General features: G+C 56.5%; 111 protein-coding genes, 1 tRNA gene and 3 pseudogenes (1 of these 115 only partly in view). 57 read left to right on the top strand and 58 right to left on the bottom strand.

Translation table 11 applies throughout. The features are described from left to right. From RLO149_RS07030 to RLO149_RS07015, 4 genes are all read right to left on the bottom strand, one after another. Positions 1 to 590, bottom strand: the 5' end (the start) of a protein-coding gene (locus RLO149_RS07030; protein WP_013961388.1) for a xanthine dehydrogenase family protein molybdopterin-binding subunit. It extends 1783 nt beyond the left edge of the window; 590 of the gene's 2373 nt are visible here — the first part of the coding sequence; the start codon lies at positions 588 to 590; its stop codon lies off the left edge, out of view. A 104-nt stretch (positions 591 to 694) separates the two neighbouring features. Beyond that, positions 695 to 1180 carry a (2Fe-2S)-binding protein gene (locus tag RLO149_RS07025; RefSeq protein WP_013961387.1) on the bottom strand — a complete coding sequence of 162 codons (486 nt, stop codon included), beginning with the start codon at positions 1178 to 1180 and terminating at the stop codon, positions 695 to 697. Positions 1181 to 1287: 107 nt separating this feature from the next. Next, positions 1288 to 2301, bottom strand: coding sequence for a molybdopterin-binding protein (locus RLO149_RS07020; protein ID WP_013961386.1), 1014 nt, complete (start codon positions 2299 to 2301; stop codon positions 1288 to 1290). Continuing rightward, on the bottom strand, positions 2298 to 3266 hold the full coding sequence (locus RLO149_RS07015; protein WP_013961385.1) for an XdhC family protein: 969 nt from the start codon (positions 3264 to 3266) through the stop codon (positions 2298 to 2300). The genes RLO149_RS07020 and RLO149_RS07015 overlap by 4 nt, the downstream gene beginning before the upstream one ends. A gap of 153 nt (positions 3267 to 3419) precedes the next feature. Between RLO149_RS07015 and RLO149_RS07010 the strand changes: the two genes are divergently transcribed. Genes RLO149_RS07010 through grxD form a run of 3 tightly spaced genes read left to right on the top strand, consistent with a single transcriptional unit; the run spans position 3420 to position 4336 of the window. After that, entirely contained in the window at positions 3420 to 3656 is a 237-nt protein-coding gene (locus RLO149_RS07010) for a BolA/IbaG family iron-sulfur metabolism protein (RefSeq protein WP_013961384.1), read from the top strand. Positions 3657 to 3659: 3 nt separating this feature from the next. After that, entirely contained in the window at positions 3660 to 3977 is a 318-nt protein-coding gene (locus tag RLO149_RS07005; RefSeq protein ID WP_013961383.1) for a hypothetical protein, read from the top strand. Beyond that, positions 3974 to 4336 (top strand): Grx4 family monothiol glutaredoxin, encoded by a 363-nt coding sequence (gene grxD / locus RLO149_RS07000; protein ID WP_013961382.1) that lies wholly within the window; start codon positions 3974 to 3976, stop codon positions 4334 to 4336. The genes RLO149_RS07005 and grxD overlap by 4 nt, the downstream gene beginning before the upstream one ends. A 53-nt stretch (positions 4337 to 4389) precedes the next feature. Here the strand turns inward: grxD and RLO149_RS06995 are convergent, their stop codons facing one another. After that, positions 4390 to 4782: a cell division protein ZapA gene (locus RLO149_RS06995; protein WP_011569116.1), complete on the bottom strand. Its 393-nt coding sequence runs from the start codon at positions 4780 to 4782 to the stop codon at positions 4390 to 4392. After that, positions 4782 to 5273, bottom strand: coding sequence for a hypothetical protein (locus RLO149_RS06990; RefSeq protein WP_013961381.1), 492 nt, complete (start codon positions 5271 to 5273; stop codon positions 4782 to 4784). Before RLO149_RS06990 ends, RLO149_RS06995 begins: the two co-directional genes overlap by 1 nt. 274 nt (positions 5274 to 5547) lie before the next feature. Between RLO149_RS06990 and tkt the strand changes: the two genes are divergently transcribed. Then, positions 5548 to 7593 carry a transketolase gene (tkt, locus tag RLO149_RS06985; protein WP_013961380.1) on the top strand — a complete coding sequence of 682 codons (2046 nt, stop codon included), beginning with the start codon at positions 5548 to 5550 and terminating at the stop codon, positions 7591 to 7593. Between the two features lie 210 nt (positions 7594 to 7803). Here the strand turns inward: tkt and RLO149_RS06980 are convergent, their stop codons facing one another. Continuing rightward, positions 7804 to 8793: a DUF808 domain-containing protein gene (locus RLO149_RS06980; protein WP_013961379.1), complete on the bottom strand. Its 990-nt coding sequence runs from the start codon at positions 8791 to 8793 to the stop codon at positions 7804 to 7806. Positions 8794 to 9016: 223 nt separating this feature from the next. Here RLO149_RS06980 and gap point away from each other — a divergent pair, with 223 nt between their 5' ends. Continuing rightward, the gene (gene gap, locus RLO149_RS06975) at positions 9017 to 10015 is read left to right on the top strand and encodes a type I glyceraldehyde-3-phosphate dehydrogenase (RefSeq protein WP_013961378.1); all 999 of its coding nucleotides are present in this window, start codon (positions 9017 to 9019) and stop codon (positions 10013 to 10015) included. A 175-nt stretch (positions 10016 to 10190) separates the two neighbouring features. Here gap and coaD read toward each other — a convergent pair whose 3' ends face one another. The 3 genes from coaD to RLO149_RS06960 form a co-directional block, all read right to left on the bottom strand. Further along, positions 10191 to 10691, bottom strand: coding sequence for a pantetheine-phosphate adenylyltransferase (coaD, locus tag RLO149_RS06970; protein WP_013961377.1), 501 nt, complete (start codon positions 10689 to 10691; stop codon positions 10191 to 10193). Positions 10692 to 10776: 85 nt separating this feature from the next. Then, the gene (locus RLO149_RS06965; protein WP_013961376.1) at positions 10777 to 11211 is read right to left on the bottom strand and encodes a CBS domain-containing protein; all 435 of its coding nucleotides are present in this window, start codon (positions 11209 to 11211) and stop codon (positions 10777 to 10779) included. Between the two features lie 60 nt (positions 11212 to 11271). Then, positions 11272 to 12168 (bottom strand): LysR family transcriptional regulator, encoded by an 897-nt coding sequence (locus tag RLO149_RS06960; RefSeq protein WP_013961375.1) that lies wholly within the window; start codon positions 12166 to 12168, stop codon positions 11272 to 11274. Positions 12169 to 12300: 132 nt separating this feature from the next. Here RLO149_RS06960 and RLO149_RS06955 point away from each other — a divergent pair, with 132 nt between their 5' ends. The 4 genes and pseudogenes from RLO149_RS06955 to RLO149_RS06945 all read left to right on the top strand — a co-directional run bounded on the left by RLO149_RS06955 (position 12301) and on the right by RLO149_RS06945 (position 17270). After that, complete coding sequence (locus RLO149_RS06955) at positions 12301 to 13800, top strand: CoA-acylating methylmalonate-semialdehyde dehydrogenase (RefSeq protein ID WP_013961374.1); 1500 nt, start codon at positions 12301 to 12303, stop codon at positions 13798 to 13800. Between the two features lie 143 nt (positions 13801 to 13943). After that, positions 13944 to 14951, top strand: a pseudogene (locus RLO149_RS24415) (enoyl-CoA hydratase/isomerase family protein); the annotation flags it as partial. Positions 14952 to 14984: 33 nt separating this feature from the next. Further along, positions 14985 to 15866 carry a 3-hydroxyisobutyrate dehydrogenase gene (mmsB, locus tag RLO149_RS24410; protein ID WP_308443339.1) on the top strand — a complete coding sequence of 294 codons (882 nt, stop codon included), beginning with the start codon at positions 14985 to 14987 and terminating at the stop codon, positions 15864 to 15866. Between the two features lie 69 nt (positions 15867 to 15935). Then, a complete protein-coding gene (locus RLO149_RS06945; protein WP_013961372.1) occupies positions 15936 to 17270 on the top strand; it encodes an MmgE/PrpD family protein in 1335 nt (444 codons plus the stop codon). Positions 17271 to 17346: 76 nt separating this feature from the next. Here RLO149_RS06945 and uvrA read toward each other — a convergent pair whose 3' ends face one another. Next, positions 17347 to 20208 (bottom strand): excinuclease ABC subunit UvrA, encoded by a 2862-nt coding sequence (uvrA, locus tag RLO149_RS06940; RefSeq protein ID WP_044025566.1) that lies wholly within the window; start codon positions 20206 to 20208, stop codon positions 17347 to 17349. Between the two features lie 363 nt (positions 20209 to 20571). On the opposite strand from uvrA, the gene RLO149_RS06935 reads away from it, so the two are divergent. After that, positions 20572 to 21234: a VPLPA-CTERM sorting domain-containing protein gene (locus RLO149_RS06935; protein ID WP_013961370.1), complete on the top strand. Its 663-nt coding sequence runs from the start codon at positions 20572 to 20574 to the stop codon at positions 21232 to 21234. Positions 21235 to 21315: 81 nt separating this feature from the next. On the opposite strand, the gene lpdA is transcribed toward RLO149_RS06935, so the two are convergent. The 5 genes from lpdA to RLO149_RS06910 form a co-directional block, all read right to left on the bottom strand. After that, positions 21316 to 22710 carry a dihydrolipoyl dehydrogenase gene (gene lpdA / locus RLO149_RS06930; RefSeq protein ID WP_013961369.1) on the bottom strand — a complete coding sequence of 465 codons (1395 nt, stop codon included), beginning with the start codon at positions 22708 to 22710 and terminating at the stop codon, positions 21316 to 21318. 122 nt (positions 22711 to 22832) lie between these two features. Next, positions 22833 to 23417, bottom strand: a complete 585-nt coding sequence (locus RLO149_RS06925; RefSeq protein WP_013961368.1) for a DUF924 family protein — start codon at positions 23415 to 23417, stop codon at positions 22833 to 22835. A 92-nt stretch (positions 23418 to 23509) separates the two neighbouring features. Beyond that, the gene (locus RLO149_RS06920; RefSeq protein ID WP_013961367.1) at positions 23510 to 24775 is read right to left on the bottom strand and encodes an MFS transporter; all 1266 of its coding nucleotides are present in this window, start codon (positions 24773 to 24775) and stop codon (positions 23510 to 23512) included. A 103-nt stretch (positions 24776 to 24878) separates the two neighbouring features. Next, entirely contained in the window at positions 24879 to 25934 is a 1056-nt protein-coding gene (queA, locus tag RLO149_RS06915) for a tRNA preQ1(34) S-adenosylmethionine ribosyltransferase-isomerase QueA (protein WP_013961366.1), read from the bottom strand. Between the two features lie 10 nt (positions 25935 to 25944). Continuing rightward, on the bottom strand, positions 25945 to 29241 hold the full coding sequence (locus RLO149_RS06910; RefSeq protein WP_245538135.1) for a YhdP family protein: 3297 nt from the start codon (positions 29239 to 29241) through the stop codon (positions 25945 to 25947). Between the two features lie 189 nt (positions 29242 to 29430). On the opposite strand from RLO149_RS06910, the gene RLO149_RS06905 reads away from it, so the two are divergent. From RLO149_RS06905 to RLO149_RS06885, 5 genes are all read left to right on the top strand, one after another. Beyond that, positions 29431 to 29892, top strand: coding sequence for a peroxiredoxin (locus tag RLO149_RS06905; protein ID WP_013961364.1), 462 nt, complete (start codon positions 29431 to 29433; stop codon positions 29890 to 29892). Next, positions 29889 to 30698 carry a ferritin-like domain-containing protein gene (locus tag RLO149_RS06900; RefSeq protein ID WP_013961363.1) on the top strand — a complete coding sequence of 270 codons (810 nt, stop codon included), beginning with the start codon at positions 29889 to 29891 and terminating at the stop codon, positions 30696 to 30698. The genes RLO149_RS06905 and RLO149_RS06900 overlap by 4 nt, the downstream gene beginning before the upstream one ends. Positions 30699 to 30864: 166 nt before the next feature. Continuing rightward, positions 30865 to 32199, top strand: coding sequence for a M23 family metallopeptidase (locus RLO149_RS06895; RefSeq protein ID WP_013961362.1), 1335 nt, complete (start codon positions 30865 to 30867; stop codon positions 32197 to 32199). Next, the gene (locus tag RLO149_RS06890) at positions 32189 to 32683 is read left to right on the top strand and encodes a bactofilin family protein (protein ID WP_013961361.1); all 495 of its coding nucleotides are present in this window, start codon (positions 32189 to 32191) and stop codon (positions 32681 to 32683) included. Before RLO149_RS06895 ends, RLO149_RS06890 begins: the two co-directional genes overlap by 11 nt. 238 nt (positions 32684 to 32921) lie before the next feature. After that, positions 32922 to 33539, top strand: a complete 618-nt coding sequence (locus tag RLO149_RS06885) for a VPLPA-CTERM sorting domain-containing protein (RefSeq protein ID WP_013961359.1) — start codon at positions 32922 to 32924, stop codon at positions 33537 to 33539. 271 nt (positions 33540 to 33810) lie between these two features. Here RLO149_RS06885 and RLO149_RS06880 read toward each other — a convergent pair whose 3' ends face one another. Beyond that, the gene (locus tag RLO149_RS06880) at positions 33811 to 34359 is read right to left on the bottom strand and encodes a peptidylprolyl isomerase (RefSeq protein WP_013961358.1); all 549 of its coding nucleotides are present in this window, start codon (positions 34357 to 34359) and stop codon (positions 33811 to 33813) included. Next, positions 34352 to 34858, bottom strand: a complete 507-nt coding sequence (locus tag RLO149_RS06875; RefSeq protein ID WP_013961357.1) for a peptidylprolyl isomerase — start codon at positions 34856 to 34858, stop codon at positions 34352 to 34354. Before RLO149_RS06875 ends, RLO149_RS06880 begins: the two co-directional genes overlap by 8 nt. 129 nt (positions 34859 to 34987) lie before the next feature. Here RLO149_RS06875 and RLO149_RS06870 point away from each other — a divergent pair, with 129 nt between their 5' ends. The 5 genes from RLO149_RS06870 (at position 34988) to RLO149_RS06850 (ending at position 40427) form a co-directional block, all read left to right on the top strand. Beyond that, entirely contained in the window at positions 34988 to 36184 is a 1197-nt protein-coding gene (locus RLO149_RS06870) for a phosphoglycerate kinase (protein ID WP_013961356.1), read from the top strand. A gap of 113 nt (positions 36185 to 36297) precedes the next feature. Then, entirely contained in the window at positions 36298 to 36597 is a 300-nt protein-coding gene (locus RLO149_RS06865; RefSeq protein WP_013961355.1) for an FtsB family cell division protein, read from the top strand. Positions 36598 to 36732: 135 nt separating this feature from the next. After that, positions 36733 to 37743 carry a pyruvate dehydrogenase (acetyl-transferring) E1 component subunit alpha gene (pdhA, locus tag RLO149_RS06860; protein WP_013961354.1) on the top strand — a complete coding sequence of 337 codons (1011 nt, stop codon included), beginning with the start codon at positions 36733 to 36735 and terminating at the stop codon, positions 37741 to 37743. A gap of 3 nt (positions 37744 to 37746) precedes the next feature. Next, on the top strand, positions 37747 to 39126 hold the full coding sequence (locus RLO149_RS06855) for a pyruvate dehydrogenase complex E1 component subunit beta (RefSeq protein ID WP_013961353.1): 1380 nt from the start codon (positions 37747 to 37749) through the stop codon (positions 39124 to 39126). A gap of 11 nt (positions 39127 to 39137) precedes the next feature. Beyond that, a complete protein-coding gene (locus tag RLO149_RS06850) occupies positions 39138 to 40427 on the top strand; it encodes a pyruvate dehydrogenase complex dihydrolipoamide acetyltransferase (protein ID WP_013961352.1) in 1290 nt (429 codons plus the stop codon). A gap of 182 nt (positions 40428 to 40609) precedes the next feature. On the opposite strand, the gene cysE is transcribed toward RLO149_RS06850, so the two are convergent. From cysE to fabD, 24 genes and pseudogenes are all read right to left on the bottom strand, one after another. Then, positions 40610 to 41422, bottom strand: coding sequence for a serine O-acetyltransferase (cysE, locus tag RLO149_RS06845; protein WP_013961351.1), 813 nt, complete (start codon positions 41420 to 41422; stop codon positions 40610 to 40612). A 113-nt stretch (positions 41423 to 41535) separates the two neighbouring features. Beyond that, positions 41536 to 45480 (bottom strand): baseplate multidomain protein megatron, encoded by a 3945-nt coding sequence (locus tag RLO149_RS06840; RefSeq protein WP_013961350.1) that lies wholly within the window; start codon positions 45478 to 45480, stop codon positions 41536 to 41538. Next, complete coding sequence (locus RLO149_RS06835) at positions 45480 to 45926, bottom strand: C40 family peptidase (protein ID WP_013961349.1); 447 nt, start codon at positions 45924 to 45926, stop codon at positions 45480 to 45482. The genes RLO149_RS06840 and RLO149_RS06835 overlap by 1 nt, the downstream gene beginning before the upstream one ends. Continuing rightward, positions 45923 to 46810 carry a DUF2163 domain-containing protein gene (locus RLO149_RS06830; RefSeq protein WP_013961348.1) on the bottom strand — a complete coding sequence of 296 codons (888 nt, stop codon included), beginning with the start codon at positions 46808 to 46810 and terminating at the stop codon, positions 45923 to 45925. The genes RLO149_RS06835 and RLO149_RS06830 overlap by 4 nt, the downstream gene beginning before the upstream one ends. Further along, positions 46807 to 47442 (bottom strand): DUF2460 domain-containing protein, encoded by a 636-nt coding sequence (locus RLO149_RS06825; RefSeq protein ID WP_013961347.1) that lies wholly within the window; start codon positions 47440 to 47442, stop codon positions 46807 to 46809. Before RLO149_RS06825 ends, RLO149_RS06830 begins: the two co-directional genes overlap by 4 nt. Positions 47443 to 47459: 17 nt before the next feature. Then, positions 47460 to 48122 (bottom strand): phage tail tape measure protein, encoded by a 663-nt coding sequence (locus tag RLO149_RS06820; RefSeq protein WP_013961346.1) that lies wholly within the window; start codon positions 48120 to 48122, stop codon positions 47460 to 47462. Between the two features lie 12 nt (positions 48123 to 48134). Further along, positions 48135 to 48320, bottom strand: coding sequence for a rcc01693 family protein (locus RLO149_RS23095; RefSeq protein ID WP_148264319.1), 186 nt, complete (start codon positions 48318 to 48320; stop codon positions 48135 to 48137). Beyond that, on the bottom strand, positions 48317 to 48634 hold the full coding sequence (locus RLO149_RS06815; RefSeq protein WP_013961344.1) for a gene transfer agent family protein: 318 nt from the start codon (positions 48632 to 48634) through the stop codon (positions 48317 to 48319). Before RLO149_RS06815 ends, RLO149_RS23095 begins: the two co-directional genes overlap by 4 nt. 1 nt (position 48635) lies before the next feature. Continuing rightward, a complete protein-coding gene (locus RLO149_RS06810) occupies positions 48636 to 49049 on the bottom strand; it encodes a phage major tail protein, TP901-1 family (protein ID WP_013961343.1) in 414 nt (137 codons plus the stop codon). A gap of 28 nt (positions 49050 to 49077) precedes the next feature. Continuing rightward, positions 49078 to 49488 carry a DUF3168 domain-containing protein gene (locus tag RLO149_RS06805; RefSeq protein ID WP_013961342.1) on the bottom strand — a complete coding sequence of 137 codons (411 nt, stop codon included), beginning with the start codon at positions 49486 to 49488 and terminating at the stop codon, positions 49078 to 49080. Further along, entirely contained in the window at positions 49485 to 49823 is a 339-nt protein-coding gene (locus tag RLO149_RS06800; RefSeq protein ID WP_013961341.1) for a phage head closure protein, read from the bottom strand. Before RLO149_RS06800 ends, RLO149_RS06805 begins: the two co-directional genes overlap by 4 nt. Further along, a complete protein-coding gene (locus tag RLO149_RS06795; RefSeq protein WP_013961340.1) occupies positions 49820 to 50413 on the bottom strand; it encodes a head-tail connector protein in 594 nt (197 codons plus the stop codon). The genes RLO149_RS06800 and RLO149_RS06795 overlap by 4 nt, the downstream gene beginning before the upstream one ends. Positions 50414 to 50571: 158 nt before the next feature. Beyond that, positions 50572 to 51750 (bottom strand): phage major capsid protein, encoded by a 1179-nt coding sequence (locus tag RLO149_RS06790; RefSeq protein ID WP_013961339.1) that lies wholly within the window; start codon positions 51748 to 51750, stop codon positions 50572 to 50574. 66 nt (positions 51751 to 51816) lie between these two features. Beyond that, positions 51817 to 52374, bottom strand: coding sequence for an HK97 family phage prohead protease (locus RLO149_RS06785; RefSeq protein WP_013961338.1), 558 nt, complete (start codon positions 52372 to 52374; stop codon positions 51817 to 51819). Positions 52375 to 52408: 34 nt separating this feature from the next. After that, complete coding sequence (locus RLO149_RS06780; RefSeq protein WP_013961337.1) at positions 52409 to 52630, bottom strand: GTA head formation protein, RCAP_rcc01685 family; 222 nt, start codon at positions 52628 to 52630, stop codon at positions 52409 to 52411. Then, positions 52623 to 53801, bottom strand: coding sequence for a phage portal protein (locus RLO149_RS06775; RefSeq protein ID WP_013961336.1), 1179 nt, complete (start codon positions 53799 to 53801; stop codon positions 52623 to 52625). Before RLO149_RS06775 ends, RLO149_RS06780 begins: the two co-directional genes overlap by 8 nt. A 148-nt stretch (positions 53802 to 53949) precedes the next feature. Then, positions 53950 to 55320, bottom strand: a pseudogene (locus RLO149_RS06770) (DNA-packaging protein). Then, positions 55229 to 55489 carry a hypothetical protein gene (locus RLO149_RS06765; RefSeq protein ID WP_052304789.1) on the bottom strand — a complete coding sequence of 87 codons (261 nt, stop codon included), beginning with the start codon at positions 55487 to 55489 and terminating at the stop codon, positions 55229 to 55231. Before RLO149_RS06765 ends, RLO149_RS06770 begins: the two are co-directional and overlap by 92 nt. A gap of 351 nt (positions 55490 to 55840) precedes the next feature. Beyond that, entirely contained in the window at positions 55841 to 57007 is a 1167-nt protein-coding gene (gene mltG / locus RLO149_RS06760) for an endolytic transglycosylase MltG (RefSeq protein ID WP_013961334.1), read from the bottom strand. After that, positions 57007 to 58266, bottom strand: coding sequence for a beta-ketoacyl-ACP synthase II (gene fabF, locus RLO149_RS06755; protein ID WP_013961333.1), 1260 nt, complete (start codon positions 58264 to 58266; stop codon positions 57007 to 57009). Before fabF ends, mltG begins: the two co-directional genes overlap by 1 nt. Positions 58267 to 58357: 91 nt before the next feature. Further along, entirely contained in the window at positions 58358 to 58891 is a 534-nt protein-coding gene (locus RLO149_RS06750) for a GNAT family N-acetyltransferase (RefSeq protein ID WP_013961332.1), read from the bottom strand. A 171-nt stretch (positions 58892 to 59062) separates the two neighbouring features. Beyond that, positions 59063 to 59296, bottom strand: a complete 234-nt coding sequence (locus tag RLO149_RS06745) for an acyl carrier protein (RefSeq protein ID WP_013961331.1) — start codon at positions 59294 to 59296, stop codon at positions 59063 to 59065. A 251-nt stretch (positions 59297 to 59547) separates the two neighbouring features. Next, complete coding sequence (gene fabG, locus RLO149_RS06740; protein ID WP_013961330.1) at positions 59548 to 60285, bottom strand: 3-oxoacyl-[acyl-carrier-protein] reductase; 738 nt, start codon at positions 60283 to 60285, stop codon at positions 59548 to 59550. A 14-nt stretch (positions 60286 to 60299) separates the two neighbouring features. Then, positions 60300 to 61232: an ACP S-malonyltransferase gene (fabD, locus tag RLO149_RS06735; RefSeq protein ID WP_013961329.1), complete on the bottom strand. Its 933-nt coding sequence runs from the start codon at positions 61230 to 61232 to the stop codon at positions 60300 to 60302. A gap of 190 nt (positions 61233 to 61422) precedes the next feature. Between fabD and RLO149_RS06730 the strand changes: the two genes are divergently transcribed. Then, positions 61423 to 62622, top strand: coding sequence for a cytochrome b/b6 domain-containing protein (locus RLO149_RS06730; RefSeq protein ID WP_013961328.1), 1200 nt, complete (start codon positions 61423 to 61425; stop codon positions 62620 to 62622). A 59-nt stretch (positions 62623 to 62681) separates the two neighbouring features. Here the strand turns inward: RLO149_RS06730 and RLO149_RS06725 are convergent, their stop codons facing one another. Beyond that, positions 62682 to 63260 (bottom strand): YceI family protein, encoded by a 579-nt coding sequence (locus RLO149_RS06725; RefSeq protein WP_013961327.1) that lies wholly within the window; start codon positions 63258 to 63260, stop codon positions 62682 to 62684. A 331-nt stretch (positions 63261 to 63591) separates the two neighbouring features. On the opposite strand from RLO149_RS06725, the gene rpsF reads away from it, so the two are divergent. From rpsF to RLO149_RS06705, 4 genes are all read left to right on the top strand, one after another. Then, the gene (rpsF, locus tag RLO149_RS06720; RefSeq protein WP_013961326.1) at positions 63592 to 63945 is read left to right on the top strand and encodes a 30S ribosomal protein S6; all 354 of its coding nucleotides are present in this window, start codon (positions 63592 to 63594) and stop codon (positions 63943 to 63945) included. 26 nt (positions 63946 to 63971) lie between these two features. Further along, positions 63972 to 64199, top strand: coding sequence for a 30S ribosomal protein S18 (gene rpsR, locus RLO149_RS06715; RefSeq protein ID WP_013961325.1), 228 nt, complete (start codon positions 63972 to 63974; stop codon positions 64197 to 64199). Positions 64200 to 64209: 10 nt separating this feature from the next. Then, positions 64210 to 64845 (top strand): 50S ribosomal protein L9, encoded by a 636-nt coding sequence (gene rplI, locus RLO149_RS06710; RefSeq protein ID WP_013961324.1) that lies wholly within the window; start codon positions 64210 to 64212, stop codon positions 64843 to 64845. 253 nt (positions 64846 to 65098) lie between these two features. After that, entirely contained in the window at positions 65099 to 65740 is a 642-nt protein-coding gene (locus RLO149_RS06705) for an alternative oxidase (protein WP_013961323.1), read from the top strand. 56 nt (positions 65741 to 65796) lie between these two features. On the opposite strand, the gene aqpZ is transcribed toward RLO149_RS06705, so the two are convergent. The 6 genes from aqpZ to RLO149_RS06670 all read right to left on the bottom strand — a co-directional run bounded on the left by aqpZ (position 65797) and on the right by RLO149_RS06670 (position 74132). Next, positions 65797 to 66486: an aquaporin Z gene (aqpZ, locus tag RLO149_RS06700; RefSeq protein ID WP_013961322.1), complete on the bottom strand. Its 690-nt coding sequence runs from the start codon at positions 66484 to 66486 to the stop codon at positions 65797 to 65799. Between the two features lie 134 nt (positions 66487 to 66620). After that, positions 66621 to 67952, bottom strand: a complete 1332-nt coding sequence (gene tig / locus RLO149_RS06695; protein WP_013961321.1) for a trigger factor — start codon at positions 67950 to 67952, stop codon at positions 66621 to 66623. 238 nt (positions 67953 to 68190) lie between these two features. Further along, the gene (locus RLO149_RS06690; RefSeq protein ID WP_013961320.1) at positions 68191 to 71220 is read right to left on the bottom strand and encodes a cyclic nucleotide-binding domain-containing protein; all 3030 of its coding nucleotides are present in this window, start codon (positions 71218 to 71220) and stop codon (positions 68191 to 68193) included. Between the two features lie 408 nt (positions 71221 to 71628). Beyond that, positions 71629 to 72201 carry a hypothetical protein gene (locus RLO149_RS06680; protein WP_013961318.1) on the bottom strand — a complete coding sequence of 191 codons (573 nt, stop codon included), beginning with the start codon at positions 72199 to 72201 and terminating at the stop codon, positions 71629 to 71631. A gap of 93 nt (positions 72202 to 72294) precedes the next feature. Then, positions 72295 to 73017, bottom strand: coding sequence for an RlmE family RNA methyltransferase (locus RLO149_RS06675; protein ID WP_013961317.1), 723 nt, complete (start codon positions 73015 to 73017; stop codon positions 72295 to 72297). Then, positions 73017 to 74132, bottom strand: a complete 1116-nt coding sequence (locus RLO149_RS06670; RefSeq protein WP_013961316.1) for a Ppx/GppA phosphatase family protein — start codon at positions 74130 to 74132, stop codon at positions 73017 to 73019. The genes RLO149_RS06675 and RLO149_RS06670 overlap by 1 nt, the downstream gene beginning before the upstream one ends. 263 nt (positions 74133 to 74395) lie before the next feature. On the opposite strand from RLO149_RS06670, the gene RLO149_RS06665 reads away from it, so the two are divergent. The 10 genes from RLO149_RS06665 (at position 74396) to RLO149_RS06620 (ending at position 81976) form a co-directional block, all read left to right on the top strand. After that, positions 74396 to 74692, top strand: coding sequence for a virulence factor (locus RLO149_RS06665; RefSeq protein WP_013961315.1), 297 nt, complete (start codon positions 74396 to 74398; stop codon positions 74690 to 74692). Between the two features lie 47 nt (positions 74693 to 74739). Next, on the top strand, positions 74740 to 75666 hold the full coding sequence (locus RLO149_RS06660) for a methylenetetrahydrofolate reductase (protein WP_013961314.1): 927 nt from the start codon (positions 74740 to 74742) through the stop codon (positions 75664 to 75666). 18 nt (positions 75667 to 75684) lie between these two features. Beyond that, on the top strand, positions 75685 to 76767 hold the full coding sequence (locus RLO149_RS06655) for a methyltetrahydrofolate cobalamin methyltransferase (RefSeq protein WP_013961313.1): 1083 nt from the start codon (positions 75685 to 75687) through the stop codon (positions 76765 to 76767). 238 nt (positions 76768 to 77005) lie between these two features. Next, positions 77006 to 77281, top strand: coding sequence for an STAS domain-containing protein (locus tag RLO149_RS06650; RefSeq protein ID WP_013961312.1), 276 nt, complete (start codon positions 77006 to 77008; stop codon positions 77279 to 77281). Continuing rightward, positions 77278 to 77643 carry a response regulator gene (locus RLO149_RS06645; protein WP_011569186.1) on the top strand — a complete coding sequence of 122 codons (366 nt, stop codon included), beginning with the start codon at positions 77278 to 77280 and terminating at the stop codon, positions 77641 to 77643. The genes RLO149_RS06650 and RLO149_RS06645 overlap by 4 nt, the downstream gene beginning before the upstream one ends. Before the next feature lie 10 nt (positions 77644 to 77653). Then, complete coding sequence (locus RLO149_RS06640; RefSeq protein ID WP_013961311.1) at positions 77654 to 79894, top strand: chemotaxis protein CheA; 2241 nt, start codon at positions 77654 to 77656, stop codon at positions 79892 to 79894. Continuing rightward, on the top strand, positions 79891 to 80349 hold the full coding sequence (locus RLO149_RS06635; RefSeq protein ID WP_013961310.1) for a chemotaxis protein CheW: 459 nt from the start codon (positions 79891 to 79893) through the stop codon (positions 80347 to 80349). The genes RLO149_RS06640 and RLO149_RS06635 overlap by 4 nt, the downstream gene beginning before the upstream one ends. Next, complete coding sequence (locus tag RLO149_RS06630; RefSeq protein ID WP_013961309.1) at positions 80349 to 81233, top strand: CheR family methyltransferase; 885 nt, start codon at positions 80349 to 80351, stop codon at positions 81231 to 81233. Before RLO149_RS06635 ends, RLO149_RS06630 begins: the two co-directional genes overlap by 1 nt. Next, positions 81224 to 81610 carry a response regulator gene (locus tag RLO149_RS06625; RefSeq protein ID WP_013961308.1) on the top strand — a complete coding sequence of 129 codons (387 nt, stop codon included), beginning with the start codon at positions 81224 to 81226 and terminating at the stop codon, positions 81608 to 81610. Before RLO149_RS06630 ends, RLO149_RS06625 begins: the two co-directional genes overlap by 10 nt. Beyond that, entirely contained in the window at positions 81611 to 81976 is a 366-nt protein-coding gene (locus tag RLO149_RS06620) for a hypothetical protein (protein WP_013961307.1), read from the top strand. Here the strand turns inward: RLO149_RS06620 and RLO149_RS24405 are convergent. Continuing rightward, on the bottom strand, positions 81881 to 82216 hold the full coding sequence (locus RLO149_RS24405; RefSeq protein ID WP_342626654.1) for an Arm DNA-binding domain-containing protein: 336 nt from the start codon (positions 82214 to 82216) through the stop codon (positions 81881 to 81883). The two genes, RLO149_RS06620 and RLO149_RS24405, sit on opposite strands and share 96 nt — an antisense overlap. A gap of 299 nt (positions 82217 to 82515) precedes the next feature. Between RLO149_RS24405 and RLO149_RS06610 the strand changes: the two are divergent. Continuing rightward, positions 82516 to 83700, top strand: a pseudogene (locus RLO149_RS06610) (tyrosine-type recombinase/integrase). Between the two features lie 29 nt (positions 83701 to 83729). On the opposite strand, the gene RLO149_RS06605 reads toward RLO149_RS06610, so the two are convergent. Continuing rightward, entirely contained in the window at positions 83730 to 83975 is a 246-nt protein-coding gene (locus tag RLO149_RS06605) for a conjugal transfer protein TraD (RefSeq protein WP_013961306.1), read from the bottom strand. A 1-nt stretch (position 83976) separates the two neighbouring features. Beyond that, positions 83977 to 84303: a conjugal transfer protein TraD gene (locus RLO149_RS06600; protein WP_013961305.1), complete on the bottom strand. Its 327-nt coding sequence runs from the start codon at positions 84301 to 84303 to the stop codon at positions 83977 to 83979. 172 nt (positions 84304 to 84475) lie between these two features. On the opposite strand from RLO149_RS06600, the gene RLO149_RS06595 reads away from it, so the two are divergent. The 4 genes from RLO149_RS06595 (at position 84476) to RLO149_RS24005 (ending at position 86485) form a co-directional block, all read left to right on the top strand. Then, positions 84476 to 84829 (top strand): MobA/MobL family protein, encoded by a 354-nt coding sequence (locus tag RLO149_RS06595; protein WP_013961304.1) that lies wholly within the window; start codon positions 84476 to 84478, stop codon positions 84827 to 84829. Between the two features lie 4 nt (positions 84830 to 84833). After that, positions 84834 to 85013: a hypothetical protein gene (locus RLO149_RS06590; protein ID WP_013961303.1), complete on the top strand. Its 180-nt coding sequence runs from the start codon at positions 84834 to 84836 to the stop codon at positions 85011 to 85013. 241 nt (positions 85014 to 85254) lie between these two features. After that, entirely contained in the window at positions 85255 to 85776 is a 522-nt protein-coding gene (locus RLO149_RS06585) for a hypothetical protein (protein ID WP_083825444.1), read from the top strand. 34 nt (positions 85777 to 85810) lie between these two features. Beyond that, on the top strand, positions 85811 to 86485 hold the full coding sequence (locus RLO149_RS24005) for a hypothetical protein (RefSeq protein ID WP_245538134.1): 675 nt from the start codon (positions 85811 to 85813) through the stop codon (positions 86483 to 86485). Positions 86486 to 86502: 17 nt separating this feature from the next. Here RLO149_RS24005 and RLO149_RS06575 read toward each other — a convergent pair whose 3' ends face one another. After that, positions 86503 to 86892, bottom strand: a complete 390-nt coding sequence (locus tag RLO149_RS06575; protein ID WP_013961300.1) for a hypothetical protein — start codon at positions 86890 to 86892, stop codon at positions 86503 to 86505. A gap of 118 nt (positions 86893 to 87010) precedes the next feature. Here RLO149_RS06575 and RLO149_RS06570 point away from each other — a divergent pair, with 118 nt between their 5' ends. Then, positions 87011 to 87280 carry an ACT domain-containing protein gene (locus RLO149_RS06570; protein WP_013961299.1) on the top strand — a complete coding sequence of 90 codons (270 nt, stop codon included), beginning with the start codon at positions 87011 to 87013 and terminating at the stop codon, positions 87278 to 87280. Between the two features lie 126 nt (positions 87281 to 87406). Here RLO149_RS06570 and RLO149_RS06565 read toward each other — a convergent pair. After that, positions 87407 to 87482, bottom strand: a tRNA-Thr gene (locus RLO149_RS06565). Positions 87483 to 88081: 599 nt separating this feature from the next. Here RLO149_RS06565 and RLO149_RS06560 point away from each other — a divergent pair. From RLO149_RS06560 to RLO149_RS06520, 9 genes are all read left to right on the top strand, one after another. Then, positions 88082 to 89662: an ABC transporter substrate-binding protein gene (locus tag RLO149_RS06560; RefSeq protein WP_013961298.1), complete on the top strand. Its 1581-nt coding sequence runs from the start codon at positions 88082 to 88084 to the stop codon at positions 89660 to 89662. An 87-nt stretch (positions 89663 to 89749) separates the two neighbouring features. Continuing rightward, positions 89750 to 91315 carry an ABC transporter substrate-binding protein gene (locus tag RLO149_RS06555; RefSeq protein ID WP_013961297.1) on the top strand — a complete coding sequence of 522 codons (1566 nt, stop codon included), beginning with the start codon at positions 89750 to 89752 and terminating at the stop codon, positions 91313 to 91315. Positions 91316 to 91365: 50 nt separating this feature from the next. Further along, positions 91366 to 92346, top strand: coding sequence for an ABC transporter permease (locus RLO149_RS06550; RefSeq protein ID WP_013961296.1), 981 nt, complete (start codon positions 91366 to 91368; stop codon positions 92344 to 92346). Continuing rightward, on the top strand, positions 92346 to 93290 hold the full coding sequence (locus RLO149_RS06545; protein WP_013961295.1) for an ABC transporter permease: 945 nt from the start codon (positions 92346 to 92348) through the stop codon (positions 93288 to 93290). Before RLO149_RS06550 ends, RLO149_RS06545 begins: the two co-directional genes overlap by 1 nt. Then, positions 93290 to 94264: an ABC transporter ATP-binding protein gene (locus RLO149_RS06540; RefSeq protein ID WP_013961294.1), complete on the top strand. Its 975-nt coding sequence runs from the start codon at positions 93290 to 93292 to the stop codon at positions 94262 to 94264. The genes RLO149_RS06545 and RLO149_RS06540 overlap by 1 nt, the downstream gene beginning before the upstream one ends. Next, positions 94264 to 95226 (top strand): ABC transporter ATP-binding protein, encoded by a 963-nt coding sequence (locus RLO149_RS06535; protein WP_013961293.1) that lies wholly within the window; start codon positions 94264 to 94266, stop codon positions 95224 to 95226. Before RLO149_RS06540 ends, RLO149_RS06535 begins: the two co-directional genes overlap by 1 nt. A gap of 248 nt (positions 95227 to 95474) precedes the next feature. Beyond that, positions 95475 to 95861, top strand: a complete 387-nt coding sequence (locus RLO149_RS06530) for a DUF6481 family protein (RefSeq protein ID WP_013961292.1) — start codon at positions 95475 to 95477, stop codon at positions 95859 to 95861. A 417-nt stretch (positions 95862 to 96278) separates the two neighbouring features. Next, positions 96279 to 98513 carry a putative bifunctional diguanylate cyclase/phosphodiesterase gene (locus RLO149_RS06525; protein ID WP_013961291.1) on the top strand — a complete coding sequence of 745 codons (2235 nt, stop codon included), beginning with the start codon at positions 96279 to 96281 and terminating at the stop codon, positions 98511 to 98513. 842 nt (positions 98514 to 99355) lie between these two features. Next, the gene (locus RLO149_RS06520; RefSeq protein WP_148264317.1) at positions 99356 to 100150 is read left to right on the top strand and encodes a choice-of-anchor K domain-containing protein; all 795 of its coding nucleotides are present in this window, start codon (positions 99356 to 99358) and stop codon (positions 100148 to 100150) included. A gap of 630 nt (positions 100151 to 100780) precedes the next feature. Here the strand turns inward: RLO149_RS06520 and RLO149_RS06515 are convergent. Next, on the bottom strand, positions 100781 to 101488 hold the full coding sequence (locus RLO149_RS06515; RefSeq protein WP_245538133.1) for a transglutaminase-like cysteine peptidase: 708 nt from the start codon (positions 101486 to 101488) through the stop codon (positions 100781 to 100783). A gap of 169 nt (positions 101489 to 101657) precedes the next feature. Continuing rightward, positions 101658 to 102866, bottom strand: coding sequence for an ROK family transcriptional regulator (locus RLO149_RS06510; RefSeq protein WP_013961286.1), 1209 nt, complete (start codon positions 102864 to 102866; stop codon positions 101658 to 101660). A gap of 149 nt (positions 102867 to 103015) precedes the next feature. Here RLO149_RS06510 and RLO149_RS06505 point away from each other — a divergent pair, with 149 nt between their 5' ends. The 4 genes from RLO149_RS06505 to RLO149_RS06490 all read left to right on the top strand — a co-directional run bounded on the left by RLO149_RS06505 (position 103016) and on the right by RLO149_RS06490 (position 106595). Continuing rightward, the gene (locus RLO149_RS06505; RefSeq protein WP_013961285.1) at positions 103016 to 104035 is read left to right on the top strand and encodes a sugar ABC transporter substrate-binding protein; all 1020 of its coding nucleotides are present in this window, start codon (positions 103016 to 103018) and stop codon (positions 104033 to 104035) included. 109 nt (positions 104036 to 104144) lie between these two features. Then, positions 104145 to 105206, top strand: coding sequence for an ABC transporter permease (locus RLO149_RS06500; RefSeq protein ID WP_013961284.1), 1062 nt, complete (start codon positions 104145 to 104147; stop codon positions 105204 to 105206). Further along, positions 105206 to 105979: an ATP-binding cassette domain-containing protein gene (locus RLO149_RS06495; RefSeq protein WP_013961283.1), complete on the top strand. Its 774-nt coding sequence runs from the start codon at positions 105206 to 105208 to the stop codon at positions 105977 to 105979. Before RLO149_RS06500 ends, RLO149_RS06495 begins: the two co-directional genes overlap by 1 nt. Continuing rightward, positions 105969 to 106595 carry an AAA family ATPase gene (locus RLO149_RS06490; RefSeq protein WP_013961282.1) on the top strand — a complete coding sequence of 209 codons (627 nt, stop codon included), beginning with the start codon at positions 105969 to 105971 and terminating at the stop codon, positions 106593 to 106595. Before RLO149_RS06495 ends, RLO149_RS06490 begins: the two co-directional genes overlap by 11 nt. 22 nt (positions 106596 to 106617) lie before the next feature. Here RLO149_RS06490 and RLO149_RS06485 read toward each other — a convergent pair whose 3' ends face one another. Together RLO149_RS06485 and RLO149_RS06480 are read right to left on the bottom strand one after the other, a co-directional pair. Continuing rightward, a complete protein-coding gene (locus tag RLO149_RS06485) occupies positions 106618 to 107397 on the bottom strand; it encodes an inositol monophosphatase family protein (RefSeq protein ID WP_013961281.1) in 780 nt (259 codons plus the stop codon). A 132-nt stretch (positions 107398 to 107529) separates the two neighbouring features. After that, on the bottom strand, positions 107530 to 108150 hold the full coding sequence (locus RLO149_RS06480; RefSeq protein ID WP_013961280.1) for a TetR/AcrR family transcriptional regulator: 621 nt from the start codon (positions 108148 to 108150) through the stop codon (positions 107530 to 107532). 87 nt (positions 108151 to 108237) lie between these two features. Between RLO149_RS06480 and RLO149_RS06475 the strand changes: the two genes are divergently transcribed. From RLO149_RS06475 to RLO149_RS06465, 3 genes are all read left to right on the top strand, one after another. Beyond that, a complete protein-coding gene (locus RLO149_RS06475; protein WP_013961279.1) occupies positions 108238 to 109377 on the top strand; it encodes an efflux RND transporter periplasmic adaptor subunit in 1140 nt (379 codons plus the stop codon). 3 nt (positions 109378 to 109380) lie between these two features. Then, a complete protein-coding gene (locus RLO149_RS06470; protein WP_013961278.1) occupies positions 109381 to 112506 on the top strand; it encodes an efflux RND transporter permease subunit in 3126 nt (1041 codons plus the stop codon). Between the two features lie 181 nt (positions 112507 to 112687). Further along, positions 112688 to 114910: an NADP-dependent isocitrate dehydrogenase gene (locus RLO149_RS06465; RefSeq protein WP_044025562.1), complete on the top strand. Its 2223-nt coding sequence runs from the start codon at positions 112688 to 112690 to the stop codon at positions 114908 to 114910. The last annotated feature ends 39 nt before the right edge of the window (positions 114911 to 114949 follow it).

Genomic DNA, 114949 nt, shown 5'->3' with positions numbered 1-114949 from the left:
AGCCGGTTGTTGATCAGTTCCAGCGTGGTGACATGGGCCGCCTTTTCAAATGCCTCATCCGTTGCCGCCTTGTTCTCCTCAACAAAACCCCAGTCATAACAAAGGTTTGACGTCAGATCATCATGCACTTTGGGCGAGGCATCCGTGACCGCCACCTTCATATCCATCACTGCGGGCAGTTCGGAGATGTCGAGTTCAATCGCCTCTGCTGCATCCCGCGCCTGCTCCAGCGTGTCAGCAACCACCGCCGCGATTGGTTCACCCACGTGGCGCACTTTGCCATGGGCAAGCACCGGGTGCTTTGGCTCCAGCATCGGCTGCCCGTGTTTATCGGTGATTTGCCAACCACAGGGCATGCCGCCCACGGCTTCAAAATCCGCGCCGGTAAACACCCGGACCACGCCCGGCATCCCTTCGGCGGCGGCGGTATCGACCTTGTTCAGTGTGCCATGCGCCACGTCAGAGCGCAGGAAAAACACATGTGCCTGCCCCCGGATGTTGATGTCGTCTGTGTAATTCCCTGCTCCGGTCAGAAACCGGACGTCTTCGCGGCGCTTTGAACTGGCACCAATGCCTCCATCTTTTGGCATAATACTTCTCCCTTAACTTGCGGTAAGCTTGCCCTCACCCGGCTGGCGCGGCATGGGTACGCAGCGGCACGGGGGCCACCGACGCACGGCACGCGCATGAATGCTTATTCGGCAGCGATACTGTCGACGTTCTGACCGGATGCCGCCATGATCGCCTTGACGATATTATGATAGCCCGTGCAGCGGCAGATATTGCCTTCGAGGTAGTCGCGCACCTCGGCTTCGGTTGGCTTGGGGTTTTCCTTGAGCAAGGCCGCCGCCGACATGACCATGCCCGGCGTGCAAAACCCGCACTGCAACCCATGGTGATCCTGAAACGCCTGTTGCAGCACATTCAAAGACCCGTCTGCGTTCGCCGCACCTTCGATGGTTGCAACCTCTGCCCCCTGCGCTTCGGCGGCCAGCATCGTGCAGGCTTTGACCGCTTCGCCATTCACATGAACGACACAGGCGCCACACTGGCTTGTGTCGCAGCCCACATGCGTGCCGGTGAGATTGAGTTGATCGCGTAAAAATGATGACAGCAGCGTGCGTCCTTCGACTTCACCGGACGCGGCTTTGCCGTTCACAGTCATTGAGACCTGTGCCATGGCTTCCTCCCTAGTAGCTTGGTTATTTGTTTGGCGTGAGTTAAGCACGACGATGGCGCTATGAGAACCACTAATTTCATCGACTTAAGTCGCATGAGCGAAAATTTTCAATCCACTGGTTTCAAAGCGGCGGCGCGGCGCGGGAGCGGGCGTGTCGGGATTTCTTTAAGCAGCCCCCCGACACCCATCCCGGATATGTCGTCATCCGTCACCGCAACACCGCAGATCATCCGCGCCATGACCCAATCCGCGCCGTTCAGTGCCGGGGATCGCGCGCATCCCGGCAAGCCAATGATAGCCCGTTTACCCAACGTTCCGATAAACAACAGGTTGCCCGGATCGACCGGCATGCCAAAGCGACCGACCGTGCCCCCCGCTTCCCGAACCGCCTGCGGGGCAACGTCGTCGATATCTGACGTGGCCGATCCCGTCAGGATCAGGGTCAGATCGCTTGCTTCGGCAATCAGCGCCTTGGCCAGCGCGCGAACAGAATGGGGCACGACAACGGGGCGCGGCAATTCGAGACCAAAAGCGGCCACACGCTGCGCGATGGCGCGCCAACCTTTGTCCCCCGCCCCCCCTTCAATATCACTGACCAAGAGGCGCACATTTTGCACCTGCGGCGCGATCAGGCGGATGGCAGCCTTTGCCTGCGCGCAGGCCGCTTCAAGCGCCGCGCGCGGCACGGCGTATGAGATGATTTTGATGGTGGCGACCATCCCGCCGCCCTGCATTTGCTGAAAGGGCGGCACCGTCGCGATCGTGATCATCGGGTGTATCCTGTTCACAGCCTCAATCGCGGCCACGTCAAGCTGCACAACGCCCGGGCCCTTTGCCAGCAGGTTCACCCGACCGGTGAATGCTTGCGTCAACTCCAACCCCTGCGCCGCGGAATTTGGCACGAAAGCCTCGGCAAGCGCTTGTGCCGCCGGGTTTTCATGCACGTCCTCCGGGTCCAGCTTGGCGACGATCACCTCTGTGAGGCCGGTAGCCTCAAGCGCCCTGATGTCGCCTTCATCAAGGCTTCGTCCTTTGCGCAGACGTTTTTTGCCATTCAGCCCAACCGAATGCGCCAGAACGGCCCCTTCGGCGTCACTTAAGGGGACAGGCCCGAACTTCACGCGCCGCGCCTTAGTTTTTGCGTCATTTCAGCCAGAATGGACACGGCAATTTCCGGCGGACCTGATGCGCCGATATCCAGCCCGATAGGTCCATGAATGCGCGCGATCTCTGGCTGAGTGAACCCAGCGTCCTGCAACCGCCCGACCCGAGCCGCGTGGGTGCGTTTCGATCCCAGCGCGCCAATGTAGAAACACGGAGATTTCAGCGCCAGATGCAACGCGGGATCGTCCAGTTTCGGATCATGGGTCAGCAAAACCAGCGCTGTGCGCGCATCCAGTCCAACCTCAGCCAAGGCTTCATCGGGCCAGTCCGCGAGAATCTTCTCACCCGGGAAACGCGCTTGCGAGCCGAATGCACCACGCGGATCGATGATCACCGGGTCATATCCGGCAATGCGCGCCATCGGCACCAGCGCCTGCGCAATATGCACAGCCCCCACGATGGCAAGGCGCAAAGGCGGGTTGTGAATAGCCACAAAAACCGCGCCTTCTGCCTCGAACCCGGACTGGTCCCGCGCGAACCGCTCCGGGTAGGCGTCCTGCACCAGACGGCGCGCTCCGGTATTTATGTTGACCTCATAGGCGGCAACGTGACGTGCGGCGCGTGACGCGACCAACGCCGCCAGAATATCCGCCGGGAAAACTGATCCGACAGGTTCCACCAACACGCGGATCGTGCCGCCGCACGCCAGCCCAACCGCGAACGCATCCCCGTCGCTGACGCCATATTCCAGCAAGCGCTGCTCGCCTTTCTCCAGCGCCTCCATAGCCTCAAGTACAACGGCCCCCTCGACACAGCCGCCTGAGACGGAGCCTTGCATTTCCCCATCCCCCGCGATCACCAACTGCGCGCCCGTGCGGCGTGGCGCAGAGCCCCATGTCTCAACCACAGTGGCCAAAACGGCACCCCGCCCCGCCTGATGCCAGGCCAGCGCCTGTTCCGGTGCGTTTTCAAAAACATCCATCTTGCTTCTCCCCCGACCCGGCTTTTGTGCAGCATGTGGCACGCAAACGCATGGTTCCGTCTCGAAATATGCACCCTGTCGGTCAAATTGACATCTTGTTCCGACGCGCGCCTCCGACTACATCTAACCTGCAAAACGAAAGGGAGCCAGACCATGCCCATGCAAGCCCACGAGATCGAAGAGCTTTTGCGCCAGAGCTTTCCCGATGCGACCATTCAGGTTGACGGGGATGACGGCGTGCATATGGCCGCAATGGTCGTAGACGAGAGCTTTCGCGGCAAGAACCGGGTGCAACAACAGCGCGCGGTTTATGCGGCCCTCAAAGGGAAAATGGACGGCTCACAGGGTGAGTTGCACGCGCTTGCGCTGACAACAAAGGCGCCGGACTGACCCATGACCCTGTGGCACTGGCTGACATATCCGTTCAGACCCGGCCAGCGGCGGCCCCTGTCCTATCGTCAACCGCAACCGATTGGCGATCAGACGGGCCAAACGCCCTTGGGGCTTGAAGCGATTGATATGTCTGTCATCGACTCCGTAAACCGGCGAAATGCATCACTGGAGCGGGTGAACGCACCGATCGTTCGAGCCAAAGACACATCGGGATTTTTCAAGATCGCGGACACCCCGGTGGCCCCGCTGAAAGATGATGAAACTTACGCAGCGCGGTATCATCGCGCGTACAACCAGAAAAAAGGCACCTCAAAATGACCGAGACAACAAGCAAAATCCAGGAAGCCATCAGCGCCAAAGATGTCGTGCTCTTTATGAAGGGCACAAAAGAGATGCCGCAATGCGGGTTTTCAAGCCGCGTCGCGGGTGTGCTGAACTACATGGGAGTTGATTTTTCCGACGTAAACGTGCTGTCAGATGAGACGATCCGCCAGGGCATCAAGGAATTTTCCGACTGGCCGACGATCCCGCAGCTCTATGTAAAAGGCGAATTTGTTGGCGGCTGCGACATCATCACCGAAATGACACTGTCGGGCGAATTGGACACGCTTTTTGCCGAAAACGGTGTGGAGTTTGACAAGGATGCCGCGGATAAAATCCGCGAGGCCAACGGCTAAAATAACCGCTGTAATCTTACAAAGCGCTGCCTCCCCGGCAGCGCTATTGTTATCTAACCCGCGACTTTTTCGTCAACCGACGCGGCCAGTGCTTCGGCCCGTGCCGCCAGTTCGGCCAGCGTGTCCGACACGGATTGCGGCACAACCGGAACTTCGATCTTTTCGGGTTCGGCGCGCTGCTGTTTGAGCGCGGAAAGCTCGGCCTCCGTTTCATCCAGCTGCGCCTGAATTTCGGCCGCACGGTCTTCGACGCTCGCGGTTTTATCCGCCAGCATCAGACCGGCCATCAACAACATGCGCGCTTCGGGCAAACGTCCGACCTGCTGTGCCAGCACCTGCGCCTCATCATCCAGCATCTTGGCGGCGGTATGCAGGTAATGCTCTTCGCCCTCCTGACACGCGACCTCGAATTCACGCCCGCCGATGGAAACTTGTACCTCAGGCATCAGTGCGCCTCCTCTGTGTCTTGTGATGTGGCACTTGCGGCCAACAGCGGCGTCAGGGCTGAAAGTATCTGATCGGCTTCCAGAACCTCGGCACTGCGCATGGCGCGGATGGCGTCCAACTCAGCCTCCATTGCCTTGTTGATCAGGGTCGCGTCCCCCACGCCCTCTGCATTGGCCTCGCGCAAGGCACCGCAAGCATCAGACAAGAGCCCATTCGCTTTCTTGAGTTTTTGCAGTTCTTCATCCAGCGCGGCAACCCGCGATGTGGCCTCTTCGGCCTTGGTTTCCAAAGCACCAATTGCCTGATCCTGACGCTCCGCCAGCACCCGAACGCGCTCGGACAGTTGCGCATTCACCTGCTTTTCTTCGTCCAGCGCCTGCTGCAAGGCCTGCATCTGGCCCGTGTCGTTTTTGCCAAGCGCATCAACACCCTGCGCCACACGGTCCATGGCAGCCATAATTCGGCCATTCAACTCTTCAATATCACTCATTCCCACCTCATGTGTCTTCTGTTCATCAGCTCCATCACCCTGCCCGATTTGGCGAATCGACAACTGTTTGGGTAATCGTACCCCTATCGCAACCACACAACAAATGCGCTTTTCAATTGCTTCAACGGGTTGCGCCTATCTCTTCAAGTGAGCAGCTTGGTTTGGCCCGTCCAGCACTTGATCTTTGCGGGCGGACTGGTATGCAGCGGCTCAACATCGCCCTGAATAAAAACGCCCGGTACTGCGGGTTTACAGCCGACAAAGGAACCTCTTCGTGGATCTCAAAGCACGCGCCGCGGCGCACCCGGACCACTGGTCCAAAGCAAATGCAATTCGCGCTTTGGCCCTTGATGCCGTAGCTGCCGCAAACTCGGGCCACTCGGGCATGCCCATCGGGATGGCAGATGCGGCAACGGTGCTCTTTGAAAAGCACATGAACTTTGACCCCTCCGCGCCAAACTGGCCGGACCGCGACCGTTTTGTTTTGTCGGCAGGCCATGGCTCCATGCTACTTTACGCGCTGCTGCATCTGACGGGCTACAAAGACATGACGCTGGAGCAGATCAAGAATTTCCGCCAGTGGGGCGCGATCACGGCGGGTCATCCGGAATATGGCCATGCAACCGGCATCGAGACGACGACCGGGCCCTTGGGTCAGGGTATTTCCAACGCCGTGGGCTTTGCCATGGCCGAAGAGATCCAGCGCGCGCATTATGGCAAAAAGGTCGTGGATCACTACACCTATGTCATCGCGGGTGACGGCTGCCTGATGGAAGGTGTCAGCCAGGAGGCGATCACCCTTGCCGGGCGCCATCAGTTGTCCAAGCTGGTTGTGCTCTGGGACAATAACAACATCACGATCGACGGCCCCGTCAGCCTGTCGGACCGCACGGATCAGGTCGGACGTTTCGTTTCTGCCGGTTGGGATGTGATCGAAATTGATGGCCATGACCCCAAGGAAATCGACGCAGCCCTTACCCAAGCGAAGAAGAATCAGAAACCAACGATGATTGCCTGCAAAACGCATATCGCGCTGGGGCACGCCGCGCAGGATACCTCAAAGGGGCATGGCGCGCTGACCAATGATGAGCAGAACGCCGCAGCGAAGGCCGCATGGGGTTGGACAACCGGTCCGTTTGAAGTGCCCGATGCCGTTATGGACGGCTGGCGCGCCATCGGTGCGCGGGGCAAATCGACCCGCGAGGCGTGGGAAGCCCGCTTTGACACCCTGCCCCGCGGCAAGCGCGAGACGTTCAATCGTGCCTATGCCCTGGATGTGCCCAAAAAGCTGAGCGCAACCATCAAGGCGTTCAAAAAACAGATGTCAGAGGGCGCGCCCAAACTGGCCACCCGCGCAAGTTCCGAAAAAGTCTTGGAAGTCATCAACCCGATCATGCCCGAAACTGTTGGCGGATCGGCTGATCTGACCGGGTCAAACAACACCAAGACCAGCGATCTGGGCGTCTTTGACACCGATAATCGCGGCGGGCGTTATGTCTATTGGGGCATCCGCGAACACGGTATGGCAGCCGCCATGAACGGCATGGCCCTGCACGGCGGGCTGCGGCCCTATGGCGGTACGTTCATGTGTTTCACGGACTACGCGCGTCCGGCCATGCGTCTGGCGGCACTGATGAAAATCCCGACGGTCTTTGTGATGACCCACGACAGCATCGGACTGGGCGAGGACGGACCTACCCACCAACCGGTTGAACATCTTGCGATCAGCCGCGCGACACCCAACACTTATGTCTTCCGTCCCGCAGATACGATTGAGACTGCAGAAGCTTGGGAGCTGGCACTATCAAGCAAAAGCACGCCATCCGTTTTGTCGCTGACACGTCAGGGCCTGCCGACGGTCCGCACCGAGCACAAGACCAAGAACATGGTTGCCCAAGGGGGCTATGTGCTGGCAGACGCCATCGGCAAACGTCAGGCGATCCTGATGGCAACCGGATCGGAAGTGTCACTGGCCATGCAAGCGCGCGATATTCTGCACGCCGAAGGGATCGGCACGCGGGTTGTGTCCATGCCTTGCTGGGAACTCTTTGAAGAGCAGGACGAAGCCTTGCGCAAACGTGTCCTGCCCGGCGGCCCGGTCCGTGTGGCGATCGAGGCGGGCATCCGCATGGGCTGGGACCGCTGGCTCTTTGGGGAACGGGGAAAGCGCGAGAAATCGGGTTTCATCGGCATGCACGACTTCGGCGCCTCCGCGCCCGCGGATGTTCTGTTCAAGGAACTGGGCATCACCGCAGAGGCCACAGCGCAGAAAGTCCGCGATCTGGTGGCGGGCAACTGGAAACCAGATACGCGCATCTAGCCGGTTACTTTCGGGGATCATGATCAAAACGCCGCGATATCCCATCGCGGCGTTTTTGTATCGCGCGTCTCAATGAGTGATATAGCACCCAATATTGGGCGGCCGTGGCCTGATACAGACCATCATGCTTTTCCCGGTGACTGTAGATGCCTGCGGGACATTACGTCGCTTCAGGACCCGCACCCAAACATTGCGCACAAGGCACAACCGTCAATGAGAAGCGCCTGCCTTGCCCCTGCTGAAGACCGCGCGCCACAGCGGCGTGACGAGTTTTTCCCCCACAGGGATCAGCGCAAGACCCAGCATCAACCCCAGAATACCATCCAACAGCGCCGTCGTGGCCCATTCACCGATGCCGATAAACCGGTCCGGCAGACTGTGCCCGACCGCATAGGCCAGATCGTGAATGACGTGATACGGCCACCCTGCCCCCAACGCCTCCAGCCCATGCACGACGATGTTTCCGCCGACCCACAGCATTGCAGCTGTCCCGATGATCGTGAGCGCTTTCATCACATGCGGCATGGCGCGTACAATGCCACGCCCCAGAACCTGCAGCACGGCATTGCGGCCCTTGGCGGCCATGGCCAGCCCCACGTCGTCCGCCTTTACGATGATGGCCACGGCACCATAAACCGCAACTGTGATCATGACAGCCACCGTGGCGAGTGTCGCCGCTTCCATCCAGAAATTGCTTTCGGGGATCGCGGCCAGTGAAATGGTCATGATTTCTGCCGAGAGGATGAAATCGGTTTTGATGGCGCCTTTGGCTTTTTCCTCTTCGAGGTGCGCCATATCTTCGACCTCGTCAGCGGCCTGCGGGTAGTCCAGATGCCCATGCCCGCCGATCCCAAGGGCATGGGCGACTTTCTCCGCCCCCTCAAAACACAGATAGCCCCCACCCAGCATCAGCAGTGGCACAATCGCCCATGGGGCAAAATGATTGAGCGCCAGACCGACGGGCAACAGGTAGACAAGTTTGTTGATCATCGACCCTTTTGCAATGCGCCAGATGATCGGCAACTCACGCTCGGCAGAAAAACCCTGCACATATTTCGGCGAAACGGCAGCATCATCAATCACGGCACCCGCCGCCTTGGACCCGGCCTTGGCCGCCTGCCCGATCACATCATCCACCGAGGCGGCGGCGACTTTTGCGATGCCAGCAACATCATCCAGTAATGCCAAAAGTCCGCTCATTGATATGCCCGCACGGATGCGACTCCCTGTTTCCAACCCTGTGTTAGACTGTCGCTGTATCAAAGACAATTTACCACCTTCGCTTTTTGTTGGCGCAAACATGGGGTGAGGCGACAGCAGGTTTAACGCTAACACACGGAAAACACGTCGATTTAGTCATTCCCCGAAGGCCACAGGGGCGTTATACAGCCCCCTGATGAGGCGTGATGTGGAGACAGGTGAAATGACGATCAAAGTAGGTATCAATGGGTTTGGCCGTATCGGTCGCTGTACGCTGGCCCATATTGTGAGTTCCGGGCGCAACGACATCGACGTGGTCGCCGTCAACGCCACCGGGCCGCTGGCCACCGCCGCGCATCTTTTAAAATACGATAGCGTGCACGGTCGCTTTCCGGGCGAAATCGTGACCGGCGCCAATACGATGGACCTCGGGCGCGGACCCATTCGCATGATGTCCAGCTACGATATGAACGAGCTGAACTGGGAAGGTGTTGATGTGGTGTTGGAATGCACCGGGCAGCACAATGACGGTGACAAAGCCAAAACACACATCGAACGGGGTGCCGGGCGGGTGCTGATCTCCGCCCCTGCCAAGAACGTCGACCGCACGGTCGTCTTTGGTGTGAATCACCGCGACATGATCTCAAAGGACGCGGTTGTCTCGAACGGCTCCTGCACAACGAACTGTCTTGCCCCGCTAGCTAAGGTTCTTGATGAAGCCTTCGGCATTGAACGCGGTGTGATGACCACGATTCACTCTTATACCGGGGATCAACCAACGTTGGACCGGCGCCATGATGATCTATACCGCGCACGTGCGGCGGCCATGTCCATCATCCCGACCTCGACCGGTGCCGCAAAGGCCCTCGGAGAAGTCCTGCCCAACCTCGCGGGCAAGCTGGATGGCACGGCTCTGCGTGTGCCAACCCCTAACGTCTCGGCGGTCGATCTGACCTTCGAAGCCGGGCGCGACGTCACCGTCGACGAAGTCAACGCAGCGCTGCAGGATGCGGCTTTGGGGCATATGTCCCGTGTGCTCGCCTATGACGATGAGGCCAAAGTGTCGGTGGATTTCAACCATACAGAACACAGCTGCATTTTCGCACCGGATCAGACCAAAGTGGTCGGCGGGCGCACCGTGCGTGTCATGGCGTGGTATGACAACGAATGGGCGTTCTCCGCGCGGATGGCCGACGTTGCGGTGGCGATGGGTCGCCTGTAACACGCAGGGCCTTTGGCTAATACAATTCTCTGATAATTGCCGCGTCTCGTCAGGCGCGGCAATTACTGTTTTGCTGGCTCAGAATACCAGTTCGACACGCGCCACTCAGCCAGTATTTAAAGAACGTATTTCATGATAAAATCAGATATTTGCGACGTGTTTCTCAGGTGATAGATCAACTATCCCTACCGAACTTTTTCAGAAGGGCTGCGTTCACTTCGGGTGTGACGAATTTTTCAACGCCACCGCCCAGGCGTGCGATCTCCTTGACCAGCTTACTCGCGATGGCCTGATGCTCTGCCTCGGCCATGAGAAACACCGTCTCGATGGTATCATCAAGCTGCCGGTTCATGCCCACCATTTGATATTCATATTCAAAATCCGCCACCGCGCGCAGCCCCCGCACAATGACCGTCGCTCCGACGTCGCTCGCACAATCAATAAGCAGGTTCTCGAAGGGGTGTGTCACAATCTCAAGTCCGGTCAGGGCCGCAATCTTGATGGATTCGGCCTCCACCATGGCCACCCGTTCTTCAAGACTGAAGAGTGGTCCCTTGTCACGATTGATCGCAACACCGATCACCAATTTGTCGAGCAGCCCGCTCGCGCGTCGAATAATGTCGATATGTCCCAGCGTTATGGGATCAAAGGTACCGGGATATAGGCCAACGCGCATCAGGCCCTCCTGTCGTTTAAATACGGGCCAGACGACCACTGTTAGCTGCTATTTGCAAGTACTTGTAAGTGAGTTTGCAAAGGCCTCAATGGCCCATGATCATGCCTTCGAGCGCATCTTTTTCCATCGCCAGTTCCATCAGGCGTGCTTTGACCACATCCCCAAGAGAGATCAGCCCCTGCAAAGCGCCTTCTTCTACAACTGGCATATGGCGAAACCGGCCTTCCGTCATTTGTTTGAGGATTGCGTCAGCCTCATCGTCTTTTTTGCAGGTCACGATTTTGGAAGTCATCAGGCTCGCGACAGTATGAGACAGGCAACCCGCGCCCCGCGCCCCGATTTCGCGCACAATATCACGTTCTGATAAAATGCCGTCGACCACTTTGCCATTGCTCGACACGACGACTGTGCCGATCCCCTTGTCAGAGAGAATACGCGCGGCCTCCGAGATATTCATCGTCGGGGGCACGGTCACAACATCATGTTGTTGTTTGGATTTCAGGATTTGAGAAACAAGCATGATGTACCCCTTGGCTAAATGGCTATGACCTCTCAAACGTCACCGCAAAGCGCAAACAAGTCAAGTAAGCGCTTCAAGGCGCGCGACTTCTGCCCGCAGACCGTTGCACAACCTGTCGGCAAACCGGCGCAGTCGCGCATTTCGCCGGTCGTCTTCGTGGCGGATCAGGTAGAAGGCCCGCGTCAGGCTGACATCCTCTGTAAGAATACGCGAAACCTCAGGTGCTGAGGGCAAGGCGAAGTCATGCACGACCCCGACGCCACCCCCTTGCCGGATGAGATTGAGCTGCACCGAGACCGAGTTTGACGCCAATGGCACCTTGGTCAGACCTATTTCTTCAAGATAGTCCAGTTCACGGTCGAAAATCATATCGGCGATGTAGCCGACGACATTGTGCCGCGCGAGATCTGCAACGGATTGAATCGCCCCGTTTTCACGAATGTACTCTTGTGACGCCGCAAGATGCAGCTTGTAGTCCGTAATTTTCTGCACGATCAACCGACCAGCAGTGGGAGCGCTGACGGCAATGGCCATATCAGCCTCGCGGCGCGACAGATTGAAAACCCGCGGCAAGGCGACGATTTGCACCTCCAAATCCGGGTTCTCACGCAAGATCGCAGCACAGACCTGCGGCAAAAGATAATTCGCGGCACCATCCGGCGCCCCGATGCGGATTTGTCCGCTGAGGCGGTCGGATTGCTCTGGCAGTTCCGCCACAGCCGCGCGCATCGCTGTTTCTGCCTGTTCAGCCCGTGCCAAAAGGGCCTGACCTGTTTCGGTCAACGCATAGCCTTGCGGTGATTTCGTGAACAGAACAGTTTGCAAAGACGTTTCCAGCTTTTGAATACGCCTGCCGACCGTCGCAGGATCAAGACGCAAACGCTTGCCCGCGCCAGACAGGCTGTTGTCCCGCGCGACGGCGAGAAATATTCTAAGGTCATCCCAGTTCGTCTGCATTACCTCACCTATCTTGCATTTATGCAAAATGAATTTGTCACAAAGACCCTTTATAGATAATTTTTGCAAGGCTATGGGTGTGGTCAACGCGCTGGTATCGGCGCAAACTTAGGATAACTTAGGGAGAGACCAATGCAGGACCTGACGCATTACATTAACGGCGAACACGTAGCGGGCACCTCGGGACGTTTTGCCGACGTGATGAACCCGGCAACCGGTGAAGTGCAGGCGCGGGTTCCGCTGGCCTCAAGCGCTGAAATTGATCGGGCCGTGGAAATTGCAGCCACGGTGCAACCGGCATGGGCCGCCGTCAACCCGCAGCGCCGCGCGCGCGTCTTGATGAAATTCGTCGATCTGTTGAACCGCGACATGGACAAACTGGCTGAAGCACTCAGCCGCGAGCATGGCAAAACACTGCCCGATGCTGCGGGGGATGTGCAGCGCGGTCTCGAGGTCGTGGAATACTGCATCGGCACGCCGCATCTGCTTAAGGGCGAGTACACCGACAGCGCGGGCCCCGGCATCGACATGTATTCCATGCGCCAAGCCCTTGGTGTGACGGCAGGCATAACCCCGTTCAACTTCCCCGCCATGATCCCGATGTGGATGTTTGCCCCGGCAATCGCCTGCGGCAATGCCTTTATCCTAAAACCATCAGAACGTGACCCTTCTGTCCCTCTGATGCTGGCGGAACTGTTCGAAGAAGCCGGCCTGCCCAAAGGTGTCCTGCAGGTCGTCAATGGTGACAAAGAGGCGGTTGACGCGATTTTGCACCACGATGTGATCCAATCCATCGGCTTTGTCGGCTCGACGCCAATCGCCGAATACATCTATGGAACGGGTTGCGCCAACGGCAAGCGTGTGCAGTGTTTTGGCGGTGCCAAAAACCATATGATCATCATGCCCGATGCCGATTTGGATCAGGCCGCAGACGCCTTGATCGGCGCAGGCTACGGGGCGGCCGGGGAACGCTGCATGGCGATTTCCGTGGCAGTTCCCGTAGGCGATGAGACGGCAGACCGGCTGATTGAAAAGCTCGTGCCCCGGATCGAAAAGCTCAAAGTCGGCCCCTACACGTCGGGCAATGATGTGGATTACGGCCCGGTGGTGACCGCTGCCGCCAAAGCCAACATCGAACGTTTGGTTGAGACCGGCGTGGCGCAGGGCGCGAAACTCGTTGTGGATGGCAGAAACTTTAACCTGCAAGGCTATGAAGACGGCTTTTTCATCGGGCCCCACCTGTTTGATCACGTCACCAAGGATATGGATATCTATAAGCAGGAAATTTTCGGCCCCGTTCTGTCCACCGTCCGCGCCCAGTCCTACGAAGAGGCGCTGAGCCTTGCGATGGATCACGAATACGGCAACGGCACAGCTATTTTCACGCGCGATGGCGACGCCGCACGTGACTTTGCAAACCGGGTAAATGTCGGGATGGTCGGGATCAACGTGCCGATCCCGGTGCCGCTGGCCTATCACACTTTTGGCGGGTGGAAAAAATCGGTTTTTGGCGACCTAAATCAGCATGGCCCGGACGCATTCAAGTTCTACACGCGCACCAAGACCGTGACATCACGCTGGCCGTCAGGGATCAAAGAAGGTGGCGAATTCTCCATCCCGGTCATGGAGTAAACGTATATGCTGCGCGGGGGTTTGCTCTGCGCAGCATAGGTTTTGCCTGCCGATGCCCCAAGGCGCGAGTAGGCTCAACACCACAGCTTGCCCCCCCGCGGGCGGGCAATAAACAGCGTAAACCTGAGCCAGAGAGTGCCCCCATGCCAGATATTGTGATCCGCCAAACAGCGCATGCCGGGCGCATCACCCTCGCCCGTCCAGATGCGCTCAATGCCATGACGTATGACATGTGCCTGCAGATCGAAGCGGCACTGGACAGCTGGGCGAAAGACGATGATGTCCAGCACGTTGTCCTTGACGCACAAGGTGACAAAGCCTTTTGCGCAGGTGGGGATATCGCGCAACTCTACGACACTGGCATGGCGGGAGATTTCGCTTTTGGGCAGCAATTCTGGGCCGATGAATATCGCCTGAATGCAAAGATATTCAATTATCCCAAACCGGTGATCTCGTTTTTGCAAGGGTTCACCATGGGCGGCGGCGTTGGCTTGGGGTGTCATGGCACCCACCGAGTCGTCGGAGAAACCAGCAGGATCGCCATGCCGGAATGCGGCATTGGACTGATCCCCGACGTCGGTGGAACACTGATACTGGCCCTCGCACCCGGTCGTATTGGTGAGTACCTTGGCACCACGGGCTATCGGATGGCCGCCGCTGATGCTATTTTTGCGGGCTTTGCGGATCTCTTCGTACCACAAGATCAATGGTTCGACCTGATCCAGCAGCTTGAAGACGGGGCATCCCCCGACATTTTAGCTCAAGCAGCACAAGCCCCGGGCGACGGCCTATTGTCTGCTCTTCAACCTGACATCGACAAATACTTCGCAGGGGAACGCCTGGGAGATATCATCACGACTTTGCAACAGGTTGATAGTGACTTTGCAAAGGACACGCTGAAGCTGCTGCAACGCAACAGCCCGCTGGCCATGGCGAGCACGATTGAGGTGCTGCACAGACTACGCGGCCCAACGCTCAGCATGGCCAAGGCGCTGGATCACGAATACCGCTTTACCTATCGCGCGATGGAACATGGTGATTTGCTGGAAGGCATCCGCGCCGCTATCATCGACAAGGACCGTCGGCCAAAGTGGCAATATGCAGATCTGCGCGTTCCTGCGATTGCCGTCAGCAAGATGTTGATGCCGCTTGGGAAAAATGCGCTTACGTTGGAGGATGTCAGAATGACTAAAACGACCGTTTGCTTTATCGGGCTGGGAAATATGGGCGCGCCGATGGCGGCTAATCTGGCCAAAGCAGGCCTGCATGTGATCGGGTATGACACCGCGGGCACGACGGCGGAAGGTGTGACACCTGCGCAAAGCGCGACAGATGCCGCGCAGGGGGCTGATATCGTGCTGAGCATGCTGCCAAACGGCGCGATACTGCGCGACGTGGCAGCTGCGGTTTTGCCAGTGATGAAACCCGGTGCCTTGTTTCTCGACTGTTCTACAGTGGATGTGGACAGTGCACGGGCGGTGGCGCGCGATGCGCAGGACGCTGGGCTTCTGTTTGTCGACGCCCCGGTCTCCGGCGGGATCGGTGGGGCGGCCGCAGGCACGCTGACCTTTATGGCGGGCGGAAGCGCTGCGGCATTTGAAACAGCCCAGCCACTGTTTGATATCATGGGCCAAAAGGCGGTGCATTGCGGGGACGCAGGCGCGGGTCAGGCGGCCAAAATCTGCAATAACATGATCCTCGGCGCGACGATGATCGCCACCTGCGAAGCCTTTGCGCTGGCAGACAAGCTGGGGTTGGATCGCCAAAAGATGTTCGACGTCGTCAGCACATCCTCAGGGTATAGCTGGTCGATGAATGCCTATTGCCCCGCACCGAATGTCGGCCCGCAAAGCCCCGCTGACAATGACTATACACCAGGATTTGCCGCTGAGTTGATGCTCAAGGACCTCGGCTTGTCGCAGCAGGCGGCCGAAGCTGTCAACGCCGATACCCCAATGGGCGCGCTCGCGCTCGCGCAGTATCGCGCTTTTGTTGAGGATGAGGACGGGTTGGGCAAAGACTTTTCAGCCATGCTGCCGCGATTTACGTCACGAGGGCGCATCTAAGAGGTCGCAAACGAACGATCCGGCACGCTTGCCTTCGTTAGACTGAAACGAACAAGCGCCGGAGACATCATGCCGCTCGCCTTTCACGATTTCGCCCATGATTTGGAATACGACCAGTTGCCCGAACAGGTACTGACCGTTTTGCGACGGTCTTTTCTGGACACGATGGGCGTCGCGGCTATCGGATCGACAACCGAAATGGCAGCGATTGCCCGTCAGGGTGCCACAGCACTTTTTGGGGCTGGGTCTGCCGGGGCCGCGCGCGTTCTCATGGATGGGACCCCCCTCAGCCCCGCAGGGGCGACAATGGCCGGAGCGTTCACCATCGACAGCGTGGACGCCCATGACGGCACCTCGCCCTGCAAAGGGCATGCCGGATCGGCCGTCTTCCCCGCCCTTTTGGCTTTCGCCGATACACGCCAAGACATGCGCGGGTCTGATTTCGCACTCCTTCTGGCCATCGCCTATGAGGTCAGCTACCGCGCAGGGCTCGCCCAGCACGCAAGCTGTGCGGACTACCATACCTCAGGGGCATGGACTGCCGTCGGCGTTGCAACCGCTTTGGCGCGCGGGCTGGATGCGTCGGCGGATGCCATCAGACAGGCCGCTGGCATCGCCGAATATCATGGGCCGCGCAGTCAGATGATGCGGTGCATTGAGCACCCGACCATGCTGCGCGACGGCGTGGGTTGGGGCGCGCCCACAGGTGTGACCGCCGCCTATCTTGCGCAAGCGGGTTTTACCGGTGCCCCTGCCCTGACCTGCGAAGATGCGCCAGCGTATTGGAACGATCTGGGCACGCGCTGGCGACTGGTCGAAGACACACACTACAAACCCTATCCCTGTTGTCGCTGGGCACATCCGTCCATTGATGCCGCCCGCGATCTGATGCGCACGAACAACCTGACCCACGGTGATATCGCCAAGGTAGATATAAAAACGTTCCACTATGCCACGCAGCTTGCAGGGCACAGGCCAAGGACCCCGGATGAATTCGCTTATTCGATCGCCTTTCCAGTCGCTGCAATGATTGTGCGGGGGCAATTGGGCGCGGCGGAGCTGACAAACGACACGCTAAATGACCCCGATATTCTGAGGATCAGCCACGCCACCACATTGATTGACGATGCACATCTGACAAAGATCAGTGCGGGCAAACGCTGGGCGCAAGTGACGCTTACGACGACAGATGGCACGGTTTATGCTTCCGCGCCGCGCACCCCGCGCGGTGATGCCGACGACCCGCTGAGCGATACGGAGATTTCAGACAAATTCCACCTGTTCACCGACCCTGTGAAGGGCCACGACCAAGCGCACCGGACTGAACAGCTGTGCATACGGTTTGACAGCCTGAATGCGGAGGCGTTTTCTGAATTACTGGACTTACTGCTCTCGCCCCCATGATGCGCCGTTGGTGCTTGACCGGGGCAATCCCGACCGAAAACGCGCAAAGTCCGTCGTAAGACAGGGGGGGTCACATCTACTCTGCGGCCACTTTTCGGCGGTGCTCCAGCATCGGTTTCAGATATTTGCCAGTGTAACTGCCGGGCGCTTCGGCCACTTGTTCAGGCGTGCCGGTTGCCACGACTTCACCACCGCCGTCGCCGCCTTCGGGTCCGATGTCAATGATATGGTCCGCGGTTTTCACCACGTCCAGATTGTGTTCAATCACAATCACCGAATTGCCCTGGTCGACCAATTCATGCAACACATCCAGCAGTTTGCGCACATCTTCAAAGTGCAGCCCTGTTGTAGGTTCATCCAGGATGTAGAGCGTGCGCCCGGTGGAGCGCTTGCTGAGTTCCTTGGAGAGTTTTACGCGCTGCGCTTCACCGCCGGACAGGGTCGTCGCCTGCTGGCCCACCTTGATGTAGCCCAGACCCACGCGCATCAACGCATCCATTTTCTCGCGAATTGTCGGCACCGCCTTAAAGAACTCCTGCGCGTCCTCCACCGTCATATCGAGGACATCCGCGATGCTCTTGCCTTTGAAGGTCACCTCAAGCGTTTCACGGTTGTAACGTTTGCCTTTGCAGGTTTCACATTCCACGTAGACGTCGGGCAGAAAATGCATCTCGATCTTGATGACACCATCGCCCTGACAGGCTTCGCAACGACCGCCCTTGACGTTGAAACTGAACCGCCCCGGCTTGTAGCCACGGGTTTTCGCCTCGGGCAATCCGGCAAACCAATCACGGATCGGCGTGAACGCGCCCGTATAAGTCGCCGGGTTTGAGCGCGGCGTGCGGCCAATGGGCCGTTGGTCAATATCGATGACCTTGTCGAGATGCTCCAACCCCTTGATGGTCTCGCAGGGCGCTGGCGTCTGGCGCGCCCCGTTCAACTGCATGGAGGCTGTTTTGAACAGGGTTTCGATGGTCAGGGTCGATTTTCCACCCCCAGACACACCGGTGACGCAGACAAATTTGCCCAGCGGGTAATCGACGGTGACATTTTTCAGGTTGTTGCCCGTCGCCTTGACCACCTGAAGCTTTTTCTTGTTACCCTTACGCCGCGTCGCCGGAACCGCAATTTCCCGCGTGCCCATCAGATATTGACCGGTGATCGAATTTTCATCGGCCGCGACTACTTCTGGTGTGCCATGGCTGACAACCTGCCCCCCGTGCACCCCGGCACCGGGGCCGATGTCAAACACGTAATCCGCCTCGCGGATTGCCTCTTCGTCGTGTTCAACAACAATGACCGTGTTGCCCTGATCCCGCAGGTTCTTGAGCGTCAGCAACAAGCGATCATTGTCGCGCTGATGCAGGCCAATCGACGGCTCATCCAGAACATAAAGAACGCCGGTCAATCCCGAACCGATCTGGCTGGCCAAGCGAATGCGCTGGCTTTCACCGCCCGACAGCGTGCCAGCATTGCGGCTCAGTGTCAGATATTCGAGGCCCACATTGTTCAGAAACCCCAGACGTTCACGGATCTCTTTCAAAATGGCGCGCGCGATCTCGTTTCTTTGTGCGGTCAGATGTTCCGGCACGGTTTCGCACCATTCAAAAGCATCCCGGATCGACATCTGCACGACTTCACCTGCGTGCAAACCGGCAATCTTTACCGCAAGCGCCTCAGGACGCAGCCGATATCCGTTACAGGTCCCACAGGATCTGTTGTTTTGATAGCGTTCGAACTCTTCGCGGATCCAATTACTGTCTGTCTCGCGGTAGCGGCGCTCCATATTCGGAATGACGCCTTCAAACACCCGCGTGACCTGATAGACCCGCCCGCCTTCATCATAGCGGAACTGGATCTCTTCCTCGCCCGACCCATAGAGAAAGACCTGCTGCACCTTTGTCGGCAGGTCCTTCCATTTGGTCGATTGTTTGAATTGGTAGTGTTTCGCAATCGCTTCGATGGTCTGCAAAAAATAGGGCGACTTGCCTTTGCGCCAGGGCGCCAGAGCTCCATCTGCGATCTTGAGGTTCTGATCCGGCACCACAAGCCGCTCGTCAAAAAAGAGCTCAACACCAAGGCCATCGCACTCTGGACAGGCTCCGAAAGGCGCATTGAATGAGAACAGCCGCGGTTCGATTTCCGGAATGGTGAAACCGCTTACGGGGCAGGCAAATTTTTCCGAAAACGTCGTGCGTTCCGGATCTCCCTCAGCGGGGGCCGTTTCAAGGATCGCGATACCATCCGCGAGGTCGAGCGCCGTGCGCAGACTGTCGGCGAGCCGTGTTTCCAAACCCTCGCGCACGACAATCCGGTCCACCACCACGTCAATGTCATGGCGGAACTTTTTATCCAGCGTCGGCGGCTCGTCCAGCTCGTAAAATGCGCCATCCACCTTGACCCGCTGAAAGCCCTGCTTGCGCAGTTCCAGAAACTCTTTGCGATATTCGCCTTTGCGGTCGCGGATGATCGGGGCCAGCAGATAGGCGCGCGTCCCCTCCTCCATGGTCATCACGCGGTCCACCATGTCCTGCACCTGCTGCGCTTCAATCGGCTTGCCCGTTGCGGGGCTGTAGGGGGTGCCGACGCGCGCGAAAAGCAGGCGCATATAGTCATAAATCTCGGTGACGGTGCCCACGGTCGAGCGCGGATTCTTTGACGTGGTTTTCTGTTCGATGGAAATCGCAGGGCTGAGGCCGGAAATATGATCCACATCCGGTTTCTGCATCATATCGAGGAATTGCCGCGCGTAGGCAGACAGCGATTCGACATAGCGGCGCTGCCCTTCTGCATAGACCGTATCAAACGCCAGCGACGACTTGCCCGATCCCGAAAGGCCAGTGATCACAACCAGTTGGTCGCGGGGAATGTCCACGTCAATATTTTTCAGATTGTGCTCACGCGCACCGCGCACTTCGATGTTTTTCAATTCAGCCATCATGAGCCCCCATTTCCTTACAAAGGACATAGGCGTTTGATGCCGCTTCGCCAATCAAAAAAAGAGAACAGATAAGGAACAGGCACTATTACCCTGTGGATAGGTTGCGCCCCAAGTGCCATGTTCGCTTTTGACTTAACCCATAACAATGTGCGCATCGCGCGAGGTAAAAGTAAGCGCGATATTTACACCTCTGAACAGAACGTAAACATTAAGGTCGCAACCGTCACGGGAAAACGTCCGGAAAACATGGTTAAGGCCGTGAAATTGCTTTCCAAATAGTAAATATTGTTTTAATCGTCGACGTGTTCTGACAGTTGGGCGCTTTTGTTTTTCTGTCTGTCACTAGTACGGGGATATAGTATGAAACTGAAACTTCTGGCGCTGAGCGCCGCAACCGCAACCGTTTTGACCGCCGGGTCTGCATTCGCAGCCGTAGTCGGCGTTCAATCCTCTTGTGGTGGCACAAGCGCGTTGTATGGCAGTACCAATTCAGCCATCGCGGCCGGCGACTTGTCCGGTCTGACGGCGACCTGCGGAGACGCGTCCCGCTCGAACCTTGGCAACATCGAGGTTTCGGACGATGGCACGCCCATCAGCGGCGATGACGATTTCTATTCACTGGGCCTGGGCGGGGCGCTGGTGATTGAATTCAACCCGGTCTACACAGGGCCAACAATGGTGATTGAGATCACCAATAATCGCGCATCGTCCAGCCACAAGGAAGCCGTCGAAATCCTTGGATCCAACGACGGTTCGGTCTTTACCTCGCTGGGGTTCGCAACCAATCAGACTGGTACGAATGACGGCACGCGCGGCACCAAGAGCACCGTGTCGTTCACAGGTACCTATGCCTTTCTCGGCTTTCGCGACGTGACGCAGAGCACATTCGCAAACTCGCAATCAACCGATGGATTTGACATCGACGCGGTTTCGGTCGCACCCGTGCCCCTGCCTGCATCTGCGCTTTTGCTGCTGGCTGGTGTTGGCGGTTTGGGTGCGCTGCGCGCACGTCGCAAAGGTTAATCCAGACTTAGACGCTTCAACAGAAATACAAAACATAAAAAAGCGGGGTTTCATCCCCGCTTTTTTTGTGCCTATGCGATCCTACATATGTATCACGCGGTCATAGGCGTCCAGCACGCTTTCATGCATCATTTCCGACAGCGTCGGATGCGGGAAGACCGTGTTCATCAAGTCTTCTTCCGTCGTTTCCAACTGACGCCCGACCACATAGCCCTGGATCAGTTCGGTGACTTCGGCACCAACCATATGCGCGCCAAGCAGCTCACCTGTTTTGGCGTCAAAGATGGTCTTGATCATGCCTTCCGGCTCGCCAAGTGCGATGGCTTTGCCGTTGCCGATAAATGGGAAGCGTCCGACCTTGATGTCGTACCCCAGTTCCTTGGCTTTTGCCTCTGTATATCCCACCGATGCGACCTGCGGATGGCAATAGGTGCAGCCTGCGATGGTTTCGGGTTTGACCGGATGGGCGTGCTTGCCTGCGATAAGATCAGCGACCATGACCCCTTCATGGCTCGCCTTATGCGCAAGCCAGGGCGCGCCGGCCACATCGCCGATGGCGTACAGCCCCTCAACCCCGGTACGACAGAATTCATCCGTCACAACATGGCTTCGGTCCAGTTTGACGCCTAATTTCTCAAGGCCGAGCCCTTCGACGTTGCCGACGATCCCGACCGCTGAGATGACAGTGTCGAACTCATGCTTTTCCACTTTGCCACCCACTTCAATATGCGCGGTGACTTTGCCCTTGGCCCGGTCCAATTGCTTTACCATGGCTTTCTGCATGATTTTCATGCCCTGCTTTTCAAAGGCTTTCTTGGCAAAGGCGGAAATCTCTGCGTCTTCGACAGGCAAGACGCGGTCCATGACTTCGACGACCGTCGTATCCGCCCCCAGAGTGTTGTAAAAGCTGGCAAACTCAATACCGATGGCACCTGAACCGATCACCAGCAGCTTTTTGGGCATGTGCTTTGGCTCAAGCGCGTGTTTGTAGGTCCAGACCAGATCGCCATCCGCCTCAAGACCCGGTAGTGTGCGGGCGCGCGCGCCGGTTGCGAGCACGATGTTCTTGGCGGTGAGGTCTTCGGCCCCCTTGTCGGTCTTGACGCTGACTTTACCCTTACCCGCCAGCTTGGCCTCGCCCATGAAGACAGTGACTTTGTTCTTTTTCATGAGGTGACCGATGCCACCAGACAATTGACCCGCAACCTTGCGGGAGCGCTTGACCACCGCGTCGAGGTCATAATCAACATTGTCAGCCTTTAGGCCGAATTCCTTGGCGCGCTGCATCAAATGAAACACCTCGGACGACCGCAGCATCGCTTTGGTCGGAATGCATCCCCAATTCAGGCAAATGCCGCCAAGGTGCTCGCGCTCGATAATGGCCACCGACATGCCCAATTGGGCCCCGCGTATCGCCGCGACATAGCCGCCCGGGCCTGCCCCAATCACGATAAGATCAAAGGATTTCGATGCCATGCTGTGCCCTCACGCCTAGATAATCAAATATAGTTTACCGTTAAACTATATAGACTTTCACAGCAACATGATGCAGCGCGCGACATATGCGCACTGTCTGGCACGCAAAACTGATATGCTGGTTACGCAGCCTTTGCCGCTTGCAGGTCCCGGACCGTCGCGCCGTATCCGCCGTTGTTGACGTAATCCGCTTCAGCTTGGGTTGAAACGCGTTTCAAAGCCGTATTGCGCGCCGGGAAGCGACCAAACTGACGGATCACGGCACGATGGGCGCGCGCATGAAGCAGGTTATCCGCCCCGTGCTTTGGCATCCGCTCGCAGATCAGACGCACGCAGCGATCTTGATCACACAGGTTTTCAGAGTGCATCAGGGGCAGGTAAAAGAACTGTCGCGCCGGTTCGTCAATCTTGAGGTCCCAGCCTTTGCCGATGGCCGATTTCGCCGCAGCAAGTGCGATGCGGTCGGTCGCAAATGATTTGCCCGATCCGCGGTACATGTTGCGCGAAAACTGATCTGTCAGAAGGATGTACGCCAGCGCACCGGATGGATAGGTCAGCCAGAGCGAATATCGCCCCTCGCTTGCCCCGGTCAAGGTCGATGAAAACCGCTCAGATATCTCTGCATCAAGCTGATCAGATGCTTCGAACCAATTCTGCGGACCCACATCGTCCAGCCAAAACTTCAGTATCTCTTCAGGGCCAGTCATACCGTCTCTCTCTACTCATAAAGTGCCACTTGTTGATGTTAGTCACGTTTTACAAGATTAACCTATTCACATTTTACGTCACCACGACACAATCATTTGTCGTTTGCGACCAAATCGTCCTCTTTTTCGGTCTCAATGGCGTATTCTTGTGCATATTCAAGCGCCACCGACGTATAGCTCGGGGTGACAGCCACATAGGCACCTGTGTCCTCCACGGCGATGGTACGCCCCCGTGTCGAGCGGTAGCCCGCATAAGCCACCAGCGCCACGAACAATATCCCAGTAAAGAGATAGAAGCCCGGTGGCCCTACAATATCCATCAGTGACCCTGTGATCAGCGGCCCTGCAATCGCGCCAAGCCCGTTGATGAAAATCAACCCGCCCGAGGCGGCGGCCATGTCTTCGTGTTGCAGAAAATCATTCGTATGGGCAATCAGCAGCGAATAAAGCGGGTTGGACATGCCACCCACGATAAAGGCGGACACCAGCAAAAACGCGAAATCATGCCCCAGCACCATGCCCAGCGCAGACCCACCGGCCCCTATCGCCGCAACGATCAGGATCAGAAACCGCCGGTCCATCCGGTCCGAAATCCACCCGATGGGATATTGCAACAATACGGACCCGACGAAAAACATCGCCACGAACATGGATATCTGGGCGACGGACAACCCGGCCTTTGCGCCATAGACCGAAGCCATACCGAATTGAGCTGAGAATATACCGCCCAGCAGGAACATGCCGACACAGCCCAAGGGCGAGAAACCTGCCAACTCCTTCAGGCTCATCGGTTTGGTCATGTCAAAGGCGGGCGTCGGGCTGATCGATAGCAAAATGGGCGTCACGGCGATGGACACCAGTACCGATGGGATCACGAAAAGCACGTAGCCCGACGGGTCCGCCGTCAACAACAGCGCCTGACTGATCACGATGCCTGCGGTCTGCACAATCATATAAAGGGACAGCGTCTGGCCCCTGTTTTCGTTGGTGGCTGCGTTGTTCAGCCAGCTTTCAGCGGTGACATAGACAGCCGAAAAGCAAAATCCGATCAACACCCGGCCCAGCGTCCAGAGCCACACTTCGGCAAAGGTGGGATAAAGGATCATCACTGCGGATATAAGCGAGGCCAATGCCGCAAAGACCCGCACGTGACCAACACGCCGGATCATCCCCGGCGCCATGCGCGAGCCCCCCAGAAAACCAACGAAATAAGCGGACATGACGATGGACATCTCAAGGGTCGAGAACCCTTCGATCTCGCCTCTGATACCCAGAAGCGTGCCTTGCATGCCATTGCCGACCATCAACAGGCACATGCCCAACAAAAGCGCCCACGCGCTGGTTAATACCTGAAACATGCCTACTCCAACGTGCGCGGCGGAAATTCTCGTAGTGCCGTGGTGCAGTATCGCGCCGAGCGATTCCCGCTCAGCTACGACGCAAATGGGTCGTAATGTGACGTCAGTCCGTTTTCGGAATCAAAAGTGATGCGTCGCCATAGGAAAAAAACCGGTATTTTTCGGCAATTGCGTGATTATAGATCGTGCGCACCTCGTCATATCCCATCAGCGCGGACACCAGCATCATCAATGTGGATTTGGGCAAATGAAAGTTCGTCATCAAGGCATCCGCGACGTTAAAGCGAAAGCCGGGGTAGATGAAAATATCGGTATCGCCTTCCCATGCTGTGATCTGACCCTCGCGCCCTGCGGTTTCAATCAGGCGCAGCGCCGTTGTGCCCACCGGGATTACGCGTTTGCCCGCCTGTTTCGTCGCATTGATCTCTGCCGCGGCCACAGCGCTCACCTGTCCCCATTCTGCGTGCATCTTATGGGTTGTCACGTCCTCGACCTTGACCGGCAGAAATGTGCCCGCCCCAACATGCAAGGTCACATAGCTGAACAAAACGCCACGCGCTGCCAGTTCTGACAGCAAGGCCTCGTCAAAATGCAGCGACGCAGTGGGCGCAGCCACGGCCCCGTTGTTTTGTGCGAACACAGTCTGGTAGTCGGATTTGTCCCGCTCATCTGCCGGTCGCCGGGTGGCGATGTAGGGTGGCAGCGGCATTGCACCGGCTGCATTCAGCGCAGCGTCGAAGTCATCGCCCTCAAGGTTAAACTTCAAAAACCCCTGCCCGTCTGTGACCGATTGCAATGTCGCGCGCAGCACATCCGAAAAGATGATCTCCTCACCGATTTTTACCTTTTTGAGCGGCTTGATCAAAGCCGACCAATCGCCCCGCGCATCCGGTTCGAGCAAAGTGACCTCGATGCGGGCCTGCATTGGTCCCTGTGCGGTATCCCGGTGCCGCGCGCCGGTCAGTCGTGCCGGGATCACGCGCGTGTCATTCAACACCAGCCGGTCGCCCGGCGACAGCCAGTTGGGCAAGTCGGAGACGATTGAATCGCTGATCTGCTGACCTTTCGCCACAAGAAGACGCGCAGAGGTGCGCGGCACCGCGGGGCGGGTCGCGATCAGGTCTTCGGGCAGATCGAAATCAAAGTCACTGAGCTTCATGAGCGCCCGTTTAGCGGTCTTCGCCCCGCGTCACAACCGGGATGCGGCGCGGTTCGGGCACCGGTACGGGTTCGCCTGCCTCAAGGGGTGCCTTGGCGCGCGATCCGCGAAACAGGTTGCGTAAAATGCCCGGTGCCAGAGCGGTCAGCGGATTGACGAAAACATCCGGTGACTGCGCCGTGCCCGTGATCGAATAGTTGAACCCGAACAGCCCTTCGCCCGGTCTGGACAAGACACTGCCAATAGCGTTGAGCATATAGACAGGAGAGATCACCCCCTCCATATCAATTTGGCCCGATGCGGGGTAAAAGACGCCGTCCATCGACAACCCGATCGAGGCGCCGGTGGCACTGGCCTGTCGCAACGTGATGCGCGAGGGCGCAAGCCTGAAGTCTGCACTGACATCCGAAAAATAAATTCCGTCCCCGTTCAGTTGATTGATCAGCCCCACGATGCTGATCGAATTGAGCAATGCAGCCATTGTCGGCGCATCCCTGACGGTGATGTTCTGGACATTGAGCTTGCCATCAAACGCACCACCAGTGCCCACCGGCACCAACGAAAGCTGTAACGCACCTCCGCGGACCTGCTTGACCAGCCCCGACGCCGCAAGAGCACGACCGGCGTTTTCAGCACTCAGTTGCAGTGAAGGCCTGCCATTTTGTGGCGAGACCTTCCCCACCACGCGCGCCGCGCCGTTTATCTGCCCGTCAAAATTGCCCGCCAGCCCCCCCGATGTCTGAAACGCACCGCGCATATCGGTGATGGCAATTGTATCGCTGACGGTCAACCGGTCCAGCGCCACCGTGAGTGGCCCACTGTTTCCGTCAGGCTGTGCTCCGGAAGGCAAGTCGGCGCGGCGCAGATCGACCGTGCCCCCACGCAGCACAATGCCCGGCGGCAAATCTGCGCCCCGTCCCACGATATCAACCGGCGCGTTGAGCCAGTTGCCCAAGCGCACCTCGCTCAAGCGCATCCGCTCCAACTGCTGCTGCGGTGTCAGGGTAATGTCGCCCACGGCATATAGCCCCGGAGCGTCCAGCAAGATCCGGTCCACTTTGGCATTTTCCCCAAGTGTCATATCAACCGCCAAGGTTCCCGGAACGGAAGCCCGTTTCGACCACCCCAAGGGCGTCAGTGCCATGTCGAGGCCCACAAGATCAGATGTCAGCGAAAACTGCGGCGGCGTCCCTTTGAGCAAATCCAGCGCGATGTCCGCTGACCCCCTGCCCCGCACCATGTCTTCGGGCAGAGCAATTCCGAACGCTGCCAGCGCTGCGCGGTCAATCTGGACGCGCCCTGTCACCCGGCCCGGCGTTGGTTGATCCGGCGCGCCGATGGCTTGGGTCCAGACGATGTCCAGCGGCACATCGTCAATTGTGCCGCTACCTGCGACCTCTATCTCTGTCTCAGAGGCTGTCAGGGCAAGTGTGGCGGCAGCCAAGGTGCGGTCTTTCAGCAAGGTGTCGCTATGGGCCTGCATCACGTTGCCGGTCACGTCAAACGTCACATCGTCAACTTTTGTGCCCTTCTTAAGCGGCAAGGACAGCGTGCCGGTGAAATCCAACTGCCCCTCGGCCACATCCACGGGCACATCCGCCTTTTGCATCACCTGCAAAGGCGGCTGGTCCAGCAGCGACAAGGCCGCCGTTACGCTGGATTGTCCGCTCAGGCGCACGACACCGGGCGGGTCGGGCTTGGCCTTGACGTCGGGGACGATGAATGAGGATCCTGCGACCTCAACCCGGCCTCCCTGCGGGGCAGTTACCGCCCCCTCATCAATGGCAATGGCAAAGCGGTTCTTAAAAAGGGACGCATGCCCTCTACCCCCGCTGATCGGCGGCATCTCCTTGATGAAGGTGAAATCCGCATCGTGAAAATCAAAACCAAGGTATGTTTCGGGTGCCCCGCCTTGGGTAATCCTGAGCGACGCTGCCGCGTCACTTATGTGCCCCGCCTTGATATTCTCGGATATCCAGTTGCGTGTTTTAGGCACGAGCGCTTCCGGCCAAAGCGCCAACAGCCGTTCCGATGACAAAGCGTCCAAATTGGCGTCAACTGAGACATTCCAGCCCTGTTGCCCGGCGGTTAATTCCCCACGCGCCGACAGGTTATTGCCCTGATCACTGACATCCAACCGACCCAGCGTCAGCGAAAACGGCGCGAGCTTCAGGCGAAAATCCAACTCAGTTGCCTCAATCTGCACGGGCGCGTCATAAAGCCCTGCTGGATTGACCCTTAGTTCAGACAGGCGGAACTGCCCCACAAGAGAGCCGATCCGTCCGTTTTCAACGGATTCAAGCACGGCTTGCCCCTCAAGACTACCCTGACCCCATTTGCTGTCGATGGCAAAGGCATCAAAACGCAGCGTTTGTTCCTGCGGCAGATAAGTGAAATAGCTGCTGGCCCCATCAATCGGGATTGGCTGTGCCTCTGGTGTGGGCTGGATGACGCCTGCGCCAATTTGCAGCGCAACATTCAGCGGATCCAGACCGCCATCATCGCGCGTGGTGCCACGCAGGGTCGCCGAGATCGGCGCATCCAGAACGCCGAGCCATGAAACCGCCGCCCCCTGAGAGGCCACATCACCGGCATCTATGTTTTCGAGCGACAATCCGAAACTGGCCGCGGCCGCGCCAATCGTGCCTGCGTAATCTGCCGACAATGTGGCCACATCCGCACCGCCCCCCAAAACCGCAAGGTCCACGTTGATTTCAAGTGCGTCCGCGTTTCGGCGCAACTGCATCATGCCCCCATCTACCGTCCACGCACGGTCAGCACGCGCATCCTCATACCGCAGGGTAATTGCGCGCATTTCAAACAGCGACAAATCCCTCAAGACCGGACGAAGCAACAATTCATCTAACTCGGTAACAAGCTGCACGAGTGTCGGCGCTTGCTGACTGACAACCCGCGTATCTGCGCTTGTGGACAGCGACAATGCACCTTCCGGCGACCGCCTCAGCGTGACAAAGACACCGTTTACTTGCAGGTTCCCAAGACTGAACCGCCAATCCAGAAGCGCCGGAATGCTCAGCCCGCCGCTCACATCGGAAAAGCCGACGATTTCGTCCCCCTGAGCATTGGCAAGGTGGACATCCCGGACTGAAAACCGGGGGCGCCAATCCTCGTCGACCACGACGACAACATCCCCAAAGGCAACCTCGACGTCCGGGATCGCCTGACCCAGTTGCGCCTGAATCCTGTCGCGCAGCCAAGGGGGCGCCAGCAGTTCGCGCCCCTGCAGCCAAACCGCACTGAAAGAGGCACCAACAAGAAGAAGCGCAAAAATAACGCCTGTCCACATCAGGGTCCGCCTGCGGCGCATCGCCCGCCGGGTCTTTGCTGTTTTTTTGTCGTTGTCTTGCAAAACGAAATCAGGCCTTGTCGGCGATTAGCTGGATTGGGCGCGACACGGCGGGATGACCCCTTGGCACAGCGCGGCACAGCGCTACTATGTCATCCCAGTTCAATCCTGAAAAGCCACGAGAGTGTTATGCCCGAAATATCCCAAAAAGCGCCCGACTTCACCCTTCCAGGCACAGGCGGAGCCGATGTGACGCTCAGCGCATTGGCCGGACAGCCTGTCGTTCTGTTTTTCTATCCCCGCGACGACACCCCCGGATGCACAAAGGAAAGCATCGGCTTTTCCGAAAGCCGCGCGGCTTTTGCCGCAGCGCGTGCCAGCGTCTTTGGTATTTCTAAGGACAGTATGAGCAGCCATGAAAAATTCGCCAAGAAGCGTGAACTAGAAATCCCTCTTTTGTCCGACGAGCATGGCACCACCTGCGAAGACTATGGCGTCTGGAAAGAAAAGAACATGTATGGCAAGAAATACATGGGGATTGAGCGCACGACCTTTCTGATCGCAGCGGATGGCACGATTGCGAAAATCTGGAACAAGGTCAAAGTGCCCGGCCATGTTGAGGCTGTCCTCGAGGAAGTGCGCGCCCTGTGATCCCACTGGCCCAGATGGCAGAGGCGGTCTTACGCACCGCTGATGGCCGCGAAAAGACAGCCCTGTCGCGCAAGCTCGCCAAGGAATGGCAGACCGCGCGCGACGCAGGCGAGACGCCTGAAATTGGCAGGGCCGACCCGCCCATGCATCCGGCGCGACCACAAAGCCCGGAGTTGCTGAGCCCGCGCGATGTGCCCCACCGCAAACCGGGGTCACCCGAAGGCCGTATCGCGCTGTTACATGCTGTTGCCCACATTGAGCTCAATGCGGTTGATCTGCATTGGGACATCATTGCGCGGTTTGCGCATGTGAAAATGCCGATGGGGTTTTATGACGATTGGGTAAAGGCGGCTGACGAGGAATCCAAACACTTCAACCTGATGTGCGACTGCCTTGAAGACTTCGGCAGCCATTACGGCGCTTTGCCTGCACATGCTGGAATGTGGCGTGCGGCAGAAGATACGGTTGATGATTTCATGGGCCGCCTTGCGGTGGTGCCGATGGTGCTTGAAGCGCGCGGCCTTGATGTCACCCCCGGCATGATCGAGGTTTTCCGCCGCGCCAAGGCAAAGAACGCAGTCGAAGCGCTGGAATTGATCTACAGCGAGGAAGTGGCCCATGTCGCCTATGGCTCAAAGTGGTTTCACTTTCTATGTGGCCGCAACGATGAAGACCCGAAAGAGCGCTTTCACGAATTGGTGCGTCAGTATTTTCACGGCCCCCTGAAACCGCCCTTCAACGAAGAGAAACGCGCCGAAGCCGGGATACCTCCGGACTTTTACTGGCCGCTTACAGCGAAGGTTTAGCGCGTGAAACCGCCGTAAACAGGCGGTTTTTTGCCCAATTACCACAATTCAACTTTAAGTGGTGCGCGATATTGCAAAGAGGGTTGCCCCTTTGAATCCCACTGTCTAATCACGAGGCGAAACTCTGCGCTCGACCGCAGAGACAGGGCAACACACGAGGCTTTTAGTGCGGACACGTCTGGGGATCAGCATTCACGGTTTTCTGGAACGGCTTTTTCCGGAGCGCCGTGTGTTTCTGAAATCAGACACCGATACGCGCTTTGTGAGACTGCGTCCGGGGACACAGCTGGTTGCGGTAGGTGGCGTTGCGATTGTGGTCGGCTGGTCCATCGTGGTGACATCGATGCTCTTCATGAATAGCATCGGGGCGGGAAATTTCCGCGAGCAGGCGAAACGCGATCAAACAACCTATCAGACGCGCCTGAATGATCTGGCCGAACAGCGAGACCGCCGCGCCGCAGAAGCGCTGGCTGCGCAACATCGCTTCAATGCCGCGCTTGAACAGATATCTACCATGCAGTCCGAGTTGTTGCTCTCCGAGACACGGCGACACGAACTGGAAACGGGCATTGAAGTCATTCAGAGCAATCTGCGGCGGACAATGAAGGAACGCGAAGTCGCCCGCACGAACCTTGCGGCACTCAGGGACCTTGACACGCAGGACGGTGACAAGCGCACGATGATGGCGCAAATCGGGAACTCTGCTCCGGTTGATATCCTTGCCGACGCGCTGGCCCGGACTGCTGAGGAGCGCGACGAGGTTGTCGAAGACGCGCAGGTTGCGCTGGAACAGGCCGACCGTCTGGCGCTTGAGATCGCGCTGATGAAAGAAGACAACGACCAGATTTTCCGCCAGCTCGAAGAGGCCATGACGATCTCCGTTGCGCCACTGGACAAGATGTTTCGCGAGGCGGGTCTGCCGACGGAACGCATTCTGGATCAAATCCGTCGCGGCTATTCCGGCCAGGGTGGCCCCCTGACCCCCCTCTCCTTTTCAAGCCGAGGCGAAGAACCCAGCGCGGATATGGAGCGGGCGAACCGTCTGCTTGGGCATATGGACACGCTGAACCTTTACCGGATTGCCGCCGAAAAAGCGCCCTTTGCATTGCCGGTCAAACAGGCTTTCCGGTTTACCAGCGATTATGGGTTTCGGCGCGATCCGAAAACCGGGGGACGGCGGATGCACAAAGGTGTCGATTTCGCCGCATCGCTGGGCACCGATCTGCATGCGACCGCCGATGGCGTCGTAACTGAGGCGGGCTGGTCATCGGGCTATGGACGTCTTATTAAAATACAACATGAGTTCGGGATTGAGACCCGCTATGCGCATTTGTCAAAAATTCGCGTCAAAGTAGGGCAAAGGGTCTCGCGTGGCGATCATATTGGTGATATGGGAGCATCCGGACGGGTAACCGGCGTACATCTGCACTATGAGGTGCGTGTCGGCGGTAAGGCTGTAAACCCAATGATCTTTATCAAGGCTGCACAAGATGTTTTCTAAAAGCAAAATGAACGAACCGGCAAGCAAACCAACTCAGTCAGATGCGCCTGCTGCGGCGACATCGGCTCCTGCGACGCCGAAACAAACCGACTTCAAGGCGGCGGCCCCAAAGGCCAAGCCACCCGCGTCTGTGCTGTCCGCGGATTTGCACGTGACTGGAAACATGAAGACAACCGGCGATATTCAGGTGGAAGGCACGGTTGAAGGCGACATTCGCGCCCATCTTCTGACCATCGGCGAAAGCGCCACAATCAAGGGTGAAGTGGTTGCGGATGATGTGGTCATCAATGGCCGTATCGTTGGCCGTGTACGCGGCCTGAAGGTGCGCCTGACGTCGACTGCACGGGTCGAAGGCGACATTATCCACAAAACCATCGCAATCGAAAGCGGTGCGCATTTTGAGGGTTCTGTCCAGCGCCAGGACGATCCGTTGAACCCCGGCGCAAAAACCGCCCCGGCAAGCAAACCAAACCCTGCTTCCTAAACGTCGGTTTTAGAACCAGCACGGAAGGCGTCGCCATAATAGGGGGCGCCTTTTGTGATTCTGTGCCATGCGGATGACAAAGCAATCATTCAGGCGCATCACGGACCTCCCCCACAGACGCGCGTTGTGTACCTTAAAGTACAAAAATACCTGCCGAATTTTAATCAACTGTTTCAATTTGAGCTGTATGTCAAAGTCAGGCTCACTGGTGTTTCGGTAAATAACGAAGGGTATTTAAGTGCTTAAAGAGTTCAGTTTCGCGGCGGCGCTTGCCATATCGGCCTGTGCGTCGACATCCGTTTTCGCGTCGACGATACTTACGATAGACAATGTCTCCGGCGTCTATGACGAAAGCGGCAAAGCGGGCAGCAATGCGCCCGCGTCAGGCGTAAGGAACATACGAGACTTTGACGAGACGGTTGGGAACCCTGTCCTGAACGTCGTGGATAGCACCCATATATTTGGATTTGTGGCGCACAGGGCAAAGCACTCGGGATCGCTTTACACCGACAAATGGGCGATGGACTTTGGGACAGACACTTACGACGTCGTCTTTCGGTGGCAGGCCTTTGCCGACGAGAGCCCCATCGAATTTGACGGGCGCTTTGGCGTAGACGGCCTGTACATCATATTGGGAACAGGCGGTGAGCTCAGGCTCGGCAATCTGACGGGCTTTGTTCAGTTTGACCTCGACCCGATCTTTGGCAATTTCACAACGAACAATGATGAAAAAGCGCTTTGGGATCTGGAAGCGGTAAAGATATCTGCTGTACCGCTGCCTGCAGGCGCAATTCTGCTCTTGTCCGGCATCGCTGGAGCCGCGGCTTTGCGGCGCCGAAAGCAAATCGAAACCTGATAACGGCTATATTTTTGAATTCTCACGCGCCGTTTTGCGTTGCCAATCAATCAAGGACATACTGCAAGCCTGTATTTCATTTCAGGTGTGAACGTAATGTCGATACCATATTGTCCGATGCAGGGCCGAGACCTGCGCGTTTCCGCAGCATGCAATTTTTTTTCGACCGCGCAACATACATCGCACACTGCGCGGTCCATCGCTTTTATTAAGCCCATACCACCGACGCCATTTTACCAATGGTGTTTGATCGCACTGCAACGATCCGGAGCTATTCCGTCACGGTAACTGACTGCATCACGTCAGGCTGGCCGGTAACGGCGCCGTTGCCGCCCTGCCCGCGCTTGATCGCATCCAGCACCTCAAGCCCTTCGGTCACACGCCCCACCACAGTGTATTGGCCATTCAGAAAATAGCCTTCGCTGAACATGATGAAAAACTGGCTGTTGGCACTGTCCGGGTTTTGCGAACGCGCCATGCCCACGACACCCCGGTCAAAGGGCACATCCGAGAATTCCTGAGGCAAATCGGGCTGGTCGGACCCGCCCATGCCAGCGCGGCGCATATCGCCGCCCATTTTACCAAATTCAACGTCGCCGGTTTGCGCCATGAAGCCATCGATGACGCGGTGAAAAACCACGCCATCATAGGCACCGCTGGCCGCGAGCGTGGTGATCCGCTCCACATGGCCGGGGGCCACATCCTCAAGCAGATCAATCGTGATTGTTCCGTTGGCCTCACCCGCGACCTCAATCGCAATCCCAGTTGCCAAAGCGGGGCCCGCGGCCAATGATGCCAGCAGTACAACAGCCTTATACATCAGCAGCGACCTTTACCGAGATCATGCGATCCGGTTCCGCAGGCGGCTCACCTCGGGCAATGGCATCCACATGTTCCATACCTTCAATCACCTGACCGTAGACAGTGTATTGTCCGTTCAGGAAATCATTGTCCTTGAAGTTGATAAAGAACTGACTGTTGGCGCTGTCCGGGTTGGACGAACGCGCAGCGCCAAGAGATCCGCGTGCGTGTGGCAGTTTGGAAAATTCTGCTGGCAAATCCGGCAGGTCGGAACCGCCCGTTCCGGCCATGCGCAGATTGAAGCCGTCTTCCATGTCGCCGTGCTGCACATCTCCGGTCTGCGCCATGAAGCCGTCGATGACGCGGTGAAATGCGACATTGTCGTAGTGCCCGGCGCGTGCCAGTTCCTTCATCCGCTCAGCGTGTTTCGGCGCGACATCGGCCAACAGCTGGATCGTTACGGTCCCGCCTTTGAGTTCCATCAAAATCGTGTTTTCGGGGTCGGTAATTTCGGCCATCTGGGCACTCCTGTTGAAAACTTTGCGAATTACCTACGCGCTGTGATCAGGAATGCCAAGCCGCTCGGTTGACCTCAGCGACGATAAGCGCAAAACACACATACAGGCGAGGTAGATGGAGAGATCGGTATGAGCTGGAAGACACTGGATGATATGGACTTGGCGGGCAAACGGGTCTTGGTGCGTGTCGACATTAATGTGCCGGTCGAAAACGGTCAGGTCACGGATACGACGCGGATCGACCGTATCATTCCAACGCTGAAAGACATTCTGGACAAGGGAGGCATGCCGATCATGCTGGCGCATTTTGGCCGCCCCAAGGGAAAAGTCGTGCCGGAGATGTCGCTGCGGGTCACCCTGCCCGCCCTTGAAGCCGCGCTGGGACAAAAGGTTACATTTGTCGAAAAGCCCGACGTGACAACACTATCCAGTCTGGAAGCGGGCAGTGTTGTTTTAATCGAAAACACCCGGTTTGCAGCGGGCGAAGAGGCCAATGACCCTCACATGGCGCAGTTTCTGGCCACTCTGGGCGATGTCTTTTGCAACGACGCCTTTTCAGCCGCACATCGCGCCCATGCGTCAACAACGGGCATCGCGCATTTGATGCCCTCCTGCGCCGGCCGGTTGATGCAGGCGGAGCTTTCTGCGCTTGAGGCTGCTCTGTCGACGCCCCAGCGCCCGGTGGGTGCGGTTGTGGGGGGGGCCAAGGTCTCGACCAAGATTGCGCTGCTTGAAAATCTGGTAAACCGCCTTGATGTGCTTGTGATCGGGGGCGGTATGGCAAATACGTTTCTGGCCGCGCAAGGCGCAAAACTCGGCGCGTCGCTGATGGAACCCGATTATATTGAAACCGCTCTGGCCATCATGCGATCTGCTGAGAGCGCGGGATGCAAAGTGCTGCTTCCGGTTGACGGCCTCGTGGCGCGGGAATTCAAAGCAGGTGCGGCATTTGACGTGATCCCGCTGAGCAAGGATACAGTGCTGGACGATGATCAGATGGTCCTTGATGCTGGCCCCCATGCCGTGGCGGCGGTTGTGGCGGCGTTCGGGACGCTCAAGACACTGATCTGGAATGGCCCACTGGGCGCTTTTGAAATTGCCCCCTTCAATCAGGCGACGAATGCAGCAGCGCTTGAGGCGGGGCGCTTGACGAAAGAGGGCGCATTGATTTCTGTTGTAGGCGGCGGTGATACGGTCGCTGCCCTTAATCAGGCGGGTGCCGCAGCGGATTTCACATATATCTCCACCGCCGGTGGGGCATTTCTGGAGTGGATGGAAGGCAAAACCCTTCCCGGGGTCGCGGCACTAAAGGGTCAATCGACGTAAATAGCCAAAAAGCAACAGATTTCCGGGTTTTTTGGGAAATGGGATTCACAGGTGAGCGGGCTTGTGTCATAATACCTGCACGCCCGAAAAGAGGCGACCCAGAGGCAGTACACATGAACCGCAGCACACGTCCCGCATTTGGTACATTCATATTCTTTGCGCTTGCGCTGGGGCTGGGCACGTATTTCACCTTTGCCGCAGTGCAGGGTGATTTCGGCGTTTTCAAACGGGCGGAAATCACCGCCGAGGCAAGTATGTTGCGTCAGCAATTGCACGCCGTGAAGGCGGATGTGGACGAAATGGAAAACCTGACGCTGCGTCTGTCTGACGACTACCTCGATCTTGACCTGCTGGACGAGCAGGTACGGCGTGTACTTGGTATGATCCGCGCGGATGAGATCGTCATTCGCTAGCACCGGCACTGCTTCTTTGCGGCAAAATGGCCCGAGGTTGCATTCAGTCTCGCAATACGTCACCGAATCCGATATTGGATAGTTTAATGCTAAACTATCTACCCCACGGGGGGTTTCGGAAAGGAAGTGTGACCGATGGCAGCGCGAAAAGCGGCAAAAAAATCCAACGTCTCAGCCGAAGAACTGACGGCCTATTACAAAGACATGCTCTTGATCCGGCGGTTCGAGGAAAAAGCTGGCCAGCTTTATGGTATGGGTCTGATCGGCGGTTTTTGCCATCTGTACATAGGTCAGGAAGCGGTTGTTGTCGGCCTTGAGGCGGCTGCCGAAGAAGGCGACAAACGCATCACCTCCTACCGGGATCACGGACATATGCTGGCCTGCGGAATGGACCCCAACGGCGTCATGGCCGAACTGACCGGACGCGAGGGCGGCTATTCCAAGGGCAAAGGCGGCTCCATGCACATGTTCTCAAAAGAGAAGCATTTCTATGGGGGACACGGGATCGTGGCGGCACAGGTGCCCTTGGGCGCCGGGCTGGCTTTTGCGGACAAATACCTCGACAACAAGCGCGTGACCTTCACCTATTTCGGCGATGGTGCGGCCAATCAGGGGCAAGTCTATGAGGCGTTCAACATGGCCGCTTTGTGGGACCTGCCCTGCGTCTTTGTGATTGAAAACAATCAATACGCTATGGGCACATCGCAACAACGCTCCACCTCTTCGGATGAGATCTACGAGCGCGGGCGTGCCTTTGGGATCCCTGGCGAAGCCGTTGACGGCATGGACGTCATCGCGGTGAAAGCCGCAGGAGATACAGCAGTTGCGCATTGCCGCTCCGGCAAGGGTCCTTACATTCTGGAAATCAAGACATACCGCTATCGCGGCCACTCCATGTCTGATCCGGCGAAATACCGGACCCGCGAAGAAGTGCAGAAAATGCGCGACGAACGCGACCCGATTGAGCAAGTCCGCTCCATGTTGCTGACAGGCAAGCACGCGACCGAAGAAGACCTGAAAGCCATCGACAAGGAAATCAAGGCCATCGTGAACGAGAGCGCTGAATTTGCCAAAACATCCCCGGAGCCCGACTTGGAAGAGCTTTGGACCGATATTTACGCCACAGAAGTTCCGCAGGAGGCTTGATAAATGGCTACTGAAATACTCATGCCCGCCCTATCGCCCACCATGGAAGAAGGCACATTGGCCAAATGGATGGTCAAAGAAGGTGACACGGTCTCCTCCGGTGACATTATGGCCGAGATTGAAACCGACAAGGCAACGATGGAATTCGAAGCCGTTGACGAGGGTATCATCGGCAAGATCCTGATCGAAGAAGGCACCGAAGGCGTGAAAGTGAACACCGCCATCGCCATTCTTGTCGAGGAAGGCGAGGACGTGCCCGAAGCTGGTGCCGGCGCGGCAGAAGCCCCGATGCCTGCGGCCCTCAAGAGCGAGGAAGGCAAGCCGCCCGCTACCGCGCCAACCGCCGCCACGCCTGCAGCACCCGAAACGGATTCAACGCCCGACTGGCCCGAAGGCACACCCCTTAAGGAGCAGACCGTGCGCGAAGCTTTGCGCGACGGCATGTCCGAGGAAATGCGCCGCGACGACACCGTGTTCCTTATCGGCGAAGAAGTCGCCGAGTATCAGGGGGCGTACAAGATCTCCCAAGGGATGCTGGATGAGTTTGGTGCCAAACGCGTAATTGACACGCCGATTACGGAACATGGGTTTGCCGGAATTGCGACTGGTGCCGCCTTTGGTGGTTTGCGTCCGATTGTGGAATTCATGACATTCAACTTCGCCATGCAAGCGATTGACCACATCATCAACTCTGCGGCCAAAACACTGTACATGTCGGGCGGCCAGATGGGCGCGCCTATGGTGTTCCGCGGACCGAATGGTGCGGCGGCCCGCGTCGGGGCGCAACACAGTCAGGATTATGCCGCATGGTACATGCAGGTGCCTGGCCTGAAGGTTGCGATGCCCTACTCCGCCTCCGATTACAAAGGTCTGATGAAAACTGCGATCCGCGATCCAAACCCGGTTATTTTCCTTGAGAATGAAATCGCATACGGGCGCACTTTTGATGTTCCCGACATCGAGGATTATACCGTACCGTTTGGTAAGGCCCGCATTTGGCGCGAAGGGTCCGATGTGACCATCGTGAGCTTCGGGATCGGTATGCAATATGCTTTGGAAGCCGCTGAAAAGCTTGCCGAAGAAGGCATTTCAGCCGAAGTTGTCGATCTGCGCACCCTGCGCCCGATGGACACCGCCAGCATCATAAAATCCGTGATGAAGACCAACCGCTGCGTCACCGTAGAGGAAGGTTGGCCGCAAGGGTCTGTGGGCAGCTATATCAGCTCTGTTATCATGCAAGAGGCGTTTGATTATCTGGATGCCCCGGTTATCAACTGCACAGGCAAGGACGTGCCCATGCCTTATGCAGCAAATCTTGAAAAACACGCGCTGGTGACCACCGATGAAGTGATCGCTGCCGTGAAACAAGTCACCTACAAATAAGGAGCGCGCAGATGCCTACCGAAATACTCATGCCCGCCCTGAGCCCAACCATGGAAGAAGGCACATTGGCCAAATGGCTGGTGAAAGAGGGCGATGTGGTTGCCTCTGGCGATATCATGGCCGAGATCGAAACCGACAAGGCAACAATGGAATTCGAAGCCGTCGACGAAGGAACGATTGGCAAAATCCTGATCGAAGAAGGCAGCGAAGGGGTGAAAGTGAACACGCCGATTGCGGTACTTCTGGAAGACGGTGAAAGCGCGGACGATATCTCTTCAGCACCGGCTGCAACACCCGCCGCTGCTGAAGCGCCTGCACCTGCGGCCGATCCGGCACCGGCTGCAACGCCTGCGCCAGCGGCACCGCAATCTTCAGATGGGTCGCGGATTTTCGCGTCTCCCTTGGCGCGTAGGATCGCAGCAAACAATGGCGTTGATCTGGCCACGGTCAATGGGTCCGGCCCACATGGACGGATCGTCAAGGCAGATGTCGAAGGTCTCAGCGCGAGTGCTGCGGCCCCTGCTAAGGCCGCGCCCGCCCCAGCGGCGGCAGCGCCCGTGGTAGCATCGGGTCCCGCCGCCGAAGCGGTGATGGCGATGTATGAAGGACGCGCCTATGAGGAGATCAGCCTGAACGGGATGCGCAAGACAATTGCCGCGCGTCTGACCGAAGCCAAACAATCGATTCCGCATTTCTATCTGCGGCGCGACATTGAACTTGATGCGCTGTTGGCGTTCCGGGGGCAGTTGAACAAACAGTTGGAAAGCCGTGGCGTGAAACTGTCGGTCAATGATTTTATCATCAAGGCCTGCGCCTTGGCCCTGCAAACCGTGCCAGACGCGAACGCAGTGTGGGCCGGGGACCGGATGCTGAAACTCACACCTTCCGACGTGGCAGTTGCCGTTGCTATCGAGGGCGGCTTGTTCACGCCGGTTCTCAAGGACGCCGAGATGAAATCACTCTCAGCACTGTCCGCAGAGATGAAAGACCTCGCGGCGCGCGCGCGGGACCGCAAGCTCGCACCTCATGAATATCAGGGCGGCAGCTTTGCAATTTCCAACCTTGGCATGTTCGGCATCGACAATTTCGATGCTGTGATCAACCCACCCCATGGCGCGATCCTCGCGGTCGGTGCTGGCGTGAAAAAACCTATCGTTGGGAAAGATGGTGAACTTGGCGTTGCAACCGTGATGTCCGTCACATTGTCAGTGGATCACAGGGTGATTGACGGTGCTTTGGGCGCGCAACTCATCACGGCAATCAAGGAGAACCTTGAGAATCCGATGACAATGTTGGCCTGATTTCCGGGCACAAAAACGATCGGAACGTACGTCTGGCACGTTCCGCGTCGTCTCACATGACTTGGCCCGCAATTATCAAAATTGCGGGCCATTTGCGTTTTTTGCTGATTGCCTACTTCAAGTGAACAGCCTGCCGGTACTGGTATTGCAGTCCTCCGAAAAGGCACCGCGTGCTCTGCGGCTCAGACCGCGTCAGGCCCCAGCATATGGTTCATTGAAACAGAAGGTTGGTCGCACCCCGCCTCACCGACGATACGCGCGGGGATTCCGGCGACCGTCTTGCACTCGGGCACTTCTTCCAGAACAACGGACCCGGCTGCAATTCGGCTGCAATTTCCGACCTTGATATTCCCAAGCACCTTTGCACCTGCCCCGATAAGAACCCCATCACCGATCTTTGGGTGACGGTCTTCTTCTTCTTTTCCCGTTCCTCCGAGGGTCACGGAATGCAGCATCGACACATTGTCACCAACCACAGCAGTTTCGCCGATAACGATAGAATGCGCATGGTCAATCATGATGCCTTTTCCAATCCGCGCGGCGGGATGGACATCGACACCAAAGATTTCGGAAACACGCATCTGCACGAAATACGCCAGATCGCGATGGCCCATTTTCCAAAGATGGTGGCCGACGCGATAGGATTGCATCGCCTGATAGCCTTTGAAATACAGGATCGGCTGCAAAAGACGGTGGCAGGCCGGGTCGCGCTCGAAAATCGCAACCAAGTCAGCGCGCGCCGCCTCAATCAGTGTCGGATCCGCAGCATATGCGTCCTCGACCATTTCTCGTACAACGACCATCGACATTTCGTTGGATGCCAGCTTCGCAGCAATGCGATAGGACAGCGCTTTTTCGATACTCTTGTGATGCAAAACGCAGGCATGCAAGAAGCCACCAATGAGAGGTTCATCCTGTGCCGCTTGACGCGCTTCCGCAGTGATCTGATTCCACACAGGATCAACAGAAGCTAATTTCGGTTTGAGTTCAGCCATAAACAGCCTCCTTTCACACCTTATCCTATAGGTTCAGGTCAAGAAGGCCAAACGCAAAGCTGTGATGAGTTCAATTCAAGATTGGAATGAACCCATCACAGCCTGAAGGACGCTTAAACGGCTAACGACAAAATGGCCGCCGGTCCCGCACCGAAAGTCGCCGAAACTTGTGATACCCTGATGTCATATGCGCCAGTCAACCCATCAGCAGCCTGCTCGGACAGCGGGTAAATCCAGATTGGTTGTTGCGTAGTCGTTTCTCTCAAGACGACATCATCCTTGACGATCTGTATCAGATAGGTCTCGGCCTCCTCACCCAAGGGCACCTCAGGCGCGTCCCACCCATCGCCATCAATACGTGTTCTGCGTATCCAGCCAAATTCTTTGGCACCGGATTGCGTCGTTTTCGCCGTCAGATGCACGGGTGCGTATGGACGAAGCCCATTGCCCGCAAAGGCTTCAGCATGATCAACGAACGAAGGATCATCCACTGCGCGTCGCGCAGGTCCAATACGATAATTCTGTGTAACAAGCCGCAGATTACGAGACAAATCAATCTGTTCGGGCAAGCCATTCAACAAGACAAACCATGATCCCTCTGGCCAAGGTCCATCTACGAGCCCATCACTGCCGAACTGTCCCCGCAACCTCTTGCGGAGTTCGTATGTATCGACATCGACCAAATTCGCTTCAGCGAATTGGAAAAGCTCCCACTTTCCGGAACTGCCATCACCAATGGCTGCAAGATTGGCGCCTGACAGCAACGCAGCTTCTTCAACTGAGCTTAATGCACCGCTCAAAAGTTTGACGCGCAGGGGCGCACCGAAGTCATATTGCCCTGATTGTGCAACCTGCATCACTGTTTCGGTTTGTCCGATGACAGAGCGTGCATCGATGACATCCAGCAATTGATAGTCACTCTCGCTTGGGGATTGATAAACGGCGACTGAGCCCGGCCACGGCTGGGCTGTGATTGCGATATGCGGTGCATGCGGGATTTCGCCCCCGGTGATCAACGGCAAGTCCAAAAATAGCGGGAACACCGGGACAGATGGCACGAACGGCTTGGGGCTTTCCACCTCATCCACAAGATCGGAGGGCGTATACACCTCCGGGTCGATGCGGACGGCTTCGGCAATTTGCAACGCGCCCTGTTCGACGCGGTCAATCCGATAGAGCGCCTGACCTTCTTGTTGCTCGCCATCCAAAGCGATAACATCGCCTGCCCCGAGCGACAGCATTGACGGCGGCAATGCAAATCTGATGGTATCCCGGGCCACGCGGGATTCAGTCAACCAACGCTCAACGACTTGCCGACCCTCGACTCTCGTGAGGGCTATCGGCACTTCGGATGTGGCCACAGCATGCGTCTTTTCGTCCGCCAGAACGGCTTCTTCAGCCAGGGCGTCGAAATTGGCATCTGCCTGCATAAAACGTAACCGGACGCGTCCTGAAACCTCGGCATCCGCCTTACGTGTCTGTTCAACAGTCGCGTCCAGATCAGTTGCCAAAGCGAGATTTTCACGCTCAAGCGTAATGGCCCCGCGTCCGTTCCGCATGCGGAATACCAAGACGCCGTCACGTTCCACCGCATCAAACGAATGGCGCAGCATCAGGGGCTGCAAAGACGCGCGGGCCTCAGATACATCACTCACGATATAGCCCCGCACCGTGCCGTAAAGTCGGGATGCATCAAAGGATGTGACGCCAGCTTTCAGGCAGATCTCCGATACCACTGACGCCAAAGAGCGCGCGGATGTACGTCCATTTATCCAATGGCCCCGCCCATAGTTTTCCGAGTCACTCCATAACTCCAGGTTGTTTGGGAAATACGGATAGGGTCGCGCGTCCCACGCCCAGACAAATGCCCGGTCCATATTGACCATTTTCAACCCATCCAAAGCTGAACTTGGATTGTTAGCTGGATCATCCCAAAAGGATACCATAGCGCGCAGATATTGGGCTTGGATCAAGTCATCGCGTGCACCATTTGAAAAATGTGGCAAACTGCTTTCGGATGATTTGGCATCAACAAATTTGTTGGGTTGATTTGTGCCCTTGTCTACGGCAGCACAGCCCAGTTCAGTGAACCAGAAGGGTTTTGACTGCGGGACCCATGCTGTTGGCGTGGCAGCGCGCACACCACCGATCCGCTCGAAATGCGTGTTTTCCCACCAGTTGCGCAGATCTTTGTAGCGAAACACCCATGGCTCGCCATGCGCGCCGTCATTGATCGGTGAGCGTACCTGCTGATCGCGATCCTCTTGGGAGGCGTAAAACCAATCATAGCCTTCGCCGCCCATGATGTTACCACGCAGGTACTCCAGATCATAAACCGTTTCGAAACCTGCATCGGAATGGCTGTCGCCATCCCGCCAATCGGATAATGGCATATAATTGTCTATGCCGATAAAATCGATATTGTCATCCGCCCAGAGCGGGTCCAGATGGAAAAAGCGATCGTTTGATCCATCTTGCGGCTGATACCCGAAATACTCGCTCCAATCAGACGCGTAGCTGATTTTTGTCTCAGCGCCCAGTATCTGGCGTACCTGTGCCGCAAGAGTACGAAAACGCTCGACCGCGACAAAACGGTTATTTTCGCCGCGAATTTGCGTCAGCCCGCGCATTTCGGACCCGATGCAAAAGGCTTCCACACCGCCCGCAGCCTTGCACAGGGCGGCGTAGTGCAACACAAACCTGTTCAATCCCCATTCGTTTGGTCCCGAATAAATAACTGAATTGCCGGAAACAGCGAAATCCGACGCTCTGGCTGCGCCAAAGAAAGCTGCGACTTCACTTTCGGCAACGGCTGTTTTGTCCGGGGAGCCAGTAACGCCGGGCGCTGCCGATAGTGTGATCCGACCGCGCCAGGGCAAACGTGGCTGAAAAGTCGCTGGATCATAAGGATTGCTCAGCGTGTTATCCGCCAGCTGATCCATCAGAATAAAGGGGTAAAACATGACCTCTTTACCGGTGTTATGAGCGGCCCGAATGGCCTGAATGACGGATAGATCGGTTGGCGTACCGCCATAAATGGGGCGGCCGTCCTGCAGCGCCATTTCATCCGCTGTTCTGCGGTTCAGGCCCGAAACGGACCACGGCATATTTTCACCTTCGTATGCCTTCTTCTCGACCTTAGGCTTCACCTCGCAGCTTCCACAGCGAAGGTCATTGCCAAACCAAGACACAACAAGAGATGTCGCTTCGCAATTTGGCAGTTCTTCACCCAAGGTCTCCAACGAAACCAAGAAATCGGTTTTATCGGTAGGAGAATTAACGTTGGCACTCCAACGGCTTCCCGGACCACTGGAATAGTACACCGGTCTTGTGGCGAGGGAATACTCTCCCGTGCCCGGAATAATCGCGACCGACCGGATGCCGTAGGTGGGAGCAAATTCTGCATCTTGCTCATCCACTTGTTCAGGGCGAGAGATTTCGAATGAAAACTGAGGAACACGATTGCCAAAGCGTTCCAGACCAAGGTTTTCAAAAACGACATATGCCGTGCCCCGATAGGCCGGAACATTGCCCGCGCCTTCAACCGCCTCCATCACAGGATCGGGCAATTGATCTTTGTGGCCTTTATACAAGCGTATATTCAGGTCATCCGCGGCCACTTCTTCTCCATCGGCCCAAACTCGCCCGATCCTGGTGATCTCGCCTTCGCAAATTGCGACCGCGAGGTTCACTGAATAATTGTAGCTGCGTGTCTTGGTCTTCGGCTGGCTGGGGGAGCCTTTGCCCCCCCCTCCACCGCTGCTGGTCACACTAACGTTCTCGATAAAATCAGAAGCCCAGATAATCTGTCCGCCCAATCGCATCCGGCCATAGACCTGCGACACCGGCTCTCCCTCACCAGCGCTGGACAAACGAAACCGGTCAACTCGGCCCGTTTCAATCACTTCAGAGCCTGCACCCATGACGCTCTGGTCGATGACCTGACCGACTGTCGCGCCAACGGCGCGACCAATTACAGCGGTTGAGAGCCCGGCCACACTGCCACCCAAAGCGCCTCCGGCTGCGGCCCCAGCTGCGGATAAAACAATCGTAGCCATTATCTGAACTCCTCAGGAAAAGTAAATCGTGCAACAATTCGGCGCTGCCATGGCGCGCTCAGCGGGCTTTCAACAACGCCATACTTGGAATAAGCGTGCACAAAACTGGCGTTATCTCCGATGGTTGCCGCGATACCCAAATGCTTGGCCACCGCACCTGTCCGCATGCGAAACAGTAAAACATCCCCTACATCTTCCTGCGTGACAGCTTTCGGCACCAAGTGCCTGATTGCTGCCTCCCATAGACGCTCTTCGCCCTGTGGTTCCGACCAGTCATAGGAATAGGCGGGCGCGGTCTCTGGTTCGTCCCCATAAAGACTTCGCCAAATGCCCCGCAATAATCCCAGGCAATCTGCTCCTGCATGAAATGCCGACGCCTGGTGTACATAGGGCGTGCCAATCCATCGACGCGCTTCAAGCACAATTGCTTTTCTGTTCAAGGTCATCTCAAGCTGCCACCCCGGTTAGCGCCGGTCTTTTTCGGCACAGCCATCAGCCAGTCATCACCGGGCAAGTCAGGGAAACCCCGGAAATTCGCAAGATTGCTGAACTTCAAACGGCACGTCTCGCTGCGCTTGTCGCATCCCGCGCTAATCCTGACGCTCGCGCCTGGTGTGATCGGTGCGCGTATGGGTTCCCACAGTTCGATTGTGCGGCTGTTACCATCAAGGCGATCATGCTTGATCATACCCCACAAACCAGCGGCAGGGCCGTCCAGAACCTCGAAACGCCCGCGTGTAAACCAGTTCGCCTCAAAGCCATTGAATCCGTTCCACTGGAATATACGAGAACGATCAACTGCCTCAATCGCCAGATCAATCGTGTAACCGGGCGCGGATACGTCAAATTGGCAGTCCCGGTCCCCCAAAACAGATGTGCAGGGCTTTTGAAAAACCCGGCCCAAGGGTCTGTTCAAGGCTTCAGTCAACCCTCTGAGCTCAGCCTGGAAACCGCCATCGGTCCGACGCAACTCCCCAATAGAACCCCGAAACTGCAACCAGCGTTGATCAACATCCGTCCAGTTTACCAACCATGCGCGCACCTCAGCCCCGTCGAACCGACCCTGTTCTATCTCATCTTCGCGGATAGACAGATCGTTCAAAGCACCAATGGCTTCTGTATTGTCAACGGAAAGACCTGTGCTCTGTGAAAGCGCCAAGGCGCTCAACCCAGTATCCGCACGGAAGGTGATACCCTCGAAAGCCAAATCCCGGCCATGATCTGTGAAGCCCAGAATGACACCGTCGGTGCGCTCTATCGCCCAAGCATGAGACAGGGTCGTCAGACCCGTTGCCAAATGCGTCTTCAAATTTTCATTCATACCAGTCATGACAAACGCACCTCAATAATCGGTACGGTCGGAATTTCGCCGGCTTGAAAACTCGCGACACTCGTCTGAATACTGTTGGTATCAAAGCGCACCGGTACGTCAAACTCAAACCCAGCCGTTACGGATGCGCCAAACTGCGGTGGCACGGTGAAACGAATAATGCCTGTCGCTGCATCTACGACATAATCGACAGCTTCCTGCATCTCGACCGATCCAACCGCTACTTTAAGGGTTGCGATGACCGGCTTTGAGATCGGCCTGACGTAGGTATGGATACCGGACTGATAGGTTTTGGTGATCTGATAATCGACCTGAATACCGTCTCCTTCACCGAGGTTCTGATCAAACGCCGTAATATCCAGAGACGGCTTACACGACCGATAATCAGACCAGTCTTTCCACCTGAAGGCGTAAAGCTGTCCGAAACGGGCCTCGAAAAACGCAATCATCACATCTACATCGTCAAGCGAGCGTATGCCGACCCCGGCATCGTAGCGGCGTCGAGAATGTGCCCAGGGCGCATTGCGCTCCTCAAAGCCATTTGAAATAGCGACGACGTCCGTGCGCCGTTCCGGACCGCCAACTGAGCCAAAGCTCAGCTTTGCGGGAAATCTGACATCATGAAATTTCATTTATAGGTCCCTTCGATTTACCGATTACGTTGACCGCGCCCCAAGGCGCGCGCCATCTGTGCCGCGATTTGACCCTGAGATCTTTGGAAGTTCTGAACATCTGGCGTATTGATGTTCATGACGATTGTTTGCCCGCCACCACCGCCTGCGCCGCGCACGCCAAGTTTGCCATCAGGACCTCGCGCAAGAGGCATGATCGCTTCCGGCCCCGCCTCGCCCATGATGCCCATCCCACCACGCATTCCAAAAGGAGTCGTACTACTGACGATTCCGCCATTTGCGAACGGCATGACGCGCCCTTGGCTGAACGGCGCGCCGTTGGCAAAGGGCAAAACGCTTTGAACCAGACCGCCAACGCCTTGCGCCAAAGCACTGCCCAGCCCGTTAGTGACCGGTTTAATCGCGGCATTGTAAGCCGTTTGAACCATACTGTCGCGAACGGACTTGAGAGCGTCTGACAGTTTTACGCCATCAAGAATGACACCATCAAAAGCACCGCGCAGGCCTCGGCTGATACCGCGTTCAACTGTTGCGATACCTTTGCTCGTGGCATCCAGAGAGTTTTGCATCCGGCGCAACTCTCCATCGAAACCCGTGACCAAGGTGCTTGTTTGCCCTAATGTGTCGTTGAGGCCCTCTGCGCCTGTCTCCAGGTCTTCAAAGCTACTTTCATCTGTCATCTTGCCCATCCTCTATGTCTTATCAGGGAAGGCATCCATCAACGCCTCCAGCCCTTCACTCAAAAGCGGCCCGGACTTTCCCGCATCGCCCAACAGCAATCGAAACTCTGCTGGCGTAAGCGACCAGAAAACATCCGGTTGAAGCCCCAAATTTTGTATGCCCGCACGCATTAATACGGGCCATTCGATCTGGCTCACGTCTCTGGCACCACAAAGGCGCGCGCCAGTAACTCCGCGGCCGCTTTCGCGGCGGCCATCGGGCCACCCGATATGTCAGCATGCAACAACGCGCCCTCCGGCAGGTCACAACCGCCCCCCTTCAGCCCGGCTTCCAGCAATGCCAGAACGTCCCGACTGGAAAACGTCTGACCCTCAAAGCGTTCGACAAGGGAAACAATGGATGGTTCGTTTAACCCGGCTTCCAGCTCCGCAAGTGCACCCAAAGTAAGCCGCATCACATGCGTCTCCCCGTTGATGACCAAAGGAACCTCGCCCCTCCAAGGATTAGCCATCTTAAATCGCCGTAAAGGTGAGGCTGCCCGCACTGGCCAGCGACAACTCATATGTCGCTTCACCATTATGGCTCCCGCCATATTCGATCGCTGTCACTTGAAACGGACCTTCAACAATCCCAAAATCCGGGATCACAACCTGAAAGCTTGGCGCCTCACCATCGAAAAAGAGCTGACGCGCACGCTCATCAGTTGCTGCATCGCGAAACACGCCTGAGCCGCTGATCGATACTGATTTTACGCCGGCCCCTGACAGCAGTTCGCGCCATCCGCCCTGACTTTCAAGGCTGGTCACATCGATGGTTTCCGCGTTGAAACTGACACGCGTGGCTCGCAGACCTGCAAGTGTCGTGAACTGGCCGTCGGCCGCCATATCGACCTTGATCAAAAGGTCTTTTCCGTTCTGAGCACCCATGGGTAATCTCCTGTAAAAGTGTAAAGAGTTATTCGTCTTCGACGCGCGCTCTGAAGCGCAGCTGGATCTCGCGCGCAGAACGCGAGTCAATCCGTCTTGCATCGGCCCGCTCAAAGCGCAGATATATCAATCGCCCACGGCTCAACGTGAGGTCTGCATCATGCAGTACGTCAGAAATCGCCGCGGCCACTGTCTTAGCACTTGCGAAACCGGGTTGTGATGTCACCACCGCAATTTGTAGCGTGTGAAGCGCCCCATGCCCTGTCTGATCCGAGGCATCGCGCACGCGCTCAACCCCAAGGCTGACATAGGTTGCGGGCAAAACACCTGTGGGAAGCGCATCGTAAACCGCACCACCAACCAACGCATTCAGGTTGGTGTCACTTATCAGGGCATCATAGATCGCCGCTTGCAAAGAACCGGACACTGCGTAACTCATATCGCTGTTTCCTCTGTTGCAAAGCAGGTCAGATGGCGGCCATCGTCATCAGCCTCTGCCACCGCCTGAATGAGAAAGATGCGATCCCCATCCCGAAACCGTTGTTCCGGCTTTGGCCGTTGGGGCGTATTTAATGGTGCGCCGCGGACAATGATGCGGTAGCTCACCGCCGATATGGGCGCCCCCATTTGGGCAGCTTCACGTCCCGTTCGGGCCGTAACTTGCGCCCAAAGAGACCCCAATGGCTGCCATATGGTTGTAAAACCACCGGCATTGTCGCTTTGGCGAATGGGGGTCTCTAAAAGCAAACGTCGGTTCAGGCGCGGTGTGCTCATCTCAAACCACCCAGGCGCATGACCTTGTAACGCTCAATCAAACTTGTCACACCAAATGGCATGCAGCCACCACTCAGGCTGGTCTCATTGCGGTATTCGTAATAATGGGCCGCCAGCAAAAAGACAGCTTGGCGTAAATCCGCAGGAACATCCGCCCAAACCGCACCGAAACCCGCGTCAAATCCAATGACGGCAGAACCACCTGTCGGGATCAACGGCAAGCTTGCTCCAGTCGCACGCAGTCGTGGGCGTTGACTGTCGCGTTCGAGCCAATAACTCGTAACCGGCACTTCGGTTTGCGCACCGCTGCGCTCCATCACTGCAACCCGCGTGATCTGTATCACCGGCGCAACTGGCAGGCCCTGTGAATCGCGGTCACGCCAAAAACCGAGCGTCCAGGAAAAGCTTCGTGTCATCAAAACCTTGCCCGTGCGCGCTTCTATTGCTGAAACTGCCGCTCTCAAAAAACCCAAAAGGACTTCATCTTGCGCCGTTTCCAGACCGAAGCCGGTGCCCAGTCGGAGGTGTGCTTTGAAGTCTTCGACCGGGAGTGCCGTGTCTGGCACCATCGTCTCTTCGATCAACATCATGGAAAGTCTCCAAAATTCGTCCCCTCGTTGTCAATTACCGGGGCGCGCCACACTATGTTGCTCGGTCGGAGGGGAGCAGCTAGACAACACAGAAGGCACAGGCGCGCACCCGGCCCGGCACGCGAAGCCAATAGGCCCGCTGCCGGTTTCGCAGCCTCTTAAGAGACGGCGAATTTCAGGGTTTTGATCGCGGCAAAGTCGCTTACATCACCGCCAACACGTTTGGTCGCATAGAACAGAACATGCGGCTTGGCGCTGAAAGGATCCCGCAAGACGCGCAGATCGGGACGCTCGGCAATTGTATACCCCGCAGAGAAATCACCAAAGGCGATTGCTTCTGCACCAGCGTCAGGATCCGGCATGTCTTCTGCAATCAAAACGGGATATCCCATTAAACGCGCAGGTTCTGCTGCTGCCAGTCCATCTGACCACAAAAAGCGGCCGTCAGCGTCTTTGAGCTTGCGGATCAAACCGGCAGTTTTGGAATTCATCACGAATGTCGCGTTGGCGCGATATTGAGCACCCAGCGCATAAACCACATCAACAATCGAATCCGGGGTCGCATCCCCCGCAACACCGGTTGGAACGTAACCGATATTACCCCATGTCCAGATGTCGTTATCCACCGACGCATGATCGAGAATGCCGCGTGGTTTGTCGATGCCATCGCCGGAGATGAATGACGCAGCTTCGGCACGTGCAAATTTATCCGCGATGCGCGTGGCCAACCAACCTTCGATGTCAAAGGCACTGTCGTCCAAAAGGCGTTGGGACGCTTTCGGCAAGGCGCTCAGCTCATGCAGGGGAATGGTGATCCGATCAATCTGCGGCGTGTCTGTCTCAGTCACATTGTTGGTTTCAGTGGCCCAACCGGCGCCAAGATCAGTGTGATCAACCAAGACATCATAAGATGTCGCTTCAACGTTGACGACGGATGCGATTGCGCGAACGGATGCGGCAGAGGTCAGAACCGATTTTACCGTTTCGGACGTTTGCGGGTCCACAAGATAACCACCGTCGGAATTCACGGATGTGGAAAGGGATTTCACATCTATTTCGAGCCCTCGCAGCCCATCGTCATCGCCAGAGCGAAGATAAGCGTTAAAGGCTTTTTGGTGAGGCGCACCGGCATCTGCCGCGCCGCCCAGAGGTGTACGTTGAAGGGTATTTGATTTACGGTCCAGCATGGTCAGTCGCTCTTCTGTTTGTTGAAGTTTTTGTTTCATTTCGGTTTGGAACTCTTTGAAGTCACTCACAAAGCCTGTAACAGCCTGTTTGACATCCTCAGCGGGGGACAAACCTATCCCGCCCGCCGCTTTTGCTTCGGTCTTGCGCATGGCAATTTCCTTAAGTTGTAGTGTTCAGGTCAGACGTTCACGCCTGACCGCAACGACAGGTGCGCATCAGCGGCGCGCCAGATCAGCGCGCGCACCCTCAAAGGCGGCCGCCATGTCACGCAAAGAACGATCCAGATCCGTCTCTTCTGATTTGGCCGTAATTCGCGCGCTGGGTAACATTGGAAAAGTCACAAGCGAGACCTCCCAAAGTTCCAGTTCGGTCAAGAGCCGCTGGCCCTTGGAATTCTTGGTGGCTTTGCGGGTGCGGTATCCAATCGACAATCCGTCAATCGCGCCAGCTTCAATCAGCGCCATGGCTTCACGCCCCTTGGCCACACTGTCCAGCAAACGACCCTTTACCCAAAGGCCTTTTCCATCTTCTTGGACTTCATCCCATGTGCCAATTGGTTGTGTGGGGTCGTGCTGCCACAGCATTTTGACCCGCCCACCCTTTGCCCCAAGCGCGGCGAGAGACGCTGCATATGCGCCAGCCTCAACCACGTCGTTACCCTGATCTACCGCGCCAAAAAGGCTGGCATAGCCGGCAATGACACTGCCGTCCTGGACCTCTAGCCCCTCTCCAAAACGTGCGAACTTTCGTTCAAGCCCGGTCTCTGTATCCATGGAAACTCTCCTAAAATTATTCTGCGCGGGTACCCTAGGGCACAGCCGCCAGGATCGACTGCAGCCCCTGACTTAAAATCATCGCCACAATGCCGTACACTGTCAGCCAGAGCCGTTTTTCCAACCGCTCCATCATTACTTCGACACGATCCAGACGCCGTATGAGGTTATCATGCTGGATCTGTGCAACGCGCTCATGTGCTTGCAACCGTAGCCCGGGCGCACATTCAAAGCGCTCGAACGCAGGGTCACTCATCGGCACTGACCGCAGGCAATCCAAGCAACGCACGCTTTTCTGCCTGTGTCAGAAAATCCGCAGCTGCCACACGGCTCCATTGCGCATCCCGCTCCGCGGAAAGGGCCGGCACTTGGTCCAGATCGGGTTTGATCTCTACGGTTTCACCTGTGTGCTGGGCGAGCCAATGCGCGAGTGCAGCCGTGACCCGTGTCGCCAAAGGCAAGACCGTCAAGCGATAGAAGGCGCGATGTGCCTCTTGGTAATTCGAATATGTGGCGTCTCCCTGAATGCCGAGCAACATGGGCGGCACTCCGAAGGCGAGCGCAATTTCACGCGCCGCAGACTCCTTGGTTTTCTGAAATTCCATGTCGGACGGGGAAAAACCCATAGGTTTCCAATCCAAGCCACCCTCCAGCAACATAGGTCGCCCGGCATTGCGCGCGCCCTGATGGTGGCTCTCCATTTCACTCACAAGGCGGTCATACTGATCACTGTTCATAGACCCCTGCCCCTCGGCACCGCGATAAACGATCGCACCGGACGGGCGCGCCGCATTATCAAGCAGGGCCTTGGACCAACGGCTTGCCGAATTATGCACATCGACCGCCATTGCCGCCGCCTGCATCGGGCTAAAACCGTAGTGATCATCCTGCGGATGAAAACTCTTGATGTGACACACCGGCACTACGGCGCCACTTGCATCAAACCGGTGTTTGCGACCGCCCACGGCATATTCATAGGCAACGGGCCAGCCGTCCTGACCGGGCACAACGCTCATGCGGTCAGAACGAAGCACATGCAGCTCTTCCGGCATTCCATTCAGGTCCGACACCGCTTCCACATAGGCATTTCCGGTCAACAGCAACTGCGCATACAGCGCCTCAAGCAGCTCGGCCCGCCCTTGCGTCGGGTTCGGGCGCGCCACCAGATCGACCAGCGGATGCGCTTCAAAACGCTGTTCTGCGTCTTGCAGCACAAGCGGCAATGCAGCGGCAGCCTCGGCAATGAGTTTCACAGAGCGAAACCCAACAGGGTTGCTTGAAAAACCCGTGCGCGTCAGTGAAACAGCATCACGCGGGCTCCACGCAACCCGGCCCGTGGTCTGATAGGCCACAACAGGGCCGGTCGCGCTGGCCTTCTGCTCAGGCACTTCAGCCTGCGCCCCGCGCCGTAGAAAATTAAAACCCATTTTGTTCACTCCTCATCTGTGCGCGCAGCATCATCTGACCGCTCAATCCGGTTTCAAATCTGTTCGGATTTGTTGGGATCAATATCGTTTAAAATGCTGTCAAAAACGTCAGCTAGACGCCCGCGGCATTAACTGTTTGGTAAGGCGCTCAAAGCGACCGGACACGGGGCGCGCGCCATTTGGCGACGGGCTCAATCATCAGTTCGTGCAAAGCCCAAACCAAGGCATCAACCCGGTCCGGTGAACCCTGCCCTTCGTATCCCTGCACCGTCATGCGGCACATTTGATCTTCCAGCGCGCCCAAGTCTCGTAAATGACGCACACGCCCCTGTTCATACAGAGCTGCAACAGGCTCTGCCCGGGCAACTTTTCCGCGACTGGCATGCACGCCCTTGTAGGGCACCAACGGATCGACCTGACGCAGCACTTCTGCCACCATCTGCCCCCCCTGATTGACCTCTGCGACCAGCCTATCCGCGCCGAAACGCTCCATCGCCGCAATGGCGGCCTGCGCCTATCCTGCGGGGCTTGCACCTTGTACCGTGCAATCGGCCAGAACATAGGCGCGCCAGTCTTGCGGCGCACCTGCCATTTTGACCCCTGCAACGATGATCCCGCATTCGTCCGAATTCGCGCCAGACGTGGTCGAGGGGTCAACTGCCACGACGATACGGTCAAGCTCGGGTGCCTTTTCGCACCTGATACCTTCAATGCCCGCCGTCGTCCAAAGCGCGCCTTCTGCATCTTCCAACAAAACGCCATCCAGTTCCTGACGCCCCAGCCGGGTGCCGGCATATCGCGCGCGCACTTCCTCAAGGAACGACCGCGCAAGATTGGCCGCATTCGCCTCTGTCGGCGCATGGCTGGATACGGTCGATGGTGATTTCATCAGCGTCTTGAGAACGCCCACATTGCGCGGTGTTGTGGTGACACACACCTGTGGCTTGTCGCCAAGGCGCAGCGCAAACTGCAACATATCCCACGTATCTTGTGCTTTTTTCCATTTGGCCAATTCATCGACCCAGGCCGCATCAAATTGCGGCCCCCGCAATTCTTCCGGATCAAAGGCGGAATGAATGGTGGCAATCGCCCCGTTTGGCCAGACAAGACGCTTGCGTCCTGCTTCCCAAACCGGGCGTCTGTCGGGTGGCGAACAGGCCAGTATGCCACTGTCGCCAAAAATCATGACTTCTCGCACTTGCTCAATGGTCTCCCCAACCAAAGCAACGCGCCGGGAACGGCCCTCATCCAAAGGCCGTGCGCCTTCGACCTGTGCACGCACCCATTCGGCACCAGCACGTGTCTTACCGGCACCCCGTCCGCCCATGATCACCCAGGTGCGCCAGTCTCCCTCTGGCGGCAACTGATGTTCCATGGCCCAAAACTCAAAGAGATAAGGGAGAGCCAGAAGCTCTCCCTCACTCAGTTCATTCAGAAATTGGTCTTGGACGTGCGGTGCAGCGGAGACGATCCAGCTTGCACCCAATCTCAGCGCGTGCCCGCTCGAGGTCGAGGGCATAGCCCCCTCGTGCGATTCCGGCTGATTTGCTGCGATATTCGACAAGACGGTTCTCCACTTCTTGACAGGTTTTCAGCAGCGTCGTTGCCGAAGCCACCGTCCTGCTGTTTTGCGTTTTTTCCAAACCTTCACCTGCGCGGACCCGTTCTTTGAGGTCTTCGATTTCCATACGCAGGTCTTTGATAGATCCGATAACGGAACTTAATAAGTTCTCAGTCTCGGACGCTACGTGCTCTGGGGTTAGTAAAGTCATTCAGGTTTTACCTCTCATGCGCGTAGTCTCCGCACGAGAGAAACAGAAAAGCGACACATCCGGGTGTCCCGGGGTCGCCTGCCCACTTCTTCTAGCATGTCACAATCTATACGTGTAACCGTTCGCAAAGTCAAGGTAAATCAGCTGGTTACAGCAGGGCACCGTACGGTGCCGTTAACCATTTATCCGCGCATTCGCTTTTACAGCCTGCGTTTCAGCACACGCAATGTTGGTTTTCAGAACTCTTGAAAGACCCAATGCCTTGCCTCAATTACCGGAGCTTTGCTCCGCCTGTTCAGCTTCAATCCGACGCCACTGTGCGACGTTGCGGTTATGCTCCGCCAGCGTTTCCGCAAAGGCATGACCGCCCGTCCCATCTGCTACGAAAAAGATATAGGGCGTCTCCAGCGGCGCCGCTGCAGCCTCAAGACTGGCAAGACCCGGATTGGCAATCGGCGTGGGCGGCAGCCCCTCGATCACATAGGTATTCCACGGTGTGGCGGCGCGCAGCTCACTGCGCCGCAACCCGCGTCCCAGCACGCCCTTACCTTCGGTCACGCCATAAATAACGGTCGGGTCCGTCTGCAGCCGCATACCACGGTTTAAACGGTTGACGAATACGCTCGCAACCTGACCACGCTCGTCTGCAATCGCAGTTTCTTTTTCAATGATCGACGCGAGGATCAGCAATTCCTCCGGCGTCTCGATGGGCAAATCTGGCTGACGGTTTTCCCAGACTTCAGCAACACGCCTCTCCTGCGCAGACCGCATCCGCTGCAAGACATCCTCGCGCTGATCCCCCGGACGCACCTCATAGCTGTCGGGTGCCAGCGCGCCCTCGGCAGGCAGCGTCTCAACACTCCCCTCCAACACATCCATCGCCTTCAGCCCTTCGACAATCTGCCAGGACGTCACGCCCTCCGCGAGGGCCACACGAAACCGGGTCCCTGCCGCGGCTTTGCGGTCCGTGTAAATCTCCGGCACGTCGTCCGTGGCAGGATTGAAATTGGCCATCTCCTCGAACTGGTTCGTTTGCGGGTTCAATTCGCGCAACTGTACGCCGACGCGGTTTACACCGATGCGGTACACAACCTCTGTTCCGCAGGTGCTGGCCCCCCCTCGCGTCACGGTATCGATGATCTGCGCCATCGACGCACCGGGCGGCACCAGATAGCTGCCCGCCTTCAGCTGGTTGGCTTTTTCGGCGTATTCCGCGCCCATCCGGAAAATTGCACCCGAGGTCACAGCCCCGCTCTCTTCGAGTGTTTCGCTGATGCGGCGCATCGTTGATCCACTGGGCACTTCTACGCACATCGCCTCGCTCAGAGGGCCCGCGCCATCATATTGGGTCTTGCCCCATAAAATGACACCGCCCACCATGAACAGCAGAACAATCAGCATCGTTACTGCGTTAGAAGCGATATGCCGCCACATCAGCCGGTTTTCCCGAAAAGAACGCTCGCGTTTGTGCCCCCAAACCCAAAGGAGTTGCTGAGCGCCACATTGATTTCGCGCGGTCGCTTGGCATTGGGTGCCAAGTCAATCACCGTCTCGACTGCCGGATTGTCCAAATTGATCGTTGGCGGTGCCACCTGATCCCGGATGGCCAAAATCGAAAAGATCGCCTCAATAGCGCCTGCAGCCCCCAACAGGTGGCCCGTCGCAGATTTGGTTGACGACATCGTCACCTCACTGGCATGCGCGCCCATCATCCGCTCAACCGCGCCCAACTCTATCGAATCAGCCATCGTCGATGTGCCATGCGCATTGATGTAATCAATGTCCTCAGGCGCGAGACCTGCGTTGCGCAGCGCGTTGCGCATGGAACGTTCGGCACCCTCTCCATCCTCTGACGGGGCCGTGATGTGATAGGCATCACCGGACAATCCATACCCCAAAACCTCTGCGTAGATCTTGGCGCCGCGCGCCTTGGCGTGTTCATACTCTTCCAACACGACAATCCCGGCCCCCTCGCCCATGACGAAACCGTCGCGGTCTTTGTCATAAGGGCGGCTCGCCTTTTGAGGATCATCACCGCGTTTGGTGCTCAGCGCTTTGCAGGCGTTAAACCCGGCGATGCCAATCTCGCAGATCGCCGCTTCAGCCCCGCCTGCGATCATCACATCCGCATCGCCATGCTGGATCAGACGGCTCGCATCCCCAATGGCATGGGCACCGGTCGAACAGGCTGTCACGACCGAATGGTTTGGTCCCCTGAATCCATATTTGATGCTCACCTGACCGGAAATCAGATTGATCAGCGCCCCCGGCACAAAAAACGGTGACACGCGGCGCGGGCCTCGTTCCGCCATCATCACGGCCGTGTTTGCGATGGAATTCAACCCACCAATCCCCGAACCGATCAGCACGCCTGTGCGCTCAAGGCTCTCGCGATCTTCGGGCGTCCAACCGGCATCTTTCACCGCCTGTTCAGCCGCCGCCAGCCCAAACAGGATAAAGGTATCGACCTTGCGCTGCTCTTTCGCGGACAGATAGGCATCAGCGTTGAATGTCCCGTCCGAACCGTCACCCAAGGGCACTTCGCAGGCGTATTGTGTGACAAGCCGACTGGCATCAAAGCCCGTGATCGGACCCGCCCCGGATTTCCCCGCAAGAATTCTTGACCAGCTCGCCTCAACACCATCAGCTAATGGTGTGACCAAACCCAAGCCCGTGACAACTACTCTGCGCATGGTATTACCCCCGTGTAATTCTGCTCCCCCTTACCTTGAGCAGTTGTTTCTGTGCAAGAGCCCTTGGAACCTTGCACCTCAGGAACACCCGTTACTGCGGCGGCCCTTTGCGCTCAAAAAGGCGTACCGGACTGCCCTGATACGATACCTCCCGCATCAGCGCATAGCCCATTTGCTCTGCCAAGGTGAGTGACCCGGTGTTGCGCGGATCGATCATGCAGACAAGACGTCCGGTGATCACCCGGTCGAACCAATCATGTGCCGCACTTACCGCTTCGGTTGCATAGCCTTGCCCATGGGCGTCCGGTGCCAACACCCATCCCGCTTCCGCTGCATCGTCAAAATCAGCGCCCAGACCGCGTTTTCCGTAGAAAAAGCCGACCTGCCCTGACATCTCCGGGGCACGATGGCGCAGGATCGCCCATTGACCGAAACCCGTAATCTGCCAATGACCTGCGTGCTTAAGGAACGCATCCCATGCCTTGCCGCGTGGCCAGGGCTCTTTGTCGATATACTTCACGACTTCCGGCATCGCCCATATCTCGGCGAAGCGGTTGAAATCTTCAGCCCGCATACCGCGCAGCGTTAAGCGGTGCGTATTTATCGTCGGGATCGTGCGCGACATGGTAATCTGCCTCTGTTCGCGGTGCGGAGCTTTGCGCCCTCTGCCTTACAACAGAAACATTTATGTGGAGAAATTCAACCCTTTGGCGAATCTCATCAAAAAAAAAGCGCCTCTCCGCAAGGGAGAGGCGCTTTTTGAAGCTGTTACGCCAGAAAACGTCCGATAATTAACTCAGGACGCTTCGGTGATGAACTTAACCGCATCGCCGAAGGTTTGGATCGTTTCAGCCGCATCGTCTGGAATCTCGATGCCGAACTCTTCTTCGAAGGCCATTACCAGCTCGACGGTATCAAGGCTGTCTGCGCCCAAATCGTCAATAAAAGACGCACTTTCGACTACCTTGTCTTCTTCGACACCAAGGTGCTCCACAACGATTTTCTTCACGCGATCTGCGATGTCGCTCATAATAGTCCCTCATTCATTCGGGCCAGCACTGGCCCCTTTCGGTTGCTCACTTACCGAATTTACCCGGTTATGCAAGCGCATGCCCCAAAGGGCGGCTCGATCCCCGTTCCTGCATCGAGATGCCTGTCTGGAACGGGTCTTTACGCGGTAACAAATGCTACCATCACGTTAAATTCTGCGCCCCCTTTATCACAAGCTGCAACGATGGCAAACGCATTGTGCATCCTGTTCTGGTTGCGCGCCTGCGCGTGCTACAACATGGCCATGCCGCCGTTCACGTGCAAGGTCGTTCCCGTGACATAGCCCGCTTCGGGGCTGGCGAGATATAAAACACCGGCCGCAATCTCGCCTGCGGACCCCATCCGACCAGCGGGGATCTGCCCCATGATCGCAGCTTTTTGCTCATCCGTCAGCTTGTCCGTCATCGCCGTTTCAATGAAACCCGGTGCCACGGCATTCACCGTAATGCCACGGCTCGCGACCTCATAGGCGAGGCTTTTGGACATGCCGACCATGCCCGCCTTGGACGCCGCATAATTCGCCTGTCCGGGATTTCCCGTCGCCCCCACGATGCTTGAGATGTTGATGATGCGGCCCCAGCGCGCCTTCATCATGCCCCGCATGACACCTTTGCACAGCTTGAACGTGGCCGTCAGATTGACATCAATGACGGAATTCCATTCCTCATCCGACATCCGCATGAACAGATTGTCGCGCGTGATGCCCGCGTTATTGATTAGAATATCCACCGATCCCATCGCCGCCGCCGCTTCTTTCGGCAAAGCCTCAACCGCAGCCATATCGCTCAGGTTGCAGGGCAGCACATGCGCCCGCTCGCCCAACTCCGCCGCAAGCGCCTCAAGGGGTGCCACGCGCGTGCCAGACAACCCCACCGTTGCCCCCGCACCATGGAGCGCGCGCGCGATATCCGCGCCGATTCCACCTGAGGCCCCAGTGATCAGGGCTGTCTTTCCTGTCAGATCAAACATCTATTCTTCTCCCTTCAGGCATTCACTGCCGCTTTGATATCATCGGGGGTGCCGATCGCACGTGACACGCTGTCTTTTGCGATGCGCCGGATCATCCCGCTGAGGGCTTTGCCCGCGCCGATCTCCCAGAATTCTGTCACGCCCTGCGCGGCCATCCATTCGACCGAGGTTTTCCAGCGCACCTGCCCTGTCACCTGATCAATCAGCAGTTCCTTGATCCGGGCAGGATCCTCCACAGCCGTTCCCAGCACATTCGCCACCAGAGGCACCTGTGGCGCTGACATCTCGACCTCTTCCAGTGCCTGCGCCATTTCTTTCGCCGCCGGTGCCATCAAGGCACAATGGAACGGTGCCGAGACCGGCAGCAAAAGCGCGCGTTTCGCGCCTGCCTCCTTGGCCAGAACGATGGCGCGCTCAACGGCGCCCCTTTCCCCCGATACCACGTTCTGCGCCGGATCGTTCTCATTTGCGATCTGGCACACCTGCCCTTGTGCAGCGCGTGCGGCGACGTCCGTCGCCGTGTCGAAATCCAATCCCAGTACAGCCGCCATCGCCCCTTGCCCCACGGGCACCGCACGCTGCATCGCCAGCCCGCGTGTGCGCAACAGCCGCGCCGCATCGGCAATCGAGAACGTCCCCGCGGCGGCCAAAGCGGAATATTCCCCAAGGCTGTGGCCCGCCACAAAAGACAGTTTATCAACGCCGATACCCTCAGACGCCAAGGCTCGGATCGCGGCCATTGACGTGGCCATCAACGCGGGTTGTGCGTTCTGTGTCAGCGTCAGGGTTTCGATATCGCCCTCCCAGATCAACGCACTCAGCTTTTCACCCAAGGCATCATCCACCTCATCAAACACAGCCTGCGCGGCCGGATAGGCTTCGGCCAGTGCGCGCCCCATGCCAATCGTCTGAGCCCCCTGACCGGGGAAAACAAATGCAATGCTCATGAAATCTGCCCTTCGGTTTTCTATACTGCTTCCCGATTAGCCTGCCCGCACCCCGAGAGCAACGGCCAGTCGCACCGCGCTGGCAGTGCCTGCGCTACATCTTTGCGCAAACCCTGTGCATCACAACAGATTGCCCTGCCCGCTCAAGAGCCTACACTACTCATAATTGCACACCGACCGGAGAAGCAGGATGACCCTTTCCAACACGACACAGCATTATGGAAGCGTTGCCAAGACATTTCACTGGCTCACCGCCTTGCTGATCCTGACGCTGATACCGCTTGGCATCTTTGCCAATGATCTGCCCTATGAGACCTCTGAGCAACTCACGCGCAAGGCATGGTACTTTTCGCTGCATAAAACGCTCGGCGTGACAGTGTTCTTCGTGGCGCTCGTGCGCATCATCTGGGCCATCAGCCAGCCCAAACCCGCCCTGCTGCACGCCGATCGCAAAGTGGAAAGTCTTGCGGCGCAATCGGTGCACTGGCTGCTTTATGGTTCACTGCTGCTGGTTCCGCTATCGGGCTGGGTGCACCACGCCGCGACCTCCGGGTTTGCGCCGATCTGGTGGCCCTTGGGCCAGAACTTGCCGCTGATCCCGAAATCAGAAGCGCTCGCCGGGTTTACGGCAGGCTTGCACATCGTCTTCGAACGCGTGCTGGTCGTGTCGATCTTTCTGCACGCTGCGGGCGCGCTGAAACACCACTTCATCGACCGTGATAGCACTTTGCGACGGATGCTGCCCGGCACCCCGCAGGTGCCCGCTGTCAACGCGGGCCACGCCACGGTGCTGCCGCTGGCCGTTGCCCTGGTCATCTGGGGCGGTGCGGTGGCGACCGGGGCTGGCTTGGGTCTTTATGAAAAACACGACGGCAGTGTTCAGGCCGCCGCCCTCGAAGCGGTGCAGTCGGATTGGGTCGTACAGGACGGCACCCTTGAAATCACCGTGCAGCAGCTCGGCTCGGCTGTGACCGGCAGCTTTGCCGACTGGACAGCGGCGATCAGCTTTGACGAAACCGTGCAAAGCGGCCCTGCGGGATCGGTGGATGTGGTCGTCTCCATCGGCTCGCTGACGCTGGGGTCGGTCACATCCGATGCCATGGGCAGCGATTTCTTCAACGTCGAAGGTTTCCCGACCGCCAGTTTCAATGCCACAATCGAGCGGGGCGAACAGGGCTATGCGGCAATCGGCACGCTGACCATCAAGGGCACCACGCTTCCCGCCACCCTGCCCTTCACGCTCGATGTGTCCGACGGTGTCGCAACAATGCAGGGCGGTTTGCAGATCGACCGCCGGGATTTCAACGTCGGCGAATCACAAAAGGATGAAAGTGCTGTGGGCTTTGGGGTGAATATTGCCGTCAGCCTCACCGCCAGCGAAAGCGACTGAACGAAAAAGGCCGCGCTGTCATGGCGCGGCCTTTTCAATCGTGTCGGTATATGGGTCGATTATTCCGCCTGAAGCGCTTCAATCGAGATTTGCACCGTGACCTCATCACTCACCGCAGGCGCGAAAGCGCCAAGCTCGAAATCAGACCGCAGCAGCGTGGTTGTGGCATCAAAGCCCAGCGTGGGCGTCCCTTGCTTGGGGCCAAACGGGTATGGGCCGGACTTGTTCAGCACCGCGTCCAGCACCACGGGTTTGGTCACGTCGTTCATGGTGAGATCGCCTGTGATCTTCGCAGTGTTCTCTCCGGTGACTTCGATGGATGACGACGTGAAAGAAATCATGTCTTCGTCAGTTGCACCGAAAAAGTCTTCCGACATGAAATGTGTCTCGCGGTCTTCCCAACCGGTAAACATGCTCATTGTTGGCATGGAGACTGCAACGCTGGACCCGGCTGGGTTTTCTGCGTCAAACATGATTTCCCCTTCGAAACCAGAGAACATGCCAAAGGTTGTTGAAAACCCGAGGTGGTTATAACTGAACAGAACCTGGCTGTGGCTGGCATCCAGAACATATTTGTCTGCTGCAGAAGCAAAAGAAGCTGTTGCAGCAAGTGCTGCCGCTAGAACGAGAGTTTTCATCGCCGATATCTCCGTGTTGTTGTGAGATTAAAACATGGGGCAGATGGTGCCAAAAACAAATGCCGTTCACGAACAGGTTATGCGCAGATACGAACACAACAGGTCGGTTTGGTGCTTTTTGTGCGAAAATAGCCACTCGGGCCCATGCAATTACAGATCGCCAGCACCCCTTATCTCATGTGCGCGCGCAGCCTTGCGTCATGACAGAAACCGTGTATACGCAGCACTTCCTTTTGCAAGAATTTTGAACCGCGCAGTCTCTCGTGGTGGGGCCGCAAAAGGGGAAACGCCCTGCCTTTGAAATGCGCCCTGATATAAATAAGGAAGACACATGCCTTTATACGAGCATGTTATGATCGCACGTCAGGACCTGTCGAACACACAGGCCGAAGGGTTGATCGAACATTTTGGGACCGTCCTGTCCGACAACGGTGGCGCACTCGTGGATCACGAGTACTGGGGCGTCAAAACGATGGCGTACAAGATCAACAAGAACCGCAAGGGTCACTATGCATTCCTGCGCTCTGATGCGCCTGCACCGGCCGTCCATGAGATGGAACGCCTGATGCGTCTGCATGATGATGTGATGCGCGTTTTGACGATCAAGGTTGATGAACACGCGGAACTGCCATCTGTTCAGATGCAGAAGCGCGAAGAGCGTGGCGACCGCCGCGAACGTCGTTGATCGACATTAGGATAAGGACATAAACCATGGCTACCAAACCATTTTTCCGCCGTCGTAAGGTCTGCCCCTTCTCAGGCGACAACGCACCAAAGATCGACTACAAAGACACCCGTCTTTTGCAGCGCTATATCTCTGAGCGTGGCAAGATCGTACCGTCCCGCATCACCGCAGTTTCCGCCAAAAAGCAACGTGAGCTGGCCCGTGCCATCAAACGTGCCCGCTTTCTGGCCCTTCTGCCCTACGCAGTGAAGTAAGGAGAACATCATGCAAGTTATCCTTCTGGAACGTGTCGCGAAATTGGGCCAAATGGGCGAAGTTGTCGACGTCAAACCCGGTTACGCACGCAATTTCCTTTTGCCGCAGGGCAAGGCCCTGTCGGCCTCAAAATCAAACATCGAAGCTTTTGAGCAGCAGAAAACGCAACTTGAGGCACGCAACCTTGAAACGCGCAAAGAAGCTGAAGCACTCGCAGCCAAACTTGATGGACAACAGTTCATCGTGATTCGCTCGGCCTCTGATTCTGGCGCGCTTTATGGTTCGGTCACGACCCGTGACGCCTCCGAGGCGGCAACCGAAGCAGGCTTTTCTGTCGACCGTAAACAGGTCGTGCTGGCCCCGATCAAAGAGCTCGGACTGCACGACGTCCAAGTGGTTCTGCACCCCGAAGTGGACGCGACAATTCAGTTGAATGTCGCGCGTTCCGTTGAAGAAGCTGAACTGCAAGCCTCTGGTAAGTCCATTCAGGAACTGGCCGCCGAAGAAGAAGCAGCCGCTGAATTCGAAATTCAGGAGCTGTTTGACGATATCGGTGCCGCAGCCTCGGAAGACGAAGATCTGGCGGACGCTGCTGGTGTTGCACCCGCAGATGAAAGCGAAGACGAAGATACTGCGAAAGCGTAACTATACGTATTATCGATACTGAAAGGCCGGGATGTCAGTCCCGGCCTTTTTTATGGGGCCACACAATTCGCGCCACCACCGCCATTAGCCGGATAGAATGTTTGCACGATCAAGGTTCTTTTTGTTCACGCCGCTGTTCTGACAGCCCGAACATACAAACGATGTGAAACACCAGATACTTGCGCAAAATGACGCAATACCTTGTTTCGCGCGCTGGTCACATCATATTTCCTGACAGAAACAGGAGGAATTGATGTTCGACAAATCAACGGCCAAAGACCCAGACGCCTTGATCCACCATACACCACCCAAAGACGTCCGCGATCGCTTTGCATTGCGGCTGGTCAAATTCATGCGCGTCTTTGCAGACAAGTTCTTTGCAAAGCGTTACGGGCACCGCGCCGTTGTGCTGGAAACAGTCGCGGCGGTTCCGGGCATGGTCGGTGGCATGTTGCAGCATCTTAAAGCCCTGCGCAGGTTGCGCGATGACGAAGGATGGGTGCGCGAACTTCTTGATGAAGCCGAGAACGAACGGATGCATTTGATGACATTCATCAAAGTAGCCGAACCCAGTCGGCTGGAACGCTACCTTATCATCGCAGGGCAAGGCGTGTTCTTTAATCTGTATTTTGTGCTCTACCTGTTTGCGCCGCGCACCGCGCATCGCGTCGTCGCCTATCTGGAGGAAGAAGCCGTCATCAGCTACACGCAGTATCTGGAAGAAGTTGATGCGGGCCGTGTTCAGAACATAGCGGCACCGCAAATCGCCATCGATTATTGGAAGTTACCGCCGGACGCTCGGCTCCGTGAGGTCATCATTGCCGTACGCGCTGACGAAGCCGGCCACAGGGATCGCAATCACGAAATGGCAAACGAGCTGGCGTCCTCCGCCTAGTGATCGCATCGCCCCCCATTCACGAGGGAGGCGATGGACGGCCTTGTGCCGCGCCGTCAATCGTCGGTGGTCATCATCTTCCAGATCGCCGCGCCGATGGCAGCACCGATCAGGGGGGCAACCCAAAAGAGCCAGAGTTGGCCCACTGCAGGGCCCTCTGCAAAGAGCGCAACACCGGTTGAGCGCGCCGGATTGACCGAAGTGTTGGAGACTGGAATCGAAATGAGGTGGATCAACGTCAGCCCCAGACCGATTGCGATGGGCGCAAATCCCGCCGGGGCACCTGACGACGTGGACCCCAGAATGATGATCAGAAAGAACGCGGTCAGCACCACCTCGATGACCAGTACAGACATCATCGAATACCCCTGCGGCGAGGCTTCGGCGTAGCCATTGGATGCAAATCCGCCAACGCCCTCAAATCCGACGCCGCCCGATACCACCACAAACAGAACAGCCGCTGCCACGACCGCACCCGCGACCTGAGCCGCCCAATATGGCAAGAGGTCCTTGGCATCAAACCGGCCGCCAATCATGAGACCCAGAGACACCGCAGGGTTGAAATGCCCGCCTGAAATATGGCCCACCGTGTAGGCCATCGTCATCACCGTCAGGCCAAATGCAAGGCTCACACCAAGCCAGCCAATGCCTACATCAGCAACGCCAGCGGCCAAAACAGCGCTGCCGCAACCTCCGAATACCAGCCAAAACGTGCCGAAAAATTCGGCCATAAGTCTCTTTGTCATCGCGCACCTCTTTGCAATTCAAGTGTATGGTGCGTTCAACCTTAAACTGAATGAATTTCAAATCGCGATGGGAAAAATAAAAAACCGGCATCATTTCTGACACCGGTTCTGATAATCGACTGAAGGAGAGTGGTTTACTCTTCTTCGAGCGCCTCAACAGCTTTCTGAAGATCGTCCTTGGAGACTTCTTTTTCCGCTACCTTTGCGCCCTCGAATACATGGTCAACGACCTTGTCTTCGAAAATCGGCGCCCGCATTTGTTGCTGCATCTGCTGGTTTTGCTGCACGAACTCAAAGAACTGACGCTCCTGACCAGGGTATTGACGCGCCTGATTCATGATCGCCTGACTCATTTCTGCGTCCGTTACCTCGACCTCTGCCTTCTGACCAATATCGGCCAGCAGCAGGCCAAGACGCACGCGGCGTTCAGCCAGTTTTGTGTGTTCATCCGTCGGCGTGATTTCCGGATGGTCATGCCCTTCGACGTCCGGGTTTTCCTCGTGCCAGAGTTGGTGTGCGATTTGACCCGCTTCGGCACTGACCAGTGATGGCGGCAAATCAAAGTCGACGATATCATCCAAGGCATCGAGCAACGAACGTTTCATGATAGCGCGTGCCGCACCCGCATATTCTGCTTCAAGACGCTCTGCAATCTGACCTTTGAGGGCCGCGAGATCTTCGGCGCCGAACTTCTTTGCCAATTCGTCATCAATTTCCGCTGCGACAGGCTTTTTGACCTCTTTGACGGTGCATTCAAAAACTGCTTCCTTGCCGGCAAGGTTTTCCGCTTGGTAGTTTTCCGGGAATGTAACTGTAACCGAGGTTTCGTCCCCCGCCTTGGCGCCAACCAGCTGCTCTTCAAACCCCGGGATGAACGAGTTTGATCCTAGCACAAGAGGATAATCTTCAGCCGCACCGCCGTCAAACGCCACATCGTCGACTTTACCCAAGAAATCCATGACGATCTGATCGCCGTCCTTCGCCTTCGAACCCTTTTTGCGGCTTTCGAAATTCTGCGCCGTTTCCGCCAGATTGCCCAAGGCTTCGTCAATCGCTGCGTCATCCGCTTTGACGGTCATTTTTTCAAGTTCGATCGTGGAAAAATCAACGTCAGGAATGTCCGGAAGCGCCTCGTACGACATCGACACTTCGATATCGTCGCCTTCTTTCCAGTCCTCATTGGTCATCTTGACCTCGGGCTGCATCGCCGGGCGATCGCCACAGGCTGTGAAATGGTCGCTCATCGCGCCGTCAATGCTTTCCTGCATCGCTTCGCCCATGACCTTCTGACCGAACTGCTTTTTCAGCAGCGCCATGGGCACCTTGCCCTTGCGAAAGCCTTTCATTTCAACTTCGGGCTGGGCTTCTGCCAGCTTTTCATTGACTTTGGCATCCAGTTCCGCCGCGGTTACTTTGATGGCATAGCCGCGTTTCAAACCTTCGTTCAGCGTCTCGGTGACCTGCATATGTGCTCCATAGGGTAAGGCGCGCCAGACAGACGCGGATATCAAATTTCCGCTCTTCTATGTGCGTCGCAGCCAAGGTGCAAGAGGCTGCGAACCGATAAACCCCAAAGGCCGTGCGGCTTGTGAATACATCTCAATGTTCTCGCCTCATTCACGTGGCTCCCGATCACACGGATTGAGCAATTACAGGCTAACCCCGGACCTGAGACGACACGGAACCTACCAGCGCATCACAAGCCTAATTACCTGCGTATCCCGCAACCACCTGCAAGAGTTTGAACGCGGTTGCAGCATCGTTTTCCACGACTGCCAAAAATTCCTCTGCGCCAATACGCAACGCCATCACGTCAGATTTTGCTCGCATCGTGAGCGCACGCGGTTCGTTGCGGATGAGACCCAATTCCCCGACCAGCTTGCCCGGCTCGACCGTCGCAATCAGCGTCTCATGCCCCTCATCCGAGGGTTTCAGCAGGTTTGCTTCACCAGACAGGATCATATACGCGCCGTCGGTTGGATCATCGCCCTTGGAAAAAATCGTATCCCCTGCTTCGGCCTCAAACCACTTCGCCCCGAAGGCAAGCAAACGCAGTTGACGACGGTTCAAGCCCGAGAACAGATCGGTGGCCTCAAGCGCTCGTAACTTGCGCTGCAAATCCGCACGCGCCACCGAGTCTTCTGGGGTGTTTTCAATGGGTTCTGCTGCTTGCATGCGCCCTTGCACGATTTCAAGATGAACATCGAACCTCTCGACATCCTCGAAACGGTCCGAAATATAGATCATCGTGGCATCGGGTAACAGTTTTCGGATATTTTTATGCGCTGTGACGCGTAGATCCATGTCATAACTGGTGAGTGTCTGCTCCATGATAAGTATATCAGGGCGCTTGATCGTAGCGCGCATCACCGCGAGCGCCTCGGCAAATACGGCAGGTAGGTTCGATCCGTTCAATTCAAGTGGAACATCATAAATCAGATCAATGACCTGCGATTTCAGCCCCTCTTCCTCCAGCACTTCCGACACGCGCCGTCGCACATCATCCGCCCGCGCGCCTGCACTGTCAGACAACTTGCCAAAAAGTGCATTCTCAAGAACGGATACACCTTCTGCAACGCGTGAGGGGTCAAGGGGCGCATATATGTCACCCAGTGAGTCCATGAGTTTCTCGCGGTTTTGAACGCGTTGCGTCACGATTTGCTGTTTCATTGTTTCGGTAAAGGCAGGGCCGATCTGCTCGGCGGTTATTTGTGCCGGGATGGTCATCAAAACAGCTTTATCTGCTTCCGACAGACGCTCCAGCGGCTTGTCTTTTGCCGAAGCTATGACCTGTAAAGACTTCTCAAAAAACGCAGGTTCAAGACCAAGCTTACGGAACAATGGGTGTTCGGTCCCGTCTTGGCCAAAAATCTGGGCCAGCAATTCGATGACGTCTTTGGCAAGCGACAAAAGACTGCTTTCCAGATTGAGACGCCGCAGAAGTGCGAAAAATTCGGTCTGTTGCGCCAATTGATCCTGTGTCATCGCCTGCCTGAGCGTGGCAAAAATCAAATTGCTGGTCACGGGCAATGCCGGATTGTAGGCTTGAGGATCAAATCGGTGTACGTATTTTTCCAGCGCCGCCTCTTTCAGAGCGGCCCAGACTATGGGACGACACTCGACCAACTTTTGCTGCAAATCCGTTGACACTTCACCTGTTACGATCTGATCCAGGGATTTGCGGTAGATGGGCCCGTCCGATCCGATTGCATCAATAAGTGTTAACCACCAGCGGCGCAGCGCTTCTTTGTCTGCTTCTCCCGCCCGATCAGGATCAATCCAATCTGTGTCAGCCAGGTCCGGGCTGTTGCCTGATGCCAATGCTTCTGTGATCGTATGTTGCTGATCTTCCGTTGGCTTTTGTGGCAAAGCCTGAAACATCGACATCATCACGTTATCGCCAAATGAACCGCGAAAAAGCGCGGGATGCGATGTGGCGTGACCAATCCGGTGCGCGAGCGTTGTCTGGTGTAGACTGCGCAACGCATGACCGTTGATATGGATTGTACCGCTGAGGGGCATGACCTCTCTGGTCAGCACATCGGCGAGGGCTTGCCGGTCTTCCTCGCTTTGCGCCTCGATCGCGACCAAGGCGCCGGGTGGCGCATTCAGTGTGATCCCTTCCAGCACCATGTTACCATCCGCATCCATCACATTGACGTCTTTCATGGCCAGATCGCCATTCAAGCGCACGTCAGTGGGGGACTGATCATGTATCAGGGTCTCATCAATGACACCTGTGGGCGAGAGTTTATCAACGACGGTTTCCCATCGCAGACTCATATCCTGCGCCTGATTGTAATAGGCCAAAAGCTCTTTCCAGGGTGAGCTCAGGTCTTTGTAAGCCGCCAAGGCTGCAACCAGAGCACCAAGCGATACAGCGCCTTGAATAACGAGATACCCCCCCACTGCAAAAAAGAAAAACGGCGTCAGTTGCGTGATGAAGTTATTGATAAACTTCATAAAGAACTTCTTTTGGTAGATACGAAACCGGATTGCGTAGACGATCCCTAACCGCTGCGTGACCAGAGCGAGACGGTAACGCCATCCACCGTTTTGGCGCAAATCGCCGACACCATTCGCCGTCTCGCCAATCAAAGCCGCAAGCGCGCGTACCTCTTTGATCCGGGCCTTGTTCATGATGTTGATCTGGCGCTGTAACTTTGGGATCAGCCAGGCCTGCAGCGGGATCAAAGCAATAGCAGCCAACCCAAACCAAACGCTTTGCAAGAATAAAAACATGAGGATCGTCAACATTTGTCCGGCTTGCAAGACAGGCTGCGCCAATGCATCCCCCATCATCCCACCCATAGGTTCTGTCTCACCGGTAATCATTGCGACGAGCTCGCCTTGCGATGTGCGCCGAAAATACGGTTTGGGGAAGCGCAGCATCCGCTCTATCAGACCATACCTCAGCCGGCGCAGCATTCGTTCAGACAACACACCCTTCATTGTGTTGATTCGCATTTTCAGCAGGCCATGTACCAGTACCGACAGCAGGAAAGCCATGCATAAGAGCCAAAGGAACTGGACCTGAGTAAACTCAAAACCCGCAACCGAAATGACTGCCATCTGAGAGCCAATTGCATCGTTGATGATCCGCTTGGGTAACTCGAGGGTCAAATACAAGAACGGGAACAGTGTTAATGTCACTGCCAAAAGAATGAACTGGTCGCGCTTTGAGTGGCGCCAAATAAACTTGAACAATGTCTTTTCGATAGAACGCACCCCCATGCGCGCGTCTGCCAATCATGAATAGCATCAGCTTAACGGGGTAAGGCGCGATACAGCAAACCTTTTACGTCGGTTTTTAGAATCTTGTCGCGGCCAGACACGGGCGAAACGACACCGGTCTATGCGGACAACCTTGGCCTGTTGTCAGTAATTCGAAGCGTCGATGCGTGCTCGAACTAGCACGCTCAGGGCGTCACATGTTCGGGTTCACGCTGCTGAGCGCCGCCCGGCAATAAAAGACAAGGCACTAAAGGTGGCATCCATCAAGACGCGTTCTGTTATGATCGATTGTTCAAATAGCGAAAGCCGACCGATCAAAGCCCACCGATCCGCTAAAGCCATGGCGCAGTTCAAAACCATGGCGGTGCAGACCCACGTTTGACAGCGGGCCCACACTTCTCGGATCATTCAAAAGAATGCTTCTGCATTCAGACCGATCGTCATCGCGCCAATGGGTTGACCGGTTGCCGGATCGGACAGCGTAATGGAAATCTGACCTTGATAGCTTTGCGTGCTCTCGTCGAATTCAATGGCATCCACGAACACTGCACCGGCGCCTGCGCCGTAGGTTTCGGTGAATTTCGCTTCATCACCCTGCCAATAGTCAGAGGTGACATCGCTTGCCGCAACATTCAGACCCAACGCATCCATGACAAATATTTCAGTGATCCGTCCGCCTGACGCCTCAACCTGCTCACCCAGAAAGGTGGAAAGATTGCGCCCCATAACGTCGCTGATCAAAGGCTGATCCGACTGTCCGACCTGTGCACGCCAGGATGTATCCCATTCGATGACCTGTGCCTCCGAACTTCCGGCGGTTTCAGCATTTTGAGAATTGATTGCATCAACAACCTGCGCGGATTGCGCCCAACTCATAACGTCAGCCTCGACAAATGCGCGCATTGCAGGCGGTGCATCCACCGCTTGAGCAAGACTAGCTGCAAAAACCAAAGGTGCGGACAGCAAAATAGTGCGAAACATATTCAGGTTCCCTCATTAGTTAAATGGCCGGCCAACATGGCTTGGCTACTGCCGCAAAATAGGCAGGTTGAGTTTAATACGAGGTAAAAGGGTTCAGATTTCGGCGCGAAATCCGGTTGCGACAACAAATTTCTCTGAACTGTCCTGCCGCGAGGCGGGCGGTTTTATATTCGAAACTTTTGTAAATCGTTGTTTCAACAGCTTTTGCAGCTCGCCCTCTGCGCCACCAGCAAGCACTTTTGCCACAAAGGTGCCGCCCTCTTCCAAAACATCAAATGCAAAATAAGCCGCAGCTTCACACAGGGCAATAATGCGCAAATGATCCGTTTGCTTATGCCCGGAGCTTGAGGCAGCCATATCAGACATCACCACATCGGCCTTGCCGCCCATCCACGCCCGCACTTGCTGATCCGCGTCATCAGCCATGAAATCCAACTGGTAAAGGTCGGCGCCCGCGATCGGCTCCATCTCCTGCAAATCGACACCCAGAACACTGCCCTGCGCCTTGCTTGTCCGCTCCCCCAGCGCATTCACGCGTTTAACGGCAACCTGACACCAGCCACCGGGCGCACAACCCAGATCAACCACACGCGCGCCGGGCACCAGAAAGCGGAACCTATCGTCCAGTTCCAGAATCTTATAGGCCGCCCGACCGCGATACCCCTCACTGCGCGCGCGTTTGACGTAAGGATCGTTCAATTGTCGTTGAAGCCAGCGTGTTGAGCTGAGCTTGCGCCCACGCGCGGTTTTGACCTTAACTTTCAGGTCGCGCTGCCCACGCCCGGATGTATTTTGACTGCCCGGTTTTTTCACCATCAGAACGCTCCGTCTTCCAACACACCCTGCGCGCTCATCTGAGCGTACAACAGCCCTTCGCGCAGGCCGCGATCCGCCACAGATAACCGGTCCGTCGGCCAACAGCGCATCAGCGCCTGCAAGATCGCAGCACCCGACATGATCAGCGCGTGACGGTCCGCCCCAATGCGCGGATCCGCACGCCGCCCATCCGGCCCCAAGGCGAGGTATGAGCGTATTACACGGTCAATCTGATCCGTCGTCATATGCAGACCATCCACCTTTTTACGGTCGTACCGTTTTAGTCCCAAGTGGCTTGCCGCAACCGTCGTGACAGTGCCAGAGGTGCCGACAATCTGAAATTTTTCCTGCGGTTGCGTATTATGATAGGGTGCAAAGTCAGACAGGTTTTCCTCAAAAAACCAACTCATCAACGCAAAGCGCGCCGCATCATCATCCACGTCATTGAACTGATCCCGCAACGTCGCAACGCCCAAAGGAACCGAAATCCAGTCGACAACACGCGCCGCGGGCACATCACTCAACCCTTGGGCAAACCCGGCGTTGAGATGCATGATAGAGCGTGTCCGATCATTCTTGGGGACATCCTTGAGGTCAATCCAGACCAGTTCGGTGGACCCACCGCCAATATCGACCACCAGAAGGTTCTCGGTGGAGCGACTGACCAGCGGCGCGCAGGAGATCACGGCCAGTTGGGCTTCTTCCTGCGCCTTGATGATATCCAGACGCAGCCCCGTTTCGCGTTGCACACGACGAATGAACTCATCCGCGTTCTGCGCACGGCGGCAGGCCTCGGTCGCGACCAGACGCATGTATCGCACCTTGTTGCGCTTCAGTTTCTGCTGGCACACGCGCAATGCCTGGATGGTACGGGTCATGGATCCGCGCGACAAACGCCCGGTTTTTTCCAGACCGGCGCCCAGTTGCACCGATTTGGAAAAGCTGTCGACGACATGAAACCCGCTGCCTTCTGGCTGCGCGATTAACATGCGGCAACTATTTGTACCCAGATCAAGGGCTGCAAAAAGCTCACCTGATCGGGGCGGAACTGGCGCGGGGCTCAGAGCCGTCTTACTTTTGAGCGCGCCCGCACCTTTGTGACGCTGTGGCGCCATGGGTTGCGCCTTTCATTTCGAGTTAGGTTTACGCTAACGGCTGTGTGTCTGCTGCGCAAGCGCGGGCGCACCCTTTCCTTTGGTTTTCGCAGTCAGTCCATTGTCAAAAGTACCGTGCATGGAGGGGCGCGCATGCCTCTCGCTGGGCATTTTCCGATCTGTTGCAAACCGCCACGTCGCGGACAGGGCCTATTTTGTCGAAATTCACCCGTATCCGACAAAGTCGGATCGTTAGACAGGATAAACAACAGGTAGGAATCACGATGCCCGAAGTCACTATTGTATATTGGCGCGATATCCCCGCTCAGGTGATTGTGGGAAAAGGGCGTCGCGGATCAAAACGACCGTTGCCAGAGCGGTTCGAGCAGGCGATCGACCGTGCGGCCATGAAGGTTGGCGCAGGCGATACGGATGCCTATCTTGCAGAATGGCGCAAGGCAGCGCCTGTGGAAATGCCGGGAACGCCGGATGAGATTGCAGATGCCGAGGCCGCCCGACTAGACGCTGAATTTGACCGCGCGCGCCTCAAGGCGCTGATTGATAACGATGGTTGGGCCTGAATCTGGCCAATCTGATAGATACACTCCTGTCTCGAAAGGAACGCCTTGTGGCATTGTTGAATTTCAAGCGCAGAGATGCGTCCGCCTCCCCCTCCGTGAACCCAGCGGTTGAGGCCTTTCTGCGCGACTACTCTATAGAGGTGATGCCGCGCACCGCCGAGAAAGTGGAAGATTTCCGCAGTTTGCTGCCCGAGGGCACGCGGGTTTACATCGCCCACATCGAAGGGACACCCATTCAAGAGATGGTGGCAACGGCAAAGCGCCTCAACGAAGACGGTTTTGCGGTGATGCCCCATTTTCCTGCCCGGATCATCAAAGACCGCGACACTCTGAAAGACTGGATCGCAAGGTATCAGGGCGAGGCGAATGTTTCACAGGCGCTGTTGCTGGCAGGTGGCGTAGACTCCCGGCACGGTGATTTTGACAGCTCCATGCAACTGATGGAAACGGGTCTCTTTGATGAAGCCGGCTTCAAACGCCTGCATGTTGCGGGCCACCCCGAAGGCAACAGGGATATTGACGCAGATGGGTCGATGAAAAATGTCAGCGCTGCATTGCGGTGGAAAAACGATTTCCAATCCAGAACAGATGCACAACTGGCCATCGCCACGCAATTTGCCTTTGATGCCAAGCCAATTATCAAATGGGCAGACGGTATTGCTGCCGAAGGGATCACCCTGCCCGTTCACATCGGCATCGCCGGTCCGGCCAAGCTGCAAACGCTGATCAAGTTCGCGATTGCCTGTGGCGTTGGCCCATCGCTCAAGGTGCTGCAGAAACGCGCGATGGATGTCACAAAACTGCTTCTGCCCTACGAACCGATGGACGTCGTTTCGCAATTGGCGGACCACAAGGCAGCCAACCCCGATTTTAACGTCACGCATGTTCATTTCTTCCCACTCGGCGGGATCAAGACAAACGCCAACTGGGCCATCGAAAACGGCGGATCCTCCGCAACACCGGCAAACGCCTGATCCAAGGACTTATCCCTGATGACAAAGACAATCGTCGAATCAAAAACCAAGACTGCGATCATCGGGTTTGATCAGCCCTTTTGCGTGATTGGGGAACGCATTAACCCGACAGGGCGCAAAAAACTGGCGCTTGAACTGGAAGCGGGCGACTTCTCCACCGTCGAGGCGGATGCAATTGCGCAGGTCGCTGCGGGGGCAACCGTGCTGGACATTAATTCGGGCGCTGTGTTTTCGAATAAAATGGCCGAAGACGCGCGCTATGCAGATAACAACTTCGTCGAACCTCCTTTGATGCGCGAGTTGATATTGCGGGTGCAGGCCATTGTTGACGCGCCTCTGTGTATCGACAGCTCGGTGCCTGGCGCGCTGGAATCGGGCCTTGAGGCCGCTGAAGGTCGCCCTTTGCTGAACTCCGTCACGGGGGAAGAAGAACGGCTGGAAGTCGTTTTGCCATTGGTCAAGAAATACAACGTCCCCGTAGTGGCCATTTCAAACGATGATACAGGGATATCGGAAGATCCGGATGTGCGCTTTGCAGTTGCAAAGAAGATTGTAGAGCGTGCCGCTGATTTCGGCATCCCGGCGCATGACATCGTTGTTGACCCGCTCGTGATGCCAATCGGTGCGATGGCAACAGCTGGCCATCAGGTTTTCACGCTTGTGCGGCGTTTGCGCGAAGAATTAGGCGTTAACACAACGTGCGGCGCCTCCAACATAAGCTTTGGCCTGCCCAATCGCCATGGCATCAACAATGCGTTTTTGCCAATGGCCATGGGGGCAGGCATGACGTCCGCGATTATGAACCCGGTGGCCCTGCCCGTTCCGGCGGCTAAAATCGAAGCCAAAAGACTGGAGCTCGCCGCGGCAGGCGTGGTGTTTCCTGACGACATGGAACTGGAGGTCTTTTGCCAGTTGACGGGTTTGGGATCGACCCAACCGCGCCCCGGAAAAGAGATGGAAGCCATTCGCGCTGCCAATTTCCTGACCAACAACGACCCGCATGGTGGCGCGTGGATCGAGTTCAACAAGGAAGCCCCCAAGCCCGGTCAGGAAGGGCGCGGACGTGCAGGTCGCACCGGTGGTCGCCGTCGTCGCGCCTGATCCGCTTTTTGAACTGACGCCTTACCGACCCCCGGCAATCACAACGCCGGGGGTTTTTTTATTTGAAATCAAGGATTTCACAAGTATTCAATCCGTGGGAGGTTTTTTTCGCACTTAATTTTTCTGCTAGTAACGCCGTTTTAACGGACTGCCCCCTAAAACGAGGAACAGATCAGAACTGCGCTAATTTGGAGACCGGTATGTACATTTCGAAAACCAGCACGTTTGCGGTGATAGAATGAGCGAACCAATAGTTTTAGACACCAAATTGGATCTGGCAGCGGCATCCGGTTTGACGACGACCTTGCGAGACTGCAAGGACAAGGAAATCGTTTTGGACCTCACAGAGGTAAAACATTTTGGAGCCTTGTGCATGCAGGTGGTGATATCCGCTGCCGCCACAGCACAATCTGAAAATCGCAAAATTTCGATCACAAACGTTTCCGATCGCGTCCTCGATCAGATGCGCGTGATGGGAATGACACCAGAATCCATGACAAGGGGGCGTCCATGACACTCGAAATTCTCGCGGTAGATGACAGCCGCACGATGCGTGATATGATCCGCTTGGCCCTCGTACCCGCGGGCTTTACAGTCCATACCGCTGACGACGGCATTCACGGCATTGAAGTGCTTGAGGGGCTTGAGCCTGATGCCATTATTACAGACATCAACATGCCTCGCATGGATGGTTTTGGGTTCATCGACGCCGTCCGCGAACAAGACAAACATCGTGCCACGCCAATCCTTGTGCTTACAACCGAAGCCGCACCCGAGTTGAAGGCGCGCGCACGGGGTGCTGGCGCCACTGGGTGGATCGTCAAGCCGTTTGATCCCAACAAACTCGTCAAAGCGCTCCAAATGGTCGCTGGGTAAGAGGCTGCAAATGACTGATTCAAACGATCCAATGGCGGAAATCCGCGCTTCTTTCTTTATTGAATGCGAGGAATTGCTGGAAGCGCTCCAGGATGGCCTCGAAGCTCTTGATGATGGCGCGGGTGATCCCGAGACAATCAACGTTGTTTTTAGGGCAGTTCACTCCATCAAAGGCGGTGCCGGGGCATTTGGTTTGGAGGCGCTGGTCAGGTTCGCACATCGCTTCGAAACAGTTCTTGACGAAATCCGTGCTGGGCGCATGGTCGCGGATGCAGATGCGCTTAAACTGTTCTTTCAGTGCTCAGATCACCTTTCAGATTTGGTACGCACCAGCCGTGACGCGGGCACGCTGCCAGAGGATGACACGGCCAAGCTCCTTTCGCAACTGGATGAACTACTAGGTGAAAACGGCACGCTTTCTGATGAGGAAGAAGTCGAAGAGGAAATTGATTTTCAACCGGCTGTTTTGTCTTTCGATCTCGATTTGGGCGACGGTGATGACGAGGAAACCATCAACCTGCTTCCCCCTTTGAGTTTCGACGAAGAAGAGAGCCCGTCGCACTCTAAGTATGAAATTACGTTCAAACCTGAAAACGAGCTCTACGAAACAGGAAACGAACCTTTCCAAATTCTGCGTGCCTTGAATGAAATGGGCGAGTGCAAAGTCACTTGTAAAACGGATCAGGTACCTGATCTTGCCAGCCTCGCCCCTGAGAACGCCTATTTATCTTGGTTCATTGAGTTATCAACGGAAGTTGAGGAGGCTGAAATTGCCGCAGCTTTTGAGTTTGTCGAAGGCTTATGTATTTTGGATATCAAAAAAGCCCCCGAAAACAAAGCAGAAGAAGAGGACATCGCCGAAACGGGAGCGGTCGCATCAAATCCAACTGACGAATTGGCGGCCCCTGCCCTGACGGAAACACCAGCGCCAGAAGAAGTTCCGCTGGCAGCCGCGCCCCAGCCAGAGCCCGACACAGCAAAAGAGGTCATCGCGCCAAAGAAGGCAGAACAGAAAACGCCACCCCCTGCCGCGCCGGCTAAATCAGTTGTTCGCGTGGATCTGGACAGGATTGAACGTCTGGTGAACCTTGTTGGTGAATTGGTCATCAACCAAGCGATGCTCTCTCAAAGCTTGGAAAGCTCAGGACTGTCTCCCCACTCCGACGCTATGAATGGACTTGAAGAATTTCAGCGACTGACCCGGGACATCCAAGACAGCGTGATGATGATCCGCGCGCAGCCTGTTAAGTCTCTTTTCCAACGCATGTCTAGAATCGTTCGTGAATCTTCGGCTGCTGTCGAAAAAGATGTGCGCCTTGTCACCAACGGCGAGGGAACCGAAGTCGATAAGACAGTAATTGAGCGGTTGGCTGATCCACTGACCCATATGATCAGAAATGCTGTCGATCATGGTTTGGAGACAACAGAAGCGAGGTTGGCGGCTGGAAAGCCAGCACAAGGCCAAGTCAAGCTTACTGCTGCACACAGATCGGGGCGGGTGGTCATCGAAGTCGCGGATGATGGGGCCGGTATCAACCGACCGAAGGTCCTGCAGATTGCCATCGACAAGGGGTTGATCTCAAAGGACGCATCGCTGTCAGAAAGCGAAATTGACAACTTACTATTCTTACCCGGCTTCTCGACCGCGTCAGTTGTATCCGACTTATCCGGTCGCGGCGTGGGGATGGACGTTGTGCGGACGGCGATACAAGCCTTAGGTGGGCGCATTACAATTTCGTCAACACCGGGATCAGGGACAACCTTTTCAATCTCGTTGCCACTCACACTGGCGGTACTGGACGGAATGGTCGTTCAGGTTGCCGACGAAACATTGGTTCTTCCGCTGAACGTAGTAATCGAAACACTGACACTCAGCAACGATGACGTTGAGATGGTCCGGCCCGGCGCAAACGTTGTGAGGGTAAGAAGCGGCTTTGTGCCTCTTTTCGATTTAGGAGAGGAATTAGGGTACAGGGGTCCAATCAATGATTATGAAGGTTCCGTCGTTTTACTGATAGCCCATGAAGACGAAAGTCGCGCGGCGCTCGTAATCGACAGTATCCAAGATCAGCGGCAAGTCGTCATCAAAGGTCTGGACGATAGTTTTTATCGCGCCCCAGGAATTGCCGCAGCCACTATTCTAGGCGACGGCCAGATCGCTTTGATCTTGGACACGTCAGACATCATCACAAACGCCATCGGATCTAACATACCTGGGCATGGTTCTACTCTATCAGGAGCGACAACATGAGTGACAAAGATACGCCGGAGACCTTGGAACTCCTGACTTTTCAGCTCGCTGATCAAGAATACTCTTTAGATATTATGTCGGTAAGAGAAATTCGCGGATGGACCAGAACAACACCGTTGCCCCACGCCCCGAGCTACATGAAGGGGGTAATCAATCTCCGTGGAACAGTATTACCTGTCATGGACTTAGCGCAACGATTGGGTCTAAGCCCGAGAGAGCACACTGACCGCAATGTTATAATCGTTGTGAACCACGAAGAAAGCATGACTGGACTTCTTGTCGACGCCGTGTCCGACATAATTGCATTAACTGTCGATGATCTACAGCCACCGCCAGAGATGCAGCCAAGTGCAAGCCAGAACGTGGTCAGCGCACTTACTTTGATCAACGAACGAATGATTCGCGTTTTGGATCTTTCTACAATTGTTTCCAAAGAACAGAGTAGCGCAGCATAATGAGCGATAAACTGGAAACCGCTGGTTTAGATGAGACCAGTTTCAAATCTATTGCAGAACTAGCCTACAAGGAAAGTGGTCTGCAACTAGTCGCAGAAAAAATGTCAATGATACAATCGAGGCTGCGGCATCGCCTTAAAGCAGTTGGCATCGACAGTTTCCCGAAGTACGCGCAATTCGTATGCTCGGACAATGGTATTTCCGAACGACGCGAAATGATTTCTGCATTAACGACGAACGTATCACACTTTTTCCGGGAACAGCACCACTTCGACATCCTGCAAACGAAAGTGTTACCAGCGAAGATAGATGTACTACGGAAGGGTGGTCGTTTTAGAGTTTGGTCAGCCGGATGTTCCAACGGCCAAGAAGCATATTCGATCGCAATGGCCTCTTTGGACAGTTATCCTGAACTATCTCAACTCGATTTTAAAATATTGGCTTCAGACATTGACCAAAAAGTGGTGGACTTCGCATCTGAAGGCACATATCCGCAACGACTTTTGTCTGGAGTGAACCAAGATCGGCTAAAAAAGTACTTTACTGAATGTCGCGACGGAAATGAGTCGTCGTTTCAGGCCAAAAGCTTGATAAAGTCAACAATAGCTTTCAAAGAGCTGAACTTGTTGTCCGACTGGCCAATGAAACAGCAGATGGATGTAATTTTCTGTCGCAACGTCATCATTTACTTTGATGCGGTCACGCAAAATTCGCTATGGCCACGCTTTAGAAAGCAGCTAAAACCCGATGGCTTTCTTTTTCTTGGACATTCAGAGCGGATTTCAGACCCCGATTTGTCTGGTTTCGCGAACCAGGGCCCGACGACCTACCGACACAAGAACGCACATGAAGAATTAGCTTGTAAGGAAAGAAAATGTCTCTGAGAGATCAAATTCGCATTTTGGTTGTAGATGATATGTCGACTAGCCGCGGGCTGATTACACAAGCTTTGGACGCATTCGGGGTCCGAAACGTTACAACAGCCGAAAACGGTATTGATGCACTGAAGTCCATCGCGACGCATCCCGTGCACTTGGTAATTTCCGATTACAATATGCCCGAAATGGACGGACTTCAGTTGCTACATCATTTGCGCAGTTCTCCAAAAACAAAAGGTGTGGGTTTCATTCTAATTACCGGACGCGCTGAGCAACAAATCGTTGATCACGGTAAAAAACTGGGGATGAATAATTACCTGAAAAAGCCATTTGAACCAGCCGGCCTCAGAAATTGCATCGAGGTCGTGGTCGGGAGATTATAAATGGGAAAAACCTCACAACCAGTTGAAATACAGTCAGTTTTGCAAAAGCTGTCTATTCACCTGGATTTCTTAGCAGGCCGAGTTTTTGAGGTCGAAGAAGAACTTGGAAAACTGATACTAGGGGGGAAAAGCAGTGAGGAGGTGTCGATCACGAAAATTCAGTCTTTGGATTTCACCCGGCAGTCATTGGAGGATTGTGCTATTCTTCTCCAAGTATTGAAGCGTCACGTCTCTGACACTTCCTTTCCGGTGTCTTGCGAAGTTATTTCATCAAATAAATTGAAGTTGAACTCTACCAAATCGATACTCGGATCTTCTCTTACAAATGCCGAAATCGATGCTAGCGGCCAAGTTGATATTTTCTGACGAGTTGACCGAATGTACGCACGTGTCAGAGCGTTCTGGATTGAAATGCCTCTCTGTTTCCATCGTATTTTGAAGTGCCCTTATGACGAGAAGCTTTTCTTGGCCATTGGTGCAATATTTGAAGCGCCAAGACTTAGACCCGCTTGTTTTGACCAAGATGAACAGCCTTTCAAAGTCGCTAACTTTGTAAGGTTTTTCGCCTACTTTAAGACTTCCAATCTTGATGTCGCTCAAAGGCATCGAGGGGGTACGCTCATTTCTCAAATTTCACCGTACCCCAAATAATACCCCCTATCTGCGGGTACGAAGCTGGATATCATAATACAGCATTGGACGAACGGTCTCAATAATATCCATGTAAAACAGGGTTTATCGGATGTCTTTGGGCTTCAATGTACGTTGAAATGGTGCCCCCACACGGCATGGCGATCTAGTCTCATATGATCCCATATAGTACTTTAAACTTTTGGAATAAATAGGTTTTCCTTGGAACAGCGCTCTCAGGAGTTCTTGCGCCATCTCAGCAAATCCCGTAACCTATGGGGGATAATTTGGGGGATACATTCTTGGGGAACCTAACAGCCCTTTTCATCAAATCCGCGCCACCCGGCAAGCACGAGGATGGCGATGGGCTGAGACTGATCAAGCGCAAGGATGGCGGCGGTCAATGGGTCTTTCGCTACACGCTTTACGGGCGGCGTCGGGAGATGGGCCTAGGTGGACTGAAGGCACTCCCCCTAAAGGATGCTCGGGAACTGGCTTCCGAGTATCGGACTTTGGTCGCCAAAGGCAAAGACCCCATTGAACACCGGCGAAAGCAACGCCGAGACGCCATGCGCAACCTCCATCTCCTCAAGGACATCGCCATGGACGCTTTCGAGAGCCGCAAAGCCGATCTCAAGGGGGACGGTACTGCGGGACGATGGTATAGCCCGTTGGAACATCACGTGCTGCCCAAACTTGGACGCATGCCCGTCACCAAGATCACCCAAAGCGATGTCCGGGACGCCTTGGCCCCGATCTGGCATGCCAAAGCTGCAACTGCCACGAAGGCCGCCAATCGCCTCAAGATCGTTCTGGATCACGCAGCCGCTCTGGGCCTCGATGTCGACTTGCAGGCGGTTGCCAAGGCGAAGCAACTCCTGGGGCGGCAACGGCACCAGGTCACGTCGATCCCAAGCATGCCATGGGAGGGTGTTCTGGACTTCTATGCCTCCCTGCGTGAGCTGACGATCACACATCTCGCGCTACGACTGCTCATCCTGACCGGATTGCGTTCTGCACCCGTGCGCTTCGCCCGGCTGGACGAGATCGAAGGGGATATCTGGATCGTACCCGCAGAGAACATGAAGGCACGCCTCGGCGCTGCGGAGGACTTCCGCGTTCCTCTCAGCGAAGAGGCGCAACGGGTTATCGAGCTTGCCCGTCCCTAAGAGCGCGATGGGTATCTGTTTCCGTCGGTTCGCAAGGGCGTCATCAGTGACGCAACCATGGCGCGGCTGATGGAACGCAGGGAGCTTGAAGCCCGTCCGCATGGCTTCAGAACAAGCCTGCGAACCTGGCTCGCAGACCAGACGGACGCGCCACATGAGGTCGCCGAGATGGTGCTGGCGCATGTCTCAGACAGCAAGGTCGTGCGGACTTATCGCAAGACCGACTTCCTGGATCAGCGGCGGCCATTGATGGAGAGGTGGGCAAAGATTTGCACGGGGCAATGCAGCTAACACGTCGCTGGCCGCTGACCTCTGGACCACTACCGGCCCAAGGGCCCATCTCCTTTCTGAGCGTCTTCGAACGCCCCTTTCCCCTTCTCGGCCCAAACTTCTCGTGCATGATCGCCTTGTTCGCCCTTGAGCTTTTCTGCCATCCAGAGCAACGCGCAGTAGATCAGAGCGCGGTCGTCACCGGTGAGCTCCACGACGCGCGACTTGACGAGAAGGCCTCCAAGTTCGATCAGATGCCGTGTGCGCTTGCGGCGTTCGACCTGCCAATTGCGCATATCACGCCGCGCCATTGTCGCCTGATGCCGGTTGCGTGCCGCTCGATTGCGCCGGAGTGCTTTTCGCGTTGCGGTCAGCCCTTTTCTGAGATCGCCGCGACCGGCGCTGAAAGAACGCGGCCCCGCGTTTTGCCCATGCCTCCCTTTTGCCGGTGTCCGTGGTCTCGGCCAGCACGATCAGTGCGCCCGCCAGTTCGTCGGCGCTGAACGCATCGGCCCCGGTGGCAATCACCAGCTCGCCAAGCTGCTGCACCTTGCGGGACTTCAGCTCTTTCGCCTTCGCTTCCAGTCCTTTCAGTTCCGCATCATAATCCCGTGGTTTGCGCATTCCTGCCTCCATAACCTGTTGATGCAGCGAGGATAGCGGGGCATCTTGAAGAAGGCAGCAGAGTCGCCAGGACGGCCGGGGATGCGCCGGTCCTTCCCGAGATTTTATTGAGGGAGGGCGCGCTTATACGTCGTTCCGACGTGGGCGTTCTTGTGTAGATGATTGCGCCATCATGGCAATCTATCATCTCCACGTGAAGGTCATCGGGCGCGCAGCTGGTTCCAGCGCGGTGGCGTCCGCTGCCTACCGCGCAGCATCGTGGTTGCGAGACGAGCGGCTGGACCGTCCCCATGACTTCACGGCCAAGCGCGGTGTCGTGCATTCCGAGGTGCTGCTGCCGGAAACCGCGCCCGAGGTCTGGTCTGACCGCGAACAGCTCTGGAACGCCGTCGAGGCGGTCGAGGTCAGGCGCGATGCGCAGCTGGCCAAGGAGGTAGAGTTCGCCATTCCGCGCGAGATGTCCGAGGCTCAACTCGGCGCTCCATACGGGCGACCTGACGCTTGGCAATTTCCCCCTACGGTCTGAACTCGTGCAGGAGCTGGAATCCTTTGAGGCCGAAATCACGGCGGCTGGTCGCATGAAAATCGACGGGGGCACGGATTTCTCGCACGCGGATGCCGCCATCGCAACGGCGCTCGCGGCTTGGCTGTCCGATCACCGCTCCGTCGGTGCCATCGTCGGTCAGTCGCAGCTTAAGGGGTACTGGTGACGTTTGTCGTCGCGCTGACGAAAATCGCGCCCATCATCATGCAGTCAGATCGACGAGCGACCCGGCAAAAACGAGGCGCTCATGCGGTGGTCGGGCTTTCCCAAACACTCACCGCCCGCGTACCACAATGTGCCTTAGACGAGCATTTACTCCGCTTGTGCAGTTTGGGATCAGCAAAATCTTGCCTGCCACTACATCTAATAGCAGTGTTGACGAATTATGCGCATTGTTGAGGTTGATTATGGCAGACGCCAAAATTCGGATAAAAGTTGGAACAATGGAAATTGAGTACGAAGGCGATCCTGCTTTCTTGGATGGTGGCATTGAAACACTGCTTGTTACGATGGGAGAATTGAGCAACCACTCGGGCCAATTTGAAGATAGTAAGCAAGACGAGCATGGGCCCGATTACGACGAGGCAGCTGCTACGACACACACCGACAACGGTGGACAGACTTACAACTTTTCGACGAACGCAATTGCAACGCAGTACGATTCAAAGAGCGCAGCTGACTTGCTCCTATGTTCGGTAATTCAGCTGCAAATGGTCCAGGGAAAAGATGGATGCACACGTAAAGAAATAATCGCGGCGATGAAGGAAGCCAATAACTTCTGTAAAGTTAGTATGCGTGGCGGTAATCTTGAAAAAGCTTTTGCTAGTTTGTTGAAAAATAAGAAGCTGAACAAACTACATGGCGGTAAATACTCTCTAACAGCCAGCGAAAAGCAGAACGCAGAGAAACAGCTTGCTGGCCTAGAGTGAACTCAAAAATTGGTTGCACAAAGACCTCGGCAGGTTGGAGAAATTACTACTTGTTTTAGCTAGTTTTGATTGCGCGGTCCAACTGGTAGATATCCGTGAACGGGCCAAGGAAGCGGGTTTTCGTATCCCAACAAAGTGGAACGAGTCCCAAATACTTGGATCGAGCAAAGGAAAAGCTGTGCGTGCTCCTGACGGTTGGGAGTTAACCGACGCAGGCAAGATGCATTTGCGCAATATGGGTGTGTCAAAAGTTAGCCCAGCAGCCATGCAGGTGGCCGTCGATCTTCGGGCGCATCTCGACAATATCACGGATTCCCAAACTCGCGACTTCGTGGAAGAAGCGATCAAGTGTCATGAGGCCGAATTGTATCGGTCGGCAATTGTGATGTCATGGCTTGGCGCGATGGATGTGCTGCATAAACACGTTCACGCAAACCACCTTGCTCCTTTCAACGCCGAAGCTTTCAGGATCGCCGGGAAGAAGTGGAAAAAGGCGGTGACCGCAGATGATCTTGGCAAGATGGGTGAAAGCGATTTCCTCGACCGGCTTGAGGGGTTGTCGATCATCGGCAAGAACGCAAAGGCCCAATTGAAAGCTGCCCTTGACCTAAGAAACGGTTGTGGCCACCCAAACTCACTACACGTAGGCCCAAACAAGTCGGCGGCTCATATCGAGACGCTGCTCCAGAACGTTTTCAGCAAGTTCTAAGTTTCACCTTTGGTCTGCTACATGTTTGCAATTCGGGCTTTTCGCACCTTGTGATAGGTGGATTTGATTGTTTCATAGCCAACTTCCAAATCAAACACTTCTACGTACTTGATCAGTGCCGCCTCAAGTCCGACGTCGGCTTCTCGCCGCCACGCCTCCACCCAATCAAAAATCTGGGCATAGTCGTGTTTGGACTTAGCGCCCAATTTTTTTCGCGGTTTTGCTCGAATGACCGGAACCTCAAGATGTTTGGTCATAGCTAACTCATCGGTTTCGTGCGGATCAAACTCATAGACCTTAGCGCAAAGCCTTTCAAAGTACGGCCTCGCGCCTGCGGGCAGATGTTTAAGGTTCGCAGCTAGGATTGCCCACGCATCGTAAGCGTCAACAGCTTCTTTGTCGGTCAAGTTGAGAATCTCCGGCTTTTGCACAACTGCGTTGGTCTAAGTGCCTTCATATGAATGGTCTCAAGCTGCTGTTCATGATGAAGGCAGCTAACCACAACAGCCATGAAAGGGCTACACTATGACCCACCAAGACAAAAACCTGACCCGCGCACTTGCGATACTTGCGACACACCCCGACCAAGACGACTTCACATGTCGTGGCAACATTATCTCGGTTCGCGGCCAGCGTTTGAATCTCACGCTTGATGATGACCGCGCCGTACTTGAAATACTGATGACGAACGCTGAGTTCGGCTACGCTGTGACCTATTGGGAAATGGCTGCGAAAGAATTGCGTAATATGCAAAACGCTTGGTCCGAAGAAGAACTGGCCAAGAGTGCTGCCTAGAAACAAGCAGTGAACGATTCCGCGTCTATCACTGTCTGAATGTTGCAGAGCTGTTGCAGAGCATAAAAACACAACGATGGTCGCCCTGACTGGCGACCTTCAACGTATTGATATTATTTGGTAAAATGGTGCCCCCACACGGACTCGAACCGCGGACCTATTGATTACAAATCAATTGCTCTACCAGCTGAGCTATAGGGGCAGACCGAAAGCAGCTAAGCTATCAGGTCATGGCGTAATTTAGAAATCCTAAAATGCAATTACTTTGTAACCGCCCTCAGAATTCTCAATATTCGCGACGCATCGTTTAGGCGAGGATGTTCTGTTATGCAATACCGATTAGACGGAAAAATTGCCTTCTTTGCGATCAAATTATCATGACACACCTTTGCGACCCGGCAATAAAAATCTTCTAGATGAACAGCCACCCCAACCGTCTGTTACCAAAGCACGCCCTTTCGTCACCGGCACTGGACGACGTCAGCTGGTCAAGTGATGTGCGACGCCTCGGCAAAGCGTGCACCGGCCTGCCGTCAGAGACGGCTCATCGCGCCTGAAACCGGTGCGACACATGCTGCAAAACCGTTTGGCATACCATTCACGTTGCATGGCGCCGTCGGATACAAGAGAATACGCACGGATGGCCCGACCCGGTCCAGCGGCCCAAGCCATTGGCGGGTAGCCAATGAGCACAGGTTTTGCGAATGGTGAATTTGGGTCGGGAAATCCGGTCAGGCTCTTGCCATTGGCAGAAAATAGCCCAAGGTTGCAGCGTAAAAATAACAAACACGGGGATTCTGAATGAAACCGACAATAGCAACCATGATCGGCGCGCTGCTGCTGACAACCGCAGCACCACTCAGCGCCGAAACACTGCGGTGGGCGCGCTCCGGCGATGCGCTGACGCTTGATCCGCACGCCCAGAACGAAGGGCCGACCCACACGATCCGCCATCAGATGTATGAACCGCTGATCATCCGCGACGTCACCGGCGCGTTTGAGCCTGCATTGGCCACGGACTGGGCGCCCAAGGCCGATGACCCGAATGTATGGGTGTTCAACCTGCGCGAGGGCGTGAGTTTTCACGATGGTGCGGCCTTTACCGCCGAAGACGTGGTATTCAGCTTTGAACGGGCCAAGCAACCCAATTCCGACATGAAGGAACTGATCGGTTCGATCACCGAAGTGCGCGCCGTTGACGATTTCACCGTCGAGATCGTGACCGACGGGCCGAACCCGATTTTGCCGTCGAATCTAACCAACCTGTTCATCATGGACAAGGACTGGACCGAGGCAAACAACACCGTCAGTGTGCAGGATTTCGAGGGTGGCGAGATCACTTTTGCGACCACCAACGTCAACGGCACCGGGCCCTACGTGCTGACCAGCCGCGAGCCGGACGTGAAAACCGTGATGACGCGCAATGACGCCTATTGGGGCATCGATCAGTTCCCGATGGAAGTGACGGAAATCGTCTATACGCCGATCCAGAACGCGGCAACCCGCGTGGCTGCGATGCTTTCGGGTGAAATTGATTTCCTGCAGGACATGCCAGTGCAGGACCTCGTGCGCGTGAATGACGTGGATGGGCTGGTGGTCAAACAAGCACCGCAAAACCGGGTCATCTTCTTTGGGATGAACCAAGGTGCGGATGACATCGAGGCGGATAGCATCGACGGCGCGAACCCGCTGGCCGATGTGCGCGTGCGCAAGGCCATGTCGATGGCGATCAACCGCGATGCAATCCGTCAGGTCGTGATGCGCGGGCAAAGCGCGCCGGCTGGCATGATTGCGCCACCCTTCGTCAATGGCTGGACGGCGGACATGGACGCGGAATCCACAACGGATATTGAAGGCGCTAAGGCATTGATGGCCGAGGCCGGATATGCCGATGGCTTCTCGATCCGGCTGGATTGCCCGAATGACCGCTATGTCAACGACGAAGGCATCTGTCAGGCGGCGGTCGGGATGCTGGGTCAGATCGGCGTCACGGTAAACCTTGATGCCAAACCAAAGGCGCAGCATTTCCCGCTGATCACCGATGGCAAGACCGACTTTTACATGTTGGGCTGGGGCGTGCCGACATATGATTCCGAGTATGTATTCAATTTCCTTGTGCACTCCCGCGAATCTGAAATCGGCACATGGAACGGAACGGGTTTCGCCAATGCGGAACTGGATACCATGATCAAGTCACTGGCCTCCAACACCGATCTGGAAGCCCGCAATGCGGATATCGCCAAAATCTGGCGGGTCGTTCAGGATGAGCAACTGTATATCCCGATCCATCACCAGGTTCTGAACTGGGGTATGGCAGAAAACGTCGGCATTGAGGTTGATCCCGAAGATCAGCCGAAGGTGAAATACTTCACCATGAACTAAACGAAACGCGGCGCGCCCTGCCCTTGGGCGCGCCGCTGTTTGTTTGCTTCAGCGCAGGCCACCGCTTTGGCCCGCTTTAGGGATAGAATGTTACGAAATTTAAGCTTTGCCGCCCTCTTCGCTGTTCTGGCACCTGTTGCGCAGGCGGCTGAATTTACATGGGCCAGCACGACAGACCCGCAAACCATGGACCCGCATGCGGTCAATTCAGCGCCTGTTCTGGGGTTTCTCAACAACGTCTACGAAGGTCTTGTACGGCGCGGTCAGGACATGGCCATCGAACCCGCACTCGCCATAAGCTGGGAAGCGATTGGCGATGGTGAGGGCTGGCGTTTCAACCTGCGCCGCGATGTTACCTTTCAGGATGGGGCTGAGTTCACCGCACAGGACGTGCTGTTTTCCTATGAGCGCGCCGCCAGCGATGCGGCGGATACCAGCAGTTGGTTCGCGCCGGTCTCGGATGTGATCCTTGTCGATGATTTTACGGTCGATTTCATGACCACCGCGCCCAATCCGATCTTTCCCGACAGCATCGCAAACTGGATGATCATGGACAGCGACTGGGCCATGGCAAACGATGCCACCCGCCCGGACAAGGAACGCGGCAACCATGCCACGCTGCATGCCAATGGCACCGGGGCCTTTGCGATCACGAGCCGTGAACCGGGCCTGCGCACCGTGCTTGAACCGCACGCAGGCTGGTGGGGTGCGGCGACCCATAACATCACCCGGGCAGAGTTTACGCCCATCCAGAACCCCGCCACCGCCATCGCGGCATTGCTGTCGGGGGATGTCGATTTCATCAACCCGGTGCCGGTGCAGGATGTCGCGCGCTTGCAGCAGGACACCAATATCAAGGTGATCCAGGGCATCGAGGCGCGTGTGATCATGTTAGGCTTTCCGCATGAGGCAGAAACGTTGAAATATTCTGCGCAGACACCGGACGCCAATCCCTTCACCGACCCGCGCGTGCGCCGCGCCGTGGCCCATGCCATCAACGTGCCCGCGATCCTGCAAACAACGATGCGCGGCAACGCCGAAGCGGTGAACCAATTGGTCAGCCCCGCCATGCGCGGCTATTCCGATGCGCTGGCCGGGCAGCCCCCCTATGACCCCGATGCCGCGCGTGCCCTGTTGGCCGAAGCCGGATATCCGGATGGGTTTTCATTCGGGTTCAAGTGCCCCAATGACCGCTATCTGAATGACGAAGCGGTCTGTCAGGCGATCACGGCCATGCTGGCACAGGTCGGCATGCGCGCCACGCTCGATGCGATGCCCGTGCAGACCTATTGGCCCGAATTGCGCGCGGATAATTACGACATGTATCTGCTGGGCTGGTCGCCCGGCACCTTTGACGCTGAACACCCGATCCGCTTTCTGGCCGCGACCCCGAATGAGGAAAAGCGTCTGGGCAGTTGGAATTTCGGCGGCTATTCTAGTGCGCGCGTCGATGAATTGCTGCCAATGATCCAGTCGGAAATTGACGAGCCTGCGCGTCAGGCGATGCTGGATGAGGTGGCGCAGATCCTGCAGCGGGACACGGCCTATGTGCCACTTTATGTGCAGCCGCTCGTTTGGGGGGCCCGTGCGCATATCGATCTGGTGCAACGGCCCGACAACTTCTTTATTCTGCGCTGGGTTAGCGTTAACTAGGAACATCTGCGGGGCGATCAGGCCCGGCGGCAATTGGGATAGTCACCATCATGCTTGCCTTTATCATCCGGCGTGTCCTGCAATCCGCGCTTGTCTTGCTGATCGTGGGGCTGACGGCTTTTTCGATGTTTCGCTTTATCGGCGATCCGATTGACAACATGCTGGGTCAGGAACGCACGGCGATGGATATCGAACGGCTGCGTGAACAACTGGGCCTCGATCAGTCGTTTCCCGTTCAATATTACAGGTTCCTGCAGGAGGCGGCGCAGGGCAACTTTGGTGTCAGCTATCGTCAGGGACGGCCCGTGGCGGAAATCCTGCTCGAACGCGCGCCCGCCACGCTTGAGCTTGCCGCCGTGTCCGGCATCCTTGCCATCGCTTTTGGCATTGCCTTCGGGGTGTTCACGGCGATCCGGCGCAAGGGGTTCACGGCCAATTTCATCATGTCCGCCTCGCTGATCGGTGTCTCCCTGCCGACGTTTCTGATCGGGATCCTGCTGATCTATATCTTTTCTGTTGAACTAGGATGGCTGCCCAGTTTCGGGCGCGGCGAGGTCGTGCAGATCGGTAATTGGTCCACGGGGCTGCTCACGAGTTCCGGCCTCAAGGCGCTGATCCTGCCCTCCATCACGCTGGGTCTTTATCAGATGACGCTGATCATGCGACTGGTGCGATCCGAGATGCTGGAGGTGCTGCGCCAGGACTACATCCGCTTTGCCCGCGCGCGGGGCCTGCGCGAACGGGCGATCAATTTCCGCCATGCGCTGAAAAATACGATGGTGCCCGTAATCACCGTGATCGGTTTGCAGCTTGGCGCGATCATCGCATTCGCCATCATCACGGAAACAGTGTTCCAATGGCCGGGCGTCGGTCTGTTGTTCATCAACGCTGTGCAATTTGTCGATATCCCCGTTATGGCCGCATACCTCATGCTGATTTCAGTCATGTTTGTCGCGATCAACCTGATCGTGGATATCCTTTATTTCTTTATCGACCCGCGCCTGCGGGTTGACCGTGCGGGAGGGCACTGATGACTGATTTGCCAATAAAGGCGGCAGAGCAATCACGCCTGCGGGTGTTCCTCGACAGCGACGTTTTCTACATGTTCAAGAAATCGCCTGTTGCCGTGGTCTCTTCAATCGTATTCGGCCTCCTTGTGCTCTCAGCTGTTTTTGCCCCGCTGATTGCCCCGACCAACCCGTTCGATCCTTCGTCCCTCAACCTGATGAATGGTTTCACCGGGCCGATGACCCCGAATGCCTTTACCGGAGAGAGCTTTTTGCTGGGCACCGATGATCAGGGGCGGGATGTGTTTTCGACCATTCTTTACGGGATGCGCGTGTCTTTGTTCGTAGGTGTCGCTGCGGTGTTGCTGGCGATGGTGCTGGGCATCACGCTGGGGTTGATTTCCGGCTATGTGGGCGGCTGGACGGAAACCATCATCATGCGCACGGCTGATGTGCAGCTGACCTTTCCCTCGATCCTTGTGGCCATGCTGATTTTCGGCGTCGCCAAGGGGATCACACCGGTCGAATATCGCGACCAGATGGCCATCTGGGTGCTGATCCTCGCCATCGGGCTGGGGGAGTGGGTGCAGTTTGCGCGCGTCGTGCGCGGTGCCACGATGGTGGAAAAGCGCAAGGAATACGTCGAAGCAGCCCGTCTTATTGGCCGCACGCCTTTTGCCATCATGCTGCGGCACATCCTGCCCAATGTCCTGTCGCCCGTTCTGGTGATCGCCACAATCACGCTGGCGCTTGCGATTATCGCCGAGGCCACGCTGAGTTTTCTGGGCGTGGGCGCACCCGCCACACAACCCTCGCTGGGGACACTGATCCGCATTGGTCAGGGGTTCCTGTTCTCGGGTGAGTGGTGGATTTTGCTCTTCCCTGCCGTGACGCTTCTGGCACTCGCGCTCAGTGTCAACCTGCTGGGCGACTGGCTGCGCGATGCGCTGAACCCGAGGTTACGCTGATGTCGGATGCTGTCTTGTCGATCCGGGGATTGTCGGTCGAAATCCCCAACCGCAGCGGAACGGTCAAACCGGTGGACGGTGTCAGTTATGACATCCATGCTGGCGAAATACTCGGCGTTGTGGGTGAAAGTGGTGCTGGAAAATCCATGGCGGGGAATGCCGTGATTGGTCTGCTGACGCCGCCTGCGCATGTGGCAGCCGGTGAGATTTGGCTGAATGGCACCCGCATTGATGGTCTTGAAGGCGAAGAGATGCGCCGGTTGCGCGGCAAGCAGATCGGCATGGTGTTTCAGGACCCCCTCACCTCTTTGAACCCCCTGCTCAGCATCGGCGATCAGCTGACCGAAACCATATTGACCCACCTCGATGTGAGCCGCAGCGAGGCACACAAGCGCGCGGTTGCGGCATTGGAAGAGGTCGGCATCCCCGGGGCCGCCGAACGCATCGACAGCTATCCGCATGAATTCAGCGGTGGTATGCGCCAGCGCGTGGTGATCGCCTTGGCTCTATGTGCCGAGCCGTCCCTGATCATCGCAGATGAGCCCACGACCGCGCTCGATGTCTCCGTGCAGGCGCAAATCATCGCCCTTCTCAAGCGGCTCTGTCGTGAACGTGGCACGGCGGTGATGCTGATCACTCATGATATGGGCGTGATTGCCGAAGCCGCCGACCGTGTGGCCGTCATGTACGCGGGTCGGCTTGCGGAACTGGGCAGCGTGCGCAATGTCCTCACTGCCCCCCGCCATCCTTATACCTTTGGCCTGATGGCCTCGACCCCGCTTGCCTCACAGGGCAAGGCCCGATTGCACCAGATCGAAGGCGCGATGCCCCGGCTGAACAAAGTCCCCGAGGGCTGTGCGTTTCATCCCCGTTGCGCCTATGCGCAAGCCAAATGCAGCGCCGCCCCGAGGCCGCAGATCACGGATGGTGCTGCGGCGTGTTGGTTCCCGATGGCCGCACAAAAGGTATCCTGATGTCCCTGATTTCCGTCAAATCCCTCACCCGCGTCTTTGACGTCTCAAAGCCTTGGTTGAACCGCGTGCTGGAACGGCGCCCCAAATCCCTGCTGACGGCCGTCTCGGAGGTGGATTTCGAAGTCGCAGCACGCAGCACCTACGCGCTGGTCGGCGAAAGCGGGTCCGGCAAGTCCACCATCGGGCGCATGCTGGTCGGGCTTTTGACCCCCACCGCCGGCACGGTCGAGATCAACGGCGTCAACCTTGCCAGTGAAACGGACGCGGGCAAGATCGATGTGATCCGCTCTGACATTCAGATGATTTTCCAGGACCCATTCGCCTCGCTCAACCCGCGCTGGCGCGTGCGCGACATCATTGTGGAACCTGTGGTGGCACGGGGGGGTAACGCGGACGGTCTGGCGGAAAAACTGCTCGAACAAGTGGGCCTGTCCGCTCTGGATGCGGGCAAATTCCCCCATGAGTTCTCAGGTGGTCAACGCCAGCGGATATGCATCGCACGGGCCTTGTCATCCGAACCCAAACTGATCGTCTGCGATGAGCCGACATCCGCACTTGATGTCTCCGTTCAGGCGCAGGTCCTGAACCTGATGAGCGATCTGAAGGATAATTTCGGCCTGACTTACGTGCTGATCAGCCATGATCTGACGGTTGTGCAGCATATGGCGGATCGCATCGGTGTGCTCTACCTCGGCCGCCTCGTCGAAGAAGCCAGCCCGGAGGATCTGTTTGCCAACCCGAAACATCCCTATACGCAAATGCTGCTCGCAGCCGCGCCAAGCATGACCGCCTTTGGTCGCGAGGCCGCCCTGCCCGAGGGCGAAATACCGGACCCCATCAACCCACCGGCCGGATGTGCCTTTCACCCGCGGTGCCCAATTGCCACCGACATCTGCAAAACGCAACGCCCTGCCATGCGGACACTGAACAATACCCGTGTGGCCTGCCATCTGGCGGAATAGCCTGTCACATTTTTTCGATACACGGCGTGATGGCCCGTGGCCCCGCCGCCGAAACGTTCGATGCCCTCTCAAGCAGACCCGTAAGGGGTGCGGGCAGTCCACAAACTGCCAGTAGGCTGGCGAAAAGAGAGCACGCTTGCCTATTGCTACACATAGATCGGTGCGTTAACTGGCACGGTGTTTGGAGTGCCAATGCGGCTGGCAACGCCGACACCCCCTTGAACCACACCAATGTGAGCTGAGAAAATATGAAAAACTCCAATCGCGATCGCTTTGACGGACGCTTGAAAAATGCATCCGAAGCAAAAAAGGACCTGCTTAAACGGTTCAAGGCTGCTGCAAGCGACCCGGAGAGGCTGGCAAAGCTAGCTGAGAGAGACGAATTGGCTGTGGCGCGCGAGGCAGAACGCAAGGCCGATGCAGAAAAGCTGCGTCAGGAACAAGAGGCTCTCGCGCTGCAACAAGCCGCGGATGCCGAGCGGGAGGCCGCGCAATCGGTAGAGCGCGAAGCGGCGCTTGCGGCGGAGCGTGCCAAGGCCGCAGAAAAAGAACTTGAGGATTTTGCAGCGCTCGAGGCCGAGCGTAAGGCAGAGCGCGACCGTCGCTACGCTGCAAGACGCGCCCGCAAACGCTGATTTGACGGGCCCGCCTGCCCGTCTGAGGCTGCAGATGACAAACCCAAACATGATCAATGCGGGGACAGGGGCCTGTGAAAGCGGGCAACGAAACACTGGCTAACTACGGTGATTTCTTTCAAACGCTGCATATGTCGGGCGGGGAATTTCACCTGACCGCTTTGATAATTTCAGACGGCGAAGCACAGCGTGACACCTCCAGTCAGTTGACTCTGATTTGATGTAAAAGCACGCGATCAAATGCCTTTTGACAACGGGAATTTCAGAGAAAATTAGAGCTTTGATGGGAAATCTGCTGGCCGGAGCAGAGGGGAAACTCATGAGTTCACAGATCAGCACGACGTATATCGTATCATTCCCGGAATGGGGTCCAGTGTGGAATGCGTCCTGTGGTCTGTCGACACGAGGTCAGTGCATATGACACCTGAGAACAATGTCCCGATCCACCTTGATCCCAACCGCGCATTTCATCTTGAAAATGTATCGGCGCTACAGCGGTTCAAGATCCTCGATAGCGCCCCCGAAGCTGCCTTTGATCATATAGTTGAAATCGCCTCACGTGTGTTTTCGGTCCCCATTGTTCTTGTTTCCTTGATCGACCTTAACCGACAGTGGTTCAAGGCAAAGGTCGGATTGGATTTGTGCGAGACGAACCTTGATGTTTCGTTCTGCACGTACGCCGTGCGCCAGAACGATGTGATGGTCATCCCTGATGCAACCAAAGATATTAGGTTCGCGAATAACGAACTTGTAAAAGCGCCCGACGGCATTCGCTTTTATGCAGGCGCGCCGTTGCGCACGACGGACGGTTTCGTCGTAGGGACGTTATGTCTGGTTGATGGGGTTCCGCATCTGGACTTTGGATCGGAAGACCGCGCACTCCTTGCGAAACTGGCGGTTCTTGTTGTGGACCTGATGGAAGGCCGTGCGAGCCACCAGGCGAGTTTGGAGGCAAAAAGCAAGCTGGAGGATTTCACGACGGCATCGCTGGATATTTTCTGGGAAACGGATGTCGAGCATCGATTTACCCGGTTGTCCTCCGAAACAATGCTTGGCGTGTCCGCGAGCGCCAATCCTTGGGATGCTGGGCTTGAAAGCATGGTGGGGCACAAAAGATGGGACATCCTGAACGTGGATACGACCCGCGAGCCATGGCGATCTCACCTACAACTGCTGGACGCCCGAAAGCCCTTTCGCGACTTGCGTTATGCCAAGGAATTTGACGGAAAACTCATGCATTTTTCCGTCAGCGGCCGCCCTGTTTTCGACAAGGACGGCACGTTTCTTGGCTATCGGGGTGCAACACAGAATGTCACGGAGCAGGAACAGTCCCGACTTGAGGCGGAGCGGCTGGCCAATTCGGACCCGCTTACAGGCCTTGCCAACCGCCGCTGTTGGAACACCGCGCTGCGCGACCGACTGAACGTGGACAAGGTGCCACCCACTGGCATTTTGCTGTTTGATGTAGACCGCTTCAAGGACATAAACGACGCGCTCGGACATGCGGTCGGTGATCGTCTGCTAATCGATATCGCAAAACGAATTGTGAACTGTTCGGTGAAAACATCGCTGGCAGCGCGCTTGGGAGGAGATGAGTTTGCGCTCTTAATCGAGGGCACGAACGAGGAAACAGTGCGCTCGGCCGATTGCATCTTGCAGGCCATGACACGGCCGTTCGAGATTGATGGGCATAACCTGCACGTTGAGCTGTCGATTGGCATAAAGCTTGTGGGCCCTCAGGAACACGAATGCGATCGGATCATGGTCGATGCGGATTTGGCGCTGCGCACGGCCAAGCTCCAAGGACGGCGTCGGCACGTCGTTTATGACCCAAGCATGCGCAAGGAAAACGACAGTCGCATAACTCTCACGGCGCAGTTTGAACGGGCATTGCAGAATAACGAGTTCGAGCTGCATTTTCAGCCTCAAATGCGGCTTTCAAACGATACTATTGTCGGCGTCGAGAGTCTGCTTCGTTGGAATCACCCTGAACGGGGGTTGCTGTATCCCAACCAGTTCCTGAATGCGCTTGAAACATCCGCTTTTGACATTCCAGCCGGTCAGCAAGTGATCGATCTTGCCTGCAAACAAGCGCGGATATGGCAGGATCTCGGCACACCGGTACGCGTCGGGATCAATGTGTCTGCCAGCCAGCTTTATGGGGATAACCTGCCCAAGGTTCTAGACGATGCGATGACCCGGCATGGAACCGCTGCCACGATGATCGAAGTGGAGGTGACCGAGCGTGTCGCCTTGGGGAACGTGGAGAAAATCACCTCTGTGCTGGAGGCCATTCGCGAATTGGGCATAACAATTGCGTTTGACGATTTTGGGACTGGATTTGCATCCCTCAGTTCTTTGATGCAATTTCCATTGGACAGGGTCAAAGTCGATCAACGTTTTATAACAGATCTGCATAAAAACCCGGCCAATACGCGATTGACAAGCGGCTTGATACGCCTTTGTCACAGCCTCGGTTTTGAAGTCATAGCTGAAGGCGTGGAAAAGCACGCACATGAGACGTTCCTGCGCAAGCAGAACTGCGATGAAGTTCAAGGCTATCTTTACAGCAAACCTGTAGACGCACGGCAAACAACAGACTTCCTGATTAAAGGCAAACGGGCGCAAGAAAAGAGGAAACAGACAGGCTAACAGCCTACCGTGTTGATACGCATGCGCAGCAAGACATGCCGAAAAGATCGCTGCGTTTGCCAAGGCCGTTCGTGCTCGCATCAGAATACACGCCTGCCCGGCTTTTGACGTCGTTTACCATTGTGGGAGGCATGCGTCAATGACGTCGCTTTTTGCCAAAAGTAATTCCGGATCAGCTTCGGTAAACACCGTCGGCGCCCGCGATCCGCGGTGCAATACTCTGAAAGGCAATGACCGGGTCTGGACGCATCAAATACCGTTTATTGCGGTGGCTTCAGGCCCAACTTTCGCTATTAGACACCGCGCAATGATGTATGGGCTCGTTTGCGCGACAGCCTATATCTCATCAACTCTGCACATTCATCCGGTAAGGGCTGCGGATCAGTGTTCTCTGCGTGCGCTTCATGTAAATGCTGCGATCAATTTATTCGCAGCCGCGCGCCGAACCCACCCGCATCACTGCCGTGTATCTCCTCTTTGGTGCGGTACATGATACCAAGATAGCAGCATCAAACACGACAGGCCCGGTGGGGCCAGTCAGGACGATGCCTTGACCCTAACCTTTAGAGCCGTGCCAACTGATCGCAGCCCGATAGGCTAAGCGCGCTCGAGGAACCGCACCGCAACAAATGATGTGTAGATCATTGATTCAACGTCAGCGACTCACTGAAAGTTGACGTTTGTTTCCGTTTTGAAAACAATTGGTAAATTTTTCATTAGTTAACGCCCTTTAAACGAACAATTAATCAAAATGCTTCAAAATCGTCGAAATTAGGAGGGTTGTGGTGTTATGAAAGGGGGGCTAAGTGAGTCGAGTTGTAAATAGTTTAAAAGAGTTAAATATGGTACGTTATGTAATGTTTGCCGCTTGTGCAGCGGCTCTATGCGCGACGTCGTCCGTCGCAAGCACAATTTCCGGAGACTTCAGCGGTACGATATCGGACCCACGCGGGACCCATACGACACCGATAAGAATAGAGGGTCAGAACACTGACACCTTGTATTGGGGCACTCCAAACAGCACCGCGAAAAAAGTAAACAAGTCAGATTCCAGTGTGCTGTCTGTGCATGGGCAATCATTCGACCATAAGGTTTCTGAGTCAGGCGAAATCCTGCTGGGATCGATTTCATGGGTAAACCACTCCAATTGGTTCGCTGGACGGAGATGGAGCAGCGTGTTGTCACTGGACTTGGACTTCGACACAATCGGTGGCGGTGAATCTCGCTCCGTGCAGGTTGGCTTCAACACATACAATTCTATCGACGGTTCGGTAGATACCAGCAAGAACGAAAGAACCGGCAACAGCCCTGATGAGATCAGCGGCTTTTATATAGATACGTCAAATCTCAATCTTCCCATTGCGCTGGATGGCGGGATTAAGGTCATGGACATATTTTTCCGTCTGGACGATGCAGGCACGCCCGGCACCCAAACGGGTTTCCTCCACAATGGACAGGCATCTGGCAGCACCTACGATCAGTCCACAGGTTTGTGGGTAAACCGTGAAGGTGGCAGTTCGACGATAGGCGTTTACGCCTCTGTTGCAGCCGTTCCGTTGCCTGCAGGGCTATGGCTGATGTTGTCGGGTTTTGGCAGCTTTTTGCTGGCACGGCGCTTCAAACAAAAAACCGCATAAAACGCGAGGCGGTTGCTCATGTAACTGTCCGAAACCAAGCGTTTTCACCGTGAGAACGCAGACACATTCAGATCGCCCACACACACTTGATGGGGCATGGTTCCAACTGACGCATCGTCAATACCACGCCCCCCACCCACAAATACGACCCGAAAGGTAATTAAAATGAGAATCTCTGTTTACTCAAAAGCCGCCGTTTTGTCCTCAGCCCTCCTGCTTGCCTCTATGGCTTCGGCAAGCGCAGAGCAGACCAACAGATGGGATATGTGCAACTGGGAGAAAATTCCTGCGAATGTAGTCCAACGGATTACCAATCGCGCAGACTATGATGACATTTTGCGGCGCATGTTTGAGTCCTGCCCTGACAGCGCATTGTCGCTCACAGATCGGCCAACCGCTACGATCTCAACCAGCCCAGGCACGCCCGGAGATCGTGGAGATTCTTCCGATGGTCAAAACGGTGGACAGACCGGAAACCCGGGTAATGGTCCGAGTGGTGGTGACGGCAGCGGACTTCCTGGGTAACTCAGATTTACGCCGGCGCGCTTATCGCTGGAAATAAAAAGGGGCACACAAATACAAACATTTGTGTGCCCCTTTTTTTGCATCACGGAACGTGAACTCTTACCTTTAACGAGAGGCGGTCGGCCGGTCCGAAATAACGCCGCCCGCGAGAACTGCATCCCAGCGGCTTAGCGACTTGGGGTTCTGGAGTTTCAGAAACGTATAGCCGGTTTCTTTCCAAGGCTTGACCTTATTGGTCAGATTATCGAGCACCAGATCACCGCTCTTTGTTCGCAATACCAAAACTGCATGGCTTTTCAACTTACGGTCAAGAACGGTCGCGATCAAAAGCAATTTGGATGGAACGCCTCGTTCGACCAGCATTTTCTTTTTCAGTAGCACCAGATCTTCGCAATCTCCGCCACGGTATGATGGCAATGCCCAATACTCTTCCTTGCCGTATTGGCGCAGGTCTTCGATCTCTCGAACCTCCTTGTTCACGGCCCGGTTTACAGATTTTGCGAGCTCCAATTGCTTGGATGTGAGTGTAGAGCCCGTTCCTGACATAGAACAAACCCAATCATATCGTGCGCACAATCCGTTAAACCCGGACGGCGCTTTCACCGGCTTCTGAGCCACAAGAAACGCGCTGCCTCCATTCCCAGCCGCAGCGACCGGTATAGTGCTCAGCGCGAGCGCAACCCCAACTGCTAAACCCAGCAACAACCCTTTCGCGTTATCTCGTCCAAGGGCAACACTGCGCGCGATCGATAGGTTCTCGGTCGCGCCGAGGCGTTCAATCATTTTTGCTGATCGGTTCTGCTGAAACGGCACAAAAGTTCCCCTTACCAGTGATCTTAACGTTTATTAATATGCTAGTCTAATCGGGTGGGAAAGTGTTAAGAATGTGCCCAATCTGCGGATGAATTGTTAAAATACGCAATGAATTGCCTGCTTTCTCACGTTCAGTACCGCGATAGGTTAACCGTGACGTGCGACACAATCAAAAGTGGCCGTTCGACACCATGGGTTTTGAAACCAGAAAATACTGAGAGAACACTGGGACGCATGCAGCACCGATGCCGCGCGCCTCGCTACCGACCTGCCCCGCAAGTATGTTCGGAAGAATAAGACCTCGGCTATCTTCTTTGCCTACATAAGCCGCGACGGCCTCAACCAACGCGCTGCGCACCCAGTCCGGAAAATAACCGTCGATCAAAACAGATTCAAAATCGATAACCGAACAGGCTGAAATGCAGGCCTGCGCGATGCCATGTGCGGTCTCATCTATCCAGGGAGCGACGTGCGTGCTGAATTTATCCCAGTCCTGAGGCTGCGACCAGAGCTGTTTAGGATCGTGGCCCGTTTGTGTCAGCCGTGTTTCAAGGACATGAAGGGAGGCCACATCCAGCAGCTGCCGCGTCTGCCCGGCCTTATTACCGACCCGAAGTGGCCCAAACGCCCCCGCATTTCCCAGCTTGCCTTCATAGACCGAATTTCCAAGCACGATGCCACCACCGATGAAAGTCGACACGAAAAAGTAGGCGAAATTGTCCATGGCCTTGCCACGACCATAGATTTGTTCGGCCCAGCACGCGCTGGTCGCGTCATTCACCATGTAAAGCGGCAAATCGGTGAATTGCGCCACTTCGCTTTCAAAAGATACATCTTTCCACGACAGAAACTCCTCGGGCGTATTGCCGTCCGAAGCGCCCCATTTCCAGATTTCAAACGGGGCGGCGATCCCAATACCACAGAGTTTGCCGGCAAGTTCCGGGCCGATGTGTCCCACCCCATCAGAAAATGCATCCCGGAAGAACGCAAACACCTCATGCGGCAAGGCCAGATCATACTGGATGTGTTTTCTGAACAAGATCTGCCCGTTCAGGTCGGTCAGCAACACATCACTGCCGCGTCGACCCAATTTACATCCAACTGAAATTGCACCCTTTGGATTCAACGCCATCGGAACAGATGGTTTACCCACGCGCCCCTTGGAGGGACGTCCCTTGGTGACCAAACCGTCACCCTCAAGTTTGCGCAGAATAACGGAGACTGTTTGCGCCGAGAGCTTTGTCTTTCGGGCAATCTCGCTGCCTGGCAAATCCCCGTGGCGATGCAATACCGACAGTATCAATCGCTCGTTGTAATCGCGCAGCCCCTTTTGATTGGCCCCGTGATTCAACGCCCTGATGACAGGTGACTGGGTCATCCCGCTCCCTCGCATTACCCGAAGTAAGCTGCAGGAGTGGAGTTAATAAATCAAGTTTACTTATTAATTGACACGCGCTGCGAATTAGAGCACCGTCCGGCGTCAAGCACGTCACACAACGTGTTCACACAATGGTTTGGGAGGATCACATGAAAAGATTTATTGCTGGCACCGCACTCGCTCTGATTGCATCTGCAAGTACTGCCGCCGCGGACGGGCATTCGGTTTCCGCCTGTCTGATTACCAAAACAGATACGAACCCTTTCTTCGTTAAAATGCGCGAAGGTGCCGCCGCCAAGGCGGAAGAACTGGGGATCACGCTGAACTCTTATGCCGGTAAAGTGGATGGCGACCATGAAACGCAGGTCGCAGCCATCGAAACCTGCATTGCCAACGGCGCGAACGGTATCCTGCTCACAGCGTCCGATACATCCTCGATTGTCCCTGCGGTACAGCAGGCGCGGGATGCGGGCTTGCTGGTTATCGCACTGGACACACCACTGGAGCCAATCGATTCTGCGGATATGACATTCGCCACGGATAACTTCCTCGCGGGTGAGTTGATCGGCAAATGGGCGGCTGCGTCCCTCGGTGATGCCGCTGCAACGGCGAAGATCGGCATGCTGGATCTGGCGGTGAGCCAACCATCCGTAGGTGTTCTGCGCGATCAGGGCTTCATGACCGGTTTCGGAATCGACGTCAAAGACCCGAACCGCTGGGGCGATGAAGAAGACCCACGGATCGTTGGCCATGATGTGACGGCCGGGAACGAAGAAGGCGGACGTCGCGCCATGGAAAACCTGCTCGCCAAGGACCCGATGATCAACGTGGTCTACACGATCAACGAACCTGCGGCAGCGGGGGCCTATGAAGCCTTGAAATCAATTGGCCGGGAAAATGACGTCCTGATCGTCTCCGTCGATGGTGGCTGCCCCGGCGTGCAGAACGTGGCGGACGGGGTGATCGGTGCAACGTCTCAGCAATATCCGCTGCTGATGGCTTCAAAAGGCATCGAAGCGATTGCCAACTGGGCCAAGGATGGCAGCAAGCCAGAGGCGACAGAAGGCAAAGGGTTCTTTGACACCGGCGTCGCACTTGTCACGGACCAGCCTGTAGATGGTGTGGAGAGCATCGATACCAAAGAAGGCATGGACCTTTGCTGGGGTTGATCCTGCAGCCGCAATAATCTCAATTCACGTTAGAGGGGGGCGCGTTTTAACCCGCCCCCCTTGGTTGTTTTAAACCAGATGTCACGGCATCTCAAAAGGAGAGCCAACAATGTCCGGACCCGACAATTACGAAGCCGCCAGCGCAGATGCTGCGAATGAGATTGCCTCGTTCGATACGGGCAGCAAGGGGTTTGTCAGCCGTTTTCATCATGCGCTGCACACGACCCCTGCCCTCGTGCCCCTGATTGTCTTGCTTGCGTCAATTGCCATCTTTGGCGTTCTGCTGGGCACAAAGTTCTTTTCCCCCTTCGCGCTGACACTGATCCTGCAACAGGTCCAGATCGTCGGGATCGTTGCCGCTGCGCAAAGCCTGGTGATCCTGACCGCCGGTATTGACCTGAGCGTCGGGGCCATCGCGGTGATTTCATCCGTGGTCATGGGACAATTCAGTTTTCGCTATGGACTGCCCGTCGAAGTCGCGATTGTGTGCGGTCTGGCCTTTGGCACGATGATTGGTGCTGTGAATGGCTGGCTGATTGCCGTTATGAAACTGCCCCCCTTCATTGTGACGCTGGGCATGTGGCAAATCGTGCTGGCGGCCAACTTCCTTTATTCCGCAAATGAAACGATCCGAAGTCAGGACATCGCGGAACAAGCCCCTTTGCTGCAATTGATGGGCACGAAATTCAACATTGGCGGTGCCATCTTTACCTTCGGGGTTGTGTTTATGCTCCTCCTCGTTCTTGTGCTGGCCTATGTTTTGAAACACACCGCCTGGGGCCGCCACGTCTATGCGGTGGGCGATGATCCTGAAGCCGCCGCCCTGTCTGGTGTGAACGTCAAGAAGACGCTGATTTCAGTCTATGCGCTGGCCGGTTTGATCTGTGCCTTTGCCGGATGGGCGCTGATCGGGCGGATCGGCTCGGTCTCGCCCACATCGGGACAGCTTTTGAACATCGAAAGCATCACAGCCGTGGTGATCGGGGGTATTTCACTCTTTGGCGGGCGTGGGTCGATCCTCGGCACGTTCTTTGGGGCGCTGATTGTTGGGGTGTTCACCCTTGGGTTACGTTTGCTCGGCGCCGATGCGCAATGGACGTTCCTGCTGATTGGCGCGCTGATTATCGCCGCTGTTGCGGTAGACCAATGGATCAGGAAGGTGGCCGCGTAATGGAACCGATTTTAAAGGGCCGCGGGCTGGTCAAACGCTACGGCAAGGTCACAGCCCTTGATCACTGCGATTTTGACCTGATGCCGGGCGAGATATTGGCCGTCATCGGGGACAATGGCGCGGGCAAAAGCACGTTGATCAAAGCGGTCTCAGGTGCCGTAACACCGGATGAAGGCGTCGTGGAACTGGAAGGCGCGCAGGTCCGGTTCAACTCGCCCATCGACGCACGCAATGCGGGGATTGAGACGGTATATCAAACACTTGCCATGTCACCTGCCCTGTCTATTGCCGATAATATGTTCATGGGACGCGAGCTGCGCAAACCGGGATTTCGCGGCAGCGTGCTACGCCAGCTTGACCGCAAAAAGATGGAAGAGATCGCGCGCGAAAAGCTGACCGAACTGGGGTTGATGACGATCCAGAACATCAATCAGGCGGTCGAAACGCTCTCGGGTGGACAACGTCAGGGTGTGGCGGTTGCACGCGCTGCGGCGTTTGGTTCCAAGGTCATCATTCTGGACGAGCCGACCGCCGCCCTTGGCGTCAAAGAAAGCCGCCGCGTGCTGGAGCTCATTCAGGACGTCAAAAGCCGGGGCATCCCGATCATCCTGATCAGTCACAACATGCCGCATGTCTTTGAGGTGGCAGACCGCATTCACGTGCACCGTCTGGGCAAACGCCTCTGTGTTGTTGACCCCAAAGATCACTCCATGTCGGATGCCGTGGCCTATATGACCGGGGCCACCGTGCCGGACGGAGCCCATGCAGCTTGACTGGGATGTAGAGGCGCTCGCCACGCGGATCACGGCGCTGCCCTTTCGCAACAAAAGGCGGCTGATTGCTTTAGCGGGTCCGCCTGCAAGTGGGAAATCAACGCTGGCGCATGCATTGGCAGATCACCTGCCCAACAGCTGCGCGCTGCCGATGGACGGGTTTCATCTCGACAATAGAATACTGCGGGAACGCGGGTTGATCGCGCGCAAAGGCGCGCCCGAAACCTTTGATGTTGCAGGACTGCAGCACTTGTTGCAGCGCTTACAAAACGAAGACGACGTCGTTTACCCGCTCTTCGACCGCCATCTTGATTGCGCCGTGGCAGGCGCTGGCATCGCTGAGGCCAGCGCGACCACCGTCATTGTCGAAGGCAACTACCTGCTTCTGGACGCCCCCTATTGGCGCGATTTACGCGCCCTATGGGATTTCGCCGTCTATGTGTCCGTCTCACCCGATGTTTTGCGCGACCGCCTGCTAACCCGTTGGCACGATCATGGGTTTTCACGTGAGGATGCGCAGGCAAAGGTCGAACAAAACGATATGCCGAACGCTGAAACCACACGTAACGCGTTGCTGACCCCTGATTGCATTATACACGAGAAACCGGCCCCTTAGACCGTGCCCCATGCACGACGGTCTATTTGTACGTGGTGTCGGCAATTTTCAACAGGTCATCGAAAACAGCATTCCCACCAGCGATCACGCGGCCACCCTGTGCAATCATCTGGTTAGCACTTTGATCCTCGATCTGCCCACCGGCTTCGGCAATCAGCAACTGGCCGGCCAAACAATCCCATGCGTTCATGTGCTCTTCGATGTAGCCAAGCAACCGACCCGACGCCACATAGGCCAGCGACAGCGCGCCGGACGCATTGCGGTGAAAAACGCCACCCTTTTCCAGAATGGCCAGCACCACATCGGCAGAGGCCTGCGCGGAAATCCGGCTTGAATAGCCGGTGCCAACGGTCCCACGGGTAATCGGCGCGTCGCTCGCACAGGCCATAGGCGCACCATTCAGAGTGGCCCCCGCGCCGCGATTGGCCACAAACATCTCGTTATGCACGGGATCAAAAATCACACCGATCTGCGTTTTGTCTTCGAACACGACAGCCAAGACGACTGTCCAAGCGGGAATGCCGGAGATGAAATTTGTGGTCCCGTCAATCGGGTCAATGACCCATGTATAGCCCGTCGATGATGGTTTTGGCGCGTCTTCTTCGCCGACAATGCCATCGTCCGGGAAAGCGGCAATAATCATGTTGCGGATGTGCGTTTCGACCGCCTTGTCAGCCTCAGACACAAAATCCTGTGGGCCTTTGTCTTCGATGACGAGGGACCCGAGACGCCGATAGTACTCCAGCGCCAGTTCGCCCCCGATCCGCGCAATTTCAACGGCTGCCTGACTTCGGTTGTTCACGGTCACTCTCCTTAAATTCGTTTGGCGCGACACTTACAGTGAATAGCCCTGCAGTCCACCGTTTATCCGCTGAAATCAAAGAGGTTTTACCACTCGGCGGGGTCTTGCCGATCCGCACTGCATGTACCGATGTCACCCCATCGTCGAGGTCACGACACGCCGGGCGATATCCTCAAGGAGAGGCTCCAGATCCACAGTCACTCTTTTTTCGGTCAGCTTGCCGTCAATTGTCAAAAAAGACAGACCATGCACGAAGCTCCACAACAGAAACGCCTGATGCTCGTCCTGCGGGGACACCTCGTCCGCCCCACGGCACCGCGCCACTTCTTTTTTGACGACCAAAAACGTGTCATCACCCATCTCGACGAGATCACTGTGATCCCCGTGGTCTTCGGACAGGCCAAACATCAGGCGAAAAACACCCGGTTCGGCCACAGCGAAATTGACATAGACCCGGCCCATACCAACGATGCGTCCCAAAGTGCCGGGCTCGTATTTCTGCAATTCAGCGAGAAGCTGTTCGCGCTGGCGCACCATTCCTTCCATGGCGACCGCGCGCAGCATACCGCTTTTATCCGCGAAATGCTTGTAGGGAGCCGCCGTGGACACACCGGCACGACGACACGCCTCGGACACCGAAAAATGATCCGGTCCTTTTTCCTCGACAAGGGCGCGTGTGGCTTCAATCAGCTGAGACCTGAGATCCCCGTGATGATAACTATCTCGTTTTCCGGCATTTTTACTCTGTTCCATGATCCATTCTTTTTCAGAATACGTAACCCTTGTCAAAGTAAGAGACTCTAACATATGTTAGAGGTGCTAACTTAGGTGAGGTTTCATATGGCCCGTACAACAAAACAGACGTGGACGATGAAGGTGCTGAATTTAATGACGCGCATGATCCTGACCGTCAGTGTCATTGGTATTGCAGGCATTGCCGTCGTTATGGGCGTCGGCCTGTTGAGCGACCGAGCGGGCGCTGTGCCGGAACCGGACGCCGCGCTCCCCCTGCCCGTTCAGGTTCAAACAATCGACATGAAACAGGGCTATACTACGCCACGTCGCTTTACGGGGCAGATCGAAGCGCGCGCAGATGTGTCCCTGTCCTTTGAGCTTGGCGGACGCATCGTCAGCCTGTCGGTCGATGAGGGCGACAGTATCGCAGCGGGGCAGGAAATTGCCCGTCTTGATACGGATCTGCTTGATGCTGAGGCGACGCGGCTCAGCGCGTCCCGTGGGGCGGTTGCCGCGCAATTGAGTTCGGCAGAGGCCCGTTTGACACGCGCCGTTGAACTGCAAAGACAGGGTTTCACCAGTCAGGCCGGGCTCGATGATGCATTGGCCGCGCGCGATGAGCTGACCAGCCGCATCGCCGAGACTGATGCCGCACTGAAATCGGTGCAGATCAATCTTGAGAAATCAGTGATCTATGCGCCCTTCGATGGGCAGGTCGGGGCACAAAACGTGGACGCTGCCGAGACGATTCAGGCCGGTCAACCTATTGTCCGATTGATGGAAACCTCCGCCCCTGAACTGCGGGTCGGCCTGCCCCTCGACATCGCGGCGGATGAACTCAGATCAGTGGAAGTATCCTTTGGAGAGCAGATTCTGCCCGCATATTTATCGCGTATCCGGCCTGACATTGATCCTGTAACGAGGACACGCACCGCGTTGTTTGCGCTGGAGGGGCCGGGCAATATGCTGTTCGGGCAAAGCGCGTCGCTGGTTTTGCGATCAGAGATCTCGGCGCAAGGCGCATGGGTGCCTGTCGATGCGCTGCAATCCGGTGAGGGCAGCGTTTGGACACTGATGCTGGTGGTCGAGGACAAGCTGGCACCGGCAGCCGTGGAAATCCTTCATATTGAAGACCAGCGCGCCTTTGTGCGCGGCACATTCGAGCAGGGCAGCGTTTTCGTCACCACAGGCGCGCACCGCGTGGTGCCCGGCCAGACCGTCAGCATTCTGGCGCAGAAGGGTTAACGCGTGGAAACGCTGACCTTTCGCCACCCCCGGCTTGTCGCACTGATCATTCTGGTCCTTGTCTCGGCTGGATTGTCTTCGTTCCTGTCGCTGGGCCGTCAGGAAGACCCGACCATCACCAACCTCTTTGCGACGATCACGACCCCCTTTCCCGGCGCCGACCCCGCGCGCGTTGAAACATTGGTCACGGCGGAAATCGAAGAAGAGTTACGTGAGATTGCCGAAGTGGATGTGATCGAATCCGTGTCACGATCCGGAGTTTCGGTTGTCTCTGTTGAGTTGTTGCAAACGCTTGATGAGGCCACGATCGAACAGGTCTGGTCCGAGGCGCGGGATGCGGTTGAGGACGCCCGCCGCACTTTTCCTGCCGGTGTCGAAGCCTCAGAATTCAACGCCGAAGGCATCTCCGCCTATTCTGCCGTTGTCGCAGTTACGTCGGATCATGATGGCGTGCCCGCCTCGATCCTGCACGATCATGCAGAGGCGCTCGCGGACCGGCTGCGCACGATCCCCTCGACGCGTGCCGTCGATCTATTTGGCGAACCGGAGGACGAAATCCGCGTTGAGGTTGACCCCCAGCAGGCCGTTGCACTGGGTCTGACCGCATCGGATATCTCAGCACGTATCGCCGCCGCCGATGGCAAGGTGCAGGCGGGGCGGTTGCAGAACAGGGACGTTGATCTGACCATCAACATCTCGGGCGAGATCGAAACGCTGGACCGGCTCGGCTCTGTCGTTTTGCGCGAAAACGAGGGCGGTGCGAGCGTGGTGCTCTCCGACATTGCGCAGATCAAACGCACCGTGGCCGACCCGCCGGAAGAACTGGCACTGGCCTTGGGGCGACCGGCGGTGCTGGTGGGCGTTTTGGCGCAGGATGGCGTGCAGATTGACCGCTGGATGTCTTTCGTGCGCGAAGAATTGCAAAGCGGTCAAAACGCCCTGCCCCATGGCATCACCGAAACACTGATGTTTGACCAAAGCACCTATACCGCGGATCGGCTGGCCGAGGTCGGCATGAATATGGCCATCGGCGTCTCTCTCGTTGTGGCCGTGTTGTTTGTGACGCTGGGTGTGCGGGCGGCGGCAATTGTGGCCGTGGTCTTGCCCGTTGTGTCTCTGGCGACGCTGGCCAGCATGAACTTTCTCGGCCTGCCGATCCACCAGATGTCCGTCACCGGGTTGATCGTGGCACTTGGTCTTTTGGTGGACGCCGCAATCGTGATGGTCGACGAAGTGCGCCAGCGCCTCGCCCGCGGGATGGAACGCATAGATGCGGTCGGTGACGCCACGCGCCGGTTGGCGGCACCGCTGCTGGCATCGACCGTCACGACCGCGCTGTCCTTCACGCCGATGATCCTGCTGCCGGGGCCTGCGGGTGATTTCGTTGGCGCCATCGCGATTGCCGTGGTGTTGATGTTGATCTGGTCGCTGTTCGTGGCCGTGACCGTCACGCCCGCACTCGCCGGACGTTTCATGAAGCGCGGTACGGGCAGTGGCCTGTCCATCCCCGTGCTGGGCCGCGCGTTTCAAAAGACCATTCAATGGTCCGTCACCCACCCGATAAAATCCATTGCGCTGGCCCTGATCCTGCCAGCCATGGGCTTCGGCGCTTTCCCGACGCTGACCGCGCAATTCTTTCCCGGCGTTGAGAGGGATCAGTTTTACATCGAAGTGGAAATGCCCCCCGGCACGGCCATCTCTGAAACAGCCAAAGTGGCCGGGGCGATTGATGCGCGTCTTGCGGCGGAACAAGACATCGATCGCGTCTACTGGTCGATCGGAAAATCCGGCCCGGCATTTTACTATAACATCACCAGTGGCCGCTCATCAGAGCCCGGATATGCGCAGGCCATGGTCAAAACCACAGACGCCTACGCCGCTGAACGGTTGGTGCCAGCGTTGCAACAGGCCCTGAACCGCGCGCACCCCAAGGCGCGCATCATCGTGCGCGACCTGGTTCAAGGCCCCCCCGTTGCCGCCCCGGTTGAAATCCGGCTGGTCGGCCCGGATCTTGATGTGTTGCGCGCTTTGGGCGATCAGGCCCGCGCCCTGATGGTGGATCTGCCCCTTGTGACACAGGTCCGCTCCGGCGTGACGGGCGGTGCGCCGCAACTGCGCTTTGAGATTGATGAGACCGCTGCGCGGCTGCTGGGGCTGAATATCACCGATATTGCAGCACAACTTCAGGCCGCTTTGGTTGGTGTGACGGGCGGCAGCATGGTCGAAGGCACCGACCAAATGCCGATCCGCGTCCGTCTCACTGACGCGGTGCAGGGCGAAATATCCGCCATGGCAGACCTGCCGATCCTGATGCCGAATGCGGCTGAGCTTTCCGCGCAGGGACTTTACCCTGCGGTACCGCTGTCAGAACTGGCCCGCCCTGTGGTTGAGGCGGCAGAAAGCGTCATAACCCGGCGCAACGGGGAACGCGTCAACACCGTGCAGGCCTATATCGTGCCCGGCGTCTTGCCCGAAGAGGCGCTGCAATCCGTGCTCGCCTCGCTTGAGGCTGCGGGGTTCGAAACCCCCGCCGGCTACCGCATCGAACTGGGCGGCGATTCCGATGCGCGGTCAGATACGATTGGCAACTTGCTCGCCTCTGTCGGGCTGATTGTGACGCTGACCATTGCCACGATTGCGCTGACGTTCAATTCGTTCCGCCTGACCGCAGTGGCCCTGATCGTGTGCGTCTTGTCTGCCGGATTGTCGATGCTGGCCCTTGCCGTGATGCAATTTCCCTTTGGCATCAATGCGATCATCGGCGTGATCGGGTCTATCGGTGTGTCGATCAATGCCGCGATCATAATCCTCACGGGCCTCAAGGGGAATGCACGCGCCGCGATGGGCGATACCGACGCCATGGCGCAGGTCGTCACCGGGTCCAGTCGGCACATCATCTCGACGACCATCACGACCTTTGGCGGGTTTTTACCGCTGATCCTTGCAGGCGGCGGGTTCTGGCCACCTTTTGCCGTGGCGATTGCCGGGGGCGTTCTGCTGTCCGCCGTTGTTTCGTTCTACTTCGTGCCACCGATGTTTGCCTTGATCTACGCACCCCGCCCAAAAACGCAGGACGCCAGCCGCAACAGCGCGCCAACAGGTGCATCGATCAGGGTTGCAGCCGAGTAATCCTGAGGATGCCCTGCCGCCTCAGGCAGAAAACAGGCGTCACCAATGCGATCAGATCGACACAATTGCTCAATTGTATACCATGGGGTGCGGCTTATCCGCTCTGTTACGACAAGACGCTGTGGACCTGCGCAGAACGGTCGGTTAATCAACGCCAACTGACATGAAAGGCTTGGAATCTATGTCCGATACAACGACTCCCGACATCATCTACACCAAAGTTGACGAGGCACCGCAGCTCGCATCCGCGTCGCTTTTGCCGATCATCCGCAAGTTTGCAGCCGCCGCCGGCGTTTCGGTGGGGGTCAAGGACATCTCGCTCGCCGGGCGCATCCTCGCCGCTTTCCCCGCGCATCTGTCAGCCGATCAACGCCAAAGCGATGATCTGGCAGAACTGGGCCAATTGGTCAAAACCCCCGGCGCAAATGTCATCAAGCTGCCGAACGTTTCTGCCTCAGTTCCGCAACTGGTGGCCGCCGTAGAGGAACTTCAGTCACAAGGATATCCAGTGCCGGATTATCCGGAAAACCCGCAAACTGACGCCGAAAAAGAAGCCCGTGCCCGCTACGACACCATCAAGGGCTCGGCCGTCAATCCGGTGCTACGCGAAGGAAACTCTGACCGGCGCGCCGCGGTCGCCGTCAAAAATTACGCCCAATCCAACCCGCATTCCATGGGCGATTGGTCCAAGGACAGCAAAACCCGCGTCAGCACCATGAGCGCGAATGACTTTCGGTCCAATGAAACCTCGGTGACCCTGAGCGCCGCGCAGGCAGGCCCGGCCAAAATCGAACTGATCGGCGCGGATGGTTCTGTGACAGTTCTGAAAGACGGCATTGATTTTCCGGCAGGCACCGTTGTCGATGCCACCTTCATGTCCGCCAAGGCGCTCTCGGCTTTCCTTGAGGCGCAGATTGAGGCCACCAAGGCAGAGGGTACGTTGTTCTCGATCCACCTCAAAGCCACGATGATGAAGGTGTCCGACCCGATCATCTTTGGTCACGCGGTCAAAGCCTATCTGAAACCGATCTTTGCCGAATATGGCGATGCTTTTGCAGCCGCAGGTATTAATGCAAATTCCGGCATGGGCGAGGTGCTGGACCGCATCAAGGACTTGCCGCAAGGTGCTGAAATTCTGTCGAAAGTGGAAGCACTGATGCAGCAGCAGCCCCCGATGTACATGGTGAATTCCGACAAGGGCATCACCAATTTGCACGTCCCCTCCGACGTGATCATTGACGCTTCCATGCCCGCGTTGATCCGTGCAGGCGGCAAAGGCTGGGGCCCGGATGGGGCCGAAGCGGATGCAAACTGCGTTATACCCGACAGCTCCTACGCCGCAGTCTACGAAGAGGCGGTGAATTTCTGCAAAACCAATGGTGCGATCAACCCTGCAACCGTCGGCACCGTGCAAAACGTTGGCCTGATGGCGCAGAAGGCCGAAGAATACGGCTCGCACCCGACCACATTCGAAATCCCCCATGACGGGAGTGTGCGGATGAGCGCTGCCAACGGCGATGTTCTGCACGAACATGCGGTTGAGGCTGGTGACATCTGGCGCTCCGCCTCGACGCGCAAAGCGCCGATTGAAGACTGGGTGCAACTGGCCATCGATCGTCAAAAGGCCGAAGGGTGTCAGGCGATCTTTTGGCTTGATGAAGACCGCGCGCATGATGCTGAGTTGATCGCCTATGTGAAACCTCTGCTCGCCGCCGCAGGCGCAACCGATAAATTCCAGATCCTCACCCCCCGCGACGCCACGCGCCTGTCCTTCGAGACCATTGCCAAAGGCGAAAACAGCATTGCGGTAACGGGCAACGTGCTGCGGGATTATCTGACGGACCTGTTCCCGATCCTTGAGCTGGGCACATCGGCCAAAATGCTGTCGATCGTCAAACTGATGCAAGGTGGTGGTCTCTTTGAGACCGGCGCGGGTGGTTCGGCGCCCAAACACGTTCAGCAACTGGTCGAGGAAAACCACCTGCGCTGGGATAGTCTTGGCGAGTTCTGCGCATTGGGCGAAAGCCTGAAGTTTCTGGCAGATGTCAAAGGCAACGAAAAGGCCCGTGTGCTTGGCAAGGCTGTAGACGTGGCGACCCAAGGCATTCTGGATCACAACAAATCACCCGGCCGCCGGGTCGGTCAGCCTGACAACCGCGACAGCCACTTCTATTTTGCGCTTTATTGGGCGCAGGCGTTGGCCACGCAGTCCGATGATGCGGAGCTTGCCGCCAGTTTTGCGCCCATCGCGGCGGCACTGGCCGAGAATGAGGCCGCGATTGTGGCTGATTTTGCGCAAGCGCAAGGCGCGCCCGCAGACATCGGTGGCTATTATCACACCGATGACACCAAGACCGCTGCCGTGATGCAGCCGTCACCGGTTCTGAACAAAATCATTGCCTGAGCCACGAATTGACCGCTGAAAAAGACCCGGCGCGCGACA

Origin of the sequence: Roseobacter litoralis Och 149 (genome assembly GCF_000154785.2) — a bacterium.
Taxonomy (GTDB): domain Bacteria; phylum Pseudomonadota; class Alphaproteobacteria; order Rhodobacterales; family Rhodobacteraceae; genus Roseobacter; species Roseobacter litoralis.
Note: the sequence above shows the minus strand (reverse complement) of the source record. Positions and strands in the feature narration are given on the sequence as shown.

Bases quoted from the DNA above. Each gene is read 5' to 3' on its own strand.
- RLO149_RS07025 (WP_013961387.1), bottom strand. From the start codon at position 1,180: ATGGCACAGGTCTCAATGACTGTGAACGGCAAAGCCGCGTCCGGTGAA.
- RLO149_RS07015 (WP_013961385.1), bottom strand. From the start codon at position 3,266: ATGGATGTTTTTGAAAACGCACCGGAACAGGCGCTGGCCTGGCATCAG.
- RLO149_RS07010 (WP_013961384.1), top strand. From the start codon at position 3,420: ATGCCCATGCAAGCCCACGAGATCGAAGAGCTTTTGCGCCAGAGCTTT.
- RLO149_RS07005 (WP_013961383.1), top strand. From the start codon at position 3,660: ATGACCCTGTGGCACTGGCTGACATATCCGTTCAGACCCGGCCAGCGG.
- grxD (WP_013961382.1), top strand. From the start codon at position 3,974: ATGACCGAGACAACAAGCAAAATCCAGGAAGCCATCAGCGCCAAAGAT.
- RLO149_RS06995 (WP_011569116.1), bottom strand. From the start codon at position 4,782: ATGCCTGAGGTACAAGTTTCCATCGGCGGGCGTGAATTCGAGGTCGCG.
- RLO149_RS06990 (WP_013961381.1), bottom strand. From the start codon at position 5,273: ATGAGTGATATTGAAGAGTTGAATGGCCGAATTATGGCTGCCATGGAC.
- RLO149_RS06980 (WP_013961379.1), bottom strand. From the start codon at position 8,793: ATGAGCGGACTTTTGGCATTACTGGATGATGTTGCTGGCATCGCAAAA.
- gap (WP_013961378.1), top strand. From the start codon at position 9,017: ATGACGATCAAAGTAGGTATCAATGGGTTTGGCCGTATCGGTCGCTGT.
- coaD (WP_013961377.1), bottom strand. From the start codon at position 10,691: ATGCGCGTTGGCCTATATCCCGGTACCTTTGATCCCATAACGCTGGGA.
- RLO149_RS06965 (WP_013961376.1), bottom strand. From the start codon at position 11,211: ATGCTTGTTTCTCAAATCCTGAAATCCAAACAACAACATGATGTTGTG.
- RLO149_RS06960 (WP_013961375.1), bottom strand. From the start codon at position 12,168: ATGCAGACGAACTGGGATGACCTTAGAATATTTCTCGCCGTCGCGCGG.
- RLO149_RS06955 (WP_013961374.1), top strand. From the start codon at position 12,301: ATGCAGGACCTGACGCATTACATTAACGGCGAACACGTAGCGGGCACC.
- mmsB (WP_308443339.1), top strand. From the start codon at position 14,985: ATGACTAAAACGACCGTTTGCTTTATCGGGCTGGGAAATATGGGCGCG.
- RLO149_RS06945 (WP_013961372.1), top strand. From the start codon at position 15,936: ATGCCGCTCGCCTTTCACGATTTCGCCCATGATTTGGAATACGACCAG.
- uvrA (WP_044025566.1), bottom strand. From the start codon at position 20,208: ATGGCTGAATTGAAAAACATCGAAGTGCGCGGTGCGCGTGAGCACAAT.
- RLO149_RS06935 (WP_013961370.1), top strand. From the start codon at position 20,572: ATGAAACTGAAACTTCTGGCGCTGAGCGCCGCAACCGCAACCGTTTTG.
- lpdA (WP_013961369.1), bottom strand. From the start codon at position 22,710: ATGGCATCGAAATCCTTTGATCTTATCGTGATTGGGGCAGGCCCGGGC.
- RLO149_RS06925 (WP_013961368.1), bottom strand. From the start codon at position 23,417: ATGACTGGCCCTGAAGAGATACTGAAGTTTTGGCTGGACGATGTGGGT.
- RLO149_RS06920 (WP_013961367.1), bottom strand. From the start codon at position 24,775: ATGTTTCAGGTATTAACCAGCGCGTGGGCGCTTTTGTTGGGCATGTGC.
- queA (WP_013961366.1), bottom strand. From the start codon at position 25,934: ATGAAGCTCAGTGACTTTGATTTCGATCTGCCCGAAGACCTGATCGCG.
- RLO149_RS06910 (WP_245538135.1), bottom strand. From the start codon at position 29,241: ATGTGGACAGGCGTTATTTTTGCGCTTCTTCTTGTTGGTGCCTCTTTC.
- RLO149_RS06905 (WP_013961364.1), top strand. From the start codon at position 29,431: ATGCCCGAAATATCCCAAAAAGCGCCCGACTTCACCCTTCCAGGCACA.
- RLO149_RS06890 (WP_013961361.1), top strand. From the start codon at position 32,189: ATGTTTTCTAAAAGCAAAATGAACGAACCGGCAAGCAAACCAACTCAG.
- RLO149_RS06880 (WP_013961358.1), bottom strand. From the start codon at position 34,359: ATGTATAAGGCTGTTGTACTGCTGGCATCATTGGCCGCGGGCCCCGCT.
- RLO149_RS06875 (WP_013961357.1), bottom strand. From the start codon at position 34,858: ATGGCCGAAATTACCGACCCCGAAAACACGATTTTGATGGAACTCAAA.
- RLO149_RS06870 (WP_013961356.1), top strand. From the start codon at position 34,988: ATGAGCTGGAAGACACTGGATGATATGGACTTGGCGGGCAAACGGGTC.
- RLO149_RS06865 (WP_013961355.1), top strand. From the start codon at position 36,298: ATGAACCGCAGCACACGTCCCGCATTTGGTACATTCATATTCTTTGCG.
- pdhA (WP_013961354.1), top strand. From the start codon at position 36,733: ATGGCAGCGCGAAAAGCGGCAAAAAAATCCAACGTCTCAGCCGAAGAA.
- RLO149_RS06855 (WP_013961353.1), top strand. From the start codon at position 37,747: ATGGCTACTGAAATACTCATGCCCGCCCTATCGCCCACCATGGAAGAA.
- RLO149_RS06850 (WP_013961352.1), top strand. From the start codon at position 39,138: ATGCCTACCGAAATACTCATGCCCGCCCTGAGCCCAACCATGGAAGAA.
- cysE (WP_013961351.1), bottom strand. From the start codon at position 41,422: ATGGCTGAACTCAAACCGAAATTAGCTTCTGTTGATCCTGTGTGGAAT.
- RLO149_RS06840 (WP_013961350.1), bottom strand. From the start codon at position 45,480: ATGGCTACGATTGTTTTATCCGCAGCTGGGGCCGCAGCCGGAGGCGCT.
- RLO149_RS06835 (WP_013961349.1), bottom strand. From the start codon at position 45,926: ATGACCTTGAACAGAAAAGCAATTGTGCTTGAAGCGCGTCGATGGATT.
- RLO149_RS06830 (WP_013961348.1), bottom strand. From the start codon at position 46,810: ATGACTGGTATGAATGAAAATTTGAAGACGCATTTGGCAACGGGTCTG.
- RLO149_RS06825 (WP_013961347.1), bottom strand. From the start codon at position 47,442: ATGAAATTTCATGATGTCAGATTTCCCGCAAAGCTGAGCTTTGGCTCA.
- RLO149_RS06820 (WP_013961346.1), bottom strand. From the start codon at position 48,122: ATGACAGATGAAAGTAGCTTTGAAGACCTGGAGACAGGCGCAGAGGGC.
- RLO149_RS06815 (WP_013961344.1), bottom strand. From the start codon at position 48,634: ATGGCTAATCCTTGGAGGGGCGAGGTTCCTTTGGTCATCAACGGGGAG.
- RLO149_RS06810 (WP_013961343.1), bottom strand. From the start codon at position 49,049: ATGGGTGCTCAGAACGGAAAAGACCTTTTGATCAAGGTCGATATGGCG.
- RLO149_RS06805 (WP_013961342.1), bottom strand. From the start codon at position 49,488: ATGAGTTACGCAGTGTCCGGTTCTTTGCAAGCGGCGATCTATGATGCC.
- RLO149_RS06800 (WP_013961341.1), bottom strand. From the start codon at position 49,823: ATGAGCACACCGCGCCTGAACCGACGTTTGCTTTTAGAGACCCCCATT.
- RLO149_RS06795 (WP_013961340.1), bottom strand. From the start codon at position 50,413: ATGATGTTGATCGAAGAGACGATGGTGCCAGACACGGCACTCCCGGTC.
- RLO149_RS06790 (WP_013961339.1), bottom strand. From the start codon at position 51,750: ATGCGCAAGACCGAAGCAAAAGCGGCGGGCGGGATAGGTTTGTCCCCC.
- RLO149_RS06785 (WP_013961338.1), bottom strand. From the start codon at position 52,374: ATGGATACAGAGACCGGGCTTGAACGAAAGTTCGCACGTTTTGGAGAG.
- RLO149_RS06780 (WP_013961337.1), bottom strand. From the start codon at position 52,630: ATGAGTGACCCTGCGTTCGAGCGCTTTGAATGTGCGCCCGGGCTACGG.
- RLO149_RS06775 (WP_013961336.1), bottom strand. From the start codon at position 53,801: ATGGGTTTTAATTTTCTACGGCGCGGGGCGCAGGCTGAAGTGCCTGAG.
- RLO149_RS06765 (WP_052304789.1), bottom strand. From the start codon at position 55,489: ATGGAAATCGAAGACCTCAAAGAACGGGTCCGCGCAGGTGAAGGTTTG.
- mltG (WP_013961334.1), bottom strand. From the start codon at position 57,007: ATGTGGCGGCATATCGCTTCTAACGCAGTAACGATGCTGATTGTTCTG.
- fabF (WP_013961333.1), bottom strand. From the start codon at position 58,266: ATGCGCAGAGTAGTTGTCACGGGCTTGGGTTTGGTCACACCATTAGCT.
- RLO149_RS06750 (WP_013961332.1), bottom strand. From the start codon at position 58,891: ATGTCGCGCACGATCCCGACGATAAATACGCACCGCTTAACGCTGCGC.
- RLO149_RS06745 (WP_013961331.1), bottom strand. From the start codon at position 59,296: ATGAGCGACATCGCAGATCGCGTGAAGAAAATCGTTGTGGAGCACCTT.
- fabG (WP_013961330.1), bottom strand. From the start codon at position 60,285: ATGTTTGATCTGACAGGAAAGACAGCCCTGATCACTGGGGCCTCAGGT.
- fabD (WP_013961329.1), bottom strand. From the start codon at position 61,232: ATGAGCATTGCATTTGTTTTCCCCGGTCAGGGGGCTCAGACGATTGGC.
- RLO149_RS06730 (WP_013961328.1), top strand. From the start codon at position 61,423: ATGACCCTTTCCAACACGACACAGCATTATGGAAGCGTTGCCAAGACA.
- RLO149_RS06725 (WP_013961327.1), bottom strand. From the start codon at position 63,260: ATGAAAACTCTCGTTCTAGCGGCAGCACTTGCTGCAACAGCTTCTTTT.
- rpsF (WP_013961326.1), top strand. From the start codon at position 63,592: ATGCCTTTATACGAGCATGTTATGATCGCACGTCAGGACCTGTCGAAC.
- rpsR (WP_013961325.1), top strand. From the start codon at position 63,972: ATGGCTACCAAACCATTTTTCCGCCGTCGTAAGGTCTGCCCCTTCTCA.
- rplI (WP_013961324.1), top strand. From the start codon at position 64,210: ATGCAAGTTATCCTTCTGGAACGTGTCGCGAAATTGGGCCAAATGGGC.
- RLO149_RS06705 (WP_013961323.1), top strand. From the start codon at position 65,099: ATGTTCGACAAATCAACGGCCAAAGACCCAGACGCCTTGATCCACCAT.
- aqpZ (WP_013961322.1), bottom strand. From the start codon at position 66,486: ATGACAAAGAGACTTATGGCCGAATTTTTCGGCACGTTTTGGCTGGTA.
- tig (WP_013961321.1), bottom strand. From the start codon at position 67,952: ATGCAGGTCACCGAGACGCTGAACGAAGGTTTGAAACGCGGCTATGCC.
- RLO149_RS06690 (WP_013961320.1), bottom strand. From the start codon at position 71,220: ATGGGGGTGCGTTCTATCGAAAAGACATTGTTCAAGTTTATTTGGCGC.
- RLO149_RS06680 (WP_013961318.1), bottom strand. From the start codon at position 72,201: ATGTTTCGCACTATTTTGCTGTCCGCACCTTTGGTTTTTGCAGCTAGT.
- RLO149_RS06675 (WP_013961317.1), bottom strand. From the start codon at position 73,017: ATGGTGAAAAAACCGGGCAGTCAAAATACATCCGGGCGTGGGCAGCGC.
- RLO149_RS06670 (WP_013961316.1), bottom strand. From the start codon at position 74,132: ATGGCGCCACAGCGTCACAAAGGTGCGGGCGCGCTCAAAAGTAAGACG.
- RLO149_RS06665 (WP_013961315.1), top strand. From the start codon at position 74,396: ATGCCCGAAGTCACTATTGTATATTGGCGCGATATCCCCGCTCAGGTG.
- RLO149_RS06655 (WP_013961313.1), top strand. From the start codon at position 75,685: ATGACAAAGACAATCGTCGAATCAAAAACCAAGACTGCGATCATCGGG.
- RLO149_RS06650 (WP_013961312.1), top strand. From the start codon at position 77,006: ATGAGCGAACCAATAGTTTTAGACACCAAATTGGATCTGGCAGCGGCA.
- RLO149_RS06645 (WP_011569186.1), top strand. From the start codon at position 77,278: ATGACACTCGAAATTCTCGCGGTAGATGACAGCCGCACGATGCGTGAT.
- RLO149_RS06640 (WP_013961311.1), top strand. From the start codon at position 77,654: ATGACTGATTCAAACGATCCAATGGCGGAAATCCGCGCTTCTTTCTTT.
- RLO149_RS06635 (WP_013961310.1), top strand. From the start codon at position 79,891: ATGAGTGACAAAGATACGCCGGAGACCTTGGAACTCCTGACTTTTCAG.
- RLO149_RS06630 (WP_013961309.1), top strand. From the start codon at position 80,349: ATGAGCGATAAACTGGAAACCGCTGGTTTAGATGAGACCAGTTTCAAA.
- RLO149_RS06625 (WP_013961308.1), top strand. From the start codon at position 81,224: ATGTCTCTGAGAGATCAAATTCGCATTTTGGTTGTAGATGATATGTCG.
- RLO149_RS06620 (WP_013961307.1), top strand. From the start codon at position 81,611: ATGGGAAAAACCTCACAACCAGTTGAAATACAGTCAGTTTTGCAAAAG.
- RLO149_RS24405 (WP_342626654.1), bottom strand. From the start codon at position 82,216: ATGCCTTTGAGCGACATCAAGATTGGAAGTCTTAAAGTAGGCGAAAAA.
- RLO149_RS06605 (WP_013961306.1), bottom strand. From the start codon at position 83,975: ATGCGCAATTGGCAGGTCGAACGCCGCAAGCGCACACGGCATCTGATC.
- RLO149_RS06600 (WP_013961305.1), bottom strand. From the start codon at position 84,303: ATGCGCAAACCACGGGATTATGATGCGGAACTGAAAGGACTGGAAGCG.
- RLO149_RS06595 (WP_013961304.1), top strand. From the start codon at position 84,476: ATGGCAATCTATCATCTCCACGTGAAGGTCATCGGGCGCGCAGCTGGT.
- RLO149_RS06585 (WP_083825444.1), top strand. From the start codon at position 85,255: ATGGCAGACGCCAAAATTCGGATAAAAGTTGGAACAATGGAAATTGAG.
- RLO149_RS06570 (WP_013961299.1), top strand. From the start codon at position 87,011: ATGACCCACCAAGACAAAAACCTGACCCGCGCACTTGCGATACTTGCG.
- RLO149_RS06560 (WP_013961298.1), top strand. From the start codon at position 88,082: ATGAAACCGACAATAGCAACCATGATCGGCGCGCTGCTGCTGACAACC.
- RLO149_RS06555 (WP_013961297.1), top strand. From the start codon at position 89,750: ATGTTACGAAATTTAAGCTTTGCCGCCCTCTTCGCTGTTCTGGCACCT.
- RLO149_RS06550 (WP_013961296.1), top strand. From the start codon at position 91,366: ATGCTTGCCTTTATCATCCGGCGTGTCCTGCAATCCGCGCTTGTCTTG.
- RLO149_RS06545 (WP_013961295.1), top strand. From the start codon at position 92,346: ATGACTGATTTGCCAATAAAGGCGGCAGAGCAATCACGCCTGCGGGTG.
- RLO149_RS06540 (WP_013961294.1), top strand. From the start codon at position 93,290: ATGTCGGATGCTGTCTTGTCGATCCGGGGATTGTCGGTCGAAATCCCC.
- RLO149_RS06535 (WP_013961293.1), top strand. From the start codon at position 94,264: ATGTCCCTGATTTCCGTCAAATCCCTCACCCGCGTCTTTGACGTCTCA.
- RLO149_RS06530 (WP_013961292.1), top strand. From the start codon at position 95,475: ATGAAAAACTCCAATCGCGATCGCTTTGACGGACGCTTGAAAAATGCA.
- RLO149_RS06525 (WP_013961291.1), top strand. From the start codon at position 96,279: ATGACACCTGAGAACAATGTCCCGATCCACCTTGATCCCAACCGCGCA.
- RLO149_RS06520 (WP_148264317.1), top strand. From the start codon at position 99,356: ATGGTACGTTATGTAATGTTTGCCGCTTGTGCAGCGGCTCTATGCGCG.
- RLO149_RS06510 (WP_013961286.1), bottom strand. From the start codon at position 102,866: ATGACCCAGTCACCTGTCATCAGGGCGTTGAATCACGGGGCCAATCAA.
- RLO149_RS06505 (WP_013961285.1), top strand. From the start codon at position 103,016: ATGAAAAGATTTATTGCTGGCACCGCACTCGCTCTGATTGCATCTGCA.
- RLO149_RS06500 (WP_013961284.1), top strand. From the start codon at position 104,145: ATGTCCGGACCCGACAATTACGAAGCCGCCAGCGCAGATGCTGCGAAT.
- RLO149_RS06495 (WP_013961283.1), top strand. From the start codon at position 105,206: ATGGAACCGATTTTAAAGGGCCGCGGGCTGGTCAAACGCTACGGCAAG.
- RLO149_RS06490 (WP_013961282.1), top strand. From the start codon at position 105,969: ATGCAGCTTGACTGGGATGTAGAGGCGCTCGCCACGCGGATCACGGCG.
- RLO149_RS06480 (WP_013961280.1), bottom strand. From the start codon at position 108,150: ATGGAACAGAGTAAAAATGCCGGAAAACGAGATAGTTATCATCACGGG.
- RLO149_RS06475 (WP_013961279.1), top strand. From the start codon at position 108,238: ATGGCCCGTACAACAAAACAGACGTGGACGATGAAGGTGCTGAATTTA.
- RLO149_RS06465 (WP_044025562.1), top strand. From the start codon at position 112,688: ATGTCCGATACAACGACTCCCGACATCATCTACACCAAAGTTGACGAG.